The organism is Maritalea sp. S77, assembly GCF_049801075.1.
GTDB lineage: Bacteria > Pseudomonadota > Alphaproteobacteria > Rhizobiales > Devosiaceae > Maritalea.
In genome coordinates this window covers 1,482,675-1,597,188 of the sequence record NZ_JBNAGG010000001.1, presented here as the reverse complement: position 1 = coordinate 1,597,188, position 114,514 = coordinate 1,482,675, and the positions used below count along the sequence as shown (strand labels likewise).

Genomic DNA, 114,514 nt, shown 5'->3' with positions numbered 1-114,514 from the left:
TCCACCCCTGTAGCTGACGCGGAATAGTCTGCGGTATCGATACCTGATCCACCGTCCAGAGTGTCTGCGCCGCCAAGACCAATCAGGGTGTCATCACCCGCACCACCGCTCAGGGTGTTGGCGTTATTGTCGCCTGTCAGGCTGTCGTTAAAGTCAGACCCTTCAAGGTTCTCGATTGAGGTAAAGCTGTCCCCTGCGGCATCCCCACCAGATGCGGTGTTGGTGGACAGATCAACACTAACCGCTGACCCTGAACCTTGATAGGTTGCTGTATCTGTTCCGGTGCCGCCATCTAATGTGTCAGCGCCCGCACCACCTTCAAGAACATCATTACCAGCTTCCCCCTGAAGATCATCAGATCCACCATTGCCGGAAAGATTATCATCACCATCGCCACCTAAGAGTTGGTTGTCCAAGCTGTTGCCGGTCAAACCATCATCTTGAGCAGAGCCCACAATGTTCTCAATCTCGGAAAGCGTGTCGCCTTGGGCATCTCCACCCGAACCTGTGCCGGTGGATAGGTTCACATTCACCGCGCCAGAGGAGGCGGCGTAATCTGCTGTGTCTGTTCCGGTGCCACCAATAAGGGTATCCGCACCCCCAAGGCCCACCAGACGGTCATTGCCCGCGCCACCAGTTAAACTGTTGTCAGAGCTGTCGCCGGTCAGATCATCATCAAAGTCCGAGCCTAAAATGTTCTCAATGGAGGTAAAGCTATCCCCAGCCGCATCGCCACCAGAAGCGGTGTTGGTGGCCAGATTGATGGTCACCGCTGACGCTGAGGCGGAATAATCCACACTGTCTGATCCCGAGCCACCATCCAGAGTGTCCCCGCCGCCAAGGCCGATCAAAATGTCATTCCCGGACCCGCCAGTGAGGCTATTGGCATTGGCATCACCTGTTAGCGTGTCATCCCCTGATGACCCCAATAGGTTCTCAATATTGGTCAGCGTATCCCCAGCGGCATCACCACCTGCGCCAACACCTGTTGAAAGGTTCACATCAACCGCAGAGACCGACCCGGCATAAGAGGCTGTGTCTGTACCCGCACCCCCATCAAGCGCATCAGCACCAGCACCACCTTCAAGCGCATCATCGCCCAAGCCACCGGAAAGGCTGTCATTACCTGATCCACCGATGAGGGTGTCATTCCCATCTTGGCCTTGAAGGTCGTCATTGCCGCCATTGCCAGTGAGATTGTCATCCCCATCACCGCCAAGCAAAGTGTTGGCCCCAGCATTACCTGTGAGAATATCTGCTTGATCAGAACCGGTGACATTTTCGATAGAGGTGAGGCTATCGCCTTGGGCATCCCCCCCAGTACCTGTCCCTGTAATCAGTTCAACATCCACCCCTGTAGCTGACGCGGAATAGTCTGCGGTATCGATACCTGATCCACCGTCCAGAGTGTCTGCGCCGCCAAGACCAATCAGGGTGTCATCACCCGCACCACCGCTCAGGGTGTTGGCGTTATTGTCGCCTGTCAGGCTGTCGTTAAAGTCAGACCCTTCAAGGTTCTCGATTGAGGTAAAGCTGTCCCCTGCGGCATCCCCACCAGATGCGGTGTTGGTGGACAGATCAACACTAACCGCTGACCCTGAACCTTGATAGGTTGCTGTATCTGTTCCGGTGCCGCCATCTAATGTGTCAGCGCCCGCACCACCTTCAAGAACATCATTACCAGCTTCCCCCTGAAGATCATCAGATCCACCATTGCCGGAAAGATTATCATCACCATCGCCACCTAAGAGTTGGTTGTCCAAGCTGTTGCCGGTCAAACCATCATCTTGAGCAGAGCCCACAATGTTCTCAATCTCGGAAAGCGTGTCGCCTTGGGCATCTCCACCCGAACCTGTGCCGGTGGATAGGTTCACATTCACCGCGCCAGAGGAGGCGGCGTAATCTGCTGTGTCTGTTCCGGTGCCACCAATAAGGGTATCCGCACCCCCAAGGCCCACCAGACGGTCATTGCCCGCGCCACCAGTTAAACTGTTGTCAGAGCTGTCGCCGGTCAGATCATCATCAAAGTCCGAGCCTAAAATGTTCTCAATGGAGGTAAAGCTATCCCCAGCCGCATCGCCACCAGAAGCGGTGTTGGTGGCCAGATTGATGGTCACCGCTGACGCTGAGGCGGAATAATCCACACTGTCTGATCCCGAGCCACCATCCAGAGTGTCCCCGCCGCCAAGGCCGATCAAAATGTCATTCCCGGACCCGCCAGTGAGGCTATTGGCATTGGCATCACCTGTTAGCGTGTCATCCCCTGATGACCCCAATAGGTTCTCAATATTGGTCAGCGTATCCCCAGCGGCATCACCACCTGCGCCAACACCTGTTGAAAGGTTCACATCAACCGCAGAGACCGACCCGGCATAAGAGGCTGTGTCTGTACCCGCACCCCCATCAAGCGCATCAGCACCAGCGCCACCTTCTAACGCATCATCGCCCAAGCCACCGGAAAGCTCATTGATGGATGCATTGCCCGTCAACACATCGTCATAATCGGAACCCACGGCATTCTCGACATTGGCAAAGCTGTCGCCTTGGGCATCACCGCCAAAGCCCATGCCAGAAGCAAGATTGATGGTGATGGCGGAAGCCGAACTAACAAAGGACACTGTGTCGACGCCCGTGCCGCCATCAAATGTGTCAGCACCCGCGCCGCCGATCATTAAATCGTTGCCTGCGCCGCCCAATAGAGTGTCCGCGCCGTCCATGCCATAGAGCGTATCGTTGCCCGCGCCGCCTGATAACGTGTTGGCATTGGCATCACCCGTTAATAAATCAGCGAGGCTTGACCCTGTGATGTTTTCTATATTTGTAAGGACGTCACCAGCCGCGTCGCCACCCGAATGGATATTGGTGGTGAGGTTGATGGTGACTGCAGCGCTTGAACCAGAATAATCTGCCGTGTCGAAATCGGCGCCACCATCAAGCACATCGGCACCCGCACCACCTTGCAACACATCATTGCCAACGCCGCCGGAAAGGCTGTCGTCACCAGCCAAACCAGAGAGCACATCATCGCCCGCATTGCCAACCAAGCTGTTCGCAACGGCGCTGCCTTCCAAACTATCATCAGCAGCGGAGCCAATGATGTTTTCGATGTTGGAAAGCGTATCGCCTTGGGCGTCGCCGCCCGAACCTGTGCCTGACGACAAGCTTACGTTTACCGCTTGGGCGGAATCTGCATAATTTGCAGTGTCGTTGCCGACCCCACCATCAAGTGCATCACCGCCTGCCGCGCCCGCCAACATATCGTCGCCAAGACCGCCGGACAGACTGTTGCTTGAACTGTCTCCGGTAAGGTCATCATCGAAATTTGAACCGATAAGATTTTCAATTGAGCTATAGCTGTCGCCCGTAGCATCGCCGCCCGTGCCGCTAGATGTGGCCAAGTTGATGGTAACGGCAGAGGCGGAATTTTGATAGCTTGCCGTATCTGAACCAGTTCCGCCTGCTAGACTGTCCGCACCCGCACCACCTTCCAGCACATCATTGCCACTGCCGCCAGAAAGGCTGTCGTCGCCAGCTTGCCCCAGCAAAGTATCATTGCCTGCGCCACCAATCAGCGTGTCGTTGCCTGCACCGCCTGCAATATTGTCATCGCCACCAAGGCCAGACAAAATATTGGCATTGCCGTCACCGGTGAGGTCGTCGCTTTGTTGCGAGCCTTCAAGGTTTTCAATATTGACGAAGCTATCGCCTTGAGCGTCACCACCGCTGCCCGTTCCAGTTGATAGGTCAACAGCAACACCATTTGTTGAACTTTGGTAACTTGCGGTGTCTGTACCCGCGCCGCCATCTAGTTGGTCAGCGCCCGCACCACCTTCAAGCTCGTCATCACCATCGCCACCCAACAAAACATCATTGCCTTGACCGCCATCGAGAACGTCTGACCCTAGGCCGCCGCTTATGCTGTTGTTTGCTGCATTGCCAGTTAGGGTGTCATCAAAATCTGTGCCGACAAGGTTTTCGACGGATGAAAAGGTGTCGCCTTCTGCATCACCACCAGTAGCCAAATTTGCGGCCATGTCGATTTGAACCGCAGCACCTGAATCGGAATAGTCGGCAGTATCTACGCCGCTGCCCCCTTCAAGCGCATCGGCACCCGCGCCACCAATCAATGTGTCGTTGCCTGTGCCGCCAGAAAGTGTGTTGGCGGCACCATCACCAGTCAAATTATCTGAGAATGACGATCCGATAACATTTTCAATGTTGCTAAAGGTATCGCCCGCCGCATCGCCTCCAGTTGCAGAAGAGGTTTGCAAATTGATTTGCACGGCTGCGCCTGAACCAGAATAGTCAACCGTATCGACGCCTGCTTCGCCATCGATAACATCAGCGCCTGCGCCGCCTTCTATCGTGTCGTTGCCGTCGCCACCAAGTAAAGTGTCATCACCCGCGCCGCCGCGCAGAATATCGTCGCCCGCTTGGCCAGACAGGGTGTTGGCGTTGGCATCGCCAACCAAAATATCCGCATAGCCACTGCCTTGGACATTTTCAATTGAAGTAAAACTATCGCCCGCCGCATCACCCGAAGATCCCGAGTTTGTTGCAAGATTTACGCTGACACCACTGGTGGCTCGATCATAAGAGGCCGTGTCATTGCCGGCGCCGCCGATCAAAACATCTGCGCCGCCTTCGCCAGCCAAAATATCGTCGCCAGCGCCGCCTTCAAGTCTATTGACGCCCGCATCGCCCGCCAATTGATCGTCAAAATCGGTGCCGATGACGTTTTCGATGGAGTCGTAACTGTCCCCCGTAGCGTCGCTTCCTGTGCCGGTGCCCAGTGTCAAATCGACATTGACCGCAGATGCTGCGCCCTGATAGCCAGCGGTGTCATAGCCTTCGCCACCCTGCAAATTGTCGGCGCCACCACCACCAATCAAAATGTCATTGCCATCATTGCCCATGAGGATGTTGGCGTTCGCGTCACCCGTCAAACTGTCGTTAAAATCTGAACCTTCAACACCCTCGATATCGACGTAAGTGTCGCCATCAGCATCGCCGCCCGTTCCGCTTGATGTGGCTAGGTTTACATTTACAGCACTCGAGGAAGAGGCATAGCTGGCCACATCTTGGCCCGCACCACCATCAAGTACGTCCGCACCGCCGCGCCCTTCCAAATTATCGTCGCTTGCGCCACCCGACAAATTGTTCGCATAGTTGTCACCCTTCAATCTGTCGGCAAAGTCGGTGCCTACGACATTTTCAATATTGGTCAGCACATCGCCCGTTGCGTCGCCGCCGGTGCCCGTGCCTGCTTCAAGGTCAATCTCAATTGCACTCGACGTAGTGCTATAATCTGCAGTGTCAGTGCCTGCGCCACCATCCATTTGGTCAGCGCCTGCGCCGCCAACTAACTGGTCATTGCCAGTGCCGCCGCGCAATTCGTCATCACCATCTTGGCCCGAAAGGCTGTCGTCTCCGGCCCCGCCTGAGATAATGTTGCTATTGCTGTCGCCAGATAGGCTATCGGCAAAGTCCGAGCCTTGTATGTTTTCAAATTCGGCGATTGTATCGCCTGTCGCATCACCGCCGGAGGTCGCGCCGCTATCCAAATCAACATTTACGCCTGCGCCGGATTGGCTATAGCTCAGTGTGTCGTTGCCATCGCCACCAATGAGTTGGTCAGCGCCTGCGCCGCCTTCGATTGTGTCATCTCCGGTGCCACCGGACAAAACATTGCCATTGCCATCGCCAAACAGAGTGTCATCGTGGGTTGAGCCAGTGACATTCTCAATATTGTTCAAACTGTCGCCTGCGGCATGGCCACCAACGCCGGTTCCAGCAGCCAAATCTATGTTCACGCCCGCATCAGATTTGGTGTAGCTGGCAGTGTCTATACCAGCTCCACCGTCGAGTTGATCGCCACCCTCGAGGCCTTGTAAGATGTTGCTGCCCGCGTCGCCCGTAAGTTGGTCCGCAAAACCAGATCCCTCAATGTGTTCCACATTAGAAAGGCTGTCGCCCTCTGCATATCCGCCACTTGCTGTACCAGCATTTAAGTCAACGCTAACGCCAGCATTGGACATGGCATAGGAAACGATATCGCTTCCGGCACCGGCATCAATCTGATCCTCGCCAACGGCCGCGTAGATTTCATCATCGCCGCTGCCGGCGTTGATGATATTACCAGGCGGGTTAGCTGAAATCACTGCAATGGGCTCACCAGTCAGCGGGTCGATAAATTCAATGTCACCATCTGAGTTAACTTCACCTACGCCCAGCTGCGCCGACGCACTCGATGAACCAACGCCACCATTGCCATCATCCATCGTGTATTCAACGCCGATGGAACCAAGATTGTAAAAGCCATTATCATCTGGCACCAAACCAGAAGCTGGCACTTCAAAACTGATTTGAAGTTGTTCTTGCAGCGGCGAGCCTGGGTCGATTGGAAGCACCCAGCCCTTATCCGTTTCCGTTGCGCCGATGACGCTCATGCCTGGTGGCAGGCTCGTGACCGTTATGGCTGTCGGGGTCCATCCTTCAAACGGAAAAGTTACGCTAACCTCCAATGAAACTGCGCTTGTGCCGCTTTCGACAAGATCAGGACTATCCGCGTAAATAATGTCGTCGCCAGAGGTGCCATTGATAGCCTCATCAGCGCTCATGGCGCTATAGCCTGAATCCGTATCTGCTGGTGGTCGGTGCGTTGCCCCTTTTATGATTGTGCGTCCGTCAAGCGCGGTCTCTACCACTTGTTCGGTGATGCCGAATACCCGAAGCGAGATTTCAGCCTCTGGCAAGGTTTCAATGCCAGCTTCAACAGGTGACGAAGAAGCAGACGCGGTTTCGCTGAATTTACCGGTGAGTTCTTCGGCGCCCACATGGTCGTCAATCTTTGACCTGTCAAACTCGTTAAAGCTGTCGCCCTTCTTATTGTCGATCAAATCTTCAGGCGTTGGTTCGTTCGGATTCTGAACCTGTTCTACTTTCTCAACGGGCTCGATTTCCTCTGCTTCAACTTTTTCTTCTGATTCAGCTTCGCTTTCCTCAACTTTCTCCTGGCTTTCTTGCAATGAAGAAAATGTGCTTGCCGCCTCTGTGTCCTGACTTTTGAATTCACCGACTTTGCCGATTACTTCCTGACCGGAATAGATTTTGTCGGCAAATCCCATATCGGGCGCGTCGCCAATGGTGACCCGCAAGCCATATTCCAAAATGACCAGTTTAGAGCCGTCAGGAAATGTAATGATCAAATCAACATCGGAGAGGGCAACATTTGCATCGTCAAGATCGAACGCAAAGTTGAGCTGTTGATCGCCGTTGAGTTCAATAATCCGCGTTTCACCGGCTTGCGGCTTCTCAATCAAGTTTATCTGAGTTGATTGAGGCGCAGAGTCGTTTTGAGCGTTCGCTTGTTCTTGCTGGATCTGATCTTCCTGCGCCATACAACACCTTAACTCTTAGCTCAGAACATCGCATGATGTTTAGAATTTTCGACGCATTACGTGCGCAACGCGAGACGAGGGCATTGCTTTAACTTTCTAAAGAAGAATGGTTAATGAAAATAAAATTTAAGTTCTACGGCAAGTAAATGAGAGTTTGTATTAAAACCGCGTTGAATTCATATTTGACGACTTTGATTCACACTGAACACGTTAAATAAACAGGTGAGTTGGCAATTCCTAAGGCAATGAAAAAATGTAACTTTCTGTGGTGGAACAAATTCACCTTTATTTTGAAATTAACGAGGAACTTAAGTGTTTTTTAACTGCGTTTGTTAAATTTTAGAGCGGTTCTCAGGGATAGGGATTGACCGCTTTGCACAACGCAAATTGCAAAAAATGGCTAAAAACAAGCTTAGTGTTTGGCGCGCTTGCGGGTCAAATAATGCTTGCTGGCTGTGCATCCAAGCCCCGAACCGCTCCCTGTTTGAATTCAGGCAAAACTGTCTGTGACCAGCCGGTAAATCTGACCGATGCCGATTCGGAACAATACGTAAATGACCAGCGTGTTGAGCATCAACCGCTTGAGCAATTGGCGGCGCAAAGCGCAAAACGCGGCAAAAAAATCAGTCTTCAGCAAGTTGCTTTGGTGGCGCTGCAAACCAACCCCACAATCGATATTGCGCGCTGGCAAAAACGAGATGCGCAAGCAGGTGTGGGGATCACAGCGGCTAAATTCAGGCCGAAGGTCGAATACAACATCGCAAGCGGACCAGAAGTCACCTATGATACCAAAACAGAAATCGGTGAGGATCACACCCGCTCAGAAATAGGACTGACGCTCAGTCAGCTCCTGTTTGATTTTGGCAAAACCAATGCCGAGCTTGATTGGTCAAAAGCCTTGGTAAGCTCCGCCGATTGGCGATTCAAAGACAAAGTTGAAAGCACACTTTATGAGGTGTCAGATATATATCTGACTGTCCTTGAGTTGGATTTATTGCTGCAAAATAGCTATGCCAACCAAGCCGCGCATAAGGAAACTTATCGACTGGTCAAACTGAATGCTGACGCGGGCAACGCAACACAAGCCGACGTGCAAAAGGCGTTCACACGGCTAGAGAACTCCAAAACTCAATCCATCGAACTTGCGTCTCAAAGGCAGCGTAATGAGAGCGAGTTTAAAAGATTAACAGGCATCGTGCCGGGTAATCTAACGATGCCTGATTGGCGCAAACATGACCCGAAATTCCAACTCGGGCAGACCGAAACCTATGTGCGGCGAAATCCAAGACTGCGTAGTATTTTGGTTGACATGGAAAGCTTGCGCAAACAGCAAGAAGCCCTTCAGCGTTCATATTTGCCGCAAATTACCTTGGAGGGATCCACCTCCATCAAGCAAAATATCTTGGGTGAAAATCCAGTAAGAGGCGATGCCAAAGCGCAAATCGTATTGCGCGGCTCGCTCTATGACGGTGGCGATCGTTCAGCTAAAATCGATCAGATCAATGCGCGGATAGGTGAAACGGAAGCACGCTATCGCCAAGCACGTAGAGATCTCGAACGCGACATACGCGATGCTGCACGCATCCTACGAACCGCAAAAGACCGCCAGCGTTCAATCCATCAACGGATAAATGCGAGTGAGGACGTTGTTCGGCTATATCGTGAACAGTTTAAAGCCGGTAACCGCACGATCTTCGAACTGCTGGATGCACAACAAGAACTGTTCACGGCCAAAGCAGAGCAGATCACAAACCAATTTGACATCTTACGTGCAAAATATGCAGGACACCAATTGTCAGGCACACTTGGCCCCACACTGTTAGGTGATCTGGACATCTAAATTGCAGGCAATTTGATTTGAACCAAGTGCGCGCATTGTGGTTGCAATAGCCAAGCGATGAAATTTTAAAGAATTTCGCTTGCCTTGGTCAATGCATCGCGCGTCTAACTGTGATAAACGATATTGCGGCCAGCGGCGCGTTCTTGCAGCCATTGTTCGTTGGTGCCACAGAATAGGAAGCCGTCTAGTAGGCCATAGCAGGCTAGTTTCGCATCTTCGAGCGAAAATCCTTGTGGGTTTACACTGCGTTCAAGCCATAACCCGTCGACCAGCGAGGTGAGGCTGATTGCGACCAGCCCGGCGTCCACCTCATCAGCATTCCCCTCGATCAGGGCAACTTGCTCGATAATATCTATGAGCTCTTTGCGGTAGGTGGCGAACATTTTTGTGGCAGGCGCTCGAATTTCTGGCGTGTGACGCAACTCGCTCCAGAATGCCAGCATCATGGCCAAGCGATTTTCCGATGATCCATCCGCGCTAAAGCAAGCTTCAACAAACGCTGCCAATCGCTCGCGCGGCTCCTTGTCGACATTTCGTACGACATCTAGCAGGCTGGTGATGAAATCATTCAATAGCCGTTCATAAGCGTGCAGAATAAGCTCAGCTTTGCCTGAAAAATGAAACCGCAATAGCCCTGGCGAAACTTCAGCGCGGCGACAGATTTCGCGCACAGTGGTTGCAGAATAGCCCACATCGCCCACCGCCTCGATGGTCGCCAAAATCAATTTTTCGCGCCGCACCTCTGCATCGAGGCGCTCATATTTTGCCGATTGTTTTGCTTTAGCAGGCAAGTCGCTCTCTCTGTTTGATCACTGAATGTATCCAAGTTATCAAGCTGCAAACACAATGCAACCTCAAACAAGCTACGCCGAAAGTATTTCAGTTATTATACAACTGTAAAATAATTCTTGCCAACCAATTCCGCCTCGCTTAGTTTTAATGTTGGGATTAAGAAGAAGGCTGTTTTGGAAGAACGAAAAATGAAAAACCTAACAAAATTGATGACTGGTATTGTTGCGGCAGTGGCGCTGACTTCATTCGCACAAGCGGGCGAAGTGTTGGATAAAGTTATGGCCGAAAGCAAAATGATTGTGGCCACAAATTCGGAATATCCACCTGCTTCATACTTGAATGCGCAAGGCGAATTCGAAGGGTTTGACGTTGATGTGGCAAAAGAACTTGCTAAGCGTATGGGTGTAGAAGTGTCCTTCATTAACCCGGCTTGGGAGGCAATCACTTCAGGCAAATGGGGCGGACGTTGGCAAGTCGCCATCGGCTCAATGACACCGACCCCAGCACGTGCAGAAGTGCTAGATTTCCCTGCAGTTTATTATTACACGCCAGCGGCACTTTATGTGCACAAAGACGCATCCTACATGTCCGCGGAAGATGTAAAAGGCAAGAAGATCGGCGCCAGCGCAGGGTCCACTTACGAGTCTTACCTCAATAAAACCCTCAAGCTAGACGAAGAATATTCGCCAGCATTTGATTTCCTCATCGAGCCAGGTGAAATTCGCACTTATGAGACCGACACAAATGTGATGGATGATTTGCGCTTGGGCGATGGTGTGCGTTTGGACGCTGGCGTATCGTCCGTTCCAAACATTATGGAAGCTGTGAAAAACAACTATCCATTGCGCATTGTGGGCGAGCCTTTGTTCTTTGAACCGTTGGCAGTTGTTGTGGCCAAGGGCGATGATGAGTTCTCGCAAAAAGTGGGCGCGATCATCGACGAGATGGGTGCCGATGGCACATTGAAAGAATTGTCTCTGAAATGGTTTGGTGCGGACCTCGTGTCCACACAAGCCGAATAGGCATTTGAGGGGCACATACGTGGCTAGCCTTATTTCAATCATGCAACACGCGCTTGTTCGGCGCGTGTTGTTTTTCGCCATTCTCTTTGCAGCTTTGATCAATTTCAGTTTTCCTGAAACGTGGATCATCAGCGGACCAATGGCCGCCGCGCTGATTGCCGGGGCCATAATGCTCAATGTGCATTTAGTCCTTCTGCTGCCATTCAGGTGGCAAGTCATTGTGTTTTGGCTTGAGCTATTAGCACTATTTTTGGTGTTCTTTTATTCGTTCAACCTGTCTTACACATTCATCGTCGAGCGGCTGCCCCTGCTCATTTTCACAGGCGTTGGATACACATTATTGGTGTCTGGCCTGTCTATCGCAATTGCAAGCGTTATTGCTTTGTGTGGCGCGCTCATGCGGTTGTCAAAAAATGGTGCTGCATTTGCGATCTCGACATTTTACGTCTCGTTCTTCCGGGGCACACCTTTGCTGCTCCAAGTCTATTTGATCTATCTTGGATTGCCACAGCTCGGCATTATTTTGGATGCCATACCCTCCGGCGTGATTGCTTTGTCACTGTGCTATGGCGCTTACATGACGGAGATCTTCCGGTCTGGCATTCAAGCCGTGCCAGAAGAGCAAACGGAAGCGGCTTTGGCCTTGGGCTTGAAACGTTGGCAAATCATGCTGAAAGTTGTTTTGCCGCAAGCCATCCGCATCATCATCCCCCCCACGGGCAATAACTTCATCGCCATGTTGAAGGACTCATCTTTGGTCTCTGCAATGGGGATTATGGAGTTGATGTATTTGGCGCGCACGCTTGGCCGCTCAGAATTCAAACATTTTGAAATGCTGATCACGGCGGCGCTGATCTATTGGTTCATCAGCTTTATTTTTGAGCTGATCCAGGGTCGGCTGGAAGCGCATTTTGGAAAATCTGATAAACGCTAAATCCGAATTTTAAAGGATAATATGACCTATAAACTTTATTGGTATGCTGGCAGTGCGGCCATGGCGCCACACGCTATTTTGCACGATATTGGTGGCGAATTTGAATTGATCGAGGCGGAGGGCGCTTATTTGAAAAGCGAAGCCTATCGTGCGCTCAATCCAAATGGCACGGTACCAGTGTTGGTCTATGGCGATGGAAAAGTGCTTTATGAAAGCGCTGCTATTTGTCAATTTTTGGCAGAGCAGCATCCCGAAACTGGCCTAAGTCCAGCGGTTGATGATCCCCACCGCGGGCAATATCTGCAATGGATGGCGCACCTCACCAATACGGTGCAGGAAGCAATGACAATTTGGTGGCACCCAGATCACTATACTGAGGTCACCGAAGTGCAGCAAAAACTAGTGCGTGAATCGGAAGAGCGGTTGGATCGGTTGTGGCAAGTGCTAGACCGACATTTGCAGCATCATGGACCACATCTATGCGGTGATCGTTTCTTTGCTTGCGACTATTATCTCGCAATGTTGATCCGGTGGACGCGCGAGATGGAAAAGCCAGGCGAGCAATATCCGCATCTAAACCATTTGGTTCGCCTTACGATGGCGCGCCCCGGCTATCAAAAAATGCTGAAAGATCAAAAGATCACACAAACCGTGCTTCCAGATGCCGTGGCACGGACCTAGGTCAAGCGAAATGGGCGCGCGCAATATAGTGCACGCGCTCTATTATTTGCTGGTTTCTTCAGCCCCAAGGCGCGGCATTTCTCCCCAACCTTCAACTTTGCGCAGAAACTGCCACCAGCCGACAATGCGCCACCAACTGTTTAGCTGTCGGTAGCCAAAATTCTCAATCAACGCCACCAATCCAAGTTTGAGCAGGTCGCGTGCCCGTGGAGAGCGGGCAAGCTCAAGCTCCTCCAAGATTAGGGTGCTGATGCTGATAAAGGTGCCAAAAATGAAAAAGATCGCTATGAAGGCCAGTAAGAAGGATTGGTCTAAGACACCAAGAAAATAAAAAATGGGGAAGGCGAGGTAGCCAATAAATTCGGCAATTGGTCCCACGACATCCACAAGCAGATTATTTGGCATGGCGACCATGCCAAATCGGCCATAGCGCCGATTAAAAAACATGTCTTTGTTCTTCGCAGCCACTTCCAAGGCGCCTCTTTGCCAGCGCGTGCGCTGGGTGCGTAAAACCTTCAAGGTTTCGGGAGCTTCCGTCCAGCACACCGGTTCGGGCACATAGCGCATCTTGTAATCAATGTTTTGCTCGCAAAGATAGCGGTGCAGCTTGACCACAAAATCATAATCTTCACCAATCGTATCATTCGACCAGCCGCCTACTTTCATGGTGAGGTCGCGCCGAAAGATTCCGAATGCGCCGGAGACAATCGACAACATGTCCCAATGGCTCCATGCGAGCCGCGCCATAAGAAAGGCGCGGATATATTCCATCGTTTGAACAAGCGGTAGAAACTTCTTTGGCAGATCGATTGTGGTTATCCGTCCATTCTTGACGGTGCAGCCATTGAGCACGCGTATGGTGCCGCCAACGGCTACCATTTTTTCAGGCTCTTCCATAAAGGGCCGCACGCATCGCAACAAAGATTCTGGTTCTAACAATGAATCTGCATCGACAACGCAATAAAGCGGGTTGCGCGAAAAGTTCAGCGCGGCATTCACCGCGTCCGCTTTGCAACCGCCATTTACTTTGTCAATCACCACCAATTGCGGATAGGCCGGAGAGCCATAAACACCGCGTATTTCAGCGTGTGGTACAGTCAAATCATGTGCACGCGAAATGGGTTTCAAATCGAAGGCATCAATCAAAACCTGCAACGTGTCGTCGGTGGAGCCATCATTGGCCACCAGAATTTCCAAATTGGGAAATTGTAAGAACAACATGGAACGCAGATTTGAAACGATGGTCGCCGCCTCATTATAGGCCGGCACCAAAATCGAAATGGGCATGACTTCTTCTGAAATCAGCAATTGCCAAGTCGTCTCGCTATCTTCGGCCTGCGTGTGTTGCCGCATTTCAGTATAGGCAGCAGGCAATTGGATCGCGCTGATCAGGTTTTGCAAAATGCCGATTGCAAAAATAATACCCAAGAACACATAGACCCAAATGATATGCGCCAGAAAGAAGTCACTAAGCGTGCTCGTAAACTGCTCAAACACCTTGGAACTCCTTATATTCTTCCATAACGAGTTCTGCTAATCCCGCATTTTGGCCACCAGTATTGATGTAGGCTTGCAACAAAGCGCTACCGCGCGGGCCTGTTTGGATAAGCGTTCTGGCCGCATGAAAACGCACCCACCATTCCGGATCATCCAATGTTTCCAGCAATGTTGCGAACGCACGGTCGACCTGAATTTGGCCCAAGGCCGTAATTGCAGGTTGCCGCACGCTGGTGCGTTGGTCGCTCGCCAGTCTTTGCAAACTATCAATCGCATTGCCATCTTGCAGCTCGCCAAGGGCGATGGCTGCGGCACGCCGAACTTGCGCGCTGGTGTGTGTCGAATATCCAGCGATAAGCCGGCCGTGCCGTATGTCTCCAACATTGCCGAGCGCCATTAGAATGGCGGCGAGCCAGTTTTCGTCTTCCTGTTTGGGCAGCAAATTGAGCAAATGTGGCACACTTTTCGTGCCAAATTGCGTCAATACATCCGCCATAAAGGCGGCGTTCGTGCGGTCAATTGCATTGATTTGATCAAAGACCGCGCCCAACTCGTCTTCCTCAGCGCGCTTGGCCAACCCGCGCAGGGCCGCAAGCTGAACATAGGGGTCAGCGTCCGTTAAATGGGTGAACAGACATTCCTTGCTTTGTTCATCTTCTAAATAGGCCATTAAAGTCAAAACCTGAATGCGCCGCCCACGTCCGCCAACCTCCAATATCTTGTTGAGATGCGCACGGCCGATCCAGTTTTCGGCGATTTGGGAGATCTTTTTCGTTTCGCTGCCAGAAACCGATCGGACCATATCCAGCGCAGCGGCCAGCACCAACCCGCGTTGGTTTGGACTAATGTCGGGGGTCAGTGCATCCTGCAGATCAATCGGACTGCTCACTGCCAAAACCAGCATCTCTTCAAGCTTCTTACGCTCTTCGCCAAATCGCTGATCGGCGTTGGGCAAAAGGGTGCGCCGAACAATCAAAGCAATCAATATAACTGCGGCAGCAAGTGCCAAAATGGCGGACAGTGACCAGATAAAAAAGAGAATATTTTCTCTCACTAGACACGTCCTCTCTTTGCCAAATTTGATGTGATTGTGCTTAAACGCGCGCTGCTTGAACTTGGTTTGTGGATATGGCGGCGCGTTCCAAAAGCCGCTGACAGCGCAGCACAAGTTCGTCCAGATTAAAGGGCTTCACCACATAATCTGCCGCGCCAAATTGCAGCCCCATCATGATGTCCTTATTGTCGCGTTTAGCGCTCAACATCACCACCGGAATATCGTTAAACTCAGGGTTTTCCTGCATCTTATGTAAAACCGCCATGCCTTCTAGGCCGGGCAAAATACGATCCAGAATAACAAGGTCTGGCTTCACCGCGCTAAGCTCATCAAAGGCCACCATGCCGTCATCAAAGCCGATGCATTTAATGCCAAGAGTGCGAAATTTGGCGCGCAGTAGATTTTGTACGGCTGGGTCATCATCCACCAGCATGATGGTTTGCTGCAAGTGCGTTAGCCGCGTCTTCAGCTTGGTTGCCACTTCTTCAGGGTCAAACGGCTTGATCACATAATCAGCTGCGCCGGAAGTCAGAGATTCCAAAACGGCTTGAGGCTCGCCGCTGGCGGTAATCATCACAACATCAATATGCTTCAATTCCGGCGAAGTTTTGATGTCTTTGAGTAGATCAAGTCCACTTTTCTCGCCGGGCATTTTATTGTCGAGCAACACAAGATCAAACGCTTGATCGGCCATGAGTTGCTCTGCTTGATCGGAGTTTTCCGCCAGCGCGCAATTTGCATATTCGGAGATGAATTGCTTCAACAATTGCCGCATTTGTTGATCATCATCGATGATCAGAACGGACGGCAGCTCGATGTCGACTTCAGGCTGCTCAGCCGGCTCCGCCTCATCGACGGTCGTCGAAGCCTCGCCAAACTTCTCATCTTCTGCCTCAAATTGCTCACGCGCTTGGGCGCAGCTATTCAGCAGATTGAGAAGGGCAGGGTGCAAGGCGGACTTTTCAAAATCTTTGCCGTCGCGCACCATGTCTTCCACAACGATGGCCGCTTCGCTGATGTTGGGAAACTGATAGGTGCGGCCCGTCCCCACAAGCTTGTGGGCTGCGGCCTCTAAAACCTCGACATGCTCTTGAGAAAGCTCATCCGCATCCAATTTCGCCAGCGTATCCAGCAAAATATCTTCACGTTGCCAAAGGTCTTGAATGTAGGTGCGGCGCAAAACATGCAAAGCTGCTGCAAATTTATCCATATCATTCTGCATGGCACCGCCTAACTCGCTAATTCGGACTTTGTTTTTGATCCAAAATTGTTTTGACCTGATCAGACAACATCATAGGGTCGAAAGGTTTAGAAATCACTTGCGATGCGCCCAACTCGAGATAGGCCTCAATTTCTTGTGGCTGAACGCGAGCGGTCATAAACACCACGGGAAGCCCTTCGCATTCCGGCATGTCCAAAATCATCTTCAGCGTCGTTGGTCCACCCATATTGGGCATCATCACGTCGAGCAGCACCAAATCAACTTTGTTGGTCTTTAACCACTCGATGGCTTCCGCGCCGCTGCTGCAACAGCTGACTTGATAACCACCGATGGCTTCAAGCGAAGTTTTGGCAATGCTTAGTATATCTTGTTCGTCATCAACACATAAAATATGATCTGTCATCTCAACTGCTTTTTGCGCTACACCCATCTTGTTTAATCCTAACCAGCCTTCCGTTGCGTTTGAAGTTCTTTATCTTCCTCGCTCAAAATTTTGAACTCTGCCCAAAATGATGTTTCCACATTGGGTTCTGAGCTATAGCCAATTTCTCCACCCATCTGCTCGACCAGCTGTTTTGAGATCATCAATCCCAAACCTGTGCCATCTTTCTTGCGCGTGGTTGAGGAGTCGGCCTGAGCAAATTTCGTGAAGATGCGGTTCTGAAATTCTTCAGAAATGCCAATGCCATTGTCCACAACTTCGATCCGGATTCTATCTTCAATCTCCTGTGTGCGAATACGTACCGTGCCGCCGGCTTTCGAGAATTTCACGGCGTTGGAGATGAAGTTTGAAAGCACTTGATTGAACCGCCATTCATCCACCATGATTTCGGTGTCGGTGGAAACAGGATCGAGCACCAAATCTGCTTCATAGGTTGCGGCATAGGACTTGTTGTCCTCCACAATGCGCTGCAAACTATCGGCAAGCTTAACGTCGGTCATTTCATAATGCATGCCGCCATTGCCTAGCTTTTCCATGTCCAAAATGTCATTGACCAACCCGATCAAGCGGGAGCTATTGCGTTGCGCAATGGTCAACAGGCCATGCACTTTCGGTGAAATTTCGTCCTTAAACGCACCTAAAATGAGCGACAACGATCCGGAAATGGACGTGATTGGCGTGCGCAGCTCGTGGCTTACCGTTGCAATGAATTCATTTTTGATGCGCTCGGTTTTCTTGCGTTCCGTCAAATTGATCATCTGTTTGATGAAATATTTGACGGTGCCTTCCGCGTCATAAACGGGTGAAACATGTTGTTCGACCCAGATGGTTTCTCCAGACTTTGTTATCAGCCGTTTCTCAACTGCAAAATTTTGTGCTGTACCGTTTACCAGCTCTGCCAATTGTTCGGCATCAACTTCTGTGTCATCCGGGTGGGCCAGAAGGATTGCTGGATCCTGTAACTCTTCCATGGTGTAGCCAAGCATCGCGTTGGCTGTTTTGTTCATATGGATTAGCTCGCGTTCGGGCGAAATGGAAAGAGCCGCAATCGGCGCATTTTCCAATGTTTGCCGGAAAGTTTTCTCGCTCAGTTCGAGCGCCTTCTGGGCTGCAACTTGATCAGTAATGTCGCGTACACTGGCAACCAGGCGGCGTGTTTCACTGGTTTTTACAGCGCTTGCAGCGAGTTCGATTGGAAACGTTGTGCCGTCTTTGCGCTTTCCAGAAATTGTGATGCCATTCGCCATAACTTCAAAGTCAACTTTGTCATCATTATTGAGATAGGCCTTAAGTTTTGGTCGATCAAATTTGACCAACAGATTGGCAAATGGTTTGTCGATAACATCTTCGGCCTTGTGCCCGAATATGCGTTCAGCGGAGGGGTTGAAAGCCAATATTCGACCGCCGGACGACAACTCGACAATACCGTCAACCACGGTATCAAGAACGGCCTGCAGCCCGCCACGCGCTTTGTTGATTTCTTCGGTTTTGCGCTCAACCTCAGTTTGAATGCTGGCCGCCCGATGTGCGATTGAAATGAGCATCAAGCCAAGCAAGCCACCGATCACAATACCGGTAATCAAAATCAACTCCGCCTGAAAGTCGATTGTTGAATTTTCAAAAAGAGGCGTGCTGACCCATTCAACAGTCCAGTCTTGCTGCATAATGTTGAAGGTCGCCGTCTTTTTGAAGAGCGGTAGATTATTCTCGCCTGCATCTATTCTGCCTTCTTCAGAATAGATCAGCTTGTTCGTATCCGCAGTGGCCCCGTCATAAATGTTGAGGCCAATACGTTCGCCTTGGCTTGCGGTTAAATCGCCGAGAAGGTTTTTGCCGATAAAGGGCGCATAAACCCAACCAAGCAGCTCAGTCTCTGGGTTGGTTTGTGCGGTGAAAACGCCGGTAGAGTATATGGGAAATAGCAGCAGAAAACCGGGTGTTTTTTCCGCATCCTGAACCAACAGAATCCGCTGCGTGATTGCAGACTTTCCAGTGTTTGCTGCAAGTTCCGCCGCCGCTTTCCTGTTGGCCTCAAACGCAATATTTAGCCCCACCGCTGGTCCGTTAATGTCAACCGGCTCGATATAGGTGATGATGTAATAGGTGTTATTTTCCACCTCAGGGTGCGACCGGAAATCTGGCCGCCAGGTTGCGCGCTGCTCGGCAACATAACCTGCCACCTCTTCTTCAAGCACGCGGCCAATATAACCAATCCCGTTAATGCCAGGATAGCGGTTCACCACGTCTAGTGCTTTTACATATTCACGCCATTCCGCACGGGAAACTTCCTCGGAAGCATAAAACAAACCCGCGCCACCCAAAATGGCGTCCTCATAAGACAAGAGTCGATTTTTTAGCGCCTTTTCGCTTTCTTCCGCGAGGGCTTCAAAACGCTCATTATTTTTTTCCGCCAAGCTGGTGCTGGTGGCGTGCCATGCGAAAACTGTCATGCCGAAAATGGCTAGTACCAAAATGATAATGGCTGAATATTCGCGGCGGTTACGGGTCTTGTTGGTTTCGTGGAAATATTCCAATTGAACCTTTCCCACAATAAGCGGGAAAAGCGCGACGATACCCAACACATTGGCGCCAAAAATTTTCAATGCCACCAGTCCGGTGGTTTGGTTGTCTGCATGTCCAAGATAAGAAATTGTCAGCGCCGCGCCAAACGAAATGGCCACACAAGTTGCGGCGGTGAGGACGATGGGCAGCGCCTTATCTTTCCCGAATAGCCGGCTATATTTTACCATCAAATGGTTTTTGATGAGGTGGGAGATGGCCCAAGCGAACAAAAACGAACTCACCGAAATCGTCAAAATGGAGCTGCTTGCAAAGCTTACATCAGCAAGTTGAGGCGGCATATTTGGATACACCAACATCCCGATGGCAACACCTGCGGCTAAAGGAATGATGCACCTTCCGTTGCAGGTGAGGAACATCCAAGTTGCAATGCCAGTGGGCAGCCACAGCAATGGAATGTGTGAATAGGGGGTGTTCAACAATAAGCTGGTGATAAGACCCAATCCGATAAGGCCTGCGTGCAGCAAAAACGTTTGCAGATCAAATTCCAACTTCATAAGAACGCCCTTTCGCCGAGGCATATAATGGCAGACAAAATTCCGCTTGTCGGTAACCCAATATTGCCCAAAAAAATGGTTTCAATTGTGTTAAATATCCCACCATTGGGCACAACTGAGGTTAATCTTATATTTCTAAATAAAATTGGAATAATGATCTAAATGTATAAATAAAAAGTTTGTAACTAAATGTGAGGACTTCGCTATTAATCTGGCGATGACTAGACATGTGAGATAAAGCAATGAAAACTGTTTTGGTTATTGATGACGATCCGCAGATAATCAGCTTTTTAGAGGCTTTGCTGGACGAGCAAGGCTATCGCGTGCTGAGCAGCCCAAATGGCAAAGATGCGTTGAGCCTTCTCGAAACAGTTATTCCAGATGCAATCATCGTTGATGCAATGATGCCCAACATTGATGGCTATCAATTTTTGTGGCACCTGCGATCCGCGCCAAAGACCGAGCGCATACCCACCATCATGTTGACCTCGCGCTCCCGCGCACAGGATATTCAATATGGCAAGTCACTTGGCGCCAATGTATATCTGACCAAACCTGTTGGCCCACAAGAGCTAACAGCAGCGCTCAATTACATAAACCTTGTGGCCGCCGAAGATACCCGCCACGCCAGCTAAACGCAGGCTAGTCTTAAGCGATACTAAAGCGGCCAATTTAAACAAAATTGGTGGTCTTGGCATTTCCAAGATTTATCTCCCTGCAATTGTGGCATATTAGACTTCTAGTTTGATGCAACTTGATTGCGCTCGCGCGAACAGGTCGCTTTGATTTGGGAAGATGATGTGTATCCAACTTTAACGCTTATTGCTTTTTTGGTTTTGCTGAGCCTAGCTGTTTTTCCACTCGCAAGACGATCCGGCACACCCTTTTTGCTCATCGTATTGGGCATTGGCATGCTCGCTGGCGAAGATGGGCCGGGGGGGATTGATTTTGATGATTTTCGGCTCGCCTATGATTTGGGCAGCATCGCCCTAGCGGTCATTCTATTTGCAGGTGGCATAGAAACAGAGCGGCGGATTCCGAAAAAAGTGATCATCTCGGCGCTGCTATTGGCCATTCCTGGTGTGCTGATCACGGTGGGCATTGTTGGCGGCCTGACCCATCTTGCGCTCGGCATTCCAATTTTGACAGCATTGCTGCTGGGTGCGGTAATCGCCCCAACCGACGCGGCTGCGACTTTTATGTTGTTTCAACATGGCAATGTGAGTGTGCCGAAAAAAGTGAAAGACACTTTGTTTCTGGAATCAGGACTAAACGACCCGGTCAGCATTGGGTTGACCGTGGCACTCACCGCCTTCATCGCAACTTCCAATCATTTTGATACTAATAGCCTGCTCGGATCTTCCTATATTGTTGTTGTGCAAATTGTCAGCGGCATCATTGGTGGGTTGATTGGCGGGTGGTTGCTCACAGCTCTCATGAACAAACTGCCGGTGCCAGTGGGATTATACCCTGTATTGGCATTTGTCGGCGGATTGTTCGTTTTTGGTTTAGTCGGCATGCTCGGCGGCTCTGGTTTTATGGCAATCTATATTGCTGGCGCCGTTGTTCGAAACAGGCTGGTGCATCCCGTAGACCGCATCATGAATTTTAGCGAAGGCCTGCAATGGATTGCCCAGCTTTTGGTGTTCTTGCTGCTTGGGCTTTTGGTAACACCCAGTCAGCTGGCGAACACGCTGGTGCCCGCCCTGATTTGCGCGGCCATTTTGATGTTTGTCGCCCGTCCGATTGCCGTGTTTGTAACCTTAGGCGCATCGCGTTTCTCTTTTAAGGAACTGACCTTCATTAGCTGGATGGGGTTGCGCGGGGCCGTGCCCATTTTGCTGTCGATCTATCCGATTATCGAGCCCGGTCCGATCTCGCATGTGTTCTTCAACATTGTGTTTGTCGTTGTGGTTTCGTCGCTCTTGTTACAAGGCTTCACCGCCTCATTTTTGGGCCAAAAGCTTGCATTGGACCGGAAGGACGACGCTGCTGACAAATAGCTAAGGTCTGAACATCGACAGTTCGACTACCATGTTCAGGGGAGAGCGTGGCACCCTGAAATTTTCTATCTTCGTGAAAACGAAAGGATAGAAACGATGTCGTGGTTTAAACCAAAAGCCGCTTTGTTGGGGGCGTGTCTTTCCACTTTATTGACCCTGCAAGGTGCTTTGGCGGCAGATGCTGTGCCTCTAGGGGATGGCAGCCATTTTTTAATCGATGAATATCTGATTGAAACAAACACAGAAACAGGTGAAGTAAAGCTGTTGGTGCGGGGCAAGCCAGACTTCCAGCCGGAGCAATTTGGGCCTATCCCTGCGGACTTTTTCGCCAGAAAACTCGAGCCATTGTGCGAGAATTTGGTCAAAAACAGCTGGGATCAGCTTACCGCCCAAAAGATCCGTAAAACGCGCATTCGGTGGGATTTTACCCCAGCAAATCGACCAGAAGGTCTCAGCAAAAATGTAGAGTGGAGCCGGTTTCACGAAGTCGATTTTGCCATTGATGACAACAAACAATGCATCCCGTTGCCGCTGAGCGTCGCACAAGATAATTTAACGCCGCAAACGCCGAGCGGCGTGGGCGCAACGCTCCGCTATGTAGAGCAGGGCGACCAATGGGGCGAATTGCAATTGGTCTATGCATTGAAGGGCTCAGAACAATTGAGAAATCTTCCATTTCTCAAGAGTGCGGCAATGGAACTTTGTCTCATTCATGCGGATGGCGTGTTGGCCCAGCGTTTCAAATATTACAAACAATTTGAAACAGCTTCCGTTGCAATTCAGTTCGAGCAAAATTCGAACAATCAAGTCTCAATAGAACGGTTCATATTTCCTGTGGTCAATCAGAAGTGCGAAACCGGTCTAAGCGACTTGCTTAAATCTCATATTTTGGAAGTTGCCAGCGCAGGCAGTGAGTAACCAAATGGGGCGCTAGAAATACGGGCGCCCCCATTTGCCTATAATCCATTCGGGCCGAAAATTTTCGCCAACATATAATCGGGCAATTGCAGCTCACTTTTGGCATTTTTGGTGGCCAGCCAAACTTGCCCATATTCACGAGCTTCTAACACTGTGATGGCTTGTTTTGCCGCCATGTCGAAATCGAAACACGCCATATGCACATCTTTGCAGTCGCGATAGTGGCCTGAGAAACTGCGGCCATCCTTAAACAGAAGCGTGGCACGACCCTCGAACAACTGGCTGTAATTTAGGCCATAAAGAAAAAGAGACAGCTTGTTCGGACTATTTGCCATCACAAAATTGGTGCGCGCGGGGCCCTCTCTTGTCTGCACGAACACTTTGCTGGTTTTGTTCAACAGCTCCCAACTTTGATCTCGATGCTCTTTCGGGATCAATATCGTGCCATTTTGGTTAGATGCGGCAGATGCTTTACGGGTAAAAAAGCCTGCTTTCTCCATGCTCCATTCGAGGGTGACATCACTTGAAAATTTATGCGCGACGAGGGTTGCGTCTAAACTGTTTTCGACATTGTCAGCCTCAAACTCCGGCGTTGCCTTAGCAAGTCGAAAACGTCCCTTAATGTCGGGGTCCTCAACATAGAGAAAACGTAAATATAACTGCGCCTGTTGCGCGGAAAATTGACTTATCTTCTCCGCGCGTGACCCATATTCCCGCTGGATTAGGCCTTTCAGCGCGCCCATAGCGTTCAATTCAATTGTTTCGAACTCGAGTTTTGTCTGATGACCTTCAGGCAAATTGAACAATATTTCTGAAATGAAGATGTTCCGGAGTGCTCGTTGCCAAGCATATCCTCTGGCCTGGTTGATCAACTCTGCCGCCCGCGCGCCTTCGCAGCCGGCTTCTGTGGCCATTGCGGACGCTTCTGCATTCAGCGCAGCGGATGCCGCATCGAAGCGTTCGCGATCGATGGTACCAGCTTCATAGCTTTGACTGATCTCAAGCGATTCAAAAGTGTCCGCAACCACATCATCAAGTGCCCGTCGTTGCGAATAAAGATAGGGGAAACAGTCGCCAACATCGAGCAAACGCGCGGCTTGAAGTTGTACATAAAGCTGTTCGTTTGCGTGTGCCATCGCAGGCACAAAAATGAGGTGCAAGATTAAGGTGGTGATCGAGATTAGTGTTTTTCGCATCAAAATCACTCTACCCCACACCGACGATAAACGAGTGGTTCATCCCACTTTGCTTTGCCCGTTCGCATATCAACTTGATAAGCGAAAAACTCATTCTTTGCGGTCCAAACGGCCAATGTGCTTTCGCCCAATTCCGGCATCCACACCGAGCGGTCCATAAAGGCGGACAGCATGAACTCGACTTCAGTACCCGTGGTCGAAATATAGTTGATCGAAGTAGGATCAGTGCTTTTGATGTGCACTGGGTTTTTGCAGGTTGTGGTGCCGCGGCTGGACATGGATTTGCCTTCCGGAGTCTGAATAGACCATTCGCCGACAAAGGTGCTGGCAACCCCATTTGGCATGTCAGCAATACTCGCCCGCGGATAGTCATTTGCCATCGCGATGTTGCAGGCAGAAATTGTTGCCACAAGGCCGCTTAAGATGATGATGATATTTGTTTTTTTCATTTATTTTTCCCCGTTTTTGCTGCTTAATATGTCGTGCTGACTTGGCGAATACATCGCGAATTTGGGCAGCGAGATCAGGCATGAATGCTAGATTTTTAGAATGGCAATGGGGATACCCCGTTTGGGGTAAGGGAGAGCGTTGGCGACGACTGAACAAGCAGAAAATCAATATCCAGCGGTGTTGACGTATGCGCGCTCACCGTTCTTCACGTTGGCTGCGGTGGTGGCATTTACCGTCATGTGTGTTGGGGCGACATTGCTTACCGCAATCAACACGCCCTGGCTGGGGATCAAGCTTGTAGCAGGCGAAGGCAATGGCGTGGTTGTGCAATCAGTCGCGGAAAATGGCCCGTTCCAAAACATCACTGCGGGAACAAAGATCATTTCCCTAGGCGCGGATGAAATTCCAGAGCAACGCATCACCCCCAAAGATATCATCGATGAACCCGATACATTGCCGACCTTCGACCAATGGCTGGAGTTTAAACGTAACCAGGCTGCTTTGTCCCAAATCATCAATGAGAACAAATTCTTCGCGACCATCGCACCCCCAAAGGCAGAAGTGCGGCGCGTGTCGATTTCTTCAGTCGCGCAACGCCCCATTGCTGATCTGCCGATAGAATTTTGGTTGCAAGTTTCAATCGCCACCTTCGGTGCGTTGATCGGCGGATGGGTGTTGGCATTTCGGTTGAACGAAAGAAGCGCCCATTTCTTTGCATTTTGCAGTCTGGGATTTTTGGGATCAGCGCTGTCTGGTGCGGTTTACAATAATCGCGAATTAGCAATTGATGTCGGGCTTTACGAGCTCTTGTCGACGGTAAATTCAGCAAGCACCTTGCTGTTTGCAGTTGCCCTTGCCAGCTTGCTTGCCGTCTATCCCAAAAAACTTTTCAATCATATGGTGACCGCCACGCTTTGGGGTGTCACTTTGATGGTCTGGCTGCTCTATATTTTCCACATTGTGCCGTCGCCCTATCTCTACGGATATTTAACCTTCCTCTATGCTTTGACCGTGCCGCTAATGGTGTGGCAGGGCCTTCGCGCTCGCAAAGATCCGTTGGCCAGAGTTATCCTTTATTGGATCGCCTTTTCCTTCTTTCTCGGCATGATATTTTTCATGATGGTGAGTGCATTGCCGATCATTTTTGGCGGCGATGTTTTGATCCCCAATGCATTTCTTTTGCTAATCTTCGTGCCTGTGTTTTTGGGACTGGCCGTCGGTATCGGACGCTACAGGCTTTTCGATATTGATGTTTGGGCCTTCCGATTGTTGAGCTATTTTGCAGGCGTTTTGGCGCTGCTCTTGATCGATGCCTTCTTGCTTTACATTGTCTCATTTGACCGCCTGCCTGCGTTCGGCATTGCCCTCTTATCCATTGGCCTAATTTATCTGCCGCTGCGGAATTGGCTGAGCAACACACTGTTTAGGGGGCAGGCAATCACCCAACTAGCATTTCGGCAAATCATTGATGTGGCAAATCTTCGCGACAAGGCGGAGCAAGAAAATGCGTGGCAAAAACTTCTGGAGCAACAGTTTCAGCCTTTGGAAATCTCAGCTCAACCTAACATGCAAACTTCTCAGATTGATATTTTGGACAATGGCTTGGCGCTGCGCATCCCTACAATTGAGGGATTAAATGCGATGGAATTGAGGTTTGCCAATCTCGGCAAAAGCCTATTTGGCCCGCGGCATCTAAATCAGGCAAAAGATATGGTGGCGCTGTTGAAAAATGCGCTGCAAAGTCGGCAAGCTTTTGCGCAAGGGGTACGTGAAGAACGCACGCGCATCGCCCAAGATTTGCACGACAATATTGGTGCTCAGCTTCTAAGGTCGCTGCATATCGCCAATCCCAGCCGCAAAGACGAACTGATTTCAGATACAATAACAGATTTGAAGGATATTGTGCTGAATGCCCAAGGCGATGGCATCAACCTTTCGCAAATGTGGGCGCAATTGCGGTTTGAAAGTGCTGAGCGTTTGGAGGATCAAAATATTGACCTGTCTTGGCAGGCAGAAATTGACGAAGAATGTTTTTTGGACGCGAAGCCAGCACACAATTTACGGTCTATCTTGCGCGAAGCATTGAGCAATGTCATTCGGCATTCGCAAGCAGACAAAGTCGATGTGTCATTGGTGCAAAAAAAAGGGAAACTGGATCTATTTGTTGCCGATGATGGCGTGGGGATGATGGGTCAAGCAATCAATGGTCACGGCATTGCCAATATCAAATTGCGCGCAGAACAATTGGGCGGCGTGTTCACATTTAGCGATGCACCCAAAGGCGTAAACATACATGTCAGCCTGCCGTTGAAGGATGAAGGTGAATGATGGATATAACTTCACTTCTTATTATCGAAGACTTGCCTGAGGCGCGATCAAGACTGGAAGCAATTGCCACTGCAGCATTCACTCATGTCGAGGTAAGAGCCGTTGGCAATGTGAAACAAGCCCATCGCGCCATAGATGAAACCCTTTGGCAAATGGCTTTGGTTGATTTGGGTTTGCCAGACGGTTCGGGACTAGACGTTATCCGCTATGCGAAAAAGAAGCAGCCAGACCTTATGTGTGTCGTCAGCACAGTCATTGGCGAAGATTCTCAAATTGTCGCTGCCCTGTCGGCCGGTGCGCAGGGCTATTTGTTGAAAGGCCAACCTGACGCGCAGATCACTAAACAATTGCGGCAATTGCAGGATGGCGTTCCGGCTCTCTCGCCAGCAATCGCCCTCAGAATTATGCAACATTTTCAGCGTACCGGACCTGTCGTCAGCTCCAATGAAAGCCTCTCCGCACGCGAAGCGGAAGTCTTAAAGCTCATCGCAAAAGGCTTGCGCAACAGCGACGTTGCCATTGCATTGGGATTGGCAGAAACCACAATCGCCACCCACATCAAGTCGGTCTATCGAAAACTTGGCATTTCATCCCGTGCGGAAGCGGCGTTACATGCGTCGCGGCTGGGTCTCACCTAGGGATACGCCTTCGGTAACGGTTCAGCGCGGCATTCGGTCAGGCGAAATATACCCCGTGGCATCGGGTCCCTTTCGATTTGAGAATTTTCGGTAAGCAAATTCGCATTGTACCAAAGCGACAAACCGATCTCTGGCATCGCAATAAATGCAGGGGCAGGTGATGTCGATAAGGGGGGCTCGTAGAGGAAGCGCAAATGTTCATCCATCGGATAAAACCGCAACGAGATCAGGATTTCGTCAGCGATGTCATCGCTATAGCGCAAGTGTAACTCTTGCGGGCCGTTCTCGCGTGCATTTTCGTCGTAAGGATCAGAAATCGGGTGTAAGGTGATGCCGCTATAGCCATTGGAAACATTGAAATTGAACCAATAATTGTGGTTTGGGGTCTTCAATCGCAAATAGAGGTCTGAGGCGATGGTGGCAAAATGGGTGGCCTCCACAAATTGAACTTCAAATACTAAATCTTGTTCTTCAAATCGATAGACAGACTGGTTGGCCGGGCATTCAAGCGCATTGGCTGAACTGATCAACATGGCACCAAACGTCATTTGGCAAAGCGTGCGTAAAATCAGTTTTCTCATTGAAATGCGATCCCAATTACAATGGAAGACAAAAGCAAAAGAGCAGTGAGCAGCCCTAGACTAATTCGATAGGCCGAAAACCGGGGCGCGGTGAACCCCAACTTGAACACGGCAACTGTGGTCCCAAAGTCTGGTAAAGTTCGGTGCGAACGTTTCACTGCTTCTTTGCGCAGTTCCCACAGGAAGCCGATGGCCAGCACAATCCAAGCCGCAAAGATAGAACTCAAAATGATAAACAGCGTTGCCAGCCAGCCCATCTCGACCTCAATTACCGCACTTGAGCCGAACGTCAGCAAATGTATAGCTGCAGGCAATCTGGTAGAGGGATGAAAAGTCGTCTGAACCGTCCGGATCAATTTCCTCAACGCGGATCAGGCTGGAGTAATCATTCAATAACCCGACCCAAGCAAATTTAGTGCCTGAATTTGGATATTTTCCCGCGAATATAAAACCTGTCTCAGAGATGGATTGATGCGTAAACGACATTCGTAATTCGGGAAATTCAGATTTTCCCATCTTGAACAATAAGGGGCTGCCCACCTGTTCGATGATGCGGAAATTGTCGCGCTGAGAAATGCGCGCATAGGTGGACTGGTCTATTGTTTGCATCGACAAGGCGGTTGTTGGAAAGGGAAGATTGAGTTCGATTTCACCCAGTTCATTCAACGTCGCAAAACGGCGTTGTTGTAGATAAAAGGTGAAAAGCAACACACTGCCATCAACAACTTGGCTGGGATTGGTGAAGGCCTGGGTCATCGCATCTCGTTGGAATATCCGCTGTGTGGCCGAGCCACCTAAACCCAAAGTCGACCAGCCTTGATTGCGACTAAACATCGAAAGCAACGGTGTCACTGTGCCAGTTATGCCCGCGCCGGAATAAAGTGCGATGTCCAGCTCATCGGTTTGATCAAGTTGTTCAGTTGGAATGCCACAATAGCTCAGCTGCAAGGGATTGGCCTCATCAAGCTGATATCCGCTGAGCATTTTCCCATTTGAATCCATTGCGAAATCCGTCAAAAACGGCATATCGAAAATCTCGTTAAAGCCGCTGGGTAAACGTGAAAAATGCTGCGCCAGCAAATAGATACAGGCATTGCGCACTCGATCCTGTTTGTCTGAATTCCAAAATGAAACAGGCGCCGGGGGAAGCTGCGAACGCGTCAGATAAAAATCTTCGCCCATCACAACATCATAAGTCTGGTCTGGCCCCATGCTGACAATGTACGCGAGCACCTGCTTATCAACATTCCAAGAAACCAACTCTTGAATCATCAAAGCGATTTCGCCGCGTGATGAGCCGAGAACCTCCTCCATGCCAAATTCAGCTACAAGCGTGTCCAATGAATCGGCCGCTATATAAGGCGCGTGAAAACCGAGTGTGGCCGCAGGTTCAATCATCCGATCCACATAGGTGCCGACGGACATTTGGGTGGAATAGCCAGAGCCGCCCAAAAAGGCGAACGCGCAGGCCGAGTAACAATAGTCGCCAGCTTGAACGACACTGGCAATAGAATATTTGCGCAAGGTATTTGCCAACATCAGACCTTCGCGATAATTCCCGCCGGGACTGTTGAGGCTAATTACGCCGCAATTGCCGCCCTCGGCAGGCAAATCGTCTGTGTCGCACTCAATATATTGCTCAATTATGTTGATGAGCTTTTCAGCGTCACCAGCGATCACCGGACCGTCATAACGGATGTGCGGTGCAAATCGATCAGCGGAGTAGTGCATCGAGACCAGCTTGATCTCAGCGCCAAACGAGGCTGTGCTCAAAATGAGTGCACCACATAAAGCCCAGACAAGTCGAAGCCAATTCATTTGCTCTCTCCACCAAATTGATTGAGCTAAATTTAGGCTCAGGTGCTACTGCGGCCCATACTCTGTTCAGGGGAGGGAGAAGTGAATGAGGAAATGGCGATAAATTCTGCGTGAGAGAACCAGCTAGGTCGAATTGCACTAAGGCGCGAGAACTGGTTTGTGCTAACATGCGTGAAGGGGATGAAAACATCTGGCCACAAAACATTCAGTTTTTGTGATCAGTTGGCAATCATTTGTCTGGAAATTCGATCAAATTCTAAAAAATGCATAGCATTTTTGATCATTTTTAGGAAAAAGTTTGTCCTCACCCAATGTACGATTCTTCAAGGAGGACATCATGAAGAAAATTATTCATACAGTTTCTGCAAGCCTTATCGGCTTGGCGGCGTCGCTGCAAGGCGGCTTTGCTGAAGAATGGCGTTTAAACAATTTCTTGCCTGAAACACGGCCTGAAACCGCTGAGCTTGAGCAATTTGTGACCGAGGCCAATGCGGCCATCGAAGGTGACATCGAAATCAAGATGTATAGCGGTGGCTCTCTTGGCCTGCCAAACACAGACGCGTTGCGTTTCTTGCCGCGCGGTGCGGTGGAAATGAGCTTGCTTTGGGCCAACTATTTGGGCCGCGACGCACCCGCATTGAGCTCTGTTGTGGTGCAAGGCACCATCGGCTCCATTGAAGATTTTGAAAAAGCCATCCCAGTGGTGCGCGAAATCTATGAAGAAGAGTTCGCAGATTGGGGCGTTAGCTCAGTTGGCTATGTGGCGATCCCAATGTTGTCCGTTTCCGTGTTCTGTCGCGATGAACCAGTGCGCACTTTGGAAGATTTGAAATCGAAAAAGCTGCGTGTTTGGGCCCGTGATCAGGTTGAAACCTTCACCCGCTTGGGCGTTGCCGCACAAATCATCCCACAAGAAGAAATGTATGTGGCGATGAAAACTGGCGTTGTGGATTGCGCGCTTTACCCAGCGCTATATGCCCACACCGTATCGTTGCAAGAAGTGGCAAGCCACGCATCTTACCTCTATCCAATGGCATCTGGCCCATATGTAATTGGTGTGGCCACCGATAAATGGAATGCGACAGACGAACAAACCAAAGCTGCGATCACTGCTGCTGCAGAAGATTTGTGGAACCGCACAAATCAGTATGAAGACGATTTTGCACGTGAGCTTGAAGCCCGTGAAAAATTGGCAGCTGATGGCATCAACTGGGTTGAAGACTTCTCAGAAGAAGACCGCGCAACCTTCGTCAGCTCAGTGACAGAAACTTGGGAAATGCTGGCGGAAGAAGCAGGCGGCAACGCACCTGCTTACCGTGAACGTGTTCTCGAAGCGCTTGGTCGCTAAGCCAGCTTTATGTCAAAGCTTGGCAAAAAACACATTGCACAAGGGCTGGAAAAACTAGCCCTTGTGTGTTCCTGGGCTGCTGCCCTCAGCATGGTGGGGATTGTGGTTCTCATCGTCACCAGCGTGTTGATGCGCAAAATTGCAAACACGCCCATTCACATAACTGAGGAAGTAGTGGGCCTTATGCTCACCGTCTCGCTTTTCCTTGGCGTGCCGCTGGTTACGCTTAAATCCAAACATGTCAAAGTCGCTTTGATCATCGACCAACTCAAAGGCCGTACCCGTACGATCGTGCAAAAAGTCGCCATCTTGATTGGCATTGCCTTTTTCATGTGGCTGATCTGGGAAGCCGTGCCTTGGTTGGAATTTGCGTTCAAACGCAATTTAAAAACTGAAACCAGCCGCATCCTGCTTTATCCATGGATGTCGACAATGTTCTTTTCCCTTGTGCTTACCTTGCTGGTGTTCATCGGGCGCTTATTTGGCCTGTTTGATGCAGATGCCGAGCGCGATGAAGCCATGCCAACCCTTAAGGATGAGGTGTCCTAATGCTGTTTTGGGCAACATTAATCGGCGGTCTTATGACCACCGCTGGCACCAGTGTGGCTTTGGGGGCTGCCTTGGGCCTCACCGGATTGGTCATCCTGCATTTCTTCTCCAATGGCGCGACATCGCTCGCCGTTGATGCAATTTGGAATGTTTTTAACTCATTCACCCTCAGCGCAGTGCCTATGTTTATCCTCTTGGGCGAAATCCTTTTGCGCAGTGGGATCAGCCAAAAAGCCTATTCAGCTTTCTCCCCGATCTTTAGAAAAGTGCCCGGTGGGTTGCTGCATACCAACATTGCCGTGTGCACCTTGTTTGGCGCGGTCAGTGGCTCCAGCCTCTCCACCGCAGCCGCCATCGGCTCAGTCGCCTATCCAGAAATGACACGCCGGGGTTATGATAAAGACACGGTTGTGGGCAGTTTGGCTGGCGGTGGCACATTGGGATTGCTCATTCCGCCCAGCCTTTCATTCCTGATTTTTGGTGCACTCACCGAAACCTCAATCGGTCGCCTATTCGCCGCGGGCATCATTCCCGGCTTGTTGGTTGGCTTTATGTTTATGGCCTATCTATTTGTCAGATGCGTCAGAAACCCCGCCTTGGCACCAACCGATAATGAACGCACACCCTTTTGGGAAATCTTGGCGGGCTTCAAACAAATTTGGCCGCTGCTTGCCCTCATCATTGCAGTGATCGGCAGCATTGTTGGCGGATGGGCTACGCCCACCGAAGCCGCAGGCGTTGGCGTTGTGTTGGCGGTGATCATCTCCTCCATCTGGGGCGATCTCACCCTTGCCAAATTGCTCGAGGCGATCAAGCAGTCGGTGCTGCTGTTCTCCGCCATTGGCTTTTTGGTGCTCGGTGCAACCATTCTCGCGCAATCGGTCAGCATTCTCGGCGTGCCACAGCAAATCCTCATCGCAGTGGCAGATAGTGGTTTGGGCACATATAGCGTGCTGTTGATCGTGGTCCTGATCTACCTCATTTTGGGCTGCTTCTTCGATGGCTTGTCGCTGATGATCATGACGCTGCCCGTGGTGTTCCCTTTGCTCACCGGGCTTGGGTTCGATCCCATCTGGGTTGGCGTAATCATCACGATTGTGATCGAAATCGGTCAGGTCACGCCACCCGTTGGTTTGAACCTGTCAGTGCTGACAGCGCTCACAAATAATGAGGTGAGCTTAGGCCGCGTTGCCGTGGCCACCGTGCCTTATTGGCTGATCCATTTGTTTGCGATCTTGATGCTCACCGTTTTCCCCGCATTGGCGCTGTTCCTGCCCGATTTGCTTTTCTAACAGGGATTTTTAGATGGCTATGAAACTAAAACCAAAAACCTTTGGTCCGATCTATGTGTTCCACGATGGTAGCGACCAGATGAAATTCGCCTTTGGCGATCCGGCACAAAAAACGGACCATCCGCCATATAACACACCGGTCGACACAATGATCTCGTCGTTGGGATCATGCATCGTGAAATCGATGGTCTGGAGTGCGGCGCAACACAAAGCTGAGCTGCATAATTTCCACGTGATTGTCACCGCCGTTAAAGCCGCAGATTTACCCTCGCGCGTGGGCAAAATTTCGCTCGAGGTTGTGGGCAAATTTGTTGACGATGACGCGCTGGTGCCAGAGATCATCAAGCAGGCAAAGTCTGTTTGCACGGTTAGCAACAGCATGAATTGTGAAGTTGAAATCACAACTTCATAAGCGCAAACTGCGCGCCTATTCGATAAATATGTAACGTGAGAAACTATGCCCGCGATTGATGTGCCAATTGATGAGACCATCACTTTTGAGATGCTGGACCATGATCCTGCATCGGTCTATCAGCGCTTGCGGCGCGAAAACCCAATTGTGCGTATCAAAGCGATCAACCGCATTGTGCTCACCAAAGCGGATCATGTTTATCTGGCCAAAACAGATATGGTGCATTTCGGGTCGGAAGATGACCAAACGCCAATGCAACGCGCATTTGGTGGTCACACCTTAATGCGCAAAGATGGCGCTGCGCATTTGAAAGAGCGTGCCGCCATGACGGAGACGTTCAAGGTCAATCACTGGGCGTGTGAATGGAAAAACCGATTTGCCACCCACATTGATCAGGCTTTGGAACAATTGCCCACATCAGGTGAACTTGAGCTGAGTGATAAATTTGCTAAGCCACTGGTTGCACACATCTTGAATGATTTGTTGGGCATTGAACCCGATAGCGAAGAGCAATTGTTTAACTGGGCCAAATCGCTGATCACAGGCGCGATGAATGCCAGCTTTGACGAAAAAGTGTTTGCCATTAGCGATCAGGCCAATGCAGAAATGAATGCCTGCTTTGATCGAATGATTGAACGCCATCGCGCTGCACCGAATCCATCAGTCCTCAGCGTAATGGCCAATGCGGAAAATCCGCTGCCCTTAAGCCAAATCAGAACAAACATGAAAATCTGCATTGGTGGGGCCGCCATCGAAATGCGCGACGCGCTGCTCACCGTGTTGCATGGGCTTTTGCAAAATCCGGATCAATTGGCGTCCTGTCAGCAATCGCAAAGGTGGGATCTGGCATGTGAAGAAGGCTTGCGCTGGGTTGCGCCTATTCAGGCCAGTCCCCGCATTGTGAAAAAAGAAATCGAACTAGATGGCGTTCGGTTGCCTGCAGGGGAAACCATTATGGCGGTGCAAGGCTCCGCCAATTATGATGAAGATTATTGGCAGAACCCTGAGCAGTTTAACATTCACCGCCCCTTTGCTGCGCATCAAACATTTGGCGCGGGGCCTCATCGCTGCATGGGCGAAAATATCTATCGCCGGATTATGAGCGAATTGATCCTGCCAAAATTCTTTGCGCGATTCCCAAATGCCGAACCTGCGCTAAACAGCAAAGTTGAGTTTCGCGGCTTTGCCTTCCGAGGGCCGATGGAATTACGGGTAAAACTGGCCTAAAATTAAGTGCAAATTTGGCGCTTGACCTTCCATTCACTGGAAGGATTACATTGTATTCAGTCATCAAGAATTTGAACTGAAAGTACGATCATGTCCGCACAGGCAAAAAAAGACGATCAAGTCACCAAACTCACCATCTCCGGCCTCAGCTGTGCCTCTTGCGTAAAACGCGCAGAAGCGGCAATTGCGAGTGTTGATAGTGTTTCGGATGTCTCGATCAATTTGGCGACGGAAACGGCGCATATCCAAATGGCAGATCGAAATGGCCTACCAGCCGTCATCCAATCCATTGAACAGGCAGGCTATAGCGTCCCCACCAATACAATCACGCTTGATATTGAGGGGATGACATGTGCCTCTTGCGTGAAACGGGTAGAAGATGCGCTGAAGTCGGTCGAAGGCGTTGTGAAAGCCAGCGTCAATTTGGCGACAGAGAGCGCACAGATTGAAGTGGCGTCCAACTTTTCAATCGGCGATGCCATTGCTGCCACGCAAAAAGTGGGTTACCCGGCAAAATTGCAAGAAGGTACAAGCGACGCGCTGGAAGATCGTGCGGCGGCCAAAGAAGCTGAATATAATGGTCTAAAGCGCAACCTTACCATTGCTGCCATTTTCACAGTGCCACTTTTTGTGCTCGAAATGGGGTCACACTTTATCCCAGGCATGCACGAATTGCTGATGCAGTCTTTCGGGCGGCAAAATCTCTATTATTTCTACTTTGTGCTGGCCACCATCGTACAGTTCGGGCCGGGCATGGTGTTTTATAAAAAAGGCATCCCAGCGCTCCTTCGCCTCGCACCAGAAATGAACTCATTGGTGGTGCTTGGCTCCTCCGCAGCGTGGGGCTTTTCTGTGGTGGCGACTTTCGCTGCCTTCCTGCTGCCTGCAGGCACAGCCAATGTCTATTATGAGGCCAGCGCAGTGATCATCACGCTGATCCTTTTGGGCCGTGTGCTGGAAGCGCGCGCCAAAGGTCGCACCAGCGAAGCCATCACCAAGCTAATGCAGCTGCAGGCTAAATCTGCCCACGTGTCACGTGATGGTAACTTCATCGAAGTGCCTTTGCATGAAGTGGTGGCAGGCGACCTTGTGCGCGTTCGTCCAGGTGAAAAAGTGCCGGTGGATGGCGAAGTGATCAAAGGCAGTAGCTTTGTTGATGAAGCCATGATCTCAGGCGAGCCTGTGCCCGTTGAGAAAGAAGTGGGCAGCGAAGTCATCGGCGGCACCATCAATAAAACCGGCAGCTTCGAATTTCGCGCCACAAAAGTGGGTGCTGACAGTGCCTTGGCGCAAATCATCAAAATGGTTGAAAATGCCCAAGGGGCAAAACTGCCGATCCAAGCCTTGGTGGACAGAGTCACTGCAATCTTCGTGCCCATCGTGATGCTGGTTGCAGCACTCACGGTTGGTGTGTGGTTGATCTTTGGACCAGACCCAGCTGTATCTTTCGCCTTGGTCAATGGTGTCGCGGTTTTGATCATCGCCTGTCCATGTGCCATGGGCTTGGCCACGCCAACTTCCATCATGGTTGGCACAGGCCGTGCCGCTGAATTGGGCGTCTTGTTCCGCAATGGCGAAGCGCTGCAAGATTTGAAAAACACCGATATTGTCGCCGTCGATAAAACAGGCACTTTGACCTTGGGGCGCCCAGCACTAACTGACTTCACCGTGTTGAACGGCTTTGATGAAGGTGAAGCCTTGGCGCTCGTGGCCGCTGCGGAAAGCAATTCAGAGCACCCAATTGCGGAAGCCATTGTGATCGCTGCGAAGGAGCGGGGTTTGACAGTGCCAGAAACCACGAGCTTCAACTCGGTCACAGGTTACGGCATTGAAGCGGAAGCAAACGGCCGCAAAGTTGAAGTCGGCGCTGATCGCTACATGCAAAAGCTTGGCCATGATTTGAGTGCGCATGCAGGCATTGCAAAACAATTGGGTGATGAAGCAAAAACTCCACTTTATGCAGCGATTGATGGCAAATTGGCCGCCATTGTGGCCGTGGCCGATCCGGTGAAAGAAACCACACCGCAAGCCATCGAAGCATTGCATGGTTTGGGGCTGAAAGTGGCCATGATCACTGGCGATAATAAAGCCACAGCCGAAGCCATCGCCCGCAAATTGGGCATCGACACAGTGATCGCGGAAGTGCTGCCTGCGGGCAAAGTGGATGCGATCAAGCAATTGCAGCAGAACGATACTCATGTGAGCTTTGTGGGCGACGGCATCAATGATGCGCCAGCCTTGGCGCAAGCCGATGTGGGCATCGCCATTGGCACCGGTACCGATATTGCCATTGAAAGTGCCGATGTGGTGCTGATGTCTGGCGATATGCGCGGGGTGGCGAACGCGATTGGCCTATCAAAAGCGTCGATCAAAAACATCCACCAGAATTTGTTCTGGGCCTTCGCTTATAATGCAAGCCTGATCCCGGTTGCCGCAGGTGTGCTTTATCCGTTCACAGGCACCTTATTGTCGCCCATGTTGGCAGCTGGCGCGATGGCACTTTCCAGCGTGTTTGTGTTGGGTAATGCGTTGCGATTGCGGCGCTTTAACCCGCCAGCACAAACAACACCTGCAAAGGCATAATGCTTGTTAGAACTATAAATATGACACGTCTTTTCACCCTGCTGGCCACCATTGCTTTAATGCTTGGCCAACTGAGCATCGCCACGGAAGCGGCGCAGCGTTCTCACGCTGCGCCTTCGCATGTTCAAGGGGTGGAAACCGTGCATGGCTGTTGCGACTTGGATGTGTCGACCGTTGCTATGGATGATTGTGCAAAATATTGCGCACAAGCCGTGTTAGGTGAGAGCCACGCCAATGCGCCTAAACAAGCGCGGGATGTTCTGGCGCAAGACATCTTGCCGTTAAAATCCATCCTCGATTGGCCCACCGGGCCACCGCCCATTGGCCACCACACATCTTTCGAGCTTTAATCTAAATTTGCCAGCGCCAAGCGTTTGGCACAAATTATGTGTGGTACAATGAAAAACACAAACAAATGGGCTCTCGGAGCCATGTTCACCTTAGTTCTGGCTGGCGGATATTGGGGACTTTCCCAGTTCGCGACACCGCAGGCTGAAGAGCAAACGGGCTTGTTGCCCTATAAAAATGCGAGCGTAATCGCCACTGGGCAGAAAATTTATCAAGCCAACTGCGCCGCATGCCACGGCAATGATCTGCAAGGCGAAGCCAATTGGAAGCAGCCTAAACCATCAGGTCGTATGCCGGCACCCCCGCACAATGAAACAGGCCATACCTGGCACCATAGCGATGAGTTGCTGTTCAATCTCACCAAATATGGCATTGCTCGGCTCAGCAACAATCCAAATTATCAAACTGACATGCCGATCTATGAAGATATCCTGTCGGACGATGAAATCATTGCGGTGCTGGCTTATATTAAGTCAAATTGGCCCACCGAGGTGCAGCAGCGCCACGATCAAATCAATGCAGGCAGCTAACATTTGCTAAAAAATAGGGGCGGTTCAATCCGCCCTTATTCATTTGCCGCCGGAGAAGCTAAATCTTTTGTGCGATCGTATGTAATTTGGCGCGGAATTGGCGCATGGAGTCGATCGTATCCCGGTAGGATAAATAGACCCGATTTGTCAGGGCAATCACGATCAATCCAGACGATGGATCGATCCAGAGCGATGTGCCTGTAAAGCCAGTATGTCCAACGGCACCGTGCGCGAAGTGCTCGCCACAGGAGCATCCCAACTGGTTCTGATCATTATATTCAAAGCCAATTGTGCGTGGTGTTAATCCGTTGGGATTCCCATTCTCAAAGATAAGCGGATCGGCATTTTCCAGCAAATTCAATGCCATTTTATGCAGTTCCGGCGCGCTGGAAAATAGCCCTGCATTGCCAACTTTGCCGCCCAACACCCGCGCCGTGCTGTCATTCACCATGCCCCGGATATAACCGGCAGGGCGAATTGCAGGCACAGTCGGCACAATGGTAGGCAATTGCCGCGCCACTGACAGCGGCGCAAACAGGGTGTGCTTCAAGCCTAGCGGCTTTGCAATCATCTCATCAAAAGCTTCATCAAGCGGAAAACGGGTCACGCGCTCGATGATTTGTCCCAGAAGCAAATAGCCAAGGCAAGAATAAACCACATCGGTGCCGGGTTGATATTGCAGCTTAATGTTGTGGATCTCGCGCCAAGCTTGTTCTGCAGATTCAGCCTTTTTGGCGAAGGGTGAATCTGGCGGAAATCCCGCCTGATGCAAAGCCAATTGGCGAATGGTCATCTCGTGTTGTCGCGCGGCCATAAGCTCAGGCAAATGGGCTCGCACTAGATCATCAAGATCAAGTTTGCCTTCGCGCACCAGCTTCACCAACAGCTGCGCTGTGGCCAGCGGTTTGGTCAATGACGCGAGATCGAACAAAGCTCCCTTTTTGAGCAGGGCAATGTCGCTGCCTTCCATAAAGCCATAGGCTTTATGCATCAAAATGTCCGACCCACGCGCCAACAGCACCTCCCCGCAAGGGAAGGTGCCGTTTGCCATATATTGCTCGACCAAATTGTCGATGGTTCGCATATTTGCCTACTTGATGGCCCCGGCTGTCATGCCTGCGATAAAGCGACGAGACTGCACAATAAACACCAGCATGATGGGCAGGGCAGCAAGAGTTAGCCCAGCATAAAGCACGCCATAATTGACAGAATATTCGCCAAAGAACGCTGTCAGCCCTTGTGCCAATGTTTTCCATTCAGGCGATTGGATAAAGATCAAGGGGAAGAAGAAGTCATTCCAGATCGGCACCGCATTATAAATGCCTGCAATCACCATGGCGGGGGTGATCAATGGTACCATGATTTCCACCATAATGCGGAACTCGCTGGCCCCATCCATGCGGGCGCTGTCCTCCAATTCAGAAGGCAAAGAGCGCAAAAAGCCAGTCATAATGAACACGGTGGCGGGCAGGGACATGGCTGTGTAAATGCAAATCAGGCCCAAGAGATTGTCCACCAGTCCAAGGGCTTTAAGCTGAATAAACAGCGGGATAATCGCTAAGCGCAGGGGCAGCATGAGGCCGCTCAAAAAGAACAGCGAAATCATGATATTGCCTTTGAACTTATAACGCGACAATGCATATGCCGCCATGGTGCCCACCACCAGCAACACCAAAACCGACAAGCCGGTTACAATGGTGGAGTTGATAAAATAGCGCGGCACATTGGTTTGTGACCAGATCACCGCAAAATTGTCCAAGCTAAAGCTTTGCGGCAAGCTGAATGGCGAAGAGAAAATCTCTTTGTTCGTTTTGAAAGATGACAGCGCCATCATCAAAATTGGGTAGAGCATAATCACGGCATTAACGCCGAGAAAAATGTGCATCAACCAGCTGCCGAGATCGCCGGTTTTTTTAATTGCATTGGCCATTAGTTCAGCTCCACTTCGCGGCTGGTGAGATAGCGCGTGGCGATCGTCGAGAAGGTGAAAATGAAGATAAAGATCAGAACAGCAAGGGCAGAGCCTGTGCCGAAATCTGAGTTACCTGCGCTCACAGAGCCAAAGGCTGTGCGATAGAACAACAGGCCCAACATGTCGGTGGAGTAAGAAGGAGAGCCTTCAAGACCACCCATAATGTAGGGGATTTCAAACCAGTTGAAGGAGCCAATAAAGGTCAGCACCACAATGATGGTGACGGCAGGCGCCATTAGCGGCCAAATGATGTCGCGGGCGATCATCCATTCACTGGCGCCATCAAGGCGTGCAGCCTCGATCAAATCCTTTGGAATACGGTGGATGGCGGCAAGAAACACCAAGGTTGGGAACCCAACCCAGTGCCAAGCATTCACCAAAATCATCGCGCCCAGTGCCGTTTCTGGCAGACCCAACCAAGGCACGGCCCAGTCGCCCAAGCCCACATTGCGCAGCAAAGTGTTCACCAAGCCAAAGATTGGATTGAGGAACAATTTCCACTGGAAGCCGATAATCACTGTCGACAGGATTACCGGTAGAAAGAACGCAATTTGATAGAAGCGATAGCCTTTTGGTTCGCGCGCCAAGAACAGCGCGAGAATGAGCGCCAACCCGTTCTGCACAATCATGAGGGCGATAAACACCTTCACATTATTGAAAAACGCATTGATCAAAAACTTATTGTTGCGCGGGTCGAACAGCACCTCTTGGAAATTGCCCAAGCCGATAAATTCGCCGCGCACGAGACCGTCCCATTCGTATACTGAATACCAAATGGCCGACGCCATTGGCAGAAAAACGAAGGTCAGCAAAATCGCCATCGCGGGAAACAGCAAAAACGCCAGCCAGAGCTTGCGCATCTGGCGGCGTCGCACCACCGCATTGTCAAACGGGGTTTTTGCGGAATTGGTGAGTTGTGCCATCCTTTTACCCCTCAAACTCGACGCGTTGTTCATCTGGGCCAAACAGGTGGCAGCTCTTCAAGTCAAAGCTCACATCAACCTTTTCGCCAGACTGCACGTCCAAATCGCCAGCGTGGTGGATGATCATGCTCTCATCAATGGGTGAGCGCAAATAGACGTATGTCTGTGCGCCCAAGCGCTCAACGGCCGTTGCGGTACCAGCCATCGTGCCATGGCCACCGGTGCCGGGCTGTAAATCTTCGGGCCGTACACCCAAATCAACTTCATCGCCTTCGGCCAATTTGCTGTTCTTGGCGGTGAAGGTGAATTGCGCGCCATTTTCCAACATCACTTCATAAGCAGCGTCTTTGGCGCTGATCACACGTCCGTGGAAGAAGTTCATGGATGGCGAGCCGATAAAGCCTGCAACAAACTTGTTGGCTGGTTTATTGAACAATTCAAGCGGCGGGCCGACTTGTTCGATATTGCCCGCACGCATCACCACAATCTTGTCGGCCATCGTCATGGCTTCAACCTGATCGTGGGTCACATAGATCATTGTAGATTGCAATTGTTGGTGCAAATTGGTCAGCTCTAGGCGCATTTGCACCCGCAGTTTCGCATCTAGGTTCGACAAAGGTTCATCAAACAAAAATACACTGGGATCACGCACGATGGCACGGCCAATCGCCACCCGCTGTCGCTGGCCACCGGAAAGCGCCTTGGGCTTCCGGTCTAGCAATTCAGTCAGCTGCAAAATCTCGGCTGCAGCATGAACCTTTTCTTCAATTTCTTGCTTGCTCTTTTTCGCAACTTTGAGCGCATAGGACATGTTTTGAAACACATTCATGTGCGGATAGAGCGCGTAGGATTGGAACACCATCGCCAAGCCGCGCCGCGCGGGGGGCAAATGGTCGATGCGTTCGCCATCAATGTAAATTTCACCGGAGCTGAGCTCCTCCAGCCCGGAAAGGAGGCGCAGCAAAGTTGATTTGCCGCAGCCAGAGGGACCAACAAATACGACAAATTCATTGTCCTGAACCGACAGGTTCGCGCCATGAATAACTTGTACACCGCCAAAGTCTTTGGTCACGTCGCGCAATTCAATTGTTGCCATGTGTCTGTTGCCCTAAATCTTGTATGGAATGAGGTGTGGCCGCTCTAAATGCTTAGGCCAAATACCGAAGGGGACAAATCCCCTTCGGTGCTTATGTGTCGCCTTATTCGGCGGTTTTGATGCCTTCGCTGACGTCAGCAGCAACTTCTTCAGCAGACTTTTTGCCTGTGAACAATTCTTGCAAGCCATTTTGCAGCAGCGTTGAACCCGTTGGTGTGTTGAAGCGGAATGCAACCAACATGATGTAAGGCGTTGCCTCTTCATGCATGGCAGATACTTTTGCCAAATATGGGTCAGAGATTTCCGCGCCATCAACTGCTGGCACGTTAGCCAATTTATCAGTCAACATTTGTGCGAAAGGCTGTGTTGCGGTGAACTGGATAAATTTCAGCGCAGCTTCTTTGTTTTCAGAAGCAGCATTCACGCCATAACCACCGTCGAGCCATGTGGCCACCATGCGTGGGCCGCCTGCTTCAGCAGCAGGGCCAGGCATAATGTCAAAGTTCACGCCAGCATTTACAAATGTTGGGATGTCGAATGAGCCGCCCACAAACATGGCTGCTTGGCCAACACTGAACAATTGCTTCATGGTTGCATAGTCAACGCCTTCATAACCTTGCGGCATGAATTCTTTAAGCGCCGAGAACTTCTCCAAGGCGTTTACAAAACGCTCATCTTCAAAGTCGGTCGCACCCGATGTGACTTCGCCAAAGAAGTCTTTGCCATAAAAGTTCGGCAAAAACGCACCGGACATGATTTCCATGGTCCATGCGTCTGCAAGACCATTGGCCAATGGGGTTACGCCAGCATCTTTAAATTTTTGTGATGCAGCCAAAAATTCGTCCCAAGTTTCAGGCAAGGCAACATCATGCTCTTCAAACAGATCTTTGTTGTAGAAAACAACGATAGTTTGCGAGGCGAAAGGCACTGCATAAACATGGCCATCTGCACGCAATGTGGTGCCCAAAAGCTCATCCGCGCTTAGGGCAGACAAGTCGATTTGGCCGTCCAATGGCTCCAAATAACCAGGTGCGGCAATCGCTTCCAGCGACCCATAAGAGCGGGTGTGCATAATGTCTGGGCCCGCACCGCCGGCTAGGGCAGTTGTCAAGATGGTGTTGTAGCTTGTGGCTTCATGCGCAGTGAACGTGACTTTAATGTCAGGGTTCTGCTCTTCGAAAGCTGCAATGATTTCATTGTAAGCTTTTACGTCTTCTTGTCTCCAAGACCAGAAGTCGAGTTCTGTTTGGGCCAGTGCTGTACCGGCATATGCGAATGTCGCCGCGCCGAGAACCGCCATGCTGGCGATTTTACGAATTGAGTTCATCTTCGGTTCCCTCCCTCAAAATGATGTTTGGCGTTTTGGGATGCCAATTGCTGGGGTGAAGAGAAAGGTCAACAGCTCGACCCGAGATCCAAAAAATCAGAATATTTTATTCCAAAATATCGGTTCAAGCGCCTTTAGAGCTGCCTATTCCTCCTGATAGGAATATTAAATTCTAAAATCACAATGTCAATAATAAAAAATCACGAACGGCGGATTTGTGGAATAATCTATTTGATCCGATTGACCAGATTTTGGCTGTCTTGGATCTTGCTGGGCATATCTTCGGCGCGCTGTGCTTGCAAAATAAACAGCAGGTCGGTGATTGCCAGCTGTGCGGTGCGTGTGGCGATGGATGAGGAGCGAACCAGATTTTCGCTCGCTATGCAGCGCAGCCGAAGCTCTTGCGCTTCTGGTTCAATGTTGGCGCTGGGGCCCACCAGATAGATTGTTGGAATTTTATTGGCACGTGCATGATCCGCAGCCACCAATATCTCCTTGGTTTTCCCAGAATAGGAAATAAGGAACAGCAGGTCGTGAGTTGTAAAGCGGGCAAGGTTGGCCAGATGCACATGCGCGTCTGTGCCTTGCACAACTGCTTTGCCCAGCTTGGTGAGTTTGGAAGCAAAATCTTCCGCTACTAGCGCGGAGCCACCCACACCCATTATAATGATGCGGTTGGCTTTCATCAGCCGATCAACTGCTTTGCCCAATTGTGCGCTGCTATTGCCCTTCAATGTTTCAGAAAGGGCTGCCACTTTGCTGTTATACATTTTTTGCGCAACTTCGCTCAGCGGATCATCGCTAAAAATGTCGCCGTGAATTTGCTCCGCATCTTGTGCGCGGGCCACCTCAGCGCTGAGGGCGATTTTGAGTGAGGGAAAGCCGGAAAGTCCAATTTTCTTGCAAAATTTGATGATGCTGGATTGGCTCACACCGCATTGTTGTGCCAAATCCTGCGAGGTCATTGTCGTCACTTTAGAGGGGTCGTTCAATATCCAATGCGCGATGCGTTGTTCATTTTGCGACAAATCCTCAACAATGGCATTGAGGTGAGAAATCAAATTTTGCGCGTTCGGCATTGAACAATTGCTTTCATTTCTTGATGTTTGATCCCAAGCGTGTAAAAAGCACGACTAAGAATAATAAATTCTTGACGTAAATATCATAGGAATACATAATTCCAATATGACTGCTGACCATAACAAAAACGCCACAGATAATCTATTGCTTCTGTCTTCAACGCTGCAAGGCCTGACGTCAGAGGGCATTAACGCCCGTTCCGAGCGGCTGGATGAGATGTCCGCGCTGGAAATTGCGCAATTGATGAATAGTGAAGATCAAACAGTGGCCCATGCGGTCGAAAAAGTGTTGCCTGCAGTGGCAAAAGCCATTGACGCTGCACATGACGGCTTGGCAAAGGGCGGACGAATTATCTATGTCGGCGCGGGCACAAGCGGCCGGCTAGGCGTGTTGGATGCATCAGAGATTCCACCAACATTCTCAGCATCAACGAGCCTGTTTCATGCGATCATCGCTGGTGGACAGGCTGCCATTTTTGAGGCGCAAGAAGGCATTGAAGATGACCGCGCGCAAGGCGTTGTGGATTTGGATGCTGCCAATGTAACCGAGATTGATGTGGTGATTGGTTTGGCTGTTTCGGGCCGCACACCCTATGTATTGGCCGCATTGGAAGAAGCGCAGAAACGCAATGCGATTACGATTGGCATTTCGTGCAATCCGGGCAGCGAGTTGGAGCAACAAGCAGATATCGCCATCACCCCGGAAGTGGGACCAGAGGTTCTGTCTGGATCAACACGTTTGAAATCGGGCACTGCGCAAAAGATGGTGCTCAATATGATTTCAACAGGCGCGATGGTGCGTTTGGGCAAATGCTATCAAAACCGCATGGTAGATTTGAACATCACCAACGAAAAACTGCGCGCGCGCGCGTTGAACTTGGTGCGTGAACTCACTGAGGCAGACAAGGAAGCTGCATTGCATGCCTTGGTAGAAGCCAATTGGAACGTTAAGGTGGCAATTGTGATTTGCAAAACCGGCTTAGACGCCGCCGCCGCATTCGACCTTATCCAATCGGCTGGTGGACATTTGCGTCAGGCCCTTAACGAGGCAAAATAGAACCACATGAATAAGGCTCAATCCTGTGTGCTATTGATTGATGGCGGTGGCAGCGGTGCACGGGCGCGCTTGTGCACGCTTGATGGTACAATTTTGGCGACAGGCAAAGGTGGTCCCGCCAATCTCAGCTCAGATTATGCCGGCGCATCGCAAAACCTACATGCTCTGGCAGAGCTTGTTTATGCACAAGCTGGACGCGATCAAAGTCTGATGGCCGCAGATTTTGCCTTTGTTGCATTGGCAGGGGCAGGCGCCAGCGCCCAACGGCAAGAGCTGATTGATTCGTTCAGTTTTCAAAATATGACATTGGCCACCGATATTGATGTCACGCTGGCTGCGGCTTTGGGCACCGAGCAGGATGGCGTCGTGGCCATGCTCGGCACAGGCTCCTTCTATGTGTGGCGCTCTCAGGGCGAGGTGCGCCGTGTTGGTGGTTGGGGTATGCATTTGGGTGACGAATGTGGCGGCGCTTGGCTGGGCCGCGAACTGCTGCGCGAAGCCGTTAAAGCATATGACAAAGTTGGCATCCAAAGCCCACTTACTGCGCAACTAATTGAAGAATTTGGTGGATCGCCTAAAGCCATGGTGCCTTTTGCGCGCGATGCACAAGCCGCCGACTACGCAAAACTCGCTCCACGCCTCGTTGCCGCATATGAACAGGGCGATTCCGTCGCCACGGCCATCATCAACCGCGCTCTTGAGATGTTGTGTGCAACATTGGGGCCCGCAGACCAATTGCCCGGTCAGCGCCTGTGCTTTTTGGGCGGCTTGGGCCCCTTCTATCAAAACCATATGCCTGCGGACTATCAAGCCATTTGCCGGTCTGCAGCGGGCGAGGCGTTGGATGGCGCCTTCTGGCTCGCCCAAAGAGAATTCGGCTTTTAGCACGATGTAATTCGATCTGGTCCCAGACTCTAAGGGGCAGCAACCCCTTTAGATTCTATACGGAATGCCCCTCCAGCAATGTGTGCGGGGCATTCCTCGTATCGCGCTTTAAATCTTCCCCCAAAACACATCACACAAGGCTTGTCAGTTTTCGATTATTTAAATACAATTGCATATATTGCAATACAATATTTGCAATTAAGTGCTGATACAAAGCACGACAATAATCGGAGGGACATATGAATTTTTCTAAACTGTTTAAAACAGTATCGCTGGGCGCTTTGCTCGCCACCAGCCTTACGCTTTCGGGGCAGGCAGCCGCCACGCATCCCGAAACAGGCGAACAACTTGCTGAGGAACAAGTGTTCACCTATCGCCTTTTGGATGGCATCCCATCCCTTGATCCGCAAATGATGGAAGATGTGATGGGCTTTGCCTTTTCACGCGACCTATTTGAGGGCCTATTGAACCAAGATGCCGACGGCAATTTGGTGCCGGGCGTTGCCAAAAGCTGGGATGTAAACGACACCAACGATGTTTACACATTCCATTTGCGCGACGATGCAAAATGGTCAAATGGCGACACCGTCACAGCCCATGATTTTGTATATGCATGGCAGCGCTCAATCGATCCTGAGTTGGCCTCGCCCTATGCGTGGTATGTGGAATTGATGGCGATTGAAAATGCCAGTGAAATTCTTGCTGGCGAAAAGGACAAATCTGAATTGGGCGTACGCGCAATCGACGATTATACCTTTGAAGTGCGGCTCACTACGCCATTGCCTTACTTCGCGTCGATGACTGTTCTATCCACCGTATTCCCAGTGCACAAAGAAACCGTCGAGAAATATGGCACAGACTGGACCCAAGCCGGAAACATGGTTTCAAACGGTGCATATCAGCTCACGGAATGGGTACTAAACGAGCGTACGGTGCGCGAACGTAATCCCTATTATTGGAACAATGATAAAACCATCATCGACAAAGTTGTCACCCATGTGATCAGCGAAGAAAATGTCGCATTCACCCGCTACAATGCTGGTGAGCTGGACATGACTGCGGTGCCATCTGGTCAGTTCACGCGCCTCAAAAAAGAGCGTCCTGATGAGACATTGTCGTTGCCATATCTTGGCTCCTATTATTACAGCTTCAACCTTGCCGATAACGGCCCAGAGGCGTTTAAAGATGTGAATGTTCGCAAAGCCTTGTCATATGCGGTGGACCGCAAAGTCATCGTTGACAATATTTTGCAAGGCGGCCAGCGCGAAGCGTACAATGTTGTGCCGTTGGCCACAGCAGGCTTCACCGATCCGGATACGGATTATGGCAATTGGACCCAAGAAGAACGTGATGAAAAAGCACGCGAATTGTTGGCAGAGGCTGGCTACAGCGCCGACAATCCACTTGAGTTCAAATTGCTCTACAACACATCAGAAACCCACAAGAAAATCGCCACCGCGATTGTTCAAATGTGGAAGCAGAAGTTGAATGTGAACGCCGAGCTGAACAATATGGAATGGCGGACCATGCTGGAAACTGCGCGTAATGATGAGTTCGACATGGTGCGTTACGCATGGATTGGCGACTACAATGAAGCGTCAACCTTCCTTGATCTTTACACCTCAGACAGCCCGCAAAATTGGGCGAACTACGACAATCCTGAGGTCGACCAAATGATGGCCAGCGCAAAAGTGTCGTCTAACCCTGGTCCGATCTATACGGATATTGAAAAGATTTTGGCGCGGGATATGCCGGTTATTCCGATCTATCACTACACCTCGGTGATCATGTTGAATACGCAGGTCAAAGGCTGGCCAATGAACAATATTCAGCAAAACTGGTATAGCCGCAACCTCTATAAGGTTGCCGAATAAGCCACATTACTCTCCCAAACTAACCCCCAAGGGGCCGGTCTTCGGACTGGCCCCTTTTTATGGCTTAGCTAAAATGTGGGTTGTTGGCGACAGCCTCTGAGATCTGACGCGCTGTCTGCAACAGCAAATCAGCGTAGTTTTTCTCAACCTTAGCCATGGTCCAATCATTGCCATAAACGCAGATATTCATGGAAGCGATCACCCGGCCAAACCGATCATAAATCGGCGCGCCAATGGTGCGTTCGCCCACGATGCATTCTTGGTCTGCGCTGGCGAAACCGCGTTTACGCGCCACATCGAGCGCCGCGTTCAATTCATCCACTTCGGTTAGGGTGTGTGGGGTGAAAGGCTGCAAGGGGGATTGCGCCAAAATTGCATCGCACTCTTCTTGCGGCAAGGCCGACAAATAAGCGCGGCCACTGGCGGTGCAAAACATCGGCACACGCCCGCCAACGGGTGGGTTGCCGTAGGGGCTGTCCTCATAGGTTTGACGCATCACATAAACAACGTCGGTTCCACGCGGTTGTGCAAGGTTCACAGCCTTATTGGATTTTTCCCTTGCCCGCAGCAAAAACGGGGCTGCCGCTGAAATAATTGGCTCTGAAATGGAATAGCTGAAGCCAAGCTCGAGCAAACGCAAGGCAGGCTTTAGCTGCCTGCTGCGCGGATCGCGTTTCAAATAACCAAGTTCAACCAGCGTATGGCAAAACCGTTGGGCCGCACTTTTGCCCAAGCCTGTGGTGATGGCCACTTCGGAAAGGCTGAGTGAGCTGTGGCCGCGAAAGGCTTCTAGCACCATAAAGGCCTTTTCCACGGAGCCAACGAAAAGTGCGTCACGTGGTTTGCTTTCACTTGCAGGTTGTTGCGACCCTCTCAGTCTGTGCGAGAGTCCGTCAGAATTGGTCATTTATACGTCCTAAGATTAGCCCTGTTTGATCTTATCACAATTAAATTTTGCGCCGCAAATATCATGACGCAAATCGGGCGGAGGGTTGGAAGGCATCAGGGATTTGTGGCGCATCCGTATCTTCTATCGCCGCGCCGATCACTGCTTGCGCCATCAAATGGGCAATGCCGAAGCTGATTTTAAATCCGCCAGTGGCGACATAAAGCCATTCATTGTTTGGCAGTGCACCAACCAGTGGGTCACGCCCTTGTGCTTGTGGGCGCACCCCCGCCCAGCGCTCGATCACTGGCGCATCTTTGATCAGCGGACTAAGCAGGCGCGCTTTTTCAATCACTTCATCCAACAAATGGTCGGTTTCCCGGCCCTCTTTGAATTCTTTTTCGCTGGTGGAGCCAATGGCGGTGGTGCCATCATCATGCACGATCAGATAAATGCCATCGGAATAAATGATCGGCAGATTTGGGTCCAGGTTGGTGCCCAACATTGCGGCTTGGCCTTTAACTCCACGTCCGGCAATTTGGGGCGCATAGGGGCGCAACATGTCAAAGCTGGCCAATCCCGCGCTAACCAGAATTTTGTCAGAATATAAAACGCTGCCATCGCCCAGCGTTACCTGCTTTTCGCCCAAAAAGGCGGCGCGGGTGCCAAAGCGTAAATCAATGCTGCCATGCAATGCGCCAGCCAACGCCATGATCAATTTGCGAGGCGAAAGGCGTGCGCTCAAATTTTCCACCGCAACGCCGAATGGCATTGCGTCGGCAGCAGGCCAATTTTCCGCTGGGCCCGCTTCCATTTGCTGCATGGCAAATGTGCCAGCATCTGCCTGCCAAAACTCTTTGGCTCCTTCAGCGCGTCGGGCAACCTCATCTACATGATGGTCTTTTAGGATGGGCGCCAAACGTCCAACACGTTGATAGCCAACTTGCTGCCCCGTGCGGCTTTCTAGCTCGTCTACAAGGCTTGGCAGTTGGGTCAGCGCTTCAAATTGAAATTGTTTTTTGGCATTCCAGCGGTCGGGGCTATGCGGCATTAACGCGCCCAACAATCCGCCGCTTGCACCGGCCGCAATGCCGTGCTCTTCCACCAGCACGGTTTTCAGGCCACGCTGGGCGGCGAAATAGGCGCTCCATAGCCCCACAATGCCGCCGCCAATGATGATCAGGTCAAATTTGTTATCCGTGTCCATAGGTCATGGCATTCACCAGAATTTAGCCCCTTTGACAAGGCTTGATTGAAATAATGCAACGCACTTATGCCGACTAAAGGCAAATAAAGCGCCTAAACGAAAAAATGAGCATCCGATTTTTCATTGGATGCCCATGTGCGAGGGCTGTAAACGGATGATCAAAGATCAACCTCCAAAACCCCATTCGGCGCTGCAGCGCGCGATTGGCACAAAATAACGCTATCCTGCTTTTGCTTTTTCGACAGCACAAAATCCCGATGCTCAACCTCGCCAGAAACAATGCCGCACTTGCAAACGCCGCAAATCCCGTCCGAGCATTTCACATCGATCTGAATGCCATTTTCCTGCAAAATATCTGTGGCGGACTTGTCAGCTGGCACAGCAAATTCCTTGCCCGATTTGGCCAGTTTCAACGTGAACGGATGATTTTCATATTCAGGTAATTCCGGCACATTGAAATATTCCAGATGCTGTTCTTCTTCAGCAAAGCCTTGCTGTTCCGCGCTTTCCATCACGCCCGCCATAAACCGATCTGGCCCACAACAATAGACATGTTGTCCCGGTTCGTAATGGCGCAAGATTTCGTCGAGATCAGCGCGTGTGCCTTCATCGCTAAAGTGATAATGCACCCGGTTTGCCCATTCAAACTGCGCCAAATCATCGAGGTAACCCGCTGTTTTTCGCGAAGAGCAACAATAATGAAGTTCGAAATCGGCGCCCAATGCATGGAGGCGGTGAGCCATGGCGATCATGGGCGTCACGCCGATGCCACCGCCCATTAAAAAGCTTTTGCTGGCGTCTTCCGCCAATGGGAAGTGGTTGATCGGTTTTGAGATGAAAATCTTGCGTCCTTCTGTGAAGATGCGGTGCAGCAATTGCGAACCGCCGCGCCCTTCATCTTCGCGCAGCACGCCAATTTGATATTTTGAATTGTCCGCCGGATTGCCAGACATAGAATATTGCCGCAAAAATTCTGGTGCGACCACAATGTCGAGATGTGCGCCAGCCGTCCAATCAGGCAGGGGCGTGCCATCTAGGCTGGCAAATTCATATTTGGTCACCATGTCCGTCATGGGTTCTGCTTTGGCGATCTGCACGCGGATGACGGGCGCATCGCCTTCAATGCGATATTCATGCGCCAGCCCGTCCGTTTCACCCCGCGCCAGCTTCGCCTTATATTGGTCTGCGGTGATCATGGCTTGATAGGCTTCAATGCCTTTTTCGCGATCCATGGGGAAAGGGAACGGCCAAGGGTGCGGCGCCAAATTTGCCGGATAAACCGCCAAGGTTTGGTCCTCAAATTTCAAATCCAAATCTTTTTGCAGGTCGCGTTCATTCACCTTATGTGGTGTAGGGCGATAGCCGCCATCTTCATGCAACTCAATGTCCCACCACCATTTTTTGATCAAATTGCGCTCGCCATTGCCCAGCGCATCATCCAATTTGGCCAAAGCGGGCGCAGCCTTAGGAATGTTCATCGCGGCCCAGCGGAACGGCGCTTCCGCAAAAATACCTTCCAAGTTCCACGGGCATGTTTTCATGCAGCGGCCACACATAGCCCCACCTTCATTGGTAATGCGATAAGTGGTGCATTTTTGGCTATCCGATTTCCAAATTTCATAGCCGTTGAACATCAATTTCGGACCAGCGGTAATCGCGCCGGATGGGCATTCACGCGCACATTTGTTGCAGCTTTCACAAAATTGCTGCAGGCCGAAGGAAATGGGCTTGTCGTGGGTCATGGGCAGGGTGGTGGTCACCACACCAGATTTTAAACGTGGTCCCAAAAATGGATTGAGGATCACTTCACCAATGCGGCTCACCTCACCAAGGCCCGAAAGCAACAAAAGGGGTGGTTGCAGCACTTCGCCATCCATCACTGTGTGTGCCCGCGCGCCATAGCCGAGCGAGCGGATTTGTTTGGCGACAATGCTGCCCAAAATCGAAAAGCGGAGATAGGCACGCATTGATTGCGAAACCGCAATCCAATCGTCCCCAGATGCACCTTCCATGGTGTCATAGCCTTGGTCGATCACCATAGAAATGGCTTGATCGTGCGGCGGATCAATCGGATCGCCTACCGCGTCGTGGGAATACCAAGTCCAGTCCGGGCAGCGTGAAATCCCAACTGCATCTACCCCCAAAAAGTGCGACATGGCTTTGATGTTTTCTGCATTCTTTTGCGCATTGAGCGTGGTGGTGCTTGGTGCCGGGGCCGGTTCGCCATCCTGCAACAGTACAAACGCCCCCAGCGCACGCCGCTGCGCCATCGACGGGGCTGATTTGCGCACATATTTGCCACCGCGCGAGGCTTCCTGATTGCGTTTTCCCATATCGCCGAACAATGAGCGCGCAAACAAATCGGTGCGTTTGGGCACACGTGGGACGCGATCCTCATCGATAAATGTTGTGGGTTCCTCAACCCGCTTCAATGTTTCAAACGGGTGCGCCCCGTCCACAAATCGCCGGCCAGCATATGGATCAGCATTTTTGGCACTTTTTCCGGTGCCATAACCCAATTTCCACGCCCAGCCTTTAAGTTGCGATTTTGGTTGTTCGTCCAGTGGGGCCAGCGGTTTGTCGTGGGCAAATTCAAAATCCGTGGTCACCGCCGCGATGGAGAAATGGGGCCCTAAGAATGGATTGGTTAGGCAGCAATTTTCCGCTGTCGCCAAACCAGCTTCCACCGCCAAACGGTTTAAATCAACATCGCTTGTTGAATGTGAGTGCGCGCGGGCATCATAGCCCAGCAGTCGAATATATTGCGCCAGCACAACCGCCGCTTCATTCGCCCGCAGGGCAGAGCGGTGGGCCTGTGCGCCGTTCAACCAAGACGCGCCTGGCTCGTCAGGCCAGATTTTGCGTGGATGTTCCACCACAAACACCAATGCATGTTGATGGTGGGTCATTTCACGCGGCGGCGCATTCATCGCGTCGCGCAAGTCCGCCATAATCATGTCGACGCCAGAAGCGAGTGATTTTGTCTGATCTGTGCGCAATTTTTGCGCCAGTCGATCAATATCAGGATTGCGGACGGGGGCATCAAGCATCATGTCCGGCGCAAACGCGCAGGTGCCTGCCATGGCCACATCCGAGAAATAGCCAAACGCCTTTAGGTGGTTTTGTCGCTCAACCAGATCGCTCGGCACTTCTGCCTTCGCTTTATTGACCAAGCCATCGCGAATTGCGTCCAACATGGCCTGACCCTCAGCCATAGCATTGATGATGTTTTCAGGCGCGGCCTCAAACCGAAATTGCATTTGCTCAAAACGCGGAAGGCGATCCAAATTGGTCACACGATCCGCACGCTTAAGGCGTTCTAGCGGATAAGAGCCGAGGTGAATTGGACGCTTTTTGCTGGAAAAATACTTCACTCAATTTTCCTTTATGCCGCGCAGGGATGCGGCTGGTGGGTCAGAATGTCGGCAATAAGTTCGGCGGCTTTGATGCAGGCTTCGGCTGAAACATCAAGATGGGTCACAAGGCGCAATTTCCTTGGCCCCAAAGCGTTCATAAGCACGCCTTTTTCTTTGGCCGCGCGCACCAGCTCTGGTGCAGAAATAGTCCCCGACTTGAGGTTAAACACAATGATGTTGGTCTGCACTTTTTGCACATCGATCTCGATGTGCTCACATGTGGCCAATACTTGCGCGAGGGTGCGCGAATGGGTGTGGTCGTCGCTCAACCGCGTCAGATTGTGGGCGAGCGCATATTGCCCAGCGGCAGCGTAATATCCGGTCTGGCGCATAGCGCCACCAAAAATACGTCTTTGCCGCACCGCCTGGTCAATGAAGCGCGCTGAACCTGCTAGGATCGATCCGCCGGGCGCACCGAGTCCCTTGGATAAAGACACCATCACCGCATCAAATGGCGCGGCAAGCTCTTTGATATCAATGCCTGTGGCCACCGCCGCATTCCACAAGCGTGCACCATCCATATAACTGAATATATGGGCGGATTTCGCCATCTCGCAAATCTGCATTGCCGTGTCAGGTGAAAAGACAGTCCCGCTGGCCCGATTGTGCGTTTGCTCAATTTGCACCATCGTCGTTGGCGGATAGATGTGATGGTTCTGCGGTTTGATCGCCGCCTCAAATTGCGCCAAATCGAAATGGCCATCACAGCCAATTTCGGTCATGTGAACGCCTGCATTCGCTGCGCTGCCACCAAGTTCGTGCCAAACCGAATGTGCTTCGCGGGAGACGATAACATCGTCGCCGGGCCGGGTGGCGACACGCAGGGCAACTTGGTTGGCCATGGTGCCCGAAGGCAGCCACAGGGCGCGTGCTTTGCCCAATAGATCAGCGACGAAGTCCAGCAACTCGTTGGTCGCAATGTCCTCGCCATATTGATCATCGCCCACGCGCGCATCCGCCATGGCGGCCAGCATGCCTGCACACGGTTTGGTCACCGTGTCGGAGCGTAAATCAATAATGGCATCGTCATCCTGCACGTTCGATCATCCCCCCTCAAACATGGCGCTAAAGTCGCATCAACTTCACGTCTTCACCCTCGGTCATCTGGTCGATCGCGTTCATAACGATCGTGTAGGTGTCGTCATCCAACTTGCCTGCAAAATGCTCGTTCAGTTCGCGCACCAAAACGTGGCAGGCCTTCATTTTCTCTTGGCCCAGTTCCGTCAGCGCAATGTCGCGATAGCGTTTGTCATCATCAATGCCATTGCGCTCAATCAGGTTGCGCTTTTCCATGTCGCGCAAAAGGCGCGAAACAGCAGGGCGCGCTATGCAAATATATTCCGCCAAGCCGGAAGGCGAGCGCACATCCTCCATGCCAACACCGCGCAACACGCACCACATCAGCCGGGTCACCCCGTGCTCAGAGAGCTGCTTTTCCAGCTTTGCTTCCATAATTCGCGCCAAACGGGTCACTTTAAACCCGACGCGATTATGCAGTGTAAATTCTTCAGCCAATGATTGCCTCCAAAACAAACCAGTTGACTCATCATACCTCATAATCTTTTATGTAGTTAACATGGATAACTACCTATGTTAAGTACTATTGAGAATTCAATTGAGGGGGAGAGAAATGAGAGTTGAATTCAAGAAATTTAGGCAGATCGCTGCAATGGGCATTGCCACATTCGGCGTTATGGCATGCGCGGTTTCGGCTCAATCGGAGGAATTGAAGCTGGCGCACTTTATGCCATCTATGCACCCGATGGACCAAGGGGTGATGACACCACTGGCCGAACAACTTAGCGCGGCGACCGATGGCGAACTGACCATTCGTATCTATCCGTCAGGCGAGTTGGGCAAAGGCCCGGTGCAGCAATATAAACGCGTGGTAACCGGCGTGGCCGATATTGTTTTTGGCATTCCTGAATATACGCCAAACCAATTCAGTAAAACCGCCATGGTGCATATTCCCGGCCTGTTTGCGAGCGGCACTGACGCGACGCACGCGCTTTGGGACAATCTAGAGTTGATCGAAGATGAATATGCCCAAACAAAACTGTTAGGATTGTGGGCAAACAACCCGTCTGTTTTGCTCACGCGGGACAAGCCTGTGCGCTCTGTTGCGGATATGCAGGGCATGAAAATCCGCACCCCAAATCCGGTGATGGCCGAGCTGGTGAAAGCGTGGGGCGGCATTCCCGTTTCCATGCCAACAACTGACACCTACAACGCCATGAACACAGGCGTGATTGACGCCGTGATGATCGGGCCATCAGGCATCCGGTCTTACAAGCTCAATGAAACAGCTAAATATGTCACCACCAACATCCCATCTGCCTTGGATAGTTTCTATCTTTTGATGAACAAATCCAGCTGGGAAAAACTGAGTGACGAACACAAAGCCAAGCTAACTGAGCTGACCGGACGTTATTTGAGCCTGCGCGGCGCGCAAGCTTTCTATGATGCGGGGCAATCAGGCTTGGAACTGGCGCAAGAAAGCGGCGTCGAAGCCATCCAAATTGATGCAGCGGCGGATGCCGAGTTTCGTGAAAAGATGAAGACAACTTTGGATGAATTCATCGACAAAGTTGGCCAACAAAAAGGCGTGGATGCACACGCACTTGTTGATGCTTTGGCTGGCAATTAAGCCATGAGCGAACCACATATGGGGGCGTCAGCGCAGCACAATACTGCCTGGCGTCGCTGGGTTGAAGCGCCGCTGGTGATCTGCGGCGCCACCCTTATCTTCATCTTGATGGGCCTGTCTTTTTCTGACGCTTTGTTGCGGTCGCTGTTCAACAAACCCATCTTTGGCGCAAATGATTATGCGCAGATATTGCTGTCATTCGCCGTCGCAATCAGCTTCCCTTTATGTGTCATGTCGGGGCGCCTGATCGCTATTGATACGATCACAGATATGATGCCGGAGCGGGTGCAAAAAACCTTGGATTGGCTCGTCACCATTATGGGGGTGGTTATCTTGAGCTATCTGGCGTGGCGCGCCTTTTCCAACGCGCTGGAAGCCGCCATGTTCGGCGAAAGCACCCTATTGCTGCAACTGCCGTTCGGCCCATCCTATTATGCGGTCGCAGCAGGTAGTGGCCTCAGCGCGGTGTTGTTGCTGGTGGAAAGGTTTATGCGATGAGCCCCGAGCTTTATGGCGTGTTGGGCTTCGCCGCCCTGTTTGTCTTTCTGGCCATGGGCGCCCCTGTGGCCATCGCGCTCTTGGTGGTTGGTTTTGTCGGCACAATCTTTTTGTCTGGCTTTCAAGCAGCCGCATTCACGCTCAGCGGGCAAGTGTTCGCCACCGTCACCGTTTATGAACTGACCATCATTCCCCTCTTTATCCTGATGGGAAATTTGGCATCGGCAGCAGGCCTAAGTCGAGACTTGTTTGAAGCAGCGCATAAGATGATTGGTCGTTTGCGGGGCGGGTTGGCAGCAGCCACCATTGTGGGGTGCGCTGGCTTTGCCGCACTATCGGGCTCATCCATCGCTTCGGCCATCACCATGGGCAAAGTGGCCTATCCCGAAATGCGGCGGTTTAACTACGGGCCAAAACTAGCGACAGGCGCCATCGCAGCAGGCGGCACTTTGGGCATTTTGATCCCACCGTCCACAGGCTTTGTGATTTATGCGGTGTTGACCGAAGAATCCATCGGCCGCCTGTTTATGGCTGGCGTGCTGCCCGGCATTTTGCTCACCACCATGTTTTTGCTGGCGATTGCGGTGATCACCTTTATTTGGCCGGAAGAGGGGCCGCGCGGACCGCAATTCACCACCAAAGAAAAACTTGCAAGCTTGTTTCGGGCCACTGGCATTGGCGGCATCGTGTTGATCACCATTGGCGGCATTTACACGGGGTTGTTCACTCCGGTCGAAGCGGCGGGCGTCGGCGCATTCTTTGCGTTGGTGATGTTGATCGTTCGGCGCAAATGTACGTGGGCCACGCTTTACGATGTCAGCGCCGAAACGCTTAAAACAACTGGCATGGCGTTTTTCATTCTGGTGGGCGCCAACGTGTTCGCGCCGTTCGTCGCGCTCTCCCATCTGCCCGCCACCATCGCGGCGGCTATGGCTGGGTTGGCATTGGGCACCTATGGCACCTTGGCGCTCATTCTGTTGGGCTATGTGATTTTGGGCATGTTCATTGAAGGGCTTTCCCTCTTGGTGATCACTTTGCCCATCGTGTTCCCGCTGGTGGTCGGGCTGGGTTTCGATCCCATTTGGCTCGGGGTTGTGATGGTGATCGTTTTGGAAATGGGGCTGATCTCACCTCCAGTTGGCGTCAATGTGTTCATTGTGAAAAGCGTGGTGCAAGATGTGAAAATCGAAACCATCTTTGCAGGCATTATGCCCTTCTGGCTCGCCATGATCGCTACTTTGGCGTTGATTGTCATCTTCCCAGAAATAGCGCTAATGCTGCCCAATGCGATGTTTGATTAGCCCTTTTCTTATCGTGCGATAAATCCTAAAACACCCGGTGTTACAGCCGGGTGTTTTGCGGAGAAAAGAATGGCAAAGCCAACATCACCAGATTTGGAATGGCACGAAAATGACATGCCGTTTTCTCCCGAATTTGGCGATCATTTCTATTCCCACGCCGATGGGCGGTTAGAATGTGATTATGTTTTTATCCAATCCAATAATATTCTAGATCGTTGGACGCAGAAGGATCAATTCGCAATCGGCGAACTTGGCTTCGGCACGGGACTAAACTTTCTCGAAACGTGGCGGCAGTGGCGCGAAGTGCGCGGCGAGGGCCAAATACTTCAATTCATCTCATTTGAACTCTACCCCATGACTGCAGACCAAATTGAGCGCGCGCTCCAACCATGGCCCATGTTGGCTGATCTGCGCGACATTATGTTGAGCCATTGGGATCAAATTGCAGTTGGCCATGCGGTGGAAATTGAACCGGGCATTGTGCTTCAGCTCCAAATCGGTGACGTCACTCAAACCTTGCCCAATTGGCAGGGTACAGCAGACGCATGGTATTTGGACGGTTTCGCCCCGGCCAAAAATCCAGCCATGTGGGGTGAAGAGTTGATGCAGGCGCTCGCAGCGCACACGCATCCTAATGGAACGTTTGCCACTTACACGGCCGCAGGATGGGTCCGCCGCAATTTGCAGGCGGCGGGTTTCGAAGTGATCCGCAAAAAGGGTCATGCGGGCAAACGGCAGATGATGTGCGGCACTTTGGGCGGCGCTCAATTGAATGATTGACGCTTCCGGCTGCACATGCAATTCATAAGGTTCACGCGACGGTCTTATGGGTGCAAAAGCACCTCATAAGTGAAAAGGGAACATGGTGAGTTCGACCCAATTCGGGGAACGAATCCAAGGCTGCCCCCGCAACTGTAAGCGATAAGATCGCAACCAATTTGCCACTGAAATTTCGGGAAGGCTGGTTGAGATCGTTCGAATCGCGAGCCAGGAGACCTGCCATCGCCAACATAACTCGAATGCCGTCGGGTGGACGGTGAGGCAAATGCCTCAAGGAGCAAAAATGAAAAAGATTCCAGCAACGGTGATCACCGGTTTTCTTGGCGCGGGCAAAACGACCCTTGTGCGCCATGTGTTGAACAATGCCAAAGGCAAGCGCATTGCGTTGATCATCAATGAATTTGGCGATGTCGGCGTTGACCGTGATGTGCTGCAAGGCTGTGGCGATGAAGCGTGTAGCGAAACCGATATGGTCGAGCTGGCAAATGGCTGCATTTGCTGCACCGTGGCCGAAGATTTTATCCCAACGATCACCGCGCTACTGCAAAGCGACAATCGCCCGGATCACATCGTGATTGAAACCTCCGGCTTGGCGCTGCCACAACCGCTTGTGCGCGCCTTCAATTGGCCAGAGATCAAAGCCGATGTCACCGTCGATGGCGTGGTCACTGTAGCAGATGCGTCGGCTCTCGCAGCGGGCCGTTTTGCGTCGAACGAAGCAGCGGTAGATGCCCAGCGCAAGCAAGACGAAATGCTCGACCATGAGACCCCGTTGGGCGAACTGTTCGAAGATCAATTGATCTGTGCCGATTTGGTGTTGCTCAACAAATCCGACCTTGTGTCAGCAGAAGATTTGGAAAAAGTCGAAGCCGCCATCCGCAAAGAATTGCGTGAGGGCGTGAAGCTGGTGCGCACCCAAAAGGGTGAGATTGATATGGCCGCCTTGCTCGGCATTGAAGCCGAGAGCGAATTGGATATGGATGGGCGTAAGTCTCACCATGAACACCATCATGAGGGTGAAGATCACCATCACGAACATGATGATTTTGACAGCTTCTCCATCCGCCTGCCTGCTGCCGCAGACAAGGTGCAGTTGGGCAATGCGATCAGCAATGTGATCAAGGATTTCGACATTCTGCGCCTCAAAGGCTTCGCTGCGATCAAGGACGCACCGGCACGGCTTTCCGTTCAGGCAGTCGGTCCGCGCGTCGACACCTATTTTGATCGGCCTTGGACCAGCGACGAGAAAAAACAAACCTCGCTGGTGGTGATCGGCCAGTCTCCTCTGGACCGTGCAGCAATTTCAGAACGGCTCGAAAAAGCCTTTTCCTGATGCATTTATTATCAGCCCAAGCTGGGGCCATCCAGCAAGAGGGGGAGGCGATTGACTTAGGCCAATCGCCTGCGCCGCTGCTCATCCTGTCCGCCGCCGATAGCGAACTGGCGGCCTTTGCAGGCGCGGTAGATGCGCAAGGCGCTAACGATGTGCGCCTCGCCAACACCATGCGCTTGAGCCACAATTACTCCATCGACCTCTGGCTCGATGACACGGCGCAACACGCCAAATTGATCGTGGTGCGCGTGCTCGGTGGCCGCGCCTATTGGACCTATGGCGTAGATCAGCTCGCTGCCCTGTGTGCCGATCGCGGCATCGAACTGGCGCTTTTGCCCGGCGATGCCAATCCGGACCCGGATTTGAAAAGCCGCTCGACCATCGATGGCGAGATTTACGAACAACTGCATCAAGCCTTTATCGCGGGCGGCGCACAAAATCTAAGCGCTTTGCTCACTTATCTGCGCCACCGCGCCAAAGGCGAAACAGCAGTATTGCCCACACCGCAACCCGCCCCCAATGCCGCTATCTGGCACGAGCGGCATTTGGTCAGCAATCTCGATGAAATCACCGTCGACCCCGCTGCAAAATATGCCCCCATTATCGCCTATCGCGCCCTGATGGATGGTGGCAATCTGCGCCCCATTGAGCGCATGGCGAGAGCATTGCATAAGGAAGGGCTCACCCCGCTGATCTTGCTGGTGACCAGCTTGAAACAGGCGGAACCCGTGCAGTTTGCCCAAAAGCTGTTCCAACGGTTCGACCCGCAAGTGATCCTAAACGCCACTGGCTTCGCCTTGGGCATCAATGATCTCAGCGAAGAAGACAATCCCTTCGCCCGAACCGATGCGCCGATTCTGCAATTGGTGCAGGCGGGACGCGCTGAAGAGGTGTGGCAGGAAGATATTCAAGGGCTGAATGCCAAAGACTTGGCGATGCAAATTGTGTTGCCGGAGCTAGATGGTCGCGCGGGCAATATCCTGATCGCCCACAAGGCACAAAACATCTGGCACGATGCCAGCGAGTGCCCGCTCTCGGTCAACGAACCCCATATTTCCGGCATCGATGCCGCCGCCAAGCTGGCGAAAAATTGGGGCACCTTGCGACAAAAGCAAGTCGCCGAGCGCAAGGTCGGCATTGTCTTGGCCAACTATCCGATCCGTGATGGCCGCTTGGCCAATGGCGTCGGCTATGACGCCCCGGCCTCAACGTTCAATATTTTGCAGTTTTTGCAAGAGGCGGGATATGCCCTCGATCATTTACCCGAAAGCGGCAATGCACTGATCGAAATGCTGCAAAATGGCCCCACAAATGCCGCCCCAAAACGCGGCACCAGCCAGGCGACTATAACTCTAGAAAATTATAGAAAACTCTATGAAATTCTGCCTGAAACTCTAAAAAATTCTATTGAGGAAAGATGGGGAACTCCAGAAACTGACCCCTTCTTCCGCGACGATCATTTTGAGCTGCCCGCCATCCAATTTGGCCACGCCGCCATCCTGATCCAACCCGCCCGTGGCTATGATCTGGATGAAGAGGCGATCTATCACGATCCCGATCTGGTGCCGCCTCATGGTTACCTCGCTGGCTACTTTTGGCTGAAGCACCAATTCGCAGCGGACGCGCTGATCCATAATGGCAAGCATGGCAATCTGGAATGGCTGCCGGGCAAAGCCGTCGCGCTTTCTGACGAATGTTACCCGCACATGCTGTGGGCGCAACTGCCCCACTTTTACCCCTTCATCGTCAACGATCCGGGCGAGGGGACCCAAGCCAAACGCCGCACCGGCGCGGTGATCATCGACCATTTGACACCGCCGCTCACTCGCGCCGAAACCTATGGCCCGCTCAAAGATCTGGAAGCGCTGGCGGACGAGTTTTACAACGCTTCCGGCATGGATCAACGCCGCATCAAAGACTTGAAGCAGCGTATTTTTGACCTGTGCGCAGACACCGGCCTGGCCGCCGATATGGGGCTGGGTGATGCGCAGGATGACGATGCGTTACAGACCATCGACACCTTTTTGTGCGAACTGAAAGAGGCGCAAATTCGTGATGGACTGCATATACTTGGCCAAGCGCCAGAGGGGCGATTGAAGCACGATCTGCTGGTGGCGCTCACCCGTGTACCGCGCGGCAGCGAGCGCGATCAGGACCACTCCATCATCCGCGCTCTGGCCGATGATTTAGGCCTTGGGTTCGATCCCTTATCGGCCGAGCTGGACAAAGAATGGACCGGCCCGCGTCCGGCAATTTTGCAATCCCAACTGGACGAGACTTGGCGACATACGGGCCATACGGTGGAACGGCTGGAGCAACTGGCGCATGCGCTGGTGGCAGGCGAGGCAGCGCCGGACGAAGACTGGACCGCCACCCGCACCATCCTCCACCATATCCAAACCGATATTGCGCCCAAACTTGACCAGTCCGGCGCATTGGAAAAAGCCAATCTGCTGCGCGGGTTAGACGGTAAATTTGTGCCCCCGGGCCCGTCCGGCGCACCGACGCGCGGGCGGTTGGATGTGCTGCCCACGGGTCGCAATTTCTATTCGCTCGACAACCGCGCGGTGCCCACGCAGACCGCATGGGAACTGGGCGTAAAGTCAGCCGAAAATCTAGTCACCCGCCATTTTCAGGATCATGGGCTTTATCTCAAATCCATCGTTCTGTCGGTGTGGGGCACCGCCAACATGCGCACGGGCGGCGATGATATTGCCCAAGCGCTGGCGCTGATCGGGGCCAAACCGAAATGGGATTTCGGCTCCACCCGCGTCAGCGGTTATGAGATTATCCCGCTGGCCAAAATGAACCGCCCCCGCGTGGATGTCACCCTGCGCATTTCGGGCTTTTTCCGCGATGCCTTCCCGGCGCAGATCGACCTGTTTGACCGCGCCATCCGCGCCATTGGGGCGCTGGATGAGCCGGAAGACATGAACCCGATTGCCGCCCGTATGCGCAGCGATGCGCTGGAGCTGATGCAAAAGGGGCGTGACGAAGACGCTGCCGCGATGGAAGCGGGGTACCGCATCTTTGGCTCTAAACCCGGCAGCTACGGCGCCGGACTGCAAGGCATTATGGATTCAGGCCGCTGGAACGAGCTGGGCGACATTGCCGAAACCTTCCTTAATTGGGGGCAATATGCCTATGGCACCAAAGCCAATGGCACCGTGGCCCGCAGCGCACTGATCAACCGACTGAAAAACATTGATGCCGTGGTGCACAACCAGGACAATCGCGAGCATGACCTCTTGGACAGTGATGATTATTACCAGTTTGAAGGCGGCCTAAGCGCCACCGCCAAACATTTGCAAGGCGAGGCCCCTGCCAATTATCACAATGATCATTCACGCCCGGAGCGCCCGGTGGCCAAAACGCTCGAGGAAGAAATCGCCAAGGTGATGCGTTCCCGCGTGGTGAACCCGAAATGGATCAATGGCGTGATGCGCCATGGCTACAAAGGCGCGTTCGAAATCATCGCCACCACCGATTATATGTACGCCTTTGCCGCCACCACAGGCGCGGTAAAGTCGCACCATTTTGATCTGGCTTTTGAAGCCTTTGTGCTCAATGATGAGGTACGCGATTTTATTCAGGCCAACAATAAATATGGCTATGATGAGTTGATTGATAAATTTAACGAGGCGGCGCGGCGCGGTTTCTGGTCGCCAAAACGCAATTCGGTTTACGCATTTCTCGATGGAGGGAACGGATGAGCAAAAAAACTGATAATATGACAGAAGAAGAATTGAACGCCCGCCACGCGGAAAAAATGAAAAAGAAAAAGGCGGCGCGCGACAAAATCATCGCCACCAAAACCATCGAAAAAGGCCTCACCATCGTCCACACCGGCAAGGGCAAAGGCAAATCCACCGCCGCCTTCGGCATGGTGTTTCGCGCCCTGGGCAACGGCATGAAAGTGGCCGTGGTGCAATTTGTAAAAGGCAAATGGGGCACCGGCGAACGCAATGTGCTCGATAAATTCCCCGATCAAGTGTCCCTCGCCACCATGGGCGAAGGCTTCACCTGGGAAACCCAAGATCGCCAACGCGACATCGACGCCGCCCGCGCCGCGTGGGAACAGGCCAAAACATTCATCATGGACAATGAGCATGACATGGTCCTCTGCGACGAGCTGAACATTGTGCTACGCTATGACTATCTGCCCATCGAAGAAGTGCTGGAAGTCCTTGAGCAAAAACCAGAAATGAAGCACGTGATCATCACCGGCCGAAACGCCAAAGATGAACTTATCGAAGCCGCCGATCTGGTTACCGATATGACGCAAGTGAAGCACCCGTTCCGCTCTGGCGTGAAGGCGCAAGTGGGGATTGAGTTTTAAGCCAACATTCGAGGCAACGGACATGCGCATTCTGACAGAAGAAGAACTGAACAAAGTGCCTATGTCTATCTTGGTGGAGGCCGTGCAAGCCCAAATCGAGGCAGATGCCAAAGGGCGCGCTGTAGCGCCGCCGCGTCATCATGTGGATTTTGGCGAAGGTGGGCTGACCTTTACCTGCGGTGGCAATGACGCATTGGCCGGGTTTCGCGTGTATGATACCTTTCCGAAGACCGATGGCGTAGATGAAGATCAGGTCGTGATCGCATTTGACCGCGCACGTGCAAAACTGAAGGGCCTGTTTATTGGCGAGCGGTTGGGTGCCCTGCGCACGGGATGTTTGGGCGGTGTCGCCGCTGCGCTGATGACGCCCGATGAGCCGATCAAGAAACTAGGTTTGATCGGCACAGGTGTGCAGGCCGAAACGCAGTTATTGGCCATCGCCGCTGTGCGCAAAATCGAGCAAGTTTTCACCTTTAGCCGCAACGCGGAAAAGCGTTCAGCTTTCGCGCAACGTATGGCGGCGCAACTTGGCATTCCGGTTCACGCAGCGGATAATGCACAAACAGCTGTGGAGGGGGCAGAGTTTGTCGTGTTGGCCACCAATTCTGCCAAGCCAGTGATCAAAACTGCGTGGCTGGCCACTGGGGCGCATATCAACACGCTGGGACCAAAATTCAAAGATCGCCACGAATTGCCGCTGGATATTTTGCAGCGCGTTCGCACTTGCGCATCCGATAGCCCACAGCAAATTGCGGCCCAAGGCGAAAATCATATGTTCCACGGGCAGGCGCTGAATATTCAACATCTGGGCGATTATCAAGACGCGTATGGCGCCGGGGATTTATCTCTATTTTTGTCGGCAGGCTTGGCAGGCACCGAAGTTGCGCTTCTGTCCGCCGCCATTGATGCTTTGGCATAAAACAAATGTGATGCAACGTCTGCAGCGCCCATGCGTTAGGGTGTTGAACAGACACACCGTTTAAGGAGATCACCATGGCCGAATTAGAATATGATGTGCAGTTTGAGCAATCTGGCAATCGTGGCCGCTTTTTTATCAATCTTGGCGGTGGGCATGAGGCAGAAATGACCTTTCATGATCGCGATGGCACCTTCGTTGTTGACCACACTGGCGTGCCCAAGCCCTTCGAAGGCAAGGGGATTGCCCTTGAATTGGTGAAGGCTGGCGTTCAATATGCCCGGGAACATGATAAGAAAATTCAGCCCGTGTGCCCCTATGTGGTGATGCAATTTAAGCGCCATAAAGACTGGGACGACATCGCGGCCTAGCGAAGGAATTCGGCATGAGTTCGGCGATGGATTTGGTGAATGCCGCCACAGCAGAAATCGAAACATTATCTGTTGACGCAGCCAAAGCAGCGGTGGATGTGGGTGACGCACTTTTCATCGATTTACGCGATATTCGCGAGCTTAATCGAGAAGGGCGCATTGCTGGCGCAGTACACGTACCGCGCGGCTTATTGGAGTTTTGGATAGACCCGACCTCGCCCTATCATAAGCCAGAACTTTCAACTGATAAAAAGCTGATCTTCTTCTGCGCCGCCGGCTGGCGCTCGGCCCTTGCCACCAAAACGGTCAAAGATATGGGACATACCAATGTTGCCCATATGGAGGGTGGCTTTGGTGCATGGCGGGACGCTGAAGGCGAGATTATCGCGCCGAAAGATAAGGTTTAGCGGATAAAGAAACCGAGAGACTTCCACGTCATTGCAAGACTTGATCTTGCAATCCATTTGAGTCGTCAACTTGTGGAAAGGCTGGCGAGAAACCACTATTGCTTCGACAAGTGGAAAGTTGAATTGGACCCCAAGATCAAGTCTTGGAGTGACGTCCGAAGGGTGGGCCAATTTCGCGGGAAATACTAAAATCAGGCACCCATGGCGGGGGTGCCGGGGACGGGAGCGCAGCGACCGGTGGCGGCAAGAAAAAGAGGGGGTCGGGGACGGGAGCGAAGCGACTGGTGGCGGCGCGGAAAAAAGCCTCACCCCTTCTTCACAACCGCTGGAATGGCCTTTTGAAACTTGATCTTGTCCATCACCACCTGGCTGTAGGTTTTGGAAATGAACGGCTGGCGCATCAGGCTGTTGCGGACGAAGCGGTGGAACGCGCGCATGTCGGTGGCCAGCACTTTCAGCACATAATCATATTCGCCTGTGGTGGCGTAGCATTCTAAAATCTCGGGAATGGATTCCACGAGATGGATAAATTGCTCGATATAGTCATCGCTGTGCCGCTGCAGGCTGACCTGCAGCAAAATGGTTTCCTGATAGCCCATTTTTTCTGGGGAGACGGTGAGGCCATAGCCTTGAATAACGCCCGCTTCCTCAAGCGCATTGATACGCCGCCAAACCGAGGAAACAGAGCTGCCCACCTGATTGGCGATCTCTTGGTTGGAGATGCGACTATTCTTTTGCAACAGCTCGAGTATCTTTCCATCAATTTGATCTATTTTGAGTGAGTTATTCAAAATTTAGCTCCAAGGCGAAAAGATTGTGCAAATTTGACCTTAATCACCTGCAAATCTGATCAGCTTTGTCAAGTAAAATAGGCGATAATGCCTCCTGATTAGAGGGGGACATAATGGATTTAACAACGCTTGATCGCGATATTTTTGCTTATCCTGATTATGAATTGCGCCACGGCATGGTGCGCGAGCGGGTCTTTTTGTCTGGCACCGATGTTCTGGTGCGTATTCCTGTTGAACAGGCCAAACTCGACGCGGCCAATAATCTCAATACGGCGGGCTTTATTTCCGGCTATCGCGGCTCCCCCCTCGGTGCCTATGACCAGGCCCTGGGCAAAGCCAAAAAAGTGCTCGATGAGCACAACATCGATTTTCTCCCCGCCATTAACGAGGACTTGGCCGCTACCTCTCTCATCGGCACGCAGGAAGTGGCCAGCGATCCGGAAAAAACGGTCGATGGCGTGTTTGGCATCTGGTACGGCAAGGGCCCCGGCGTTGATCGATCTGGCGATGCCTTGAAGCACGGCAACGCCCTCGGCGCCTCCAAACATGGCGGCGTGATCGCCTTTTTCGGCGACGATCATGGCTGCGTTTCCTCTTCCATGCCGCACCAGTCGGATCAGGCGGGCGAGCATTATATGATGCCTGTGCTGCACCCGGCCGGTGTCGCCGATTATATCCCCTTTGGCCTTTATGGCTTTGCCGCCTCCCGTTACACGGGCGCATGGATCGGGTTCAAAACCATCTCCGAAGTGCTGGAAAGCAGCGCCGCCATCGAAGTGCCGGAACCACGTCAATTCAAAGTGCCGAAGGATTACTCTCCGCCGCCTTTCGGCTTAAACCATGACCCCGCCACAAGCTTTGGTCCGGTGCTGGAGCAAAAGCTGCTCGCCCGACTGGATGCGATGCGCGCTTTCGCCAAAGCCAACCCGATTGACGAAGTGGCATTTGGTGCCAAACAGCCCAAAATCGCCATCGTTGCCGTGGGCAAAGCTTTTGCTGATTTGATGCAGACCCTGCGCGATCTGGACATCAGCGAAACCAAAGCCAAGCGCATGGGGCTTGGGGTCTATAAGGTGGGGCTGGTGTGGCCGATTGAGCCAACGGGCTATCAACGCTTTTTGGCGAAAGCCGAAAAACTGCTGGTGGTGGAAGAAAAGCGCGCTGTGGTGGAAACCCAGCTGAAAGAACTGTTTTTCAACCAGCACGACTTCACCATTATCGGCAAAAAAGACCTTGAGGGCGCCCCGCTTATCCCTGAAGCTGGTGAGTTGCGCCCCTCCATTTTGGCGCAGGTTGTTCATAACTTTTTGGACCTTGAAGGCCTTCCTCCTTCCGCCTCACCTGCGCCAACGCTTGACGAGATCGACGTGGCGCGCCGGGTGCCTTATTTCTGCTCCGGCTGCTCCCACAATCGATCCACCAAACTGCCCGACGGCAGCACCGCGCTGCCCGGCATTGGCTGCCATTATATGGCCTCGTGGATGGGCCGCGACACAGGCGGCATCGTGCAAATGGGCGGCGAGGGCGTCAATTGGATCGGCATGGAAAGCTATACTGGCAAGAAGCACATTTTTCAGAATTTGGGCGATGGCACCTATTTCCATTCTGGCATGATGGCCATGCGTCAGGCGATTGCCGCTAAGTCGAACGTGACCTACAAAATCCTTTATAACCACGCCGTCGCCATGACCGGCGGTCAGGATGTGGATGGCGAACTGAGCGTGGAAGCCATCGTCGCGCAACTTAAAGCCGAAGGCGTGGAGCGGATTGCGCTGGTGAGCGACCAGCCTGAACGGTTTGCCCCCGGCCTGATGCGCGGAAAGGGGCTGAGCCTTGACCACCGCAAAAACCTCGACGCGATCCAAACCGAATTGCGCGATATTGAGGGCGTTACTGCGCTGATCTACGATCAGGGCTGCGCCACCGAAAAACGCCGCAAGCGCAAACGCGGGCTGATCGAAGACCCGAAAAAGCGGGTCTTTATCAACCCTGATGTGTGCGAAGGCTGCGGTGATTGCTCGGTGCAATCAAACTGCATTTCTGTGAGTCCGGTAAAAACCAAATGGGGCGTGAAACGCACAATTGATCAATCGTCCTGCAATAAGGATTTTTCCTGCGTTGAAGGTTTTTGCCCGAGCTTCGTCACCATCGAAGGCGACGCGGAAAAGGCTACCGGAGACCAACATCGTCGCGAGCATTTGCTGACCCATATTGCCAGCTTGCCCGAGCCCAAATTTGCCACAACCGGCGAAGTGCTGATCACAGGTGTCGGCGGCACCGGGGTGGTGACCGTGGGGGCCGTGTTGGCCATGGCCGCGCATCTGCAAGGCAAAGGGGCGTCCGTGCTCGACTTTATGGGCTTTGCCCAAAAAGGTGGCGCAGTGATCTCTCACCTCAAAATTTTGGAAAAACGGGGGTTGGACAGGCCAGTGCGGATTGATAAGGGCGATGCCAATGCGGTGATTGCCTGCGATTTGGTGGTGGCCAATATGCCTGAGCCGATGGCCTGCCTCGACCCGAACAAAACCCATGTGATCGCCAACACCAAAATCCTGCCCACCGCAGATTTTGTGCTGCGCGGTTTGGCTGATTTCCAAGAAGAAATGCGGTTGAAAAAACTGAATGAAGGTGCAAAACATGTCGATTATTTCGACGTGACCGATCTGTCGGTGGCCCTGTTTGGCGACAGTGTTTTCTCCAACATGATGCTCACCGGCATGGCGTGGCAAAAAGGGCAAATCCCGCTGGATGGCGATGCCATCCGCCGCGCGATTGAATTGAACGGCAAGGCCATTGAGGCCAATTTGAATGCGTTTGAACTTGGGCGTTTGATCGCTGATCAACCAGAACTGTTTGCTGAAGATCAGGAAGCTGATCTTGAGCAAACATTGGAGCAATTGATCAGTGATCGCGCCGCTTTTTTAACCCGCTATCAAAACACTCAATATGCCGACCGTTATAAAGACGTGGTGGGCAAAGTGCAGGCCGCAGAAAATGCCTTCGGCAAAACCGGTTTAAGCGAAATTGTAGCGCATCAACTGGCGCGAGTGATGGCTTATAAGGACGAATATGAAGTCGCGCGCCTGCATCTTGAAACGGCCCATCTTAACGAGATGAAAGGGCGGTTTAAAGACGGCGCAAAAATGACCTTCCATATGGCCCCGCCAATGTTCAATTGGATCAAAGAACCAAATGGCCGCCCGAAAAAGTTCGCCATCCCGGGAGCGGTCGCTCTGCCCAGCTTGAAACTGCTCAACGCCATGCGTCCCTTGCGCGGCACCGCCTTCGACGTGTTCGGCATCAGCAAAGACCGCCGCGACGAACGCAAACTGCGCGACGATTATATCGCGCTGGTGGAAGATTTGGCGGCCAACCTGACCGCCGATAATCACAGCGATGCGATGAAAAAGGCCAAGCTGGTCGATATGGTCAAAGGCTATGGCGTGGTGAAAGAGCAGGCGATTGAGAAATATAAAAAGGCGCTGGCGGAACTGGCCTAGGGGATAGGCCGCAACCGTTGACAGCCACAGCGCTATCGGCGCTGTGACAAGTCACAATGCGTCAGAATTTCATCCACCACTTGGTCAAGCGGTTGGGTCGCATCAATGCGGATACCATTCTTCGGCACATCACCGCCAGAAGCATGCAGTTGACGTACTAACTCGCGTTCAGATTCGCGACCGCCCCAATCATCAGCAGGGCGCTGAGCCAGGCGATGATTGAGCGTTTCAAGATCAATTTCGAGCACAAAAACCTTGTCGAACAGGTGGATAAACTTATCGAAGTTTCGACTGCCGCCACAGAAAAAACTTGCCTGTTGGCTTTGGTCTTCCACCAATTGCTCCACCTTTGCCACATCCCAAATATGTGTATCGTGCCCGCCAGCGGAGAGTGGTTTTCCGGTTGCCGGGTCGCCGCAATAGGCGAATACGTTATCACCGTTTAATGCGTAATATCCCCGCCGTTCAAGCAGATGACAAACCGATGTTTTGCCAGTGCAAGAAATGCCTTCAATCAAATAATTTTGAATCCCCATGTTCCAAACCTAGCAGAGGTTTTAAGCGGGTAACACACAAAGTGACTTCTGTTTAGGGCGTCGATCTCACAAATCGGTGAAAATAAATGCATGTACATGCATTGACTTGAAGTTGAAAAATATTGTATGCACATGCAAATAAATGGTGCGGTGTTGAAATTGGCCATTTGTCTATAGGCGCGAGCGCAGGAACGTTCGGCGCGATTATTTTGTTTAGAGCGATCGATTGGTCGCGTGATGAGGAGCATAAAATGCATTGGATATATCTTGGCATCGCCGTTTTATTCGAGATTGCCGTGGCCATTTCTGCCGGAAAAGCGGATGGCTTTCGAAATTGGTTGTGGACGGCAGCAACATTGATCAGCGGCATATGCGCAACGTTGGCGCTGAGCTTTGCTTTGCTCACTTTTGATGTCGGCGTTGGTTATGCCATGTGGACCTCAATTGCCGGGGTTGGAATTGTTGCATTTGGCGCAGCGTTCGGCGAGCGTCTCAACTGGAAGAAAGTGGGCGGCATTGCCATGGTCATATTGGGCGTGATTGGTTTGCGTCTCAGCGGCGCAGCATAAAATCAGATTTTTAAAGCGAGAATAAAATGACATTAAATTCAAATCAAAATTTGTCCTTAAACGCGTGGATCAGCTTGCTGATTGCAAGCATGTTTGAAATTGGATATGCGCTGAGCGTGGACGCCAGTGAGGCCTTTTCAAATCTTCCATGGTCAATCACTGCCATCATATTTTTCCTGCTCACACTTTACTTTTTGAGCCGCGCGCTGCGGTCAATCGATGTGGGTGTCGGCTATGCAGTTTGGGCGGGCATTGGTGCAGTAGGCGCTGCAATCTTTGGATATTTGTTGTTCGATCAACAATTGGCGTTTCACCAAGGCATTTGGCTGGTTCTGATTATTGCCGGGGTCGTGTGGCTAAAGCTCGCTGACAGCGAGAAGCTGAATGGCTAGTGCTCGGGAAAAGCGCGAAAGAGCCTATCAGCTTGTGCACGCCTAATCGCGTGCACAACCTTGTGACAATCAAGTAGCCGAGCTAAGACTGAGATAATATTTCTGGCGAAATGGATGCAAGCCAATGTCAAAAGTTAGCGATTCATGGATGCGACTGATCCAAATAGTTGCAGGGGTTGAGGCCGAGCTCACCAAAATGCTGCAATCAAAATTCGCTATTGGCTTGTCAGAATTTCGCGCCTTGCAAGTGTTGGCCAAATCCCCAAAATTTGAATTGCGTATGCAAGACTTGGCCAACCATCTCGGCCTTAATCAAAGCTCAGTTTCAAGGATGGTGGAACGCTTGGAGCGCAACGGCCTCACCATACGAGATCTCTGCCCCGATGATCGGCGCGGTGTTTACACGGTGATCACAGATAAGGGGCGCGAGCATCTCAAAAATGCCGAGCCTGATTATGAAAAAGCGCTACGTGAAGCAATCAAAGCCAAGGGCGGAGAAGCGTTGCTGGAAATGCTGTTGCGCAAACATTAGCGTCTTAATCAACTTTTGGGGCAATAGATAGACGCCCTCAGGAAGTATGCATTGATTCTACCTGCCAGATGTCAAATTGGAAACGTTGCATAGAATCCTTTTTGCTTGACATATTCATTAATAAGCTAGTTAATTAATAATTGTTTAACTTTTTTAATTTGTGTCATGATGAAAAGCCATTTTTTAAATGCTATTGCGGTTTGCCTTATTCTGTCAGGTTGCAACCAATCATTTAAGGAAAAGCCAGCGGTTACCTATTCTCGCAGCGCCGAACAACTAGGTGTGAATGCTGTTTACCCGCCGAGAAGCGATATACAAGTGGGTGATATTTTTGCGGTTCAAGTGACGGGCAAGAAAGATCGATTTGATAGGAAAAGCGCGTTCTTTACGACAACAGATCAGCGGGATGCAATCAAAGCATATTTAAAGACACGATACATTTTTGATACAACGAAACTCGATCAACAAGACAACAGCAAGATTGGCTTCGCGCAGTCAGATTTCCCTTCCGGCACAGCATTTGCCATCGGAAATATTGAAAAATTGCCAATAGCTGCATTTCCCACAATTGAAATTGATACAGGACTTTCTGCCGGGGCCAGCGGCGGAGCGCAAGTCGGCGTTTTACAAACAGTCTTCGGCATAAATGCCAGCAAAAATTTACGCATGCGCCTTGCCTATAATCAGGTGCGAAGTTATGAAATTACGATACCGCGAGCCCTACATGAATTGAGGATATTTTGCGGTGGGCAACGACAGCCAGCACTTGCTTGTACGCAATCAAATTTATCTCAAGTAATCAACGCGAAGTACAATCTCGCTCCACACGACGAAGAGTTTGTCCGCTCATCGCAACTTCTGTTTGTCTCCAAAGTCTATTTGGCGCGTGAAATCAATTACACCTATTACGATGAGTATTTAGCTGCTCTTCTTGCCCGGGCAACCCAAGTCAATACCTCGCAGGGGGAGGAGCAAAGCGATGCGCCGGCCGAAAATAACGGTGCAGTTGAGATTAAGCCCATATTCAACATAAACACGACGCCTCAGAATTCGTCGGATTCCAATATTGACACACAAAATATTAATGAACGCATAAACGAAATCGAAACCGCTCTTTTAGAGTTGGCCGCAAAAAATAGTGATGTGCCGACCGTTAGCTTCGGCGTGTCCGGGTATAATGCGCAATCGGTGACCTTCAAACAGATATTTCAGCGGCCGGTCGTTGTTGGTTATGAGGGCGTGCATCAAATCCCTTTGGCTAAAACTGAATAGGGAGGAAAGTGAAAATGTCCCGACAACTATTTGGCGTGCTGTTATGTGTTTGGGTATGCGCCAGTTCGACACCCGCATACACGCAAGAAGACAATGCCGACGATGACAACAAATGCATCGTGCCGGACGTTGTTTTAGGCGGCGCTGGAGGTGGTGCGACTGGGCCGTTGTTTCGAGTGGCACCAAAGATATCTGAAATATTCCAAGAACTGCGTAATGAACATCCTGAAGCCTATGAAAGCGTTCTCAAAAAAATATCTAGTTATGACGAGGGCGTGAAATCAGACTTTGAGTTCGTTTTCGGCGCGCAAGTCGATGGCAATATGGTTCGCTTCGACGCAGAATACGCGCTTCGACAACAATATCAAAATCGCCTTGAGTTCGTGCAAAATTTGAACAAAATTCAGCGGGTTAATGAACGTGCACTTATTTTGCACGACAGCGGCCTATCCGGCTATGATAAGTTGAGCTCAGGTCTGATTAATTCTTTGACACGACAGAACGAGGAAATTGAAGAGATACTCAACGATCAACTCATGTCGCGCTAGACCGAAAAAAGGAGGGCGATGCCCTCCTTAATTTTAGCTTTCGTCGAAATCCAGCGTCAGTTCGTCGCTGGTGGGGCGGGTTTGGCAGGCGAGGGTGAAGCCGGCTTCAATTTCCCACGGCTCGAGTGAATAATTCACATCCATTTCGGCGCTGCCTTTGGCCACTTTGCAGCGGCAGGTACAGCACATGCCGCCTTTGCAGGAGAAGGGCAGTTCCAGCCCGTGTTTATGGGCGGCTTCCAGCACTGTGTCTTCCGGATCGGAAAGGGTGAAGCTGCGCTTGGTGCCATCCAGCACCACTTCGACCTTCACGCCTTGTTCCGCTGCTTCGCGTTGCGCCTTGGTGGGGGCTTTGCGTGGGGTTTGGCCATCGGCGGGGGTGAACAATTCATAGTGGATTTTGTCGTGCGCCACGCCAATGCCTTCAAGGCTTTGCCGGGCCACTTCAATCATTTCGCCGGGGCCGCACAAAAACACGCCATCTGCGGCTTTGGGATCAATTGCGCCGGTATTTACCAAGGCCTTGATTTTATCTGCATCAATGCGGCCATTCAAAATCGGCACGTCCTGATCTTCACGGCTGAGAATATGGATCAGCGTAAAGCGGTCCATAAACCGATCTTTCAAAAACTCAAGCTGCTCGCGGAACATGATGGTGCCGGTTTCGCGGTTGCCATAAACCAAGGTCACTTCCGCCTCGTCATCGCCTTCCAACAAGGATTGCGCGATGGACATCATCGGCGTGATGCCGGAACCAGCGGCGATCAACAGCGCCTTTTTCATGCCGCCAATATCGGCCACAAAACGCCCGTCCGGGGTCATCACCTCAAGCTGGTCGCCCACCTTCAGATCGTTGGCCGCGAAGCTGGAAAATACACCATCTTCCACCCGGCGAATGCCCACGGTGAGGTCATTGCACCCGAGCGGCGAGGAGACGGAATAAGACCGCCGCACATCCTTGCCATCAATGGTGCTGCGCAGGGTCAAATATTGCCCCGGCTTGAACGCATAGGCGTCGCGCAGATCATCGTTCAAGGTAAAGCTGATGGCGCGTGCATCCGGGGTCAGCTCTTCAATTTTCGAAATCGTCAGTGTGTGAAACTTAGGGGTCATCTTTTTCGGCCCTCAAATGCATTTGAAATAATCGAAAGGTTCACGACAGCTCGTGCAGCGATAATGCGCCTTGCACGCGGTGGACCCAAATTCAGATAGCTTTTCCGTGTCGGTGCTGCCGCATTTGGGGCAGGCGACAATGGTTTCGCCAAATAAAGCCAGCTTGGAGTTGGAGCCATTAACCGGGGGCGCGATGCCATAGGCGCGCAATTTTTCGCGGCCCTCATCGCTAATCCAGTCAGTGGTCCAGGGCGGTGACACAACACGCTCAATTTGCGGGTCAAACCCGGCTTCGCGTAGCGCCACCTCAATGGCCAATTCGATGGCCAACACGGCGGGACATCCGGTGTAAGTCGGCGTTACATAAGCCACCGCTTTGCCGTCTATCATTTGCACATCACGCAAAATGCCCAGCTCGGCCACATTCACGCATGGCACTTCCGGGTCAGGCACCAGAGCGGCGGCCTCCCATGCCTTTTGCGCGTCGGCAGAGCGGGTTGGTTTGAGTTGATGTACGTCCGCCATTGCCCTTACCAGCTCATATTCGGATAGGCGCGCTGCATATATTGCAGTTCGCTGAGCAGATGGCCCATCTCTTCACCATGATGCCCGGTGCGGCCCCCCAATTGCGGGTACTCCACCTCTGGCATAGTCAATTTGGCCTGGTCAAACACATTGGAAATGGTGTTGGTCCATTGGGCGCGCATGGCTTCACGATCTGGCAAAGCACCATTGTCAGCCGCCGCTTGCGCATCAGCAGACATATGGAACAGTTCTTCCACATAAGGGTGCAGTTCTGTGACTGCGTCTTGCATACGCTGCGCACTTTCCTCAGTGCCATCGCCAAGCCGCACCACCCATTCGCCGGTATGGCGAATATGGTAAGCCACTTCCTTAACCGATTTTCCAGCAATGCCGTGCACGGTTTCATCGCTGGATTGCAGCGCCGCTTCCCAATAGGGATGCATAAAGGCTGCAAAATAAAGTTGCTTCAGCATGGTGTGGGCAAAATCTTCATTTGGCCGTTCCACCAGCAGGCAGTTCTTATACTCACGGTCATAACGCAAATAGGCGAGTTGATCCTCGTCGCGCCCTTCGCCTTCAATTTCACCGGCATGGGTGTAAAGGCTGCGGGCGGCGCCGATCATATCAAGCGCCATATTTGGCATCGCCAAATCTTCCTCCAGCAACGGGGCGTGGCCGCACCATTCTGAAACCCGATGGCCAAGGATCAAATGATCGTCTGCCAGTTCGAGCAAAGCGTTGAACAAAGGCGCACTCATTACATATGCCCCACTTCTTCTGGAATGTCATAAAAGGTGGGGTGGCGATAAACCTTGTCGACGCCGGGTTCAAAATTTTCATCCGCCTGATCAGGATCAGAGGCGAAAATGGCCTTTGAAGGCACAACCCAAATGGAAACCCCTTCGCCGCGGCGTGTGTACGTGTCCCGTGCAGCTTGCAGCGCTAGCACTTCGTCAGCGGCGTGCAAAGAGCCGCAATGCTTGTGGGACAAGCCGTTGCGTGGACGGATAAAAACTTCCCAAAGTGGTGTTTCGTTAGACATAAAATTCCTCCCTATTCGGCGGCGTGTTGGGTTTGGCGGGCGGCGCGTTTTTCAGCGTGCGCCAAGGCAGCTTCCCGCACCCATGCGCCATCGTCCCATGCTTTTTTGCGGTCTTTAATGCGGTCGCGGTTCATTTTGCCATGGCCTTTCACCACGCGCCAAAACTCGTCCCAATCGATCTCGCCATGGTCATAACCGCCTTTGCCACCATTCTTGTCCGGGTTCCACTTCAGTTCGGGATCCGGCACGGTCAGGCCCAGATATTCGGCTTGTGGCACAGTGGCATCGATAAATTTCTGCCGCAGTTCATCATTGGAAAAGCGCTTGATTTTCCATTTCATGGACTGTTCAGAATGGCTGGACTCCGCATCATGCGGCCCGAACATCATCAGCGATGGCCACCACCAGCGATTGATGGAATCCTGCGCCATTTGCTTTTGTTCTTCGGTGCCATTGCACAGTGAGATCAAAATTTCATAGCCCTGGCGCTGGTGAAAGCTCTCTTCCTTACACACGCGGATCATCGCGCGGGCGTAAGGGCCATAAGAACAGCGGCAAAGCGGGATTTGGTTCATAATCGCCGCGCCATCAACCAGCCAGCCAATGGTGCCAATATCGGCCCAGGTTGGCGTAGGGTAATTGAAGATCGACGAATATTTCGCTTTGCCAGAAAGCAGCTCTTCGGTCATCTGCTCGCGGGTCACGCCCAGCGTTTCAGCAGCGGAATAAAGATAAAGCCCGTGGCCACCTTCATCCTGCACTTTCGCCAACAAGGCAGCTTTGCGGCGAAGGCTCGGCGCGCGGGTGATCCAATTGCCCTCAGGCAACATGCCGACAATTTCTGAATGGGCGTGTTGGCCGATCTGGCGCACTAATGTTTTGCGATAGCCATTCGGCATTGCATCATTGGGTTCAATCTTTTCTTCCCGGTCAATGCGGGCCTGAAACTTGGCCAGAAACTCTTCAGTTTCTTCCGTGGCGCCATCGGCACCAATCAATCCTTGTGAATACATATTGGCATCCCTCTCTCTGGATGTTAATAATACGTCACGAAATTTCACATATCAAGTAATTTTCGTAACATATTGGAGAGATGGGGATGGAAAATCGTCTAGATGCAGCAGCGCTGGAAGCGCTGATCGTCGAAATTTGCGCACCTTGGGTGCAAGAACTTGGTATCAAGGTGTTGGACCTTGGAGAAAATGGCGCCCGATTCGTGATGCCAGCGACCGAAAAAATCTTGCGGCACCGCGGCCCAAACGGCGGTTTGGTGAGTGGACAGGCGCTGATGGCCGGATCAGACACGGTCAGCTTTTTGGCGCTGAGTTACCTCAATGGCCGCTTCCGCAATTGCGTGACGGTCGATATGGCCACCAACTTTATGCGGCCCTTGCCCGAAGGCAATGTGATCTTCGACGCGAGGGTCCTCTCCAACGGCAAACGCCTCGCCACTACCCGCATCGACATTATGGCCGAAGGCAGCGAAAAAGTGGCGACCACCTCGACGGGCGTTTTTGCTTATATTGAGGAGTAGAACGGCCTTGCGGGTTTAAGACCCAGCTTAGGCCACACGCTCACACGTCATTACCGGGCTTGACCCGGTAATCCATTTCACGCTGGCCAAACGGCACGTGATCTAAGCATTGCACACTTTCGCAAGTGGACAGGTGAAATGGACCCCAAGATCAAGTCTTGGGGTGACGATTGTGGATGGGGCGGGCTTTTCAGCGCTGCCATTTCACACGGTGCTGCACCACATACAGCGTCACCCCAGACTTGATCCGGGGTCCAAGCAAGGGTGGCAATTAAACACCAGCGCGATGATAAATTGAGAGGCTTCATGGATTACCGGGTCAAGCCCGGTAATGACGAGCGAGGGGGTAGTTGAGCCTAAAACCGCTCAGCCAAAACCGTCCGCGCGGCAGTGCCATTCCCGTTCGACCACCAATCTTCTGATGGGCCAATCAATTGCCGATAAAGCCCACTCACCAAATGGTGGGCGGCGGCGCCGGGCCAGTCTTCGGGCAGTAAATGCGCGGGGAGGGGCGGTTGCTTCAAAATCAGCCGCCGCCATTCATGGATCAATAGAATACGGGCGCATAAGGCATCGATCGGGGAGAGGTCGGCCAGCTGTTCGGCCTGCTCACCCAAGGGCGTGAACCGATTGAGCAGGGCCTGATAATCGGCCTCAATTTCGGTCAGTTCCAATTTCTCGGCTACCCAGCGCGGCAGTTCATCGAGGTCAGCATCAATCAACAGGAGGTCCGCTTGCTGCAATTGGCGTAGTAAATGATCGCTCGGGTCAGCAAATAGCGCCACGCCATTGCGCAGGGCCATGCCGCCAAATCCGGCCAGCAGGGCATTGAGCTGTTCCCGTGCGGTGCCGATCACATCGGGGCCGACGGCAAAAATCAGTTTTTGTGGTGTTGGCGCATATTGGGCGCGGTAGATTTTTTCTGTGGCCGGGATAAAACTTTTCAGGCCCGCTGGCGACAAGCGATAAAAGCTGTTGCGGCCCTGGCGCTCGCGCGTCACCCAGCCTTCTTTCGCCAGGCGCGACATGGCGGTGCGCAAGGCGCCATTTTCCACGCCCATATGACCCAATATGGCCTGCAAATCGGCCATGGCCACCGTGCCCCCATGGGGCTGCACGGCATCACCAAAAATGGTGATGACCACGGACCAAACGCGCAATCGACCATCTGAATGCAGATGGTCGATCAAAGGTGAAATCAGCTGATGCGGTGCACTCATGCACCTTATGTACGCTCAAACGCCACCATGGTCAAAAGCTCATATTCGGCAACTTGCTCATCATCCTGATTGAACATATTCACGTGCCAGCGCACTTCGCCATATTCGTCGGTCCGCTTGGTTTTGCGCTTCACGGTCAGCGTCACGCGCACTTCATCGCCCGGGCTCACCGGCTTTTGGAAGCTGAGGCTGTTAAGGCCCGTATTTGCCAGCACCGGGCCGGGGTCAGGCTGCACAAACAAGCCCGCCGCAAAGCTCAAGAGCAAATAGCCATGCGCCACACGACCGGGGAAGAACGGGTTGGCCTCCGCCGCTTCTTCATCCATATGGGCATAGAAGGTGTCGCCCGTGAAATGCGCGAAATGCTCAATATCCTCAAGCGTCACGGTGCGTGATTTGGTCTGGATGGTTTCGCCAATTTCCAACTCGTGGAAGGTGCGGGTGAACGGATGGGCGGGGCCTTCTTTAAAGCGCGCGCCTTTCACATAAGTGCCGCCAATGCCGGTTAACAGATCAGGGCTGCCCTGCACCGCGGTGCGCTGCATATAATGGGTGACGCCACGCACGCCGCCCAATTCTTCGCCGCCGCCCGCGCGACCCGGGCCACCATGCACCATATGGGGCAAAGGTGAGCCATGCCCGGTGGATTCTTTCATGCTGTCGCGGTTGTTGAAATAAAGTCGACCATGCCATGCGGCCGCGCCCATGGTCAGCTCACGCGCCACATCGGCGTCATGGGTGATGACAGACGCCACAAGCGAGCCGCCGCCCTTGTTCATCAACTCAATGGCATGGCCAAGATCACGATAGCCCATCACGGTGGCCACGGGGCCAAAGGCTTCAGTGCAATGCACGATGGTGGCTTTGTCCGGGTCTTTACAATGGAACAACATCGGCGCAACAAAGGCACCATTTTCCAAGCCTTCGCCATTCAGCGGCAAATTGTTCTGATCACCAAAAACAAGCTCGCATTCACTGCCGATTTCAGCAGCTTTTTCCAGCACATCCTTTTTCTGATCCAGCGATGCCAAAGCGCCCATGCGGGTGCCTTCTGCGGTGGGGTCACCAATCACATTTTTGGCCAGCTTGGCGCTCAATGCGTCAATCACATTTTGTACCTGTGCGTCCGGCACAACCATCCGGCGGATGGCGGTACATTTTTGGCCCGCCTTGGCGGTCATCTCGCGCAACACTTCTTTGACGAACAGGTCAAATTCCGGTGTCTTCGGCGTTACATCCGGCCCAAGCACAGAAGCATTCAAGCTGTCTTGTTCTGCAATAAAGCGCACGCCATTTTTCTGGATATTGTCGTTGGATTTGAGGTAGGACGCTGTGGCGGCGGAGCCGGTAAAGCTCACCACATCCTGGCAATCCAAACGGTCAAGCAAATCGCCCGTGCCGCCCATCACCAATTGAATCGCACCTTCCGGCAAAATCCCGCTTTCCACCATCATTTTTACGCACGCTTCGGTGACATAGGAGGTGGAGGTGGCTGGCTTCACAATCGCAGGGACACCCGCCAACAGGGTGGGGGCGAGCTTTTCCAACATGCCCCAAACCGGGAAGTTGAACGCATTGATATGCACCGCAACGCCCAGCAACGGCGTGCAATAATGCTGACCTAAAAAGGTGCCGTTGCGTGACAAGATTTCGAGGTCGCCATCAGGATAAATATGCGCATCGGGCATTTCCCGACGGCCTTTGGAGGCGTAGACAAAAACAGTGCCGATACCCCCATCAATATCGATCTTGCTGTCGGCCAAGGTGGCGCCAGTTTTATACGACAATTCATAAAGCGGATCGCGGCGGTCATTCAGATAGGTTGCCAAAGCTTTGAGCATCCGCGCGCGATCATGAAAGGTCATTTTACGCAGTGCGGGGCCACCCTTTTGCTTGGCGAAATCGATCATTTGCTGGAAGTCGAGCTTGTCAGAACCTGCTTCGGCGATCTCCTCGCCCGTCACTGCAGAATAAATCTTGCGCACCTTGCCGGAAGGGGCCACCCATTGGCCTGCAGCAAAGCTTTCTAATTGCATCAAAGTCATTTTAAACCCTCTATTTTAATGTCGCAGGCAGTTTCGCATAGCCGCGGAAGCGAATGCGTCCGCCCAGCTCTGCTTCGCCTGTCAATTTGTAATCTGGATAGGCCTTGAGGAACCGGTTGACCGCAATGCGGCCCTCCATCCGCGCCAATTGAAAGCCGACGCAAAGGTGCGGCCCGCCCGCAAAGGCCAAATGCCGATTTGGCTTGCGCGCCAGGATCAATTGGTCCGGCTGATCAAACTGCGCCGGATCGCGATTGGCCGCGCCAATGGCCAAATGTAAGTTTGTGCCTTTGGGGAACTTGAACCCGTCGAGCTCAATATCTTCAGTGGTTTCCCGGTTGCCAAACTGGTTGGGCGATAGAAAACGCAAAAACTCATCAACCCCGGTTTTGATCAAATCCGGGCCCTGTTTCAGCGCCTGCATCTGCTCTGGAAATTCATGCAGCACCGCCAAGGCATTGCCGATCAAATTGGTCGTGGTTTCGTGCCCGGCATTGAGAATGAAAATGCAATTTTGCAGCAATTCGGTCCCAGACAATTGCCCTTCTTCGCTTTCAATCAGGCGGGTCAATACATCGGTTTCCGGATCGCCGGGATATTTCCGCCGATGGTCCGCAAGGTCTTTCAGATAAAGCTTAAAGTCTTTGACCGACTGATTGCCCCATGCTTCTTGTTCCGGCGTGAGCGTTGGCTCCAACGCGCCCAAAATCGCTAAGGACCAGTCGCGCAAAGGTTCCCGATCTTCCATGGGCATATTGAACATATTGCCAATGATCTGGATTGGGATTTTGCTGGCGAAATCTTCGATCAAATCCACTTCAGTGCGATCCGCCATATCGGCTAGCAGCATATCGATGGTGTCGATCAGCCCCGGCTCCATATTGGAAATGGCGCGGGCATTAAGCGCCCCCACCATGATTTTGCGCACACGGGTGTGCAAAGGCGGGTCGTTAAACACCAGCGAGGTGGTGTGGTGCTCATAAAGCGGCGCATCGCCGCCAAACTTCGGCAGAAAAGCCTGCTTCTTGTCCGACGAATAAAGCGTGGTGTCGCGATAGATGCGATCCAGATCGGCAAAGCGCGACAGAATAAACGAGCCATCCGGCTGTGGTAGCACCGGCTGATGCGCCAGCATGGCGCGATAATAGGGAAACGGGTCTTGAATAAACCCGGCAGGGGGATGGTTCAGGTCAAATCCATCGATCAAATCGCGACCAATCTCGCTCATGAAAGCCTCCCCGCCACGCGCCAGCTATTGGGGCTTTGCGCCACAACTTCGGCCATGGCCTGTTTCACCTTGTCCATGCCAATCTGTTCGCCATAATGCATGGGCCCGCCGCGCCAGCGCGGAAAGCCATAACCATGAATTTTCACCAGATCGACATCGAGATCGCGTTCGGCAATCCCTTCTTCAACAATCAATGCCCCTTCATTGATCATCACCGCCATCAGCCGATCCACAATCTCCTGATCGGTAAAGTCGCGGCGCGTGACACCTGCCTGCGCGGCTTCCTCAATGATCAGGTCCGTCACAAACGGATCGTCCTGTGGCGTGCGATTGCCTTCTTCATATTGGTACCAGCCTTTTTGGCTGCGCTGGCCAAACCGCTCGGCCTCGCACAGCAAATCACCGATGCGGACATAGCGTTCGTCGGCGGGGCGTGTCGCGGCTTGCCGTTTGCGGTTGGCCCAGGCAATTTGCAGTCCGGTCAAATCTTGCAGCTCATAAGGCCCCATGGGCATGCCAAAATCGCGCATGGCGCGGTCAATCTGGCGCGGGGTGCAGCCATCCATCAGCAGATAATCGGCCTGCCGCCGATAGGCAGAGAGAATGCGGTTGCCGATAAAGCCGTCGCAAATGCCTGACAACACACCTACCTTGCGCAGGCGTTTGCCAAGATCAAAGCCCGTGGCCAACACATCTTTTGATGTGGTAGGCAGTTTGACGATTTCCAGCAGCTTCATAATGTGCGCAGGCGAGAAGAAATGCAGGCCAATAAAACGGGCCGGATTGTCGATGCCCTCAAAGATTTGCGTCGGGTCGAGATAGGACGTGTTGGTGGCCAAAATCGCGTCACTGCGCATATGCGCCGCCAGCGATTGGAACACCGGCTGCTTCACCGCCAAATCTTCAAACACAGCTTCAATCGCCAAATCTGCCGATGCCGACGCGGCATAATCTGACGAGGCGGAGAGCGCTGAGCGCAGCTTCACCGCTTTCTCATCTGAAATTTTACCGCGTTTAATGCCGCCCTCGATCAGGCCTGCAATGCGGTCCTGCCCAGCTTGCGCGGCGTCATCATCCCGCTCAATCAAAATGACTTGGTAGCCCGCCTGCAAGCAGGCAAAAGCGATGCCCGCGCCCATCAGGCCGCCGCCGACCACGCAGATTGTGTTGATCTCAAGCGGCGTGCCGCCCTCAATGGCTTTTGGCTTGGTCACCGCGCGTTCCGCAAAAAACACATGCCGAAGGGCTTGGCTTTGGGCGCTGTCGCGCAAATCCAAATGCAATTGACGCTCTTTGGGTTGCCCTTCAGCAAAGGGCAAAGTTGCCGCCCATTCGATGGCCTTTAGGTTGTCGAGCGGCGACGATTGCCCCTTGGCGCGTTTTTTGATCTCCGCGTGTTTTTGCGCGAAATAGTCGCTATCCACCGGCGCAATATCGCGGGCGCTGACTTTGGTGGGACGCGCAGGCAAATCGGCGGCAAAAGCAAGGCCCGCTTCTAGCGGATCGCCTTCAAAAATGCCGTCTAAACCGCCGAGCTCTTGCAGCTTTGCGGCATCAATCATTTTGCCTGTGGTCGCCAGATCAATGGCGGCATCAACGCCGATCAAACGCGGCAAACGTTGCGAGCCGCCGGCGCCGGGCACCAGGCCCAAATTCACTTCCGGCAAGCCAAAGCGTGTACCATTTTGCGCCAACCGGAAGGCGCAGGCCATGGCCAATTCAAAGCCGCCGCCTAAAGTGGTGCCGTGCACCGCCGCGATCCAGGGCACGCTGCTGTCTTCAATCGCTTGATACACATCTGGAAGGTGAGGCAATTGCGGCGGCTTGCCGAATTCTGAGATGTCGCCGCCCGCCACAAACGTGCGGCCCGCGCCATAAACAATGGCCGCTTTCGCGCCAGCCTGTCCAATTTGCGCGACCGCATCCAGCAACCCTTGGCGCACAGCCTGCCCCGTTGCGTTCACCGGCGGATTATTGATCTCCACCCGCGCCACTTGATCCTGAATATCGACCCGTACCACGTCAGACACTAATTTGCTCCCCCACTGCCGATCTTCGTTGAAACATATATTGACCAACCAGTCGGTTTATGTAAAGCTAATTTTCAAATGGAGATTGTTCTCGCGGTTTCGAAACGAAAAAAGCGACTACTTAGGGGAGGTTGGCGTGAGCGATACAATCATCGTCACCAAAAATGAGACTTGGGTTGAGATCGCACTCAACCGTCCAGACCGTCTGAATTCGTTCAACGACGAGATGCATGAGGTGCTGCAAAAGGCGCTGACTGAAGCGAAAAATGATGATTCTGTGCGCGCGATTCTGCTCACCGGGTCTGGTCGTGGTTTTTGCGCCGGGCAGGATTTGGATGCCCGCGATCCACGCAAAATGACATCGCCGCCGGATTTGCAGGCTACCATCTCCAATTTCTATAACCCGCTGGTGCGTTTGATCCGGTCGATCAATAAGCCAATCATCTGCGCCGTAAATGGCGTTGCGGCTGGGGCTGGGGTCAATATCGCACTGGGCTGCGACATTGTGCTGGCGGCGGAGAGCGCCAAATTTATTCAAAGCTTTGCCAAAGTCGGGTTGGTGCCGGATGCAGGTGGTAGCTGGATTTTGCCACGCCTGATCGGCGAGGCCCGCGCCAAATATATCTGCATGACCGCAACGCCCGTTATGGCCAAACAGGCCGTGGAATGGGGCATGATCTGGCAAGCTGTGGCCGATGATCAATTAATGGATGACGCACGCAAGCTGACGGCGCAGATGGCCGAAGGCCCAACATTTGGTCTAGGGCAAATGAAGCAAGCGCTGCAAACCTCGCATGACCATACGCTCGACGAGCATTTGGATGTGGAAGCTGAAATGCAGGGTCGGTGCGGTCGCTCAAAAGACTATGCCGAAGGGGTGAGTGCCTTTTTGGATAAGCGGCCCACCCAATTTGGGGGCATTGAATAATGAGCCCTCAGGAGCGCGCTGAACGCGCCGCCAAAGCCATGTGGGACAATGATTCCGCCTCGCAGCGGGTTGGGATGACATTGGATCATGTGGGGCCGGGCACGGCCACCTTGTCGTTGCCCTTGCGGCCCGAACATTTGAATGGCCATAAAATTTGCCATGGCGGCTATATGTTCATGTTGGCCGACAGCGCCTTTGCCTTTGCGTGCAACAGCTACAACCAACTGGCTGTGGCCTATCAAAATTCAATCACCTATGTGCAGCCCGGCATGGAAGGCGACGTTTTAACCGCAAAAGCGGTGGAAGTCAGCAAAGCCGGGCGCGCGGGCATTTATGATGTGACCATCACCAACCAGAACGGCGAGGCATTGGCGCATTTTCGCGGCCATTCGCGCACCGTGAAGGGAACCCATTTTGAGGAGAATGAGGCGTGACAGAAGCCTATTTGTGCGAAGGATTTAGAACGCCGATTGGCCGTTTTGGCGGCACGCTGGCGGCAGTGCGGCCCGACGATATGTTGGCGCATGTGATCAAAAAGACCATCGAAGCTGCGCCCGGTTTGGACCAAAGCGCCATCGATGATTGCTATATGGGTTGTGCCAACCAGGCAGGTGAAGATAACCGCAATGTGGCGCGCATGGCGACCCTCTTGGCAGGGCTTTCAACCTCAGTGCCCGGCACCACCATCAACCGCTTGTGCGGCTCTGGCATGGATGCGGTGGGCATGGCGGCCCGCGCCATCAAGGCAGGCGAAGCCGAGGTGATTTTGGCAGGTGGCGTGGAAAGCATGAGCCGTGCCCCGTTTGTGATGCCAAAGGCTGACACGGCCTTTTCCCGTAAGGCGGAGATTTACGACACCACCATCGGCTGGCGTTTCGTCAATAAGCTGATGAAGGCGCAATATGGCATAGATTCCATGCCGGAAACCGGTGAGAATGTTGCTGAGGATTTCAACATTTCCCGTGAAGATCAGGACGCTTTCGCCCTGCGCTCACAGGAAAAGGCCGCCAAAGCCATCGCCTCTGGCCGTTTGGCACAGGAAATTGTGGCGGTGGATATCCCTCAGCGCAAAAAAGACCCGATTGTGTTTGATACAGACGAGCATCCGCGCCAAAGCACGCTCGAGAAACTAGCCAGCCTGCCCACGCCGTTCCGCGAGGGCGGTTCTGTGACTGCTGGTAATGCGTCCGGCGTCAATGACGGTGCGGCGGCGATGATCATTGCCTCAAAAGCGGCTAGTGAAAAATATGGATTGACCCCGAAGGCGCGGATCACTGGCCTTGCCACAGCAGGTGTCGAGCCGCGCATTATGGGCATCGGCCCCGCGCCAGCATCGGAAAAGCTGCTGGATCGTTTGGGGCTTAAAATCACAGATGTGGATTTGATCGAGCTGAACGAAGCATTCGCATCGCAGGGCATTGCCGTGTTGCGCCAATTGGGCGTGGCGGAAGATGCGGATTTCGTCAATCCAAATGGCGGCGCGATTGCCCTTGGCCACCCGTTGGGGATGAGCGGCGCGCGTCTGGCGCTGACCGCAGGTGTTGAGATGATGAACACAGGTGCCAACCGCGCTTTGTGCACCATGTGCATCGGCGTTGGCCAAGGCATTGCCTTGATGTTGGAGCGCCCATAGGCGTTGATGGGGGGAGAGAGATGAAAGATTTATCGCCAAAGAAAGACGATCTGGAACCGATTGAAGTCGCCTCGCGTGATGAAATCAGCGCGCTGCAATTGGAGCGGATGAAAAAAACGCTCGCCCATGCTTATGAGAATGTGCCCTTTTATAAGGCCAAGTTCGATGAAGCGGGCGTGCACCCCAGCGACCTGAAAAGCCTCAGCGACCTGTCAAAATTCCCGTTTACAGTGAAAACAGACCTGCGCGACAATTATCCGTTCGGCATGTTTGCCGTGCCGCGCGAAGAGGTGGTGCGCATACACGCTTCATCTGGCACCACGGGCAAGCCAACCGTCGTCGGTTACACCAAAAACGATATCGACGTGTGGTCCGATGTGGTGGCGCGGTCTTTGCGGGCGGCTGGCGTGCGCAAAGGTGATATTTTGCACAATGCCTATGGCTACGGTCTGTTCACTGGCGGTTTGGGCGCCCATTATGGCGCGGAACGGCTGGGCTGCTCCGTTGTGCCTGTATCGGGTGGCATGACCGCACGCCAAGTGCAATTGATCGAAGATTTCAAGCCAAGCGCCATCACCGTGACGCCGTCATACATGCTGGCGATTTTGGACGAGTTCAAAAAGCAGGGCATCGACCCGCGCGCCAGCTCGCTGCAAGTGGGTATTTTCGGCGCCGAGCCATGGACCAACGCCACCCGCAAGGAAGTGGAAGACGCGTTCGATATGCATGCGGTAGATATTTACGGCCTGTCCGAAGTGATGGGGCCGGGCGTGGCCAATGAATGTGTGGAAACCAAAGACGGGCTGCATATCTGGGAAGATCATTTCTATCCCGAAATCATCAACCCGGAGACCGGTGAACTGGTGGAAGACGGAGAAGAGGGCGAACTGGTCTTCACCTCTTTGACCAAAGAAGCCCTGCCCATCATTCGCTATCGTACCCGCGACTTGACGCGGCTTTTGCCGGGCACTGCCCGCTCCATGCGGCGGATGGAAAAGATTACCGGTCGCTCTGACGATATGATCATTTTGCGCGGCGTGAATGTGTTCCCGACGCAAGTTGAAGTTCAGGTTTTGGCTGTTGAAGGACTTGCCCCGCATTTCCAGATTGAGTTGACCCATCAGGGCCGGATGGATGAAATGACCATTCACGTCGAAGCCATTGCTGACGCGGCTTCGGAAGAAAATCGGGTGCAGTTGAGCAAATCTTTGAGCAAAAAAATCAAAGATAATATTGGCATTTCCGCGCGCGTGGTGGCCAACGAGCCGGGCGGGGTGCCCCGTTCGCAGGGCAAAGCCGTGCGGGTGATCGATAATCGGGATAAGGGATAGTCCAGTGGTTAGAACCATTGCCAAAGATCATGGCGAAAAGCGCGAAGCGATTTTGAAAACCGCTGCAACATTCTTTGCAGAAAACGGGTTTGATCGCGCGTCGATGAGCCAATTGGCAAGCGAATGTGGCATCTCCAAAGCGCTGATCTATCACTATTATGCCAGCAAGGAAGTTTTGCTGTATGATATCATCCACACACATTTGAAAGATCTTGTGGAAGCAGTGGAAGCGGTAGAGCCAGTTGATGATCCAAAAACGCATTTGCGCAATTTGGTCCACGCCATTTTGACTCAATATCGCGATGCGGATGCCGAGCACAAACTTCAATTGGAAGCCACAAAAGTCCTGCCGCAATCTGATCAAGATACGTTGGCTGATTTGCAAAGACAGTTGGTAGTTACATTTTCAACTGTCATAAAATCAGTGTCACCTGACTATTTTGAGAATCGTCAGGAAACGCTGCGACCAGTCACCATGTCATTGTTTGGTATGCTGAACTGGTTTTACATGTGGTATCGGCGCGGTAAGGGGATGACGCGTCCGCAATATGCCGATCTCGCAACGGATTTATTATTGGGCGGCATCAAGGGCTTGGAGGAGCAATAACCTTGATGCGCCATAGGAATTCTCGGCCATCCGGTCGGGCATAGAGGAAGGTTCATTTAGGGAGGAAGAAATGAACAAGTTTTTTAAACTCGCTGCAGCTGCAGCCATCGCCGTATCCACCAGCACCAGTGCTTGGGCGGCAGACTATAACCTCACCATTTCAAGCTGGACCGGGCCAAACCACGGCATCAACGCACTAATGTGGCCGGGTCTTATTAAGATGATTGAGGACGCCACAGACGGCAAAGTTACGGCCGAAGTGAAATTGGGCCTTGCCCCACCACCAGCCCAAATGGATTTGGTGATGGATGGCGCTGCCGACATGACCATAATTTTCCATGGCTATCAGCCTGGTCGCTTTGTCGCGCCAAAGCTGATTGAATTGCCCGGATATGAGGGCAATGCGGAAGCGGCTTCTGTTGCTTACTGGCGTGTATATGAAGAGCATCTCGCTGCGCTTAATGAACACCGCGGTGTGGTCGTGATGGGTCTTTCCACTCACGGTCCGGGTCAAGTCCACTCCAATAAAGAAGTGAAATCACTTGCTGATCTGGATGGGTTGAAAACACGTTTGCCAGGTGGCGTTGCTAGCGACATTGGCCGCGAATTGGGCATGATCGGCATTCAAGTGCCAGCACCAAAAGTGTACGAAACTTTGGCATCAGACGCGGCGGACGCTGTGGCCATGCCTTACGAAGGGCGTGTTGGCTTCAAGCTGACCGAAGTGGCAGAAAATGTGTATGAAATGCCTGGTGGGTTTTACCGTGGGTCTTTCGCTTTCTTGATGAGCCAAGAAACATTCGACAGCTTGCCAGCTGAATTGCAAACCGCTTTGCAAGAAGAAGTGTTTGGTGAGCCAGCTAGCCGGATGTTGGGCCAAGCTTGGGACGAGATCGACCGTATTGGTCGTGAAGCGACTGAAGCGGCAGAAAGCAACACCATCACCATCGCATCAGAGCAAGACCAAGCGCTTTACGGCCAATATGCGGACCTGATCACCAAGCAGGTTTTGGCGGAATTGACTGAAGCTGGCATTGATGCCCAAGCTGCCTATGACATGGTGAAAGCCGAAATGGCTGCGCAATAGCGCATCCCTAAGACAAACTGACGTGAGGCCCATTGGTCTCGCGTCGACCCCACTAGGTGCTTAGGAAAACATATGCATTCTGCCTTAAAACTCATTCGACAGCTCTCTAAGCTGCCTGTTGCCTTGGCGTCGGTCGCGCTCTTTGCCTTGATGGTGATGATCTTTGCCGATGTGATGATGCGGTCTGCCTTCAATGCGCCGTTTGAAGCTGCAACTGAGCTTACTCGCTGGTTTATGGCCATTATTGTGTTCTTGATGTTGCCGATCATTTCGGGCCAACAAGAACATATTGTAGTGGACCTGACAGACTCATTTTTCACCAACAAATGGGCCGTTCGCATCCGCGATGGCCTGATCAATTTGATATGTGGCGCGATGCTGATTTGGCCCGCCCGACAAGTTGTGGTGTTGGCAGAGCGTGCGCGTTCTTATGGTGATGTCACCGAATATCTCGCCTTACCCCAGTTTTATATTGAGTGGTTTATCGCGATCATGACATTCATCACCGCCGCTGTGCTGGTGGTGCGTGGTCTGATCATTTTGATTGCCCCGCAACTTTTGGAGCCTTCAAATGATTGAAGCCGCAATTGGATTTGGCATCGTTCTGGTGCTGGTATTGCTGCGTATGCCGATCGCCTTCGCTATGGGCTTGGTCGGTATGCTCGGCTACATGTATGAAACAAGCTTCCGTGGCGCATTATCCATGGTCTCACGCTTGATCATTGATACGTCGCAAGATTACGGCTTATCCGTTATCCCGCTCTTCATTTTGATGGGACTTTTCGTCAATAAGGGCGGTATCTCGCGCGAATTATATCGGGTTTCGTTCGCCTTTCTCGGCCACTTGCGTGGCGGGTTGGCCATGGCCACTATTGTTGCCTGCGGCGGCTTTGCTGCGATTTGCGGATCTTCATTGGCGACTGCGGCCACCATGTCCAAAGTGGCCATGCCGGAAATGCGCAAATATGGCTATGCCGACAGTCTTTCCACTGCGTCCATCGCGGCTGGGGGCACCTTGGGTATTTTGATCCCACCCTCTGTGATCCTCGTGATCTATGGCCTTTTGACCGAAACATCGATTGGTAAACTGTTCATCGCCGGCATCATTCCGGGCATTTTGGGTATCGTTTTTTACATTCTAGCGGTGCGATACACCGTTGGACGCAATCCAGATGCGGGGCCCGCGGGCGAACGAACGGATTGGAAAGGTCGTTTTGCGGCATTGCGCGGCGTTTGGGCTGTGTTGCTGCTCTTCTTCCTTGTGATTGGCGGTCTTTATGGTGTGCTAAATGTTTGGCCGATCTATTTGACCTTCTCACCAACAGAAGCTGCAGGCATGGGGGCGGCTGGTGCATTTTTGATTGCCTTGTTCCGCGGCAATTTGAACTTTAAGGCCGTAAGCGAAGTGCTTAAAGAAACGGCAATTACAACGGCATCCCTGTTTAGCGTGTTGATTGGCGCGTGGATCTTTTCCAACTTCGTCAATATTGCTGGCCTAACCGAAGGGTTGCGGGACATGATCGCAACACTCAACATGGCACCATGGATGGTGATGGCAGTGATCTTGATGATCTACATCCTGTTGGGCATGATCTTTGAAAGCCTGTCCATGTTGTTGCTGACCGTGCCGATCTTCTTCCCGCTGGTCATTGGCCTTGGGTTCGATCCGGTTTGGTTCGGTGTGGTTGTTGTGGTGGTGACGGAAATCAGTCTGATCACGCCGCCTGTAGGCCTCAACGTGTTCATTTTGAAAAATGTGGTGGGCGATGTGACCACGGGCACCATCTTCAAAGGGGTAACTCCCTTCTGGGTGGCCGACATAATCCGCCTTGCCCTATTGGTTGGCATTCCAGCATTGTCGCTGTTCCTGCCCAGCCAAATGTAAGCATTAAGGGCCGCCAATTGGCGGCCCTTTTACTTTTGCGCAGCAGGCGCGAAAAAATGATCCAGCTCAGTTTTGAAATGCAAGAGCGACGGCATAATCGCTGCACAGCGCTGGGCAATCTCATCAATAGGCTGCAAAATGTCCGGCACCATAATGGTCGCCATGCCTGCGCCATGTGCGGCCCGAACACCATTGTGTGAATCTTCAAAAGCAATGCAGTTCTCTGGCGCAAGGCCAAGACGTTCGGCTGCTGTTAAAAAGGGTTCCGGATCGGGTTTGCCGTTGGTCACATCATTGCGTGTCACGATGTGATTAAAATGTGGCTTCAACCCAGCTTGGTCCAAAAACTTATGCGCCATATTGCGGCCAGTTGACGTGGCCACTGCGATAGGCACGTCGCGTTGGTTCAATTGCTCCACCAGCAATTTTGCACCGGGCTTCAGCGGCACAGCTTCGCAAGCAAGGGTGATCCGCTCAAAACACAATGTGTTGAAGGCTTCTACATCAAATGCATCGCCATAATGCTGGTAATAGATTTTCGCACTTTCATTCGACGGGATGCCCACCAATGAGATGAAAATCTCATCGCTCATATGTAAATCCCACTCGGTGCAAATTTCCACCATCACCTGTTTATAAAGTCGCTCAGTGTCCAGCAGCAGCCCATCCATATCAAACACCACGCCTTTAATCGGGTGTGGCCATTCGGCCAAATGCGGCGTTTGGATGATCGTGTCGATTTTGGATGCAGTCTGTGACATAAATGGCTTTCTGAACGGCGAGGCGAGTAGATGATTTATATTGCTTTATTTCGTGGCCTAAATGTGGGCGGCAATCACAAAGTGAAGATGGCCGATTTAGTGGCCTTTCTCAACCGCCATGGTGGAGAAAAAACCAAACATTATATCCAGTCTGGCAATCTGGTGTTTCAGCATGATGAACAAGCGGGCCCGCTCGCCGAAAAATTAGAAACTGCATTTGCGCAAAAATTTGGGTTTGAAAGCCAGATCGTATTGCGCACATTGCCCCAGATGCAATCAGCGCATCAGGCATATCCATTTGATCAGGAGGATCGTGAGCAAAAATTCATGATGACTGGCTTTGCCCGTGGCACACCAAATCCGGATGCACATGAAGTGCTGAATGGTCTGGCGACGGAGGTCGAACTCGTTGCGCAAAATGATCATGAATTTTTCTTCTACTATGGCGGCGGATCAGCGCGATCAAAAATTGCCAATCTCAATTTTGAAAAGAAGTTGGGCACCGCACTCACTGTGCGCAATCGGCGGACCATCAGCAAGCTGATCGAAATTGCGCAACAACTCTGATCCACTTGATTTTGCGATGATAAAATGCTCTAGTCTTTAGAGCTTTTGCGTGTCAGTGCAGCAAAAGCGGTTTGCAAATGAAAGAACGCTTATGGTGAAAGAATATTCAATTGGCCAGCTTTCAAAGCTATGCGATGTGAAAGTGCCAACCATCCGCTATTATGAAGAAATTGATCTTTTGGAGCCGCCTGCGCGCACCTCAGGGGGGCAACGCCGTTATCCGCAAGGGGCAAGAGACCGCTTGTCGATGATCGCCCATGCGCGGGATCTTGGTTTTTCGATTGATTCAATACGCGAATTTATCCGCATGTCGAACCACCCAACCGCCCCTTGCGAGGATTTAGATTCGATTGCGGAAAAACATCTAGCTGATGTGCAAAACCGCATCAAAAAGCTGCAAGCGCTGGAAACCGAATTGACCGCCATGCTCAAATCTTGTGATCATGGTCGTGTTGCGGATTGCCGAATCCTGCATGTGCTGTCTGACCACGACCAATGCCAGACCCAGCACTAGCCAACCAGCGATGAAGGGGCCAAATGACTGCACTTATATCAATCTCAGATATCCACAATGGCCCCGACATAGACCATTGCTTGGCAGGCTTTCTCGCGGCCAAATATAATCTTTCACACAAGCGATTTTCACTGCCGGAATTGGCAGGCAAGCCCGACCTTTCTGCCGAGGAATTACACCAGACCTTGTTTGAAGGTGGTGCGGCAATTGACGCTGCCGAACGCTTAATTGCGCAAGTGGACGTGCCGTCATTACTGATTGGGTACAGTGCGGGCGGCACAATTGGTGCCATGGCAAATAGCGTGGTGCAAATCTTCGAATCCCAACTCTTTGTCTCATCCACGCGCCTGCGGCACCTCACAGCCAGCCATTTCAAAGTGCCGTCTCTTTGCCTATTTGGACAATATGACGAACATCAGCCCAGTCCAGATTGGCACAAAGAAGCGCTGGTTGAGCGCTATGAGGTGGCCGAATTTGGGCACGATTTTTATAAGGAGCTGCCCGTTGAAAGCTGGGCGCCGCTAGCGGAACAATTCTTCGAGTTAAAAGGGTAGGGACTAGGCCGCGATGCAATTGCGGCCATTGCTTTTGGCCGTGTAAAGATTTTTGTCGGCAACCTTCATAAATTCTGAAGGCACTTCGCCAGCATGGTGGGTTGCGACGCCAATAGACACTGTTAGGGTATAACGCTTCTTTTGATTGTCGAATTTCAGATGCATCACATCTTGGCGAATATGTTCTGACACGGTGCGTGCAGTTTCCACATTGCCACCGCTTAGATAAACGCCAAACTCTTCACCGCCCAAGCGCCCCGCCAAGTCAGTTTGTCGGATATTTTGACTGATGACTTTGCCGATAAACGCAATGGCTTCGTCGCCTGCGGCGTGGCCAAACTCGTCGTTCAGCGTTTTGAAATGATCCGCATCGATATAAAGAAAGGCGCCGCTGCCATTTGGCGTTGTGGGGTGGCGCACCCGGTCTCGCATAGCTTCAATAAAGCTTGTGCGGTTAAGCAGACCGGAAAGCTGATCAGTGCTGGCGATATGCGCCAGCTGTACGCTCAAGCTGTTCAATTTATAGCGCTGCCATGCCATATACATTGCAAGCGGCATAGCCACCACTGGCGTGATGGTGCCGGTGATGATCAGGTTTTCACTGATCGAGTCCCAACTGGCATTTATGTAGAACAACAGGGTGAGCAGTTCCGCAGCACACAAGGCAATTAGGCTTATGCCAAAAGACTTGATCACTACCGGGCGCACCAGATGATGGTCTTTTTCGTCAATACCTATGAATGTCAGAAATTGTTTGAACAAAATCATGCCTTGTGAATCTCAATTGGATGCCCAAGATAAAATTATGCTGGAACCTCTTTAAAGTTTATGAGCGAATATAGATAAAATTTTATCTATCCCTTGGACCCGTGTTGACGGTTTAAAAAGCAATCCCTAAGACTAAGCCCCTGCGCAGCGTTCCAATTAAAGGAACTGAAAGCGATTCTGGTGCGGCTGACCCAAACAGGGAGCCAAGCCCGGAGCTGCTCGATGTTGATTTTTTGCGAACTCTGCCTCTCACGATTCAAAAACCGAAGAGGTAGAACAATGAAATATTTCTTAGCATCCATTTTTGCTCTTTTGCCAGGTTTGGCGATGGCGCACCCGGGCCACACTGAAGTGGTAGATGGGCATAGCCATTCCTTGATGGATTTGGCAGTTTATAGCGCCATTCCCGCGCTCATCCTGCTGGCCTTCGCGGTTGGATTTTTCCTCCTGCGGCGCGGCAACAAATAATGAACTTGAAATTGGACAAGGACACAGCGGTCATGCTGTGTGGCCATGGCAGCCGTAACAAACTGGCTGTGGATGAATTCGCGCACCTCAAAGATCGTTTGAAAGAACGTTTGGGCGATGTGCCTGTTGAATATGGCTATTTGGAATTTGCCGATCCGGTGATCCATCACGGCCTCAATCAGCTCAAAGAGCAGGGCGTAAAAAAGGTGATCGCCGTGCCGGGCATGTTGTTTGCCGCTGGCCATGCGAAAAACGATATCCCGTCAGTGCTCAACACTTATCAGGCGCAAAACCCTGACATGGAAGTGATCTATGGCCGCGAGCTCGGGGTGGATTTGAAAATGATCCGTGCAGCGGGTGCCCGCATCGAAGAAGCATTGGAACAAGCGGGTGGCGATGTGACGCGCGAGAAAACCTTGCTTGTGGTTGTGGGCCGCGGGGCCTCTGACCCGGATGCAAACTCCAATGTGGCAAAAGTGATGCGCATGTTGTGGGAAGGCATGGGCTTTGGCTGGGCCGAAGTGGCCTATTCCGGCGTCACATTCCCACTCACCGCACCCGCGCTGCAACATGCAGCAAAACTTGGTTATAAGCGGATCGTTGTGTTTCCATATTTCCTCTTCACCGGCGTGCTGGTGAAGAGGATTTACAAATATACCGATGAAGTGGCCGCCGAACATTCTGACATTGAATTTATCAAAGCGGGCTATTTGAACGACCATGACATGGTGGTGGAAACCTTCATCGATCGCATCCGCGAAGTGGTGGACGGCGAAAACAATATGAACTGCCAGATGTGTAAATATCGCGAGCAAGTTCTGGGGTTTGAAGCCGAAGTGGGACAAGCGCAAGAGAGCCATCACCACCATGTGGAAGGCATTGGCGGCGGCATGGAAGATTGCCCCTGCAATGGCGATTGCGATGCATCCTGCCGTGATGAGGAATTCTGCAAAAAGCACGGGCTGCCGTTCACCCCGGTGCATAAGCATGACCACGATCATCATCATGATCACGACCATTCGCATGACCATGGCGATGGGCACCACCATCATCATGATCACCATCACCACCCTTATCCGTTTAAGGACCATCCATTGGGTCCGAAAACCATGGAGAAAAAGGGGTCCTGATGGACTATTTGCGTGACCCTAAAGCCATTTACGAAATGAGCTTTAAGATCATCGAAAAGGAGGCGGCGCTGGATCAGTACCCGCCTTCTTTGCGGCCCGTTGTGGTGCGCATGATCCATGCGTGCGGCATGGTGGATCTGACGCAGGATATTGCGTTTTGCGGCGATGTGATGGAGGCCGGGCAGGCGGCGCTTGCCGCAGGCAAACCCATCTTATGTGATTGCGAAATGGTCCGCTCCGGCATCACCAAACGGTTCTTGCCCAGAGGCGGAGCATTTTCTGATGATGCGCCGAGCGGCACAAGTGCCGCCGGGCAACTTTTTGCCCGCCCCCGCGGAGGCGTTGAGCGAAGCGAAACTGCCGTGAGCGCAAAGACCAGTCAGGCACAGTGCTACCTCAATCATGAGCGCACCCCCACTTTGGCCAAGGAGCTTGGCACCACGCGCTCTGCGGCGCAGGTTGAGCTGTGGGGCGAGGCTGCAGATGACGCAATTATTGTGATCGGCAACGCGCCAACCACCTTGTTCAAAGTGATCGAATTGGTTGAGGCCGGGCACATGAATCCTGCGGCCATCATCGCCACCCCCGTTGGCTTTGTGGGCGCGGCAGAATCGAAAGATGCGCTCACCCAAACACGTGTTAGTGTGCCCTATATCACCGTAACGGGCAGACGCGGCGGCTCGGCCATGGCCAGCGCCGCGATGAACGCGATTGCATTGGGAGGGCAGCAACAATGAGCAAATGGTTAGATGTGGTGGGCGTCACCGCCAAAGGATTGGCGTCACTCAACAGCGAACAGCAGCAGCTTGTCGACGAAGCTGAAGTTGTGGTCGGCCCACCACGCAGCCTGCCAAAACTACGCGGCGATGATCCGCGCTATGTGGAATGGCAGGCCCCGCTCGACAATATGATCGAGCAAATCCTGTCCTTCAGCGGCAAAAAGACCGTGATCTTGGCCACGGGCGACCCCACTTGGTACGGCATTGGCGCCACGCTGACCCGCTATATTCCCTTGGATGAATTTGAAATTCACCCGGCCCCTTCGGCCTTCTCCCTGGGCGCTGCGCGGATGAAGTGGCCACTGCAAAACACCGCCTGCGTCTCGGTGCATGGGCGTCCCGTTGACTTGCTTAATGCGCATATCGTGCCAGGCAACCGGATTTTGGCCCTCACCAGCGATGCGACTACTATTGAGGCGATTGCTAAATTGCTGGTGCAGCGTAAGTTTGGTCAGAGCCAGTTGACGGTGTTAAACGCCATGGGGGGCGACACCGAAAGCAAAGTGGAATTTACCGCCAAAACCTATGAAAGCCACGGTATCGGCAATCTCAATACTGTCGCCATCGATTGCGTGGCCGATGAAGATGCGGCCCTGTTGCCGCCGTTGCCGGGCTTGCCAGACAGCGCGTTTGTCTCTGACGGACAGCTGACCAAGCGCGAAGTCCGTGCCGTCACTTTGGCGAAGCTGGTGCCGCTGATGGGACAACATTTGTGGGATGTTGGCGCGGGCTCGGGCTCGGTCGGCATTGAATGGATGCGTGCCGCGCCGCGAGCAACAGCCACGGCATTTGAAAAAAGCACCGCCCGCATCGAAATGATCAAAAAGAACAGAGACGTGCTGGGCACACCTGGCCTTAAAATCGTTGAAGGCGAAGCGCTGGCGCATTTGAACGAAGCGCCGCCAATGCCAGACGCGATTTTTATGGGTGGCGATGTGGGCAATACAGAATTGTTCGACGCCCTTTGGGCAGCCCTGAAACCGGGTGGCCGCTTTGTGGCCAATGCCGTGACACTGGACGGTGAGGCGGCGCTCCTCAATAGACTAGAGCAAAAAGGCGGCGACTTGGCCCGCATTGATGTCTCCCACCTCGACCATGTGGGCGCCCACAAAGTGCTGCGCCCAAAAATGACCGTGACCCAATGGTCAATTGTGAAAAAGGCAGATGAATGAGCGGCACGCTTTATTTGATCGGCACCGGGCCGGGCGATCCTGAATTATTGACTCTGAAAGCCGCGCGTGTGCTCAATGCGCTGGATGGCGTGGCTTATCCGCAAAAGCCGGGCACCATTTCGCAAAGCCTCACCATTGCCGAAATGCATTTGAACGACAATGTCGAGCATTTTGCCTTTGACGTGCCGATGGCCGTGGACCGTGGTCCGGCGCAAGCAGCCTATGATCAAATGGCGGAACAACTCGCCCCCAAATTGGCTGCCGGGCAGAATATAGGTTATCTGTGTGAAGGCGATCCGCTCTTTTATGGCTCGGCCATGTATTTGCTGCACCGCTTGCCGGAGGCGCAGATTGAAATCATCCCCGGCATCACCTCTTTGACTGCCGCCGCTGCTGAAATCAAACGGCCATTGGCTGCGCGCAATGAGCGGTTGAAAGTGCTGCCTGCGCCAATGGAAAGCGCCGCGCTGGAAGCCGAACTCGCCACCAGCGAAGCAGTGGCACTGATCAAGATAGGCCGCCATTTTGACCGGGTGCGCAAAGCACTCAACAAAACGGGGCATGGCGACAGCGCGATGGTGGTGGAATATGCCACCCGCGACACGAAAAAAATCACCAAACTGGCCGACTACCCGCAAGGGGAACGGCCCTACTTTTCGATCATCCTCAGCTATAAAGGCGACGAAGCATGGGGCAGCTAAACCAAAATCCGCCATTGGTGATTTCTTTTTCGGAAAGCGGCAATGAGGTCGCTGAGAAAATCGCGACCGCGCTTTCAATAGAAGCACAGCTTTACAAAAAAGGCGAAATGGACCCGGCCCGCGCCGCTGTCGAGCGGGACTTTCAGCAAGGCCGCCCCATCATCGGCATTTGCGCAGCGGCGATCCTGATCCGCTTTCTGGCGCCATTTTTGGCCGACAAAAAGACCGATCCACCAGTGCTGGCAGTTTCAAGCGATGGCAAAAGCATTGTGCCGCTCTTGGGCGGGCACCATGGGGCCAATCAATTGGTCAATGATCTCGCGCGGGACTTGAACGCTCACGCGGCGATCACCACAGCAAGCGAAAACATCTTTGGCGCGGGGCTGGATGAAGTGCCGTTCGGCTGGACCTTGGTTAATCCCAAATCCGCCAAGCGGGCCATGGCGTCTATGCTGGCGGGAGCCACATTTCACATCAAAGGTGAGGCCGACTGGCTGGCCAAACATCCGGCCCATGATCCTGCAGGCGAGGTGCAGCTGCTCGCCCATATCCACCATCGGGAAGAACAGGACGTACCGCATTATGTGCCGCAAAAGCTGGTGGTTGGCGTGGGCTGTGAACGCCATTGCCCGGCAGACAAAATTATTGAATTGATCAAATCAACAATCAAAGCCAACAAGCTGCACCCCAAAGCCATCGCGGCACTGGCCAGCATTGACCTGAAGGCAGACGAGCAAGGCTTGCAACAAGCCGCCGCCCATTTCGGCGTGCCTTTGCGCGTTTTCACCGCTGAGGAATTGGCGGCAGAGCGCGAGCGCGTGCCGAACCCCTCTGCCATTGTGGAGCAAGAAGTGGGCACGCCTTCAGTAGCCGAAGCCGCCGCCTTGAAAGCGGGATCTTTGCTGGTGGAAAAGCAAAAGAACACGCAAGCCACCTGCGCCATTGGCATCGCCGACGAGGTGATTGATCCGCAGCTTTTGGGCCGCGCTTTGGGCACAGTTTATCTTGTGGGGCTTGGGCCGGGCACCGCAACTCTGCGCACGCCAGAGGCAGACCGCGCCTTGCGGGTGGCAAGCGATTGGGTCGGCTATGGCCTCTATCTGGATTTGGCGGCAGACGCCAAAACCCACCAGACTGAGCATCGGTTCGATTTGGGCGAAGAGGAATTGCGTGTGCGCCATGCGCTTGAGCTGGCGGGCACTGGCCGCGATGTGGCGCTGATCTGCTCCGGCGATGCGAACATCTTTGCCATGGGCGCGCTGATCTATGAATTGCTGGTGGCCGAAGGCGACCGCGCCATTTCGGACGCGGCCAAGCGCGTGGCGATTGAAACCTGCCCCGGCATTTCCGCGTTTCAGGCCGCAGCGGCCAAGTCTGGCGCGTTGATTGGCCATGATTTCTGCTGCATATCCCTGTCAGATTTGCTGACCCCGCGCGAAGATATTTTGAAGCGGCTGGACGCGGCAGCGACCGGCGATTTTGTCACCGCCTTTTACAATCCACGCTCCATGCGCCGGACTGACTTGATCGAAATCGCGAAGGAGAAATTCCTCGCGGAACGGCCGGACGACACCCCCGTGATCATCGCCTCCAACCTTGGTCGCGCGGCGGAAAAAGTGCGGGTGGTCACATTGGCCGAGTTCAACCCGGAAGAAATCGACATGCTCACTATCGTGCTGTTCGGGTCTTCCCAATCCAAAAGCTTTGTGCGTGGTTCCGGCGAACGGGTCGCCTATACCCCGCGCGGCTACGCCAAAAAAGCAGCTAAAGAGGCCGCACAATGACTGTCTATTTTATCGGCGCAGGCCCCGGCGCTCCTGATTTAATCACTGTGCGCGGCTTGAAACTGATCGAAAACTGCAAAGTCTGCCTGTTTGCAGGCTCATTGGTGCCCACAGAAATTGTGGAGGCGGCGCCGAGCGATGCGTTGGTGATGGACACCGCACCCATGCATCTGGATCAGATCATCGAAGAAATCCAAAAGGCGGATGCCGATGGATTGGATGTGGCGCGGGTGCATTCGGGCGACCCTTCGCTTTATGGCGCCATTGCCGAACAGATGCGGCGGCTGGATGAAATGGGCATTGATTATGAAGTCGTGCCCGGCGTGCCGGCCTTTGCCGGGGCGGCGGCGAGGTTGAAAACCGAGCTGACCTTGCCTGAAATCGCGCAGACGGTGATCGTCACCCGCACCAGCGGCAAAGCCTCGTCTATGCCCGAGCATGAAACGTTGGAGATTTTGGGCCAATCACGCGCGACCTTGGCGATCCACCTTTCGATCCGCAACCTCAAATATATCGAAGAAACGCTTAGCCCCTATTATGGCGAAGATTGCCCCGTGGTAGTGATCTACCGGGCCACATGGCCGGACGAACAAATCATCCAAACCACGCTACAAGATATGCGCGCCGATGTACGGGCCGCGAAAATCACCCGCACGGCGTTGATCTTTGTGGGTCGTGTATTCGATGCCAAAGGCTTTAAAGACAGCGAGCTTTATTCCGCCGACTTTGCCCACGTGCTGCGCAATAAGGGCAAAAAGAAGGACCGCACCAAGACCAAAGGTCAGGCGGCAGAGGCGGAATGATCGGCCACAAACTTCACCGCGCCGTCAACCGAAAACACTTCCGGTGCCGTGGGCAGGGCGGGGCGCTCGATCATGATCACTTCAACGCCCAATTGCCGCGCGGCTTCAAGCTTGGCTACGGTCTGATCGCCGCCCGCATTTTTGGTCACCAAATGGGTGATCTTATGCTGGCGCATCAACGCCATTTCACCCTCAAGGCTGAAGGGCGGACGTTCCAGCATAACGGTCACACGCGGCGGCAGCACCATTTCGGGATGCTCAATGGCGCGCAGCACGATGGTACAATCGTCTCTCAACACAAACGGCTCCACATGCTGGCGGCCAATGGTCACCAGTGCGTTGGCCCCTTCGGGCAATCGCTCCGCCGCTTGGGCCAAATCTTCCACATGCTGCCACTTATCCTCCGGCCCCGCACGCCACGGTTGGCGCGTCAGGCGCAAATGGCTCTTGTTCAGCTGTTCGCACGCTTCAACAATATGGTGAGACATGGTGGCGGCAAATGCATGGGTCGCATCAATCATCAATTGAAAATCATTGCGGCCAATATAATCCTTCAGCCCGTCCACGCCGCCAAAACCGCCGCGATGCACATGCCCGTTGGGCAGGCGCGGTTTGCGGGTAACCCCGGCAAGGGAGGTGGTGACCTCATGGCCTTGACGCACCAGCGCATTGGCCAAATCAATCGCTTCGCCTGTGCCGCCAAAAATCAAAATGCGCATAAACCTGCCTCCCAGTTGGTGTTAGCTTTCGGCGATTATAACGCCTTTTCGGTCTGTCACCAAAACGCTGACATGGATGTCATTGTTCCGCAGCACACCCTGGGCAATTTCTGCGGCCAAAACCGCAATGCGCTGCGCAATATCGATGTCCGCTTCCGTACACAATTCCAACACCTGCTTCGCGGTGTTGGCCGCGCGAATGTCGCTGCACAGGGCCTCGTCCGCACCAAGGCTTTGCGCTTGTTCGGCCAACCAGTCAAAGCCAACTTGGGAGCGGCCTGAATGCAAATCCAGATGCCCTTCCGCGAGCTTGGTGATTTTGGCAAACCCGCCACAAATGGTGAGGTTGGGCACCGGATTGGCTTTCAGATATTTCAGCAGGCCGCCGGCAAAATCGCCCATATCCAAATAGGCTTCCAACGGCAGGTCAAGGCGTTTCTGTGCCGCCTTTTCCGAGGCATCGCCCGTGGAGCCGACCACATGTGTCAACCCTTCGGCCCGCGCCACATCAATGCCGCGATGGATCGAGTGAATCCATGCGGCGCAGGAAAAGGGCACAACGATGCCCGTGGTGCCCAATATGGAGAGGCCGCCAACAATGCCCAAACGCGGGTTCCAGGTTTGCTGCGCCAGCGCTTCGCCATTATCCACGCTGATCGTAATTTCAATGTCAGCCCGTGCGCCCAGTTCGGCGCAGATTTTTTCGCAATGCTCAATCATCATTTTGCGCGGCACCGGGTTGATCGCGGGCTCGCCAGGCGGAATGGGCAGGCCGGGCTTGGTCACCATGCCAACGCCTTTGCCCGCCTTAAACTGAACGCCACTTCCCTCGGGCAATTGCCGCACCGTCGCGCGCACCATCGCGCCATGGGTCACATCCGGGTCATCACCTGCATCTTTCACAATGCCGCACATGGCAAAATCATCACCGGGTTCTTCCGCCGCGAGGGCAAAATCGGGTGTTTGGCCGCCGGGCAGGGTGATTTGAATGGGGTCTTTAAACGCGCCGGAAAACAAGCCATAAAGCGCCGCGCTGGTGGCCGCTGTGGCGCACGCGCCGGTTGTCCAGCCGCGTTTCAGGGCCGTACCGTTCTCATTGACGCTATCTTGTGTGGACGCAACCATATATTCTCTATAGGTCACGCACCTTTAAAGGCAAAGGGCTAATTAAATGCGGGATTGGTTTAAACACCTCTTTGGCAAAAAACAGGATCATTTTGCACGGCTTGATGCGCGCGCTTTCCCAACCTTCGCGCCCGGCAGTGTGTGGTTGGTGGGCGCAGGTCCGGGCGATCCGGGCCTTATGTCGCTGCACGCCTTTTATGCGCTCGGCCAAGCCGATGTGATCGTTTATGACGCGCTGGTGGGCGAAGAAATTCTCACTTACGCCAACCCACAGGCCGAATTGCATTATGCGGGCAAGCGCGGCGGCAAACCGTCACCGAAGCAAAATGACATTTCGCTCAAGCTGATCGAGTGGGCCAAGCAAAATAAACGCGTGCTGCGCCTTAAGGGCGGCGACCCATTTATGTTTGGCCGCGGCGGTGAAGAAAGTGAAACGCTGCACAAGGCAGGCGTGAAATTCCGCATCGTACCGGGCATCACCGCAGGCATTGGCGGGCTGGCCTATGCAGGCATTCCCGCCACCCACCGTGACACCAATCAAGCGGTGATTTTCCTCACCGGACATGACGAAACAGGCAATGTGCCGCAAGCGGTGGATTGGCATGCGGTGGCCACTGCCGCCCCGGTGATCGTGATGTATATGGCGGTCAAACATTTGCCATCGATCGCGCAAAAGCTGTTGGAAGGCGGGCGCGGCCCGAAGGACAAGGTCGGCATTGTCTCCAACGCCACCTTGCCGCACCAAAGCCTAATGGTCACCCAACTTGGCGAGGCAGGCGAATTTGTGCAGCAAAATGAAGTGCCCACTCCCGCCATCGTGGTGGTGGGGCCGGTGGTTGATTACGCAAAAATTCTGAACTGGCAGGATAAGGACTAATGGCCAAGGGATTGATCATCGCCGCCACCCAGTCCGGTTCCGGAAAAACCTTGCTCACCACCGCGCTTTTAGGCGCGTTGAAAGAGCGGGGCATGAAGGTCGCCTCGGCCAAAACCGGCCCGGACTATATTGACGGCCAGGTGCATGGCCTTGCCACCGATCAAAGCGCCATCAATCTCGATCCATGGGCGATGAGCCAATCGCGCCAACGCAGCCTGCTGAGTCAGCAGGCCAGCGGCCATGATCTGGTGTTGGTCGAAGGGGTGATGGGCCTGTTTGACGGGTCCGCCAGCGGCAAAGGCTCTACCGCCGATCTGGCGAAAAATCTGCAATTGCCTGTGGTGCTGGTGGTGGATTGCGGCTCCATGGCCCAATCAATCGCCGCCCTTGTGTATGGCTTTCAAAATTTGCGCACAGACATTGATGTGGCCGGGGTGATCCTCAACCGTGTCGCCAGCGATAAGCATGAGAAAATGCTGAAATCAGCGCTCGCCAAACTGGATATTGAAGTGCTGGGCGCATTGCGCCGCAACGCAGAGCTGGACATTCCCTCGCGCCATTTGGGCTTAACGTTGCCAGAAGACTTTGCCAAAAGCCGCACCGTGGCGGCGCTGGCCATCAGCGAGGTAAAAAAGCGCTTGGATTTGGATGGATTGCTGCATTTGGCTAAGCCCATTTTGGCCGCACAAGCCAGCCCAAAGCTGGCGCCGCTGGGCCAAAATATCGCCATTGCCAAAGACGCAGCTTTTGCCTTTCTCTACCCGCACTTGCTGGCCGATTGGCAGGCGCAAGGCGCGCAATTGCATTTCTTTTCGCCTCTTGCCGATGAAGCCCCCGCCGATGATGCCGATGCCGTGTTTCTGCCTGGCGGTTATCCAGAACTGCACGGCGAACAATTGGCCGATGCACAGAACTTCAAGCAGGGCATGCGCAAGGCCGCCGAGCGCGATGCGCTGATCTATGGCGAATGCGGTGGCTATATGGTGCTGGGCGAGAGCTTGACCGATAAATCCGGCAACAGTTTTGAGATGACGGGTCTTTTGCCGCTGCAAACCGCGATCAACCGACCGCGTCGCCAATTGGGCTATCGCCGACTAAACCATAAAAGCATTTTGCCTTGGCCTGCCGATTTACTTGGCCATGAATTTCACTATTCAACCGAGCTGAAACGCGAGGGCGATGCATTGTTCCGCGCCAGCGATGCGGAAGCCAACGCGGTGGGGCAAATGGGCTTGCACCGCAACCGCATTTTGGGCTCCTATGCCCACATCATTGATGTGCGGGAGTAGCAGAGCGTGACGGCCAAAAGCATGATGTTTATGGGCACCGGCTCGGATGTGGGCAAAAGCCTTGTGGTCGCGGGGCTGTGCCGCCTGTTGCACAATCGCGGTTTCTCCGTAGCGCCCTTCAAGCCGCAAAATATGTCCAACAATGCAGCGGTGACTGCCGATGGTGGTGAGATTGGTCGTGCCCAGGCCCTGCAAGCCCGTGCTGCCAAGATTGCCCCAACAACTGCCATGAATCCCGTGTTGCTTAAGCCGGAGCATGAAACGGGCGCACAGGTGGTCGTGCGCGGCCAGCGGGTTGCATCCATGAGTGCGCGAGAATATTTCAAGCGTCGCATTGAATATCTGCCGGAAGCCATCAAAGCCTTTCAGGAACTGAGTGCAGTCCATGACTTTGTGCTGGTTGAAGGTGCGGGCAGCGCGTCTGAAGTGAATTTGCGCGACAGCGACATCGCCAATTTCGGCTTTGCCCAAGTGCTCAATCTGCCCGTGACCCTGATCGGCGACATCCATCGCGGCGGCGTGATTGCGTCCATCGTGGGCACCTTCGCCGTGGCACAGCCTGAAGATGCGGCGCTGATCAAGGCGAGTCTGATCAACAAATTCCACGGTGACCCATCGCTCTTTGACGAGGGCAAAGCCTTTATCGAATCGCACACCAAGCACCCCTGTTTTGGCCCGCTGCCCTTCTATGCGGATGCAAAATTGCTGCCGCCGGAAGACGCCTTGGCGTTGGATGACGCTGAGCTGGTGAAGAGCGATGGCTTGAAAATTGTGGTGCCGCGCCTGCCGCGTATCTCCAATTTTGACGATCTCGACCCGCTGCGGCAGGAAGCCAATGTGAGCGTTGAGATCGTACAGCCTGGCAATCCGCTGCCGCGCGATGCCGATTTGATTTTGTTGCCCGGCTCCAAAGCCACCATTGCCGACTTAGAAGCGCTGAAAGCCCAAGGCTGGGACATTGATATTCGCGCCCATGCCCGCACGGGTGGGGCCGTGTTGGGGCTGTGCGGTGGCTATCAAATGCTGGGCAAAAGAGTTCACGACCCCGAGGGTGTGGAAGGCGCGCCGCACTCTATCGATGGGCTTGGCCTACTGGATATTGAAACCACCATGGCCAACCAGAAGCAGCTGCGTGAGGAGGAGGCTCTCCATCTGGCGACCCGGCAAACCATGCGCGGCTACCATATGCATATGGGCGAAACGCAAGGGCCCGATCGGGCACGGCCTTTCAGCCAGATTGGTGATGAAACGGACGGGGCCATGTCCGCCAGCGGCAAGATTATGGGCACCTATTTGCACGGCCTATTTGCCAGCGATCAATTCCGCCGCGCCTTTTTGCAAAATTTAGGGGCCGTGCTGCAGATAGACCTTGAATATGAAGCCCGTATTGACCAGATTTTAGACGGATTTGCCGATCATATTGAGCGCCACATTGATGGCGACAAACTTATCAGCCTGTTCGCCACCCCGCGTGATCTGACTTTTTAGGAAATAGACCATGAGCTTTGCCATCGCCTTTCTCGCCATGTTGTTGGAACGAATGGTGGGCTATCCCCGGCAAGTGCTAGACGCCATCGGGCACCCGGTCATGTGGATGGGCAAACTCATCACCATTTTGGAAAAACGTGGCAACCATCCCGATTTGCCAGATCATCGGCGGCGGCAGAATGGATATGCCATGATCGGGTTGGCATTGGCGGCAACCCTGCTGATCAGCCTGATCATCATATCCATCACCCGCAGCGCGCCCTTCGGCTGGGTGTTCGAAATCATTTTCGCCAGCACCTTGATCGCGCAAAAGGAATTGGGTCGCGCCGTAAAAGCAGTCGGTGAGGGCCTGCGCAGTTCACTCGACGAAGGTCGTGAAGCGGTGTCGCACATTGTGGGGCGCGACCCAGAACATTTAGATGAAGATGGGGTGGCCCGTGGCGCCGTGGAATCGCTGGCGGAAAATGCCTCCGATGGCATCGTCGCACCCATATTTTATCTCATGCTGTTCGGCTTGCCCGGCATCGCGCTTTATAAAATGATCAACACGGCTGACTCGATGGTGGGCCACAAAAATGAGCGTTTTAAAGACTTTGGTTTTGCCAGTGCCAAGCTAGACGATTGGGCAAATTATGTGCCGGCGCGGATTACTGCTATGTTCTTCACCGTCGCGGCCAAGTTCAAAGCTGGCTTTGATGCCAAGGCGGCGTGGCGTTCTGCCCAGCGGGACGCGAAATGGCATAAATCACCCAATGCAGGCTGGCCAGAAGCGGCCATGGCAGGCGCCATCGGCGTAAAGCTTGGCGGCCCGCGCGACTATGATAGAGAAACGGTGGAACTGGCTCATATGGGCGAGGGCAAGGAGCATGTGGATGCGGATGATATTGACCGCGCCCTGTCGCTCTATTGGTTTGCCCTCACGCTGATGCTCGGCACTTTGTTGGTGCTGGCAGCGTTTTTCAACTAACCAGATTGGCGTGTATTTACGCCAAATCGCCCTTGAGATTTTGTGGGATACCAGCGGTGACAAACACCACATTCTGACAAATGCGGGAAAGCTCCTGATGGGCGATCCCGGCATGGTCCACAAATTCGCGTGCCATCTTATTGTCAGGGATCACACCTTGGCCCACTTCGTTGGACACTAAAACAACCGAAATATCATCATTGGTGCTGAGCCAATGGGCGAGGGCTTCAACGCTCTCATCCACATCATAGTCTGCCATCATCAAATTGGTGATCCATAGCGTCAGACAATCCACCAACACGCGATCATATTTACTGCGTGCGCGCTCAAGCGCTGAAATCAAGTTGATGGGCTGCTCAACCGTGTCGAAATGATCGCCACGTGCCTGTTGGTGGGCAGAGATGCGCAATTTCATTTCTTCGTCATATGCTCGGCCTGTGGCAACATAAAGTGGCTTTTGGTTGCCTTTAAGGGCAACGCCCTCAGCAAATCCAGTTTTGCCCGACTTGGCACCGCCAAGAATAAGTGAGTGGTTAGTCATCTTCTTTTTCTTTCTTCATTGTGGGCAGGCGCGCAATAAAATGTCCCATCATGGCCTGTGGCCATTCTGCAAATGGCACTTCGCCATCCAGGGTGCGTTGATGCGCTGCCGCCCAATCTATAATGGCCTCGGCGGTGGGTTGGTCTGGGGTGAACCCGCCCGCGTGATAGCCAATCTTTTCATCGTCCTGCAGTTGAATTGCACAGGATTGCTTGCAACTCCAAAGGCAAGGGTGGCGTACAATTTTGAGGTCCATCTGCCGATGGTCGCGCGCCGCTTCCACCAAATTGGCAAGCAACTCGCCGCCGGTTTCGCCTTTATCGTTAAAGGCGCTGGTGGAGCTAAATTTGCACGTAGAACAGATAAACAAACAGGACGCCAATTCATCACCTTTTTCAAACGAACGCCCTCAATAAAACATGCCGCAGACAAAGCCAATGGCTTGCAATTGCATTTTTGCGAAAAAACGAGCGAATTTGCGCGGATTAATACTTTCGTATAAGACGAATTGCGTTTATGGTCCGCGCAAATTTCAGCGTTTGAACAAAGGATGGACTGCGTGCAAAACTTGTTTCTCGGAATTGACGGCGGCGGCACCAATTGCAGAGCGCGGCTTGCGGACGAGAATCTGAATATTTTGGCACAAGTGCGCGGCGGCCCTGCAAACACGACGATTGGCGACGGGTCGCAAGCCTATAACTCCATCATCGAAGTAAGCCACAAAGCGTTTGAAGAGGCTGGCTTAGGCCAATCTGATATGGCCCGCACCATTGCCTGCTTGGGCCTTGCTGGCGCGCATTTGGAAAGCTCGCGCCGCGATTTTGCGGCTCGCGAATATCCCTTTGCAAAAACCTTGGTCCACAATGATGTGGAAACCGCCCGCGAAGGCGCGCATCTGGGCGAAGATGGTGCGGTATTGATCGTTGGTACAGGTTCGGCTGGGCTCGCCAAAGTTAAGGGCGAATATTTTCCCGTCGGTGGCTGGGGCTATCATATTTCAGATACGGCATCTGGTGCGATCTTGGGCCGTGCCTTGGCGCGGCGTTCAATTGAAGTGCTAGATGGCTTAAGCAAGGGATCTGATCTGACCGAAGTGGTGATCGACCATCTTGGCGGCACTCAAAACAGTTTGATGGCATGGTCCTTCAAAGCGTGGCCTAAAGATTTTGCCAGCCTTGCGCCGTTCGTGGTCGAGCACTTCGAAAAGAACGACCCAATTGCTTTGGAACTGATGCAATTTGAATTTGATCAGATCGAGCAATTCATCAACTGGTTTAAAGCCCGCGGCGCGCAAAAACTGGCCATTGTTGGCGGGTTGGGTGAGCGGCTTATTCCCATTTTGACTGAGCGGTTTGGCGACTATGTGCAAGGCGCAAAATCTGACGCGCAAAATGGGGCACTATTAATGGCGCAAAAAGCTGCATAAGCAGGCTTGGGGCCAGCGCGTCATGCGCGAACAATGAAAGGAATGTCTATGTCCGCCCGTATTATTCCGGTCGATCCTTTTGATTATGTGGTGTTTGGCGCCACAGGCGATCTATCGCAGCGCAAATTGATCCCTGCGCTTTATTACCGCTTTTATGACGGGCAGTTCGACACCAATTCGCGCATTATTGGCGTGTCTCGCTCTGAAATGAGCGATGAAGAATTTCAAAAGTTCGCCCGCGATGCGGTGAATGAATTTGTTGATGCTGATCACATTGAGCCTCAAATGCTCGATGATTTTATCGGCTGTTTTTCCTATATCGCCAATGATGTGACAGATCGCGAAGGTTGGTCAGAACTCAGCGCTTCATTGCGTGATGATCCAAATGTCGTGCGCGCCTTCTATCTGGCGGTCGCACCATTCCTATTCGCCCCTATTTGCGACTACCTCTCCAGCCAAAATTATTGGACACCCGATGCGCGGGTGGTGCTGGAAAAGCCACTGGGGCACGATCTGCAATCGTCTGTTGAAATCAACGATACAGTGGCCGAAGTTTTCCGCGAAGATCAGGTCTATCGGATCGACCATTATTTGGGCAAAGAGACGGTTCAAAACCTCTTGGCTTTGCGCTTTGCGAATGCCTTGTTTGAACCGATTTGGAACTCTGCCCATATTGATCATATTCAAATCACCGCCGCAGAATCTGTTGGGGCGGGCGGGCGTTCCTATTACGAAAAATCAGGTGCCTTGCGCGACATGGTGCAAAACCATTTGCTGCAGCTTTTGTGCTTGGTGGCAATGGAGCCACCCGCATCAGACGAAGCCAACGCCCTGCGCGATGAGAAATTGAAAGTGTTGCGTGCGTTGAAGCCCATTAATGGCGAAGCGGTGCATAAGCAAACCGTGCGCGGCCAATATCGCGGCGTGAGCGCCGAAGACACCAAGGTGCCGAGCTATGTTGAGGAATTGGGCGAGGGCGCCACTTCCAACACCGAAACATTTGTCGCGATCAAAGCTGAGGTGGAAAATTGGCGTTGGAACGGGGTGCCGTTCTATATGCGCACGGGCAAGCGCATGGCGCGTCGCGCGTCCGAAATTGTCATTCAATTCCGCGAAATTCCACATTCAATCTTTTCCCGTTCGGAAGGCGTGCCGACACCAAACCGCTTGGTGATCCGCTTGCAGCCGGATGAAGGGGTGAAGCTGTTCTTAATGATTAAAGATCCTGGCCCAGGCGGCATGCGCTTGCGCCAAGTGCCATTGAACCTTAGCTTTGCTGATACGTTTACCCAGCGGACCCCGGAAGCCTATGAGCGTTTGCTCATGGATGTGGTGCGCGGCAACCAAACCCTGTTTATGCGTCGTGACGAATTGGAAGCGGCGTGGGCATGGATTGATCCGATCCGCGAAGCGTGGGACAATGACGCAACACCTTTGCATGGCTACACCTCAGGCACATGGGGCCCCACCAGCTCAGTTGCGCTGATCGAGCGCGATGGCCGCACTTGGCATGAAGAGCTGGACGATCCCAAAGCAATATAGGTGAACAAATGGCAGATCTAATCGACCATAATTTCGACAGCAAAGATAAACTGGCACGCTCACTGGCGTTTCGCGTGGCCACAGAGCTAAAACGCGATATTGAAGCCAGCGGCAAAGCCAGCATGTTGGTGTCCGGCGGTTCCACGCCCAAAGCGTTCTTTGCGGCGTTGAGTGAAGAGGAACTGGATTGGACCCGCGTGACCATCTCACTTGTAGATGAACGCTGGGTGCCGCCAAGTTCAGATCGGTCGAACGCAAAGCTGGTCGGTGAGCATCTATTGCAAAATAAAGCCAATGGCGCTGCCTTTATGCCGCTTTATATTGATGGTGTTTCAGCACAAGAAGGTGCAGCGGCGCTTGGCGAACAGTTTGAAGGCGTGCACAAGCCCTTCACTGTGGTGATCTTGGGCATGGGCACAGATGGCCATACGGCCTCTTTCTTCCCCGGCGGCGATCAATTGGCGGAAGCAATTGACTTGAAAAATCAAAGCACATTCACGGCGATTGAAGCGCCAGGCGCGGGTGAGCCGCGGATCACATTCACACTGCCGCAATTGCTGCAATCCAGCTTCTTGGCGTTGCACATTGAAGGCGATGAAAAGCAGAGCGTTTTGAAAACGGCACTTGGTGAGGGTGAAGTGGCAGAGATGCCCATTCGCGCGGTGCTGCGTCAAACCATTAAAGAACTCAATATCTTCTGGTGCCCCTAGGGTATTATCCCAACATCCTTTGTTCCCAGTAAGGTCGCACTGATAAATCCAAAGGAGAACCCAATGAGCGTTCATCAAACGATCCGTGATGTGACAGACCGCATCACCAAACGCAGTGAGAAAACCCGGCGGATTTATCTGGACCGTATGGATGCTGCAGCCAAACAGGGCGTGCATCGTACGGCATTGTCTTGTGGCAATTTGGCCCACGGTTTCGCGGCTTGCGGCGCTGGTGATAAAGCCAAGTTGAGTGACGAGATCACGCCCAACATCGGCATCATCACAGCTTATAACGATATGCTCTCTGCCCACGCGCCCTATAAGGATTATCCAGACCAAATCAAAGCCGCTGCTGAAGCGGCAGGGGCTGTGGCGCAGGTCGCCAGCGGCGTGCCGGCCATGTGCGATGGCGTTACCCAAGGCCAACCCGGCATGGATTTGTCGCTTTTTTCGCGCGATGTGATCGCATTGGCCGCAGGCGTTGGCCTCAGCCACAATATGTTTGATGCAGCTATGTTCTTGGGCATTTGCGACAAAATTGTCCCCGGTTTGGTAATCGCCGCGCTTAGTTTTGGTCACATTCCAGCGGTGTTTGTACCTGCTGGTCCCATGCCTTCCGGCCTGCCAAACGACGAGAAAGCCCGCATTCGCCAACTTTATGCCGAAGGCAAAGTGGGTCGCGATGAGTTATTGAAAGCCGAAAGCGAAAGCTATCACTCTGCCGGCACCTGCACCTTTTATGGCACCGCCAACACCAACCAGATGTTGATGGAAATTATGGGCCTGCAATTGCCGGGCTCAAGCTTTGTCAATCCAGGCACCCCAATGCGCGATGCTCTCACCAAAGAGGCAACACGCCGCGCTTTGGCGATCACGGCTTTGGGCAATGAGTTTACGCCAGCCAGCCGCGTGGTGGATGAAAAAGCGATTGTGAATGGCATGATCGGGCTGCACGCCACTGGCGGCTCCACCAACCACACCATCC

General features: G+C 52.7%; 103 protein-coding genes and 1 riboswitch (1 of these 104 running past the window's edge). Of the genes, 63 read left to right on the top strand and 40 right to left on the bottom strand.

Annotated features, from left to right (window positions below):
* The coding region (locus ACP15Y_RS07685) for a hypothetical protein (protein ID WP_424982436.1) at positions 1-7,400 on the bottom strand (7,400 nt) is incomplete at its 3' end.
* Positions 7,401-7,842: 442 nt separating this feature from the next.
* Between ACP15Y_RS07685 and ACP15Y_RS07680 the strand changes: the two genes are divergently transcribed.
* Positions 7,843-9,240, top strand: coding sequence for a TolC family protein (locus ACP15Y_RS07680; RefSeq protein WP_424982435.1), 1,398 nt, complete (start codon positions 7,843-7,845; stop codon positions 9,238-9,240).
* 104 nt (positions 9,241-9,344) lie between these two features.
* Here ACP15Y_RS07680 and ACP15Y_RS07675 read toward each other — a convergent pair whose 3' ends face one another.
* Entirely contained in the window at positions 9,345-10,031 is a 687-nt protein-coding gene (locus ACP15Y_RS07675) for a TetR family transcriptional regulator C-terminal domain-containing protein (RefSeq protein WP_424982434.1), read from the bottom strand.
* A gap of 189 nt (positions 10,032-10,220) precedes the next feature.
* Here ACP15Y_RS07675 and ACP15Y_RS07670 point away from each other — a divergent pair, with 189 nt between their 5' ends.
* From ACP15Y_RS07670 to ACP15Y_RS07660, 3 genes are read left to right on the top strand one after another with little or no spacing between them, the layout of a single operon-like run.
* The gene (locus tag ACP15Y_RS07670) at positions 10,221-11,054 is read left to right on the top strand and encodes a transporter substrate-binding domain-containing protein (protein WP_424982433.1); all 834 of its coding nucleotides are present in this window, start codon (positions 10,221-10,223) and stop codon (positions 11,052-11,054) included.
* A gap of 19 nt (positions 11,055-11,073) precedes the next feature.
* Complete coding sequence (locus ACP15Y_RS07665) at positions 11,074-11,988, top strand: amino acid ABC transporter permease (protein ID WP_424982432.1); 915 nt, start codon at positions 11,074-11,076, stop codon at positions 11,986-11,988.
* Between the two features lie 21 nt (positions 11,989-12,009).
* The gene (locus tag ACP15Y_RS07660) at positions 12,010-12,669 is read left to right on the top strand and encodes a glutathione S-transferase family protein (RefSeq protein ID WP_424982431.1); all 660 of its coding nucleotides are present in this window, start codon (positions 12,010-12,012) and stop codon (positions 12,667-12,669) included.
* A gap of 42 nt (positions 12,670-12,711) precedes the next feature.
* On the opposite strand, the gene ACP15Y_RS07655 is transcribed toward ACP15Y_RS07660, so the two are convergent.
* Genes ACP15Y_RS07655 through ACP15Y_RS07635 form a run of 5 tightly spaced genes read right to left on the bottom strand, consistent with a single transcriptional unit; the run spans position 12,712 to position 19,961 of the window.
* Positions 12,712-14,166, bottom strand: coding sequence for a glycosyltransferase (locus tag ACP15Y_RS07655; RefSeq protein WP_424982430.1), 1,455 nt, complete (start codon positions 14,164-14,166; stop codon positions 12,712-12,714).
* On the bottom strand, positions 14,159-15,220 hold the full coding sequence (locus tag ACP15Y_RS07650) for a HEAT repeat domain-containing protein (protein WP_424982429.1): 1,062 nt from the start codon (positions 15,218-15,220) through the stop codon (positions 14,159-14,161). The genes ACP15Y_RS07655 and ACP15Y_RS07650 overlap by 8 nt, the downstream gene beginning before the upstream one ends.
* 40 nt (positions 15,221-15,260) lie before the next feature.
* Positions 15,261-16,442 carry a response regulator gene (locus ACP15Y_RS07645; protein ID WP_424982428.1) on the bottom strand — a complete coding sequence of 394 codons (1,182 nt, stop codon included), beginning with the start codon at positions 16,440-16,442 and terminating at the stop codon, positions 15,261-15,263.
* Between the two features lie 16 nt (positions 16,443-16,458).
* Entirely contained in the window at positions 16,459-16,872 is a 414-nt protein-coding gene (locus tag ACP15Y_RS07640; RefSeq protein WP_424982427.1) for a response regulator, read from the bottom strand.
* A gap of 11 nt (positions 16,873-16,883) precedes the next feature.
* Positions 16,884-19,961, bottom strand: coding sequence for a CHASE domain-containing protein (locus ACP15Y_RS07635; protein WP_424982426.1), 3,078 nt, complete (start codon positions 19,959-19,961; stop codon positions 16,884-16,886).
* 242 nt (positions 19,962-20,203) lie between these two features.
* Between ACP15Y_RS07635 and ACP15Y_RS07630 the strand changes: the two genes are divergently transcribed.
* The 3 genes from ACP15Y_RS07630 to ACP15Y_RS07620 all read left to right on the top strand — a co-directional run bounded on the left by ACP15Y_RS07630 (position 20,204) and on the right by ACP15Y_RS07620 (position 22,882).
* Entirely contained in the window at positions 20,204-20,596 is a 393-nt protein-coding gene (locus ACP15Y_RS07630) for a response regulator transcription factor (RefSeq protein WP_424982425.1), read from the top strand.
* A gap of 123 nt (positions 20,597-20,719) precedes the next feature.
* Positions 20,720-21,964 (top strand): potassium/proton antiporter, encoded by a 1,245-nt coding sequence (locus ACP15Y_RS07625; RefSeq protein WP_424982424.1) that lies wholly within the window; start codon positions 20,720-20,722, stop codon positions 21,962-21,964.
* Between the two features lie 96 nt (positions 21,965-22,060).
* A complete protein-coding gene (locus tag ACP15Y_RS07620; protein WP_424982423.1) occupies positions 22,061-22,882 on the top strand; it encodes a hypothetical protein in 822 nt (273 codons plus the stop codon).
* 38 nt (positions 22,883-22,920) lie between these two features.
* Here ACP15Y_RS07620 and ACP15Y_RS07615 read toward each other — a convergent pair whose 3' ends face one another.
* Positions 22,921-24,078 carry a hypothetical protein gene (locus ACP15Y_RS07615; RefSeq protein ID WP_424982422.1) on the bottom strand — a complete coding sequence of 386 codons (1,158 nt, stop codon included), beginning with the start codon at positions 24,076-24,078 and terminating at the stop codon, positions 22,921-22,923.
* Between the two features lie 5 nt (positions 24,079-24,083).
* Entirely contained in the window at positions 24,084-24,527 is a 444-nt protein-coding gene (locus ACP15Y_RS07610) for a hypothetical protein (protein WP_424982421.1), read from the bottom strand.
* 139 nt (positions 24,528-24,666) lie between these two features.
* Between ACP15Y_RS07610 and ACP15Y_RS07605 the strand changes: the two genes are divergently transcribed.
* Both ACP15Y_RS07605 and ACP15Y_RS07600 read left to right on the top strand, forming a co-directional pair.
* A complete protein-coding gene (locus ACP15Y_RS07605) occupies positions 24,667-26,856 on the top strand; it encodes a sensor histidine kinase (protein ID WP_424982420.1) in 2,190 nt (729 codons plus the stop codon).
* A complete protein-coding gene (locus ACP15Y_RS07600; protein ID WP_424982419.1) occupies positions 26,853-27,494 on the top strand; it encodes a LuxR C-terminal-related transcriptional regulator in 642 nt (213 codons plus the stop codon). The genes ACP15Y_RS07605 and ACP15Y_RS07600 overlap by 4 nt, the downstream gene beginning before the upstream one ends.
* Here ACP15Y_RS07600 and ACP15Y_RS07595 read toward each other — a convergent pair.
* From ACP15Y_RS07595 to ACP15Y_RS07585, 3 genes are read right to left on the bottom strand one after another with little or no spacing between them, the layout of a single operon-like run.
* Positions 27,491-28,075: a hypothetical protein gene (locus ACP15Y_RS07595; RefSeq protein ID WP_424982417.1), complete on the bottom strand. Its 585-nt coding sequence runs from the start codon at positions 28,073-28,075 to the stop codon at positions 27,491-27,493. The genes ACP15Y_RS07600 and ACP15Y_RS07595 overlap by 4 nt on opposite strands.
* Positions 28,072-28,332: a hypothetical protein gene (locus ACP15Y_RS07590; RefSeq protein WP_424982416.1), complete on the bottom strand. Its 261-nt coding sequence runs from the start codon at positions 28,330-28,332 to the stop codon at positions 28,072-28,074. Before ACP15Y_RS07590 ends, ACP15Y_RS07595 begins: the two co-directional genes overlap by 4 nt.
* A gap of 7 nt (positions 28,333-28,339) precedes the next feature.
* Positions 28,340-29,893 (bottom strand): hypothetical protein, encoded by a 1,554-nt coding sequence (locus tag ACP15Y_RS07585; protein WP_424982415.1) that lies wholly within the window; start codon positions 29,891-29,893, stop codon positions 28,340-28,342.
* Between the two features lie 337 nt (positions 29,894-30,230).
* On the opposite strand from ACP15Y_RS07585, the gene dctP reads away from it, so the two are divergent.
* From dctP to ACP15Y_RS07545, 8 genes are all read left to right on the top strand, one after another.
* Positions 30,231-31,241, top strand: coding sequence for a TRAP transporter substrate-binding protein DctP (gene dctP / locus ACP15Y_RS07580; protein WP_424982414.1), 1,011 nt, complete (start codon positions 30,231-30,233; stop codon positions 31,239-31,241).
* Positions 31,242-31,250: 9 nt separating this feature from the next.
* The gene (locus ACP15Y_RS07575; protein ID WP_424982413.1) at positions 31,251-31,790 is read left to right on the top strand and encodes a TRAP transporter small permease; all 540 of its coding nucleotides are present in this window, start codon (positions 31,251-31,253) and stop codon (positions 31,788-31,790) included.
* Complete coding sequence (locus ACP15Y_RS07570) at positions 31,790-33,082, top strand: TRAP transporter large permease (RefSeq protein ID WP_424982412.1); 1,293 nt, start codon at positions 31,790-31,792, stop codon at positions 33,080-33,082. Before ACP15Y_RS07575 ends, ACP15Y_RS07570 begins: the two co-directional genes overlap by 1 nt.
* A gap of 13 nt (positions 33,083-33,095) precedes the next feature.
* Complete coding sequence (locus tag ACP15Y_RS07565) at positions 33,096-33,494, top strand: OsmC family protein (RefSeq protein ID WP_424982411.1); 399 nt, start codon at positions 33,096-33,098, stop codon at positions 33,492-33,494.
* 45 nt (positions 33,495-33,539) lie between these two features.
* The gene (locus ACP15Y_RS07560) at positions 33,540-34,721 is read left to right on the top strand and encodes a cytochrome P450 (protein ID WP_424982410.1); all 1,182 of its coding nucleotides are present in this window, start codon (positions 33,540-33,542) and stop codon (positions 34,719-34,721) included.
* A gap of 90 nt (positions 34,722-34,811) precedes the next feature.
* Positions 34,812-37,304 carry a heavy metal translocating P-type ATPase gene (locus tag ACP15Y_RS07555; RefSeq protein ID WP_424982409.1) on the top strand — a complete coding sequence of 831 codons (2,493 nt, stop codon included), beginning with the start codon at positions 34,812-34,814 and terminating at the stop codon, positions 37,302-37,304.
* 20 nt (positions 37,305-37,324) lie between these two features.
* On the top strand, positions 37,325-37,654 hold the full coding sequence (locus tag ACP15Y_RS07550) for a hypothetical protein (RefSeq protein ID WP_424982408.1): 330 nt from the start codon (positions 37,325-37,327) through the stop codon (positions 37,652-37,654).
* 48 nt (positions 37,655-37,702) lie between these two features.
* Complete coding sequence (locus ACP15Y_RS07545) at positions 37,703-38,182, top strand: c-type cytochrome (protein WP_424982407.1); 480 nt, start codon at positions 37,703-37,705, stop codon at positions 38,180-38,182.
* Positions 38,183-38,240: 58 nt separating this feature from the next.
* Here ACP15Y_RS07545 and ACP15Y_RS07540 read toward each other — a convergent pair whose 3' ends face one another.
* The 6 genes from ACP15Y_RS07540 to ACP15Y_RS07515 all read right to left on the bottom strand — a co-directional run bounded on the left by ACP15Y_RS07540 (position 38,241) and on the right by ACP15Y_RS07515 (position 44,579).
* Complete coding sequence (locus tag ACP15Y_RS07540; RefSeq protein ID WP_424982406.1) at positions 38,241-39,266, bottom strand: serine hydrolase domain-containing protein; 1,026 nt, start codon at positions 39,264-39,266, stop codon at positions 38,241-38,243.
* A gap of 6 nt (positions 39,267-39,272) precedes the next feature.
* Positions 39,273-40,112: a carbohydrate ABC transporter permease gene (locus ACP15Y_RS07535; protein ID WP_424982405.1), complete on the bottom strand. Its 840-nt coding sequence runs from the start codon at positions 40,110-40,112 to the stop codon at positions 39,273-39,275.
* Positions 40,112-41,077 carry a carbohydrate ABC transporter permease gene (locus ACP15Y_RS07530; protein WP_424982404.1) on the bottom strand — a complete coding sequence of 322 codons (966 nt, stop codon included), beginning with the start codon at positions 41,075-41,077 and terminating at the stop codon, positions 40,112-40,114. Before ACP15Y_RS07530 ends, ACP15Y_RS07535 begins: the two co-directional genes overlap by 1 nt.
* A gap of 4 nt (positions 41,078-41,081) precedes the next feature.
* Positions 41,082-42,173, bottom strand: coding sequence for an ABC transporter ATP-binding protein (locus ACP15Y_RS07525; protein ID WP_424982403.1), 1,092 nt, complete (start codon positions 42,171-42,173; stop codon positions 41,082-41,084).
* Positions 42,174-42,276: 103 nt separating this feature from the next.
* Entirely contained in the window at positions 42,277-43,500 is a 1,224-nt protein-coding gene (locus ACP15Y_RS07520) for an extracellular solute-binding protein (protein ID WP_424982402.1), read from the bottom strand.
* Positions 43,501-43,727: 227 nt separating this feature from the next.
* Positions 43,728-44,579: a MurR/RpiR family transcriptional regulator gene (locus ACP15Y_RS07515; RefSeq protein ID WP_424982401.1), complete on the bottom strand. Its 852-nt coding sequence runs from the start codon at positions 44,577-44,579 to the stop codon at positions 43,728-43,730.
* Between the two features lie 106 nt (positions 44,580-44,685).
* Between ACP15Y_RS07515 and murQ the strand changes: the two genes are divergently transcribed.
* The 3 genes from murQ (at position 44,686) to ACP15Y_RS07500 (ending at position 48,395) form a co-directional block, all read left to right on the top strand.
* Positions 44,686-45,636, top strand: coding sequence for an N-acetylmuramic acid 6-phosphate etherase (murQ, locus tag ACP15Y_RS07510; protein ID WP_424982400.1), 951 nt, complete (start codon positions 44,686-44,688; stop codon positions 45,634-45,636).
* Between the two features lie 6 nt (positions 45,637-45,642).
* On the top strand, positions 45,643-46,521 hold the full coding sequence (locus ACP15Y_RS07505) for a BadF/BadG/BcrA/BcrD ATPase family protein (RefSeq protein WP_424982399.1): 879 nt from the start codon (positions 45,643-45,645) through the stop codon (positions 46,519-46,521).
* A 239-nt stretch (positions 46,522-46,760) separates the two neighbouring features.
* Entirely contained in the window at positions 46,761-48,395 is a 1,635-nt protein-coding gene (locus ACP15Y_RS07500; protein WP_424982398.1) for a peptide ABC transporter substrate-binding protein, read from the top strand.
* A gap of 64 nt (positions 48,396-48,459) precedes the next feature.
* Here the strand turns inward: ACP15Y_RS07500 and ACP15Y_RS07495 are convergent, their stop codons facing one another.
* The 5 genes from ACP15Y_RS07495 to ACP15Y_RS07475 form a co-directional block, all read right to left on the bottom strand.
* A complete protein-coding gene (locus ACP15Y_RS07495; RefSeq protein ID WP_424982397.1) occupies positions 48,460-49,302 on the bottom strand; it encodes an IclR family transcriptional regulator in 843 nt (280 codons plus the stop codon).
* A gap of 61 nt (positions 49,303-49,363) precedes the next feature.
* Positions 49,364-50,488, bottom strand: coding sequence for an NAD(P)/FAD-dependent oxidoreductase (locus tag ACP15Y_RS07490; protein WP_424982396.1), 1,125 nt, complete (start codon positions 50,486-50,488; stop codon positions 49,364-49,366).
* 158 nt (positions 50,489-50,646) lie between these two features.
* Entirely contained in the window at positions 50,647-53,862 is a 3,216-nt protein-coding gene (locus ACP15Y_RS07485; RefSeq protein WP_424982395.1) for a 2Fe-2S iron-sulfur cluster-binding protein, read from the bottom strand.
* Positions 53,863-53,873: 11 nt separating this feature from the next.
* Positions 53,874-54,941 (bottom strand): threonine aldolase family protein, encoded by a 1,068-nt coding sequence (locus ACP15Y_RS07480; protein WP_424982394.1) that lies wholly within the window; start codon positions 54,939-54,941, stop codon positions 53,874-53,876.
* Positions 54,942-54,969: 28 nt separating this feature from the next.
* On the bottom strand, positions 54,970-55,419 hold the full coding sequence (locus ACP15Y_RS07475) for a MarR family winged helix-turn-helix transcriptional regulator (RefSeq protein WP_424982393.1): 450 nt from the start codon (positions 55,417-55,419) through the stop codon (positions 54,970-54,972).
* Positions 55,420-55,534: 115 nt separating this feature from the next.
* Between ACP15Y_RS07475 and ACP15Y_RS07470 the strand changes: the two genes are divergently transcribed.
* The 10 genes from ACP15Y_RS07470 to ACP15Y_RS07425 all read left to right on the top strand — a co-directional run bounded on the left by ACP15Y_RS07470 (position 55,535) and on the right by ACP15Y_RS07425 (position 66,496).
* Positions 55,535-56,551, top strand: coding sequence for a TRAP transporter substrate-binding protein (locus tag ACP15Y_RS07470; protein WP_424982392.1), 1,017 nt, complete (start codon positions 55,535-55,537; stop codon positions 56,549-56,551).
* A gap of 3 nt (positions 56,552-56,554) precedes the next feature.
* Complete coding sequence (locus ACP15Y_RS07465; protein ID WP_424982391.1) at positions 56,555-57,049, top strand: TRAP transporter small permease; 495 nt, start codon at positions 56,555-56,557, stop codon at positions 57,047-57,049.
* Positions 57,046-58,350, top strand: a complete 1,305-nt coding sequence (locus ACP15Y_RS07460) for a TRAP transporter large permease (protein ID WP_424982390.1) — start codon at positions 57,046-57,048, stop codon at positions 58,348-58,350. The genes ACP15Y_RS07465 and ACP15Y_RS07460 overlap by 4 nt, the downstream gene beginning before the upstream one ends.
* Before the next feature lie 69 nt (positions 58,351-58,419).
* Positions 58,420-59,130, top strand: a complete 711-nt coding sequence (gene mnmD, locus ACP15Y_RS07455) for a tRNA (5-methylaminomethyl-2-thiouridine)(34)-methyltransferase MnmD (protein ID WP_424982389.1) — start codon at positions 58,420-58,422, stop codon at positions 59,128-59,130.
* Between the two features lie 22 nt (positions 59,131-59,152).
* Positions 59,153-59,368, top strand: a riboswitch (cobalamin riboswitch).
* 45 nt (positions 59,369-59,413) lie between these two features.
* Positions 59,414-60,463 (top strand): cobalamin biosynthesis protein CobW, encoded by a 1,050-nt coding sequence (gene cobW / locus ACP15Y_RS07450; RefSeq protein ID WP_424982387.1) that lies wholly within the window; start codon positions 59,414-59,416, stop codon positions 60,461-60,463.
* On the top strand, positions 60,463-64,176 hold the full coding sequence (cobN, locus tag ACP15Y_RS07445; protein ID WP_424982385.1) for a cobaltochelatase subunit CobN: 3,714 nt from the start codon (positions 60,463-60,465) through the stop codon (positions 64,174-64,176). The genes cobW and cobN overlap by 1 nt, the downstream gene beginning before the upstream one ends.
* On the top strand, positions 64,173-64,802 hold the full coding sequence (gene cobO / locus ACP15Y_RS07440; protein ID WP_424982383.1) for a cob(I)yrinic acid a,c-diamide adenosyltransferase: 630 nt from the start codon (positions 64,173-64,175) through the stop codon (positions 64,800-64,802). Before cobN ends, cobO begins: the two co-directional genes overlap by 4 nt.
* 22 nt (positions 64,803-64,824) lie before the next feature.
* Positions 64,825-65,721, top strand: a complete 897-nt coding sequence (locus tag ACP15Y_RS07435) for an ornithine cyclodeaminase family protein (RefSeq protein WP_424982382.1) — start codon at positions 64,825-64,827, stop codon at positions 65,719-65,721.
* Between the two features lie 74 nt (positions 65,722-65,795).
* On the top strand, positions 65,796-66,089 hold the full coding sequence (locus ACP15Y_RS07430) for a GNAT family N-acetyltransferase (protein ID WP_424982380.1): 294 nt from the start codon (positions 65,796-65,798) through the stop codon (positions 66,087-66,089).
* A 14-nt stretch (positions 66,090-66,103) separates the two neighbouring features.
* Positions 66,104-66,496, top strand: a complete 393-nt coding sequence (locus ACP15Y_RS07425; protein ID WP_424982379.1) for a rhodanese-like domain-containing protein — start codon at positions 66,104-66,106, stop codon at positions 66,494-66,496.
* Positions 66,497-66,801: 305 nt separating this feature from the next.
* Here ACP15Y_RS07425 and ACP15Y_RS07420 read toward each other — a convergent pair whose 3' ends face one another.
* On the bottom strand, positions 66,802-67,287 hold the full coding sequence (locus ACP15Y_RS07420; RefSeq protein WP_424982378.1) for an Lrp/AsnC family transcriptional regulator: 486 nt from the start codon (positions 67,285-67,287) through the stop codon (positions 66,802-66,804).
* A 113-nt stretch (positions 67,288-67,400) separates the two neighbouring features.
* Here ACP15Y_RS07420 and ACP15Y_RS07415 point away from each other — a divergent pair, with 113 nt between their 5' ends.
* Positions 67,401-70,787, top strand: a complete 3,387-nt coding sequence (locus tag ACP15Y_RS07415; protein ID WP_424982377.1) for an indolepyruvate ferredoxin oxidoreductase family protein — start codon at positions 67,401-67,403, stop codon at positions 70,785-70,787.
* Between the two features lie 32 nt (positions 70,788-70,819).
* Here ACP15Y_RS07415 and ACP15Y_RS07410 read toward each other — a convergent pair whose 3' ends face one another.
* Positions 70,820-71,323 (bottom strand): AAA family ATPase, encoded by a 504-nt coding sequence (locus ACP15Y_RS07410; RefSeq protein WP_424982375.1) that lies wholly within the window; start codon positions 71,321-71,323, stop codon positions 70,820-70,822.
* A gap of 251 nt (positions 71,324-71,574) precedes the next feature.
* On the opposite strand from ACP15Y_RS07410, the gene ACP15Y_RS07405 reads away from it, so the two are divergent.
* From ACP15Y_RS07405 to ACP15Y_RS07385, 5 genes are all read left to right on the top strand, one after another.
* Positions 71,575-71,892 (top strand): DMT family transporter, encoded by a 318-nt coding sequence (locus ACP15Y_RS07405; RefSeq protein ID WP_424982374.1) that lies wholly within the window; start codon positions 71,575-71,577, stop codon positions 71,890-71,892.
* Positions 71,893-71,918: 26 nt separating this feature from the next.
* On the top strand, positions 71,919-72,284 hold the full coding sequence (locus tag ACP15Y_RS07400) for a DMT family transporter (protein WP_424982372.1): 366 nt from the start codon (positions 71,919-71,921) through the stop codon (positions 72,282-72,284).
* Positions 72,285-72,408: 124 nt separating this feature from the next.
* Positions 72,409-72,816, top strand: coding sequence for a MarR family winged helix-turn-helix transcriptional regulator (locus ACP15Y_RS07395; RefSeq protein ID WP_424982371.1), 408 nt, complete (start codon positions 72,409-72,411; stop codon positions 72,814-72,816).
* Between the two features lie 165 nt (positions 72,817-72,981).
* Positions 72,982-74,088: a hypothetical protein gene (locus tag ACP15Y_RS07390; RefSeq protein WP_424982370.1), complete on the top strand. Its 1,107-nt coding sequence runs from the start codon at positions 72,982-72,984 to the stop codon at positions 74,086-74,088.
* 14 nt (positions 74,089-74,102) lie between these two features.
* Positions 74,103-74,636, top strand: a complete 534-nt coding sequence (locus ACP15Y_RS07385) for a hypothetical protein (protein ID WP_424982369.1) — start codon at positions 74,103-74,105, stop codon at positions 74,634-74,636.
* A 33-nt stretch (positions 74,637-74,669) separates the two neighbouring features.
* On the opposite strand, the gene ACP15Y_RS07380 is transcribed toward ACP15Y_RS07385, so the two are convergent.
* Genes ACP15Y_RS07380 through paaA form a run of 5 tightly spaced genes read right to left on the bottom strand, consistent with a single transcriptional unit; the run spans position 74,670 to position 78,329 of the window.
* Positions 74,670-75,749, bottom strand: a complete 1,080-nt coding sequence (locus ACP15Y_RS07380; protein ID WP_424982368.1) for a 2Fe-2S iron-sulfur cluster-binding protein — start codon at positions 75,747-75,749, stop codon at positions 74,670-74,672.
* A gap of 12 nt (positions 75,750-75,761) precedes the next feature.
* A complete protein-coding gene (gene paaD, locus ACP15Y_RS07375; RefSeq protein ID WP_424982367.1) occupies positions 75,762-76,274 on the bottom strand; it encodes a 1,2-phenylacetyl-CoA epoxidase subunit PaaD in 513 nt (170 codons plus the stop codon).
* A 5-nt stretch (positions 76,275-76,279) separates the two neighbouring features.
* The gene (paaC, locus tag ACP15Y_RS07370) at positions 76,280-77,032 is read right to left on the bottom strand and encodes a 1,2-phenylacetyl-CoA epoxidase subunit PaaC (RefSeq protein WP_424982365.1); all 753 of its coding nucleotides are present in this window, start codon (positions 77,030-77,032) and stop codon (positions 76,280-76,282) included.
* Complete coding sequence (paaB, locus tag ACP15Y_RS07365; RefSeq protein WP_424982363.1) at positions 77,032-77,316, bottom strand: 1,2-phenylacetyl-CoA epoxidase subunit PaaB; 285 nt, start codon at positions 77,314-77,316, stop codon at positions 77,032-77,034. Before paaB ends, paaC begins: the two co-directional genes overlap by 1 nt.
* Before the next feature lie 11 nt (positions 77,317-77,327).
* Positions 77,328-78,329 (bottom strand): 1,2-phenylacetyl-CoA epoxidase subunit PaaA, encoded by a 1,002-nt coding sequence (paaA, locus tag ACP15Y_RS07360; protein ID WP_424982362.1) that lies wholly within the window; start codon positions 78,327-78,329, stop codon positions 77,328-77,330.
* Positions 78,330-78,415: 86 nt separating this feature from the next.
* Between paaA and ACP15Y_RS07355 the strand changes: the two genes are divergently transcribed.
* Entirely contained in the window at positions 78,416-78,850 is a 435-nt protein-coding gene (locus ACP15Y_RS07355) for a PaaI family thioesterase (RefSeq protein WP_424982360.1), read from the top strand.
* 356 nt (positions 78,851-79,206) lie between these two features.
* Here ACP15Y_RS07355 and ACP15Y_RS07350 read toward each other — a convergent pair whose 3' ends face one another.
* The 4 genes from ACP15Y_RS07350 to ACP15Y_RS07335 are packed head-to-tail and all read right to left on the bottom strand — an operon-like array spanning position 79,207 to position 85,373.
* The gene (locus ACP15Y_RS07350) at positions 79,207-80,070 is read right to left on the bottom strand and encodes a PaaX family transcriptional regulator C-terminal domain-containing protein (protein ID WP_424982359.1); all 864 of its coding nucleotides are present in this window, start codon (positions 80,068-80,070) and stop codon (positions 79,207-79,209) included.
* A gap of 5 nt (positions 80,071-80,075) precedes the next feature.
* Positions 80,076-82,115, bottom strand: coding sequence for a phenylacetic acid degradation bifunctional protein PaaZ (gene paaZ / locus ACP15Y_RS07345; protein WP_424982357.1), 2,040 nt, complete (start codon positions 82,113-82,115; stop codon positions 80,076-80,078).
* A gap of 10 nt (positions 82,116-82,125) precedes the next feature.
* Positions 82,126-83,343, bottom strand: a complete 1,218-nt coding sequence (locus tag ACP15Y_RS07340) for a cytochrome P450 (protein ID WP_424982356.1) — start codon at positions 83,341-83,343, stop codon at positions 82,126-82,128.
* Positions 83,340-85,373, bottom strand: a complete 2,034-nt coding sequence (locus ACP15Y_RS07335) for an FAD-dependent oxidoreductase (RefSeq protein WP_424982355.1) — start codon at positions 85,371-85,373, stop codon at positions 83,340-83,342. Before ACP15Y_RS07335 ends, ACP15Y_RS07340 begins: the two co-directional genes overlap by 4 nt.
* Before the next feature lie 136 nt (positions 85,374-85,509).
* On the opposite strand from ACP15Y_RS07335, the gene paaG reads away from it, so the two are divergent.
* The 8 genes from paaG (at position 85,510) to ACP15Y_RS07295 (ending at position 92,844) form a co-directional block, all read left to right on the top strand.
* A complete protein-coding gene (gene paaG, locus ACP15Y_RS07330) occupies positions 85,510-86,301 on the top strand; it encodes a 2-(1,2-epoxy-1,2-dihydrophenyl)acetyl-CoA isomerase PaaG (protein ID WP_424982354.1) in 792 nt (263 codons plus the stop codon).
* The gene (gene paaI / locus ACP15Y_RS07325; protein ID WP_236112980.1) at positions 86,301-86,735 is read left to right on the top strand and encodes a hydroxyphenylacetyl-CoA thioesterase PaaI; all 435 of its coding nucleotides are present in this window, start codon (positions 86,301-86,303) and stop codon (positions 86,733-86,735) included. The genes paaG and paaI overlap by 1 nt, the downstream gene beginning before the upstream one ends.
* Positions 86,732-87,934, top strand: coding sequence for a 3-oxoadipyl-CoA thiolase (gene pcaF, locus ACP15Y_RS07320; RefSeq protein ID WP_424982352.1), 1,203 nt, complete (start codon positions 86,732-86,734; stop codon positions 87,932-87,934). Before paaI ends, pcaF begins: the two co-directional genes overlap by 4 nt.
* A 20-nt stretch (positions 87,935-87,954) precedes the next feature.
* The gene (gene paaK / locus ACP15Y_RS07315) at positions 87,955-89,265 is read left to right on the top strand and encodes a phenylacetate--CoA ligase PaaK (protein WP_424982351.1); all 1,311 of its coding nucleotides are present in this window, start codon (positions 87,955-87,957) and stop codon (positions 89,263-89,265) included.
* A 4-nt stretch (positions 89,266-89,269) separates the two neighbouring features.
* A complete protein-coding gene (locus tag ACP15Y_RS07310; protein WP_424982349.1) occupies positions 89,270-89,872 on the top strand; it encodes a TetR/AcrR family transcriptional regulator in 603 nt (200 codons plus the stop codon).
* 70 nt (positions 89,873-89,942) lie between these two features.
* Positions 89,943-90,959: a TRAP transporter substrate-binding protein gene (locus ACP15Y_RS07305; protein WP_424982348.1), complete on the top strand. Its 1,017-nt coding sequence runs from the start codon at positions 89,943-89,945 to the stop codon at positions 90,957-90,959.
* 72 nt (positions 90,960-91,031) lie between these two features.
* The gene (locus tag ACP15Y_RS07300) at positions 91,032-91,538 is read left to right on the top strand and encodes a TRAP transporter small permease (RefSeq protein WP_424982346.1); all 507 of its coding nucleotides are present in this window, start codon (positions 91,032-91,034) and stop codon (positions 91,536-91,538) included.
* The gene (locus ACP15Y_RS07295) at positions 91,531-92,844 is read left to right on the top strand and encodes a TRAP transporter large permease (protein ID WP_424982345.1); all 1,314 of its coding nucleotides are present in this window, start codon (positions 91,531-91,533) and stop codon (positions 92,842-92,844) included. Before ACP15Y_RS07300 ends, ACP15Y_RS07295 begins: the two co-directional genes overlap by 8 nt.
* 29 nt (positions 92,845-92,873) lie before the next feature.
* On the opposite strand, the gene ACP15Y_RS07290 is transcribed toward ACP15Y_RS07295, so the two are convergent.
* On the bottom strand, positions 92,874-93,605 hold the full coding sequence (locus ACP15Y_RS07290; protein ID WP_424982343.1) for an HAD family hydrolase: 732 nt from the start codon (positions 93,603-93,605) through the stop codon (positions 92,874-92,876).
* A 30-nt stretch (positions 93,606-93,635) separates the two neighbouring features.
* Here ACP15Y_RS07290 and ACP15Y_RS07285 point away from each other — a divergent pair, with 30 nt between their 5' ends.
* From ACP15Y_RS07285 to ACP15Y_RS07275, 3 genes are all read left to right on the top strand, one after another.
* Positions 93,636-94,172, top strand: coding sequence for a DUF1697 domain-containing protein (locus ACP15Y_RS07285; protein WP_424982342.1), 537 nt, complete (start codon positions 93,636-93,638; stop codon positions 94,170-94,172).
* Between the two features lie 91 nt (positions 94,173-94,263).
* Entirely contained in the window at positions 94,264-94,686 is a 423-nt protein-coding gene (locus ACP15Y_RS07280) for a MerR family transcriptional regulator (RefSeq protein ID WP_424982340.1), read from the top strand.
* A gap of 23 nt (positions 94,687-94,709) precedes the next feature.
* Positions 94,710-95,240 (top strand): hypothetical protein, encoded by a 531-nt coding sequence (locus tag ACP15Y_RS07275; RefSeq protein WP_424982339.1) that lies wholly within the window; start codon positions 94,710-94,712, stop codon positions 95,238-95,240.
* A 3-nt stretch (positions 95,241-95,243) separates the two neighbouring features.
* Here the strand turns inward: ACP15Y_RS07275 and ACP15Y_RS07270 are convergent, their stop codons facing one another.
* Positions 95,244-96,002: a GGDEF domain-containing protein gene (locus tag ACP15Y_RS07270; protein WP_424982338.1), complete on the bottom strand. Its 759-nt coding sequence runs from the start codon at positions 96,000-96,002 to the stop codon at positions 95,244-95,246.
* A 285-nt stretch (positions 96,003-96,287) separates the two neighbouring features.
* Here ACP15Y_RS07270 and ACP15Y_RS07265 point away from each other — a divergent pair, with 285 nt between their 5' ends.
* From ACP15Y_RS07265 to cobM, 7 genes are read left to right on the top strand one after another with little or no spacing between them, the layout of a single operon-like run.
* Positions 96,288-96,476 carry a DUF6732 family protein gene (locus ACP15Y_RS07265; RefSeq protein WP_424982337.1) on the top strand — a complete coding sequence of 63 codons (189 nt, stop codon included), beginning with the start codon at positions 96,288-96,290 and terminating at the stop codon, positions 96,474-96,476.
* Complete coding sequence (locus ACP15Y_RS07260) at positions 96,476-97,606, top strand: sirohydrochlorin chelatase (protein ID WP_424982336.1); 1,131 nt, start codon at positions 96,476-96,478, stop codon at positions 97,604-97,606. The genes ACP15Y_RS07265 and ACP15Y_RS07260 overlap by 1 nt, the downstream gene beginning before the upstream one ends.
* Positions 97,606-98,343, top strand: a complete 738-nt coding sequence (locus tag ACP15Y_RS07255) for a precorrin-8X methylmutase (RefSeq protein ID WP_424982335.1) — start codon at positions 97,606-97,608, stop codon at positions 98,341-98,343. Before ACP15Y_RS07260 ends, ACP15Y_RS07255 begins: the two co-directional genes overlap by 1 nt.
* Complete coding sequence (gene cbiE, locus ACP15Y_RS07250) at positions 98,340-99,557, top strand: precorrin-6y C5,15-methyltransferase (decarboxylating) subunit CbiE (RefSeq protein WP_424982334.1); 1,218 nt, start codon at positions 98,340-98,342, stop codon at positions 99,555-99,557. The genes ACP15Y_RS07255 and cbiE overlap by 4 nt, the downstream gene beginning before the upstream one ends.
* Positions 99,554-100,258: a precorrin-2 C(20)-methyltransferase gene (gene cobI / locus ACP15Y_RS07245; RefSeq protein ID WP_424982332.1), complete on the top strand. Its 705-nt coding sequence runs from the start codon at positions 99,554-99,556 to the stop codon at positions 100,256-100,258. The genes cbiE and cobI overlap by 4 nt, the downstream gene beginning before the upstream one ends.
* A complete protein-coding gene (locus ACP15Y_RS07240) occupies positions 100,246-102,042 on the top strand; it encodes a cobalamin biosynthesis protein (protein WP_424982331.1) in 1,797 nt (598 codons plus the stop codon). The genes cobI and ACP15Y_RS07240 overlap by 13 nt, the downstream gene beginning before the upstream one ends.
* The gene (cobM, locus tag ACP15Y_RS07235; protein ID WP_424982330.1) at positions 102,039-102,845 is read left to right on the top strand and encodes a precorrin-4 C(11)-methyltransferase; all 807 of its coding nucleotides are present in this window, start codon (positions 102,039-102,041) and stop codon (positions 102,843-102,845) included. The genes ACP15Y_RS07240 and cobM overlap by 4 nt, the downstream gene beginning before the upstream one ends.
* Here cobM and ACP15Y_RS07230 read toward each other — a convergent pair.
* On the bottom strand, positions 102,824-103,564 hold the full coding sequence (locus ACP15Y_RS07230; protein WP_424982329.1) for a cobalt-precorrin-6A reductase: 741 nt from the start codon (positions 103,562-103,564) through the stop codon (positions 102,824-102,826). The two genes, cobM and ACP15Y_RS07230, sit on opposite strands and share 22 nt — an antisense overlap.
* Positions 103,565-103,585: 21 nt before the next feature.
* Positions 103,586-104,689 carry a cobalt-precorrin-5B (C(1))-methyltransferase gene (locus tag ACP15Y_RS07225; RefSeq protein ID WP_424982328.1) on the bottom strand — a complete coding sequence of 368 codons (1,104 nt, stop codon included), beginning with the start codon at positions 104,687-104,689 and terminating at the stop codon, positions 103,586-103,588.
* Between the two features lie 46 nt (positions 104,690-104,735).
* Here ACP15Y_RS07225 and cobA point away from each other — a divergent pair, with 46 nt between their 5' ends.
* Genes cobA through cbiB form a run of 4 tightly spaced genes read left to right on the top strand, consistent with a single transcriptional unit; the run spans position 104,736 to position 109,310 of the window.
* Positions 104,736-105,566, top strand: coding sequence for a uroporphyrinogen-III C-methyltransferase (cobA, locus tag ACP15Y_RS07220; RefSeq protein WP_424982327.1), 831 nt, complete (start codon positions 104,736-104,738; stop codon positions 105,564-105,566).
* Positions 105,566-106,855 (top strand): cobyrinate a,c-diamide synthase, encoded by a 1,290-nt coding sequence (locus ACP15Y_RS07215; protein WP_424982326.1) that lies wholly within the window; start codon positions 105,566-105,568, stop codon positions 106,853-106,855. The genes cobA and ACP15Y_RS07215 overlap by 1 nt, the downstream gene beginning before the upstream one ends.
* 6 nt (positions 106,856-106,861) lie before the next feature.
* The gene (locus tag ACP15Y_RS07210; RefSeq protein WP_424982325.1) at positions 106,862-108,343 is read left to right on the top strand and encodes a cobyric acid synthase; all 1,482 of its coding nucleotides are present in this window, start codon (positions 106,862-106,864) and stop codon (positions 108,341-108,343) included.
* A 10-nt stretch (positions 108,344-108,353) separates the two neighbouring features.
* The gene (cbiB, locus tag ACP15Y_RS07205) at positions 108,354-109,310 is read left to right on the top strand and encodes an adenosylcobinamide-phosphate synthase CbiB (RefSeq protein ID WP_424982324.1); all 957 of its coding nucleotides are present in this window, start codon (positions 108,354-108,356) and stop codon (positions 109,308-109,310) included.
* A 16-nt stretch (positions 109,311-109,326) separates the two neighbouring features.
* On the opposite strand, the gene cobU is transcribed toward cbiB, so the two are convergent.
* Together cobU and ACP15Y_RS07195 are read right to left on the bottom strand one after the other, a co-directional pair.
* On the bottom strand, positions 109,327-109,851 hold the full coding sequence (gene cobU, locus ACP15Y_RS07200; protein ID WP_424982323.1) for a bifunctional adenosylcobinamide kinase/adenosylcobinamide-phosphate guanylyltransferase: 525 nt from the start codon (positions 109,849-109,851) through the stop codon (positions 109,327-109,329).
* The gene (locus ACP15Y_RS07195) at positions 109,844-110,221 is read right to left on the bottom strand and encodes a DUF1636 family protein (RefSeq protein ID WP_424982322.1); all 378 of its coding nucleotides are present in this window, start codon (positions 110,219-110,221) and stop codon (positions 109,844-109,846) included. Before ACP15Y_RS07195 ends, cobU begins: the two co-directional genes overlap by 8 nt.
* A gap of 189 nt (positions 110,222-110,410) precedes the next feature.
* On the opposite strand from ACP15Y_RS07195, the gene ACP15Y_RS07190 reads away from it, so the two are divergent.
* From ACP15Y_RS07190 to edd, 4 genes are all read left to right on the top strand, one after another.
* Entirely contained in the window at positions 110,411-111,277 is an 867-nt protein-coding gene (locus tag ACP15Y_RS07190) for a BadF/BadG/BcrA/BcrD ATPase family protein (protein WP_424982321.1), read from the top strand.
* A gap of 48 nt (positions 111,278-111,325) precedes the next feature.
* Positions 111,326-112,819 carry a glucose-6-phosphate dehydrogenase gene (zwf, locus tag ACP15Y_RS07185; RefSeq protein ID WP_424982320.1) on the top strand — a complete coding sequence of 498 codons (1,494 nt, stop codon included), beginning with the start codon at positions 111,326-111,328 and terminating at the stop codon, positions 112,817-112,819.
* 8 nt (positions 112,820-112,827) lie between these two features.
* Positions 112,828-113,529, top strand: a complete 702-nt coding sequence (gene pgl, locus ACP15Y_RS07180) for a 6-phosphogluconolactonase (protein ID WP_424982319.1) — start codon at positions 112,828-112,830, stop codon at positions 113,527-113,529.
* Positions 113,530-113,592: 63 nt separating this feature from the next.
* Positions 113,593-114,514, top strand: the 5' portion of a protein-coding gene (edd, locus tag ACP15Y_RS07175) for a phosphogluconate dehydratase (RefSeq protein ID WP_424982318.1). It continues 905 nt past the right edge of the window; the window shows 922 of its 1,827 coding nt (coding positions 1-922); the start codon lies at positions 113,593-113,595; the stop codon falls past the right edge of the window.

Excerpts from the sequence above, each read along its gene's own strand:
- ACP15Y_RS07545 (WP_424982407.1), top strand. The coding sequence starts at position 37,703 with ATGAAAAACACAAACAAATGGGCTCTCGGAGCCATGTTCACCTTAGTT.
- ACP15Y_RS07415 (WP_424982377.1), top strand. The coding sequence starts at position 67,401 with ATGGATTTAACAACGCTTGATCGCGATATTTTTGCTTATCCTGATTAT.
- ACP15Y_RS07540 (WP_424982406.1), bottom strand. The coding sequence starts at position 39,266 with ATGCGAACCATCGACAATTTGGTCGAGCAATATATGGCAAACGGCACC.
- ACP15Y_RS07260 (WP_424982336.1), top strand. The coding sequence starts at position 96,476 with ATGAACTTGAAATTGGACAAGGACACAGCGGTCATGCTGTGTGGCCAT.
- ACP15Y_RS07385 (WP_424982369.1), top strand. The coding sequence starts at position 74,103 with ATGTCCCGACAACTATTTGGCGTGCTGTTATGTGTTTGGGTATGCGCC.
- paaA (WP_424982362.1), bottom strand. The coding sequence starts at position 78,329 with ATGTATTCACAAGGATTGATTGGTGCCGATGGCGCCACGGAAGAAACT.
- ACP15Y_RS07595 (WP_424982417.1), bottom strand. The coding sequence starts at position 28,075 with ATGAGAAAACTGATTTTACGCACGCTTTGCCAAATGACGTTTGGTGCC.
- ACP15Y_RS07255 (WP_424982335.1), top strand. The coding sequence starts at position 97,606 with ATGGACTATTTGCGTGACCCTAAAGCCATTTACGAAATGAGCTTTAAG.
- paaI (WP_236112980.1), top strand. The coding sequence starts at position 86,301 with ATGAGCCCTCAGGAGCGCGCTGAACGCGCCGCCAAAGCCATGTGGGAC.
- ACP15Y_RS07400 (WP_424982372.1), top strand. The coding sequence starts at position 71,919 with ATGACATTAAATTCAAATCAAAATTTGTCCTTAAACGCGTGGATCAGC.
- ACP15Y_RS07615 (WP_424982422.1), bottom strand. The coding sequence starts at position 24,078 with ATGCGAAAAACACTAATCTCGATCACCACCTTAATCTTGCACCTCATT.
- ACP15Y_RS07230 (WP_424982329.1), bottom strand. The coding sequence starts at position 103,564 with ATGCGCATTTTGATTTTTGGCGGCACAGGCGAAGCGATTGATTTGGCC.
- ACP15Y_RS07275 (WP_424982339.1), top strand. The coding sequence starts at position 94,710 with ATGACTGCACTTATATCAATCTCAGATATCCACAATGGCCCCGACATA.
- pgl (WP_424982319.1), top strand. The coding sequence starts at position 112,828 with ATGGCAGATCTAATCGACCATAATTTCGACAGCAAAGATAAACTGGCA.
- ACP15Y_RS07630 (WP_424982425.1), top strand. The coding sequence starts at position 20,204 with ATGAAAACTGTTTTGGTTATTGATGACGATCCGCAGATAATCAGCTTT.
- ACP15Y_RS07495 (WP_424982397.1), bottom strand. The coding sequence starts at position 49,302 with ATGACCAATTCTGACGGACTCTCGCACAGACTGAGAGGGTCGCAACAA.
- cobN (WP_424982385.1), top strand. The coding sequence starts at position 60,463 with ATGCATTTATTATCAGCCCAAGCTGGGGCCATCCAGCAAGAGGGGGAG.
- ACP15Y_RS07340 (WP_424982356.1), bottom strand. The coding sequence starts at position 83,343 with ATGAGCGAGATTGGTCGCGATTTGATCGATGGATTTGACCTGAACCAT.
- ACP15Y_RS07575 (WP_424982413.1), top strand. The coding sequence starts at position 31,251 with ATGTCAAAGCTTGGCAAAAAACACATTGCACAAGGGCTGGAAAAACTA.
- mnmD (WP_424982389.1), top strand. The coding sequence starts at position 58,420 with ATGGCAAAGCCAACATCACCAGATTTGGAATGGCACGAAAATGACATG.
- cobU (WP_424982323.1), bottom strand. The coding sequence starts at position 109,851 with ATGACTAACCACTCACTTATTCTTGGCGGTGCCAAGTCGGGCAAAACT.
- ACP15Y_RS07305 (WP_424982348.1), top strand. The coding sequence starts at position 89,943 with ATGAACAAGTTTTTTAAACTCGCTGCAGCTGCAGCCATCGCCGTATCC.
- ACP15Y_RS07215 (WP_424982326.1), top strand. The coding sequence starts at position 105,566 with ATGGCCAAGGGATTGATCATCGCCGCCACCCAGTCCGGTTCCGGAAAA.
- dctP (WP_424982414.1), top strand. The coding sequence starts at position 30,231 with ATGAAGAAAATTATTCATACAGTTTCTGCAAGCCTTATCGGCTTGGCG.
- cbiB (WP_424982324.1), top strand. The coding sequence starts at position 108,354 with ATGAGCTTTGCCATCGCCTTTCTCGCCATGTTGTTGGAACGAATGGTG.
- ACP15Y_RS07460 (WP_424982390.1), top strand. The coding sequence starts at position 57,046 with ATGAGCCCCGAGCTTTATGGCGTGTTGGGCTTCGCCGCCCTGTTTGTC.
- ACP15Y_RS07355 (WP_424982360.1), top strand. The coding sequence starts at position 78,416 with ATGGAAAATCGTCTAGATGCAGCAGCGCTGGAAGCGCTGATCGTCGAA.
- ACP15Y_RS07405 (WP_424982374.1), top strand. The coding sequence starts at position 71,575 with ATGCATTGGATATATCTTGGCATCGCCGTTTTATTCGAGATTGCCGTG.
- ACP15Y_RS07350 (WP_424982359.1), bottom strand. The coding sequence starts at position 80,070 with ATGAGTGCACCGCATCAGCTGATTTCACCTTTGATCGACCATCTGCAT.
- ACP15Y_RS07395 (WP_424982371.1), top strand. The coding sequence starts at position 72,409 with ATGTCAAAAGTTAGCGATTCATGGATGCGACTGATCCAAATAGTTGCA.
- ACP15Y_RS07600 (WP_424982419.1), top strand. The coding sequence starts at position 26,853 with ATGATGGATATAACTTCACTTCTTATTATCGAAGACTTGCCTGAGGCG.
- ACP15Y_RS07670 (WP_424982433.1), top strand. The coding sequence starts at position 10,221 with ATGAAAAACCTAACAAAATTGATGACTGGTATTGTTGCGGCAGTGGCG.
- ACP15Y_RS07295 (WP_424982345.1), top strand. The coding sequence starts at position 91,531 with ATGATTGAAGCCGCAATTGGATTTGGCATCGTTCTGGTGCTGGTATTG.
- ACP15Y_RS07425 (WP_424982379.1), top strand. The coding sequence starts at position 66,104 with ATGAGTTCGGCGATGGATTTGGTGAATGCCGCCACAGCAGAAATCGAA.
- ACP15Y_RS07660 (WP_424982431.1), top strand. The coding sequence starts at position 12,010 with ATGACCTATAAACTTTATTGGTATGCTGGCAGTGCGGCCATGGCGCCA.
- paaD (WP_424982367.1), bottom strand. The coding sequence starts at position 76,274 with ATGGCGGACGTACATCAACTCAAACCAACCCGCTCTGCCGACGCGCAA.
- paaZ (WP_424982357.1), bottom strand. The coding sequence starts at position 82,115 with ATGACTTTGATGCAATTAGAAAGCTTTGCTGCAGGCCAATGGGTGGCC.
- ACP15Y_RS07265 (WP_424982337.1), top strand. The coding sequence starts at position 96,288 with ATGAAATATTTCTTAGCATCCATTTTTGCTCTTTTGCCAGGTTTGGCG.
- ACP15Y_RS07525 (WP_424982403.1), bottom strand. The coding sequence starts at position 42,173 with ATGGCAACAATTGAATTGCGCGACGTGACCAAAGACTTTGGCGGTGTA.
- ACP15Y_RS07585 (WP_424982415.1), bottom strand. The coding sequence starts at position 29,893 with ATGAATTGGCTTCGACTTGTCTGGGCTTTATGTGGTGCACTCATTTTG.
- ACP15Y_RS07500 (WP_424982398.1), top strand. The coding sequence starts at position 46,761 with ATGAATTTTTCTAAACTGTTTAAAACAGTATCGCTGGGCGCTTTGCTC.
- ACP15Y_RS07515 (WP_424982401.1), bottom strand. The coding sequence starts at position 44,579 with ATGCCGAACGCGCAAAATTTGATTTCTCACCTCAATGCCATTGTTGAG.
- ACP15Y_RS07530 (WP_424982404.1), bottom strand. The coding sequence starts at position 41,077 with ATGGCACAACTCACCAATTCCGCAAAAACCCCGTTTGACAATGCGGTG.
- ACP15Y_RS07465 (WP_424982391.1), top strand. The coding sequence starts at position 56,555 with ATGAGCGAACCACATATGGGGGCGTCAGCGCAGCACAATACTGCCTGG.
- ACP15Y_RS07285 (WP_424982342.1), top strand. The coding sequence starts at position 93,636 with ATGATTTATATTGCTTTATTTCGTGGCCTAAATGTGGGCGGCAATCAC.
- ACP15Y_RS07435 (WP_424982382.1), top strand. The coding sequence starts at position 64,825 with ATGCGCATTCTGACAGAAGAAGAACTGAACAAAGTGCCTATGTCTATC.
- murQ (WP_424982400.1), top strand. The coding sequence starts at position 44,686 with ATGACTGCTGACCATAACAAAAACGCCACAGATAATCTATTGCTTCTG.
- ACP15Y_RS07380 (WP_424982368.1), bottom strand. The coding sequence starts at position 75,749 with ATGACCCCTAAGTTTCACACACTGACGATTTCGAAAATTGAAGAGCTG.
- ACP15Y_RS07610 (WP_424982421.1), bottom strand. The coding sequence starts at position 24,527 with ATGAAAAAAACAAATATCATCATCATCTTAAGCGGCCTTGTGGCAACA.
- ACP15Y_RS07645 (WP_424982428.1), bottom strand. The coding sequence starts at position 16,442 with ATGCAGAATGATATGGATAAATTTGCAGCAGCTTTGCATGTTTTGCGC.
- ACP15Y_RS07280 (WP_424982340.1), top strand. The coding sequence starts at position 94,264 with ATGGTGAAAGAATATTCAATTGGCCAGCTTTCAAAGCTATGCGATGTG.
- ACP15Y_RS07430 (WP_424982380.1), top strand. The coding sequence starts at position 65,796 with ATGGCCGAATTAGAATATGATGTGCAGTTTGAGCAATCTGGCAATCGT.
- cobW (WP_424982387.1), top strand. The coding sequence starts at position 59,414 with ATGAAAAAGATTCCAGCAACGGTGATCACCGGTTTTCTTGGCGCGGGC.
- ACP15Y_RS07470 (WP_424982392.1), top strand. The coding sequence starts at position 55,535 with ATGAGAGTTGAATTCAAGAAATTTAGGCAGATCGCTGCAATGGGCATT.
- paaC (WP_424982365.1), bottom strand. The coding sequence starts at position 77,032 with ATGAGTGCGCCTTTGTTCAACGCTTTGCTCGAACTGGCAGACGATCAT.
- cbiE (WP_424982334.1), top strand. The coding sequence starts at position 98,340 with ATGAGCAAATGGTTAGATGTGGTGGGCGTCACCGCCAAAGGATTGGCG.
- ACP15Y_RS07550 (WP_424982408.1), top strand. The coding sequence starts at position 37,325 with ATGACACGTCTTTTCACCCTGCTGGCCACCATTGCTTTAATGCTTGGC.
- cobA (WP_424982327.1), top strand. The coding sequence starts at position 104,736 with ATGCGGGATTGGTTTAAACACCTCTTTGGCAAAAAACAGGATCATTTT.
- ACP15Y_RS07590 (WP_424982416.1), bottom strand. The coding sequence starts at position 28,332 with ATGGGCTGGCTGGCAACGCTGTTTATCATTTTGAGTTCTATCTTTGCG.
- zwf (WP_424982320.1), top strand. The coding sequence starts at position 111,326 with ATGTCCGCCCGTATTATTCCGGTCGATCCTTTTGATTATGTGGTGTTT.
- ACP15Y_RS07290 (WP_424982343.1), bottom strand. The coding sequence starts at position 93,605 with ATGTCACAGACTGCATCCAAAATCGACACGATCATCCAAACGCCGCAT.
- ACP15Y_RS07505 (WP_424982399.1), top strand. The coding sequence starts at position 45,643 with ATGAATAAGGCTCAATCCTGTGTGCTATTGATTGATGGCGGTGGCAGC.
- ACP15Y_RS07560 (WP_424982410.1), top strand. The coding sequence starts at position 33,540 with ATGCCCGCGATTGATGTGCCAATTGATGAGACCATCACTTTTGAGATG.
- ACP15Y_RS07555 (WP_424982409.1), top strand. The coding sequence starts at position 34,812 with ATGTCCGCACAGGCAAAAAAAGACGATCAAGTCACCAAACTCACCATC.
- paaB (WP_424982363.1), bottom strand. The coding sequence starts at position 77,316 with ATGTCTAACGAAACACCACTTTGGGAAGTTTTTATCCGTCCACGCAAC.
- ACP15Y_RS07225 (WP_424982328.1), bottom strand. The coding sequence starts at position 104,689 with ATGGTTGCGTCCACACAAGATAGCGTCAATGAGAACGGTACGGCCCTG.
- ACP15Y_RS07565 (WP_424982411.1), top strand. The coding sequence starts at position 33,096 with ATGGCTATGAAACTAAAACCAAAAACCTTTGGTCCGATCTATGTGTTC.
- cobM (WP_424982330.1), top strand. The coding sequence starts at position 102,039 with ATGACTGTCTATTTTATCGGCGCAGGCCCCGGCGCTCCTGATTTAATC.
- ACP15Y_RS07300 (WP_424982346.1), top strand. The coding sequence starts at position 91,032 with ATGCATTCTGCCTTAAAACTCATTCGACAGCTCTCTAAGCTGCCTGTT.
- paaK (WP_424982351.1), top strand. The coding sequence starts at position 87,955 with ATGAAAGATTTATCGCCAAAGAAAGACGATCTGGAACCGATTGAAGTC.
- ACP15Y_RS07640 (WP_424982427.1), bottom strand. The coding sequence starts at position 16,872 with ATGGGTGTAGCGCAAAAAGCAGTTGAGATGACAGATCATATTTTATGT.
- ACP15Y_RS07570 (WP_424982412.1), top strand. The coding sequence starts at position 31,790 with ATGCTGTTTTGGGCAACATTAATCGGCGGTCTTATGACCACCGCTGGC.
- ACP15Y_RS07410 (WP_424982375.1), bottom strand. The coding sequence starts at position 71,323 with ATGGGGATTCAAAATTATTTGATTGAAGGCATTTCTTGCACTGGCAAA.
- ACP15Y_RS07680 (WP_424982435.1), top strand. The coding sequence starts at position 7,843 with ATGCTTGCTGGCTGTGCATCCAAGCCCCGAACCGCTCCCTGTTTGAAT.
- ACP15Y_RS07535 (WP_424982405.1), bottom strand. The coding sequence starts at position 40,112 with ATGGCCAATGCAATTAAAAAAACCGGCGATCTCGGCAGCTGGTTGATG.
- cobI (WP_424982332.1), top strand. The coding sequence starts at position 99,554 with ATGAGCGGCACGCTTTATTTGATCGGCACCGGGCCGGGCGATCCTGAA.
- ACP15Y_RS07635 (WP_424982426.1), bottom strand. The coding sequence starts at position 19,961 with ATGAAGTTGGAATTTGATCTGCAAACGTTTTTGCTGCACGCAGGCCTT.
- cobO (WP_424982383.1), top strand. The coding sequence starts at position 64,173 with ATGAGCAAAAAAACTGATAATATGACAGAAGAAGAATTGAACGCCCGC.
- ACP15Y_RS07620 (WP_424982423.1), top strand. The coding sequence starts at position 22,061 with ATGTCGTGGTTTAAACCAAAAGCCGCTTTGTTGGGGGCGTGTCTTTCC.
- ACP15Y_RS07390 (WP_424982370.1), top strand. The coding sequence starts at position 72,982 with ATGATGAAAAGCCATTTTTTAAATGCTATTGCGGTTTGCCTTATTCTG.
- ACP15Y_RS07240 (WP_424982331.1), top strand. The coding sequence starts at position 100,246 with ATGGGGCAGCTAAACCAAAATCCGCCATTGGTGATTTCTTTTTCGGAA.
- ACP15Y_RS07490 (WP_424982396.1), bottom strand. The coding sequence starts at position 50,488 with ATGGACACGGATAACAAATTTGACCTGATCATCATTGGCGGCGGCATT.
- ACP15Y_RS07520 (WP_424982402.1), bottom strand. The coding sequence starts at position 43,500 with ATGAACTCAATTCGTAAAATCGCCAGCATGGCGGTTCTCGGCGCGGCG.